This window comes from Agromyces sp. NPDC127015 (genome assembly GCF_042725165.1).
Lineage (GTDB): Bacteria > Actinomycetota > Actinomycetes > Actinomycetales > Microbacteriaceae > Agromyces > Agromyces chromiiresistens.
In genome coordinates this window covers 112,024-224,590 of sequence record NZ_JBHXDI010000002.1, presented here as the reverse complement: position 1 = coordinate 224,590, position 112,567 = coordinate 112,024, and the positions used below count along the sequence as shown (strand labels likewise).

The following is a 112,567-nucleotide window of genomic DNA, read 5'->3' as shown; positions in this document are numbered from 1 at the left end:
CGACGAAGGCGCCTACGACACGTCGATCAGCGAGCTGGAGTTCTGGCGGGCGGGGTGAGCGCGTCGCCGCTCACCCCGCCTCCCGAATTCGTTGCGGTGCGGTCGTCAGGCCGCGAGCGAGTGCACAGGCTCGGCGGCGCGCTGCACGATGCCACGGGTGATTCCGCGCACGACGAGCCACGCCATCGGTGCGGCCGCCACGAGGAGCACCTCGCCTGCGAGGCTCAGCCACATCGCGACACGCAACGTTTCGAGATCCTCGGCGGCCAGGTAGAGACGGGTCGAAGCCTGGATGACGTAGTTGCTGACGACCCAGAGCAACCACCAGGCGATCTGCCAAGAGGGTCGGGTTCGCCCGACGGCTCGCCAGAGGTCCGAGATGTTCTGGTACGGGAACCAGAGGCTGATGACGGGCACGAACCAGGCTCCGGCGTGCCAGCCCGGTGCGCGGCGCGTCTGGCCGATGACCTGTTTGGCGACGCGGTACTGCCAGATCACCCAGATCACGCCGGTGGTGATGAGGAAGACCGACGACAGAATGCTGACCACGAACGTGCCCTGGTCGTACAGGTCGAACCGGTCGAGGGTCGTGTCGTCGCCGCTGAGGAAGTCGGCGACCGCGAGGATGCCGAATGCCTCGACGCCGATGGTGGCGAGCGACAGGACGACGCAGACGATCAGGAGCACCTGGGTGACCAGCGCGAGCTTCGAGATGGTCTTCACCGCACCCGGTCGCTGGTCGGGCTGCAGGCGGGCCTGCTGCGGCTGCGGCTGTGTCCACCGTGCGCCGTCCCACCACCACGACTCCGACGATCCGTCGGGCGCCGGGTACCAGCCGGCCGGGGTGGAGGTAGTGGGGGCGTTGTTGGTCATCGTTGGCTTCCTCGCGGATCTTCGTCGACACGGCGTGCGATCCGGACGGTTCTCTCCGCCGGATCGCGTGCAACTCTAAGGGATCCTGCGAAGCTCCAAGATCACGATTTCGACACCGTGCGGTGGCACTAGTCCGCGAGGATCGCGGCGAGCCACTCGACCGCGATCGCGTCGTAGCGCTTCGCCGCCTCGGTGCGCTCGGCCGCGGCATCCTCGGGCCAGGCGGCGAGCGCGTGCGCGACGCCGTCGACGTAGCGCACCTCGCCGATGCCGAGGCGCTCGAACTCGCGCGTCGTATCGATGAACGGCGGCTCGTCGTCGGCGCCCTCGATGATGAGCAGCGACCCGCCGGCAGCCGCGAGCTCGCCGGCCCGCGCGACGAAGTCCATGCGAGCGGCGACGGCATCCGAGTCCGGCGTCCACGCGTAGGGCTCCGGCAGGAACTCGGCCATCGCGTCGATCATCGGGCGCAGCCGCAACAGCGGGTTCATGAGCACGCACGCCGCGATGCCGTGCGAAGCCGCATGCGTCGCGAACACCTCGGCGGTCACCGACGCGCCCGCTGACCCGCCGAGCACGGCCAGCGCCGAGGCATCCGACGCACCGAGCACCCCGCGAAGTTCGGCGAGCGCCGCCGGAAACTCCTCGAGCGCCTGCTCGTGCATCGGTCCGAAGTACTCGGTCACCATGTCGATGCCGCTCGTGAGGAACTCCTCGAAGTCGGCGTACGGCGCGCGCTCGCCGCTGAGCGGCAGGCCGAGATAGATCACGTGCGCGTCGAGGCCGTCGAGCGGCAGCGCGGCGGCCAGCGCGGCGGGCGTCGACGGCGGGTCGAGCAGGTGCCAGCCGACGACGATCGGCGCCTCGGGGTGCGTCGCTGAACGGGCGGTGTAGGGCACGCCGGCGGAGGTGGTGCCGTGCATCCAGGTCATGCGCGTGAGGCTAGCGCGTGCGGGGGAGCGCGGCCAGTGGTCGCTGCCGACGTGCGCTAGCGATGCACGTGCGACGGCTGCCCGGTGATGCTCGAGATGTCCTTCTCGGTCGTGTGCAGCAGCCGCTCGGCGAGGTCGCGCAGCGCGCGTGCGACCGCGAGCTCGTCGCCGATCGCGGGCACGTTCGGATCGAGCGGGTTGCGGTCCGCCTTGCCGACGCCGGTCACCTCCCGACCCGTGGGGGTGCGCACCGTGGCCTCAGCCATCGTGGTGTTCTCTTCTTCGTCGATGTCGACGGTGACGCTCCACTGCTTCGTCGCATCCATGGAACTCACCACCTTCCGGTCCGGTTCCACCTTTCAGGGTACCGACCTGCCACGCGTGCGGCGAGGGGATGTCGCGCCCGTTCTCGGCCCGATCTGAGGTACCTCAGCGAGGCCTGAGGTACCTCAGACGCAGACCTCGGGCGGCGCCTCGGTGAAGATGCGGCACACGCCCGATACGACCCCGGTACCTCAGCGACGAATCTGGTCTCAGGCGGCCGGAACGACGGCCGCGAAGCATCCGAAAGGGATCGGAACCATGGACCTCGCAGCCGGCTTCATCGCCACCACCATCAACCGCAACGACGCCGAGGTCGCGGCCGCCGCGAACGAGCGCCGCCGCACCGAGGGCGAGCGCCACGCCGTCGAGCGCGCCGAGCGCGGGTCGCGCGGCGGGCGCCTGCACAGCCTCGCCCACCGCCTGCACCTGCACGCGGCGCACTGACCGCGGCATCCGGTTCACGACCACGAACCGGATGCCGCGGCGCGGCGTTTCACGACGACGCGGATGCCTCGCCGCCACCAGTCCGCGAACCAGGCTCGGACCTCGACTCGCGCAGCAGCCGGAACTCGTGCCGCCGCAGCAGCTTCAGCAACCACGACCTCGCCGGGCCGAAGGCGCGCAGGCCCGCCGAGGTCTCGATCGGCTCGATGCCGACGACCTCGAATTCGCGCCCCTTCCACACGACCGTCGCCCGGTTCGCGGCGACGACGTTGCGGTACCAGTTCACCTCGGGCCCGTAGGTGAGCTCAGCGACGAACCCCTCGGGCACGCGGGCGAGCACGAGCGGCGTCTCGTAGGCACGGCCGCTCTTGCGCCCCGTGGTCCGGATGAGCGCGAACGGACCCGCGCCGCGCCGCGCCATCCACAGCGTGAGCCGGTTGAGCGTGTGCTGGATGAACGTCAGCCACCCCCGCTTGAACCAGCCCATCGCCATGGTCCGATTCTCGTGAGGTCGCGCGGCGCTGTGAACCCCCACCCCGCCCGCTGGTCGAGGAGCGCCGACGCGAAGCGGCGACGCGTACCGAACGCAAGCACCCGTTGCCAACCTCGACCCGAATGTCGGAGGCCCCGTCTAGCGTCGTGATCTTCGGCTGAGCCCGGAGTCACTTCAGGAGACGACCATGGGGTTCGACTCTTCCCGCACGGTGCCGACGTCGGCACCCGCCCGCCCGACCACCACCGCTGCGGAGCTCGCCGCAACCGAGGCCCGCCAGGCCGCGACCGTGCGTCGCCGCGCCGACCTGACCCGGTTCGCCGCCGACGTCAAGGGGCTCGAACTCCGCCTCGCCCTCATCGACGACCGCTTCGAGCGGCTCGCCTCCCGCCCCGACGAGCTGTACCAGGACTGGCGACGCGACCTCGTCGGCCGCATCCGCTCGCTCGCCCAGAAGGCCGCCGTCCTCGAGGCCGCCGATGACCTCGAGCCGCACCATCGCGACCGCGTCGCCGCACTGCTGCTCACCATCCGCCACCGCCTCGGCGCGCTGGACGCTCGTCACGCAGCCCGGCAGGGACGCCGTGGCCGGTGACAGCAGTGCGCGCAGATCGGCGCTGGACGAGCGCCTCCGTGCGGGCGGCCACATGACCACATCACCACACGTGGGCAAGCCACAATTCCACATTTCCACACCCTTGGCGGTCACAAGTCCACTTGTCCACAGGCCCCGCGACGGTGACTCCCCGCCGCCGGTCGTCGGGTCGAGCCGGCTGCGGCTCGGGCCTCGATACCCGTGCCCGTTCTTCGAGCGCTTCGAACCCGGCGGGACGGTTACGATCGATCCTCAGCGACCCACGCTCCGACCCGAATGAGAACCCCGTGACCGACGACCCGACTCCACCGCAGCAGTCGGCCTGGCAGCCGCCCGACCTGCCTCCGCGTCCGCCCGCGTCTCAAGCGCCGCTCATCCAGCCGTACCCCACGTACCCGCCGCCCGGAACCCCCACGTCGGCCCCGCAGCGGCCGGCCCGCCCGAAGGGGCTCGGCGGCGCGCTCGCCGCGGCGATCATCGTCTCCACGCTGCCCGTGCTCGGGTTCGTCGGAGTCATCAGCTGGGCGGCGGCCATCGTCGTCGCCGAATCGACCGCGTCCACCGGCGCGGCCGCCGGGCCCGTCATGCCCGTCGAGGCCGAGGGGCCGGCCAGCCCGCTCGCCGCCGTGATCCCCGACGACCTGCCCTGGGATGTGCGACTGGGGGGCGACGCCTACACCTGGATGGTCGACTCGTTTCCCACCGATCCTGCGTGGGAGCAGACGGGCGACGCGAACGAGCCGGACTACAACTTCACGAACATCGCGTACGAGAACCTCGAGACCGGATGCTTCGTCTGGTTCGCGAACGGACCTCTCGAAGCCATCGACGTGACCCACGGCGACCGGGTCGCGAGCGTCGGACTGCTCGGCTACGCGCTCGAACTCCAGCCCGCCGACGCCGACGTGGCCGACGGCTCCATCGCGACCATCAGGGCCGACGGCACACGACCGGGCCGGGCCGATGCGGTCGAAGTCGACCTGAGCGAGGGCGGCTGGTCGGGCGTTGCGGTGGCCCGGGCGTTCCCGAGCATCGGCGAGGGCGTCGTCTACACGGTCGAATGTCCCGACGAGGTGCAACTCGATGCGGCTCGCGGCGAGGTCGACGACCTCCTTCAGATCGCGCTCACCTCGGTGCTCCCGGGGGCATCTCCCGACGCGAAGCCCGCCGCTGAGGCGCCGCCGACGCCGGCGGAGCCGACGCCGATGGCGACCGAGCAGTCAACGCCGCCCCTGTCACCCGTGATCGTCCCCCGGGACCTTCCGTGGGACGTGCAGCTCGGCGGTGAGGCGTACACCTGGATCGAGAACTCGTTCCCCAGCTCGCCGGACTGGCGGGAGATCGGGAGCGCCGGAACATCGGGAGAGTACGAGCACCGTGAGAACGGATGCCGCGTCGCGTTCGGGAACCAGCCGTTGACCGGCATCGACGCCACGCATGGCGATCGAGTCGCCAGCGTCGACCTCCTCAGATCGTCCGTCTACTTCGACGTTCCCGCAGGCGACGTCCACGACACCCGGATGGTCGGCGTCGGCGACGGAGTGCAGTCCGGCATCGTGGACGCCGTCGCCGTCGACATGCCTGCGCCCTTCGGCCCAGGGGTCGTCGTCGCGCGGGCGTTTCCGAGCACCGGTGAAGGCGTGAGCTACTCGATCGAGTGCGACGACGAAGCACTGGTGCCCGCGATGCGCGCCGAGGTCGACGAGCTTCTCGCGGTGAAGCTCATTCCCGCGTCCTGAGTTTGTTCGGGGCGGTCTTCGATACGCGTCCGACTTCGTCGGGCGCTCGTCAACCGGCGGCGGGGCCGGCGAGCACCCCGTCGGGGTCGCGCACCTCGACGCGCGGGCGGCCGTCGTCGAGCCGGCCCATCGTCTCGGGCAGGGCGCTGAAGATCTTGCGCGAGCCCGCGGCCACCCTCGTCACCGCGGTGAAGTCGAGCACGAGGCATCCATGATCGCCCACCAGGGGAGCGAGGCGGCTCACGATCTCCTCGGCCTCCGAGAAGAGGATCTCGCCGCGCAGCATCGCGACCGTGTCGCCCGAGCCGTCCGATCCGTCGCGCGAGAGCGACGCGATCGGCGACAGCGGCGCCCCGTGGTGCTGCAGCATGTGCAGGCCGTGCCGCTGCGACAGCAGCTCGAGCGTCGCGACGCCGCGCACGCTGTTGCCGCGCGCGTCGAGGCGCGGGCTGAACGTGCCGATGCCGAACTGCCCGGGCTGCACGGCCGCGATGCCGCCGCCGACGCCGCTCTTCGCGGGCAGGCCGACCCGCACCATCCAGTCGCCCGACTCGTCGTACATGCCGCAGCTCGTCATGACCGCGGTGGTCCAGCGCGCGGCATCCTCGCTGATGACGCGCTCGCCCGTCACGGGGTTCACGCCGCCGGTCGCGAGCGTCGCCGCCATGATCGCGAGGTCGCGGGCGTTGACCGAGATCGAGCACTGGCGGAAGTACGCGAGCGTCGCCACGTCGACCGCCGACCCGAGGGTGCCTGCCGAGCGGGTCAGGTAGGCGAGCGCGCGATTGCGGTCGCCGGTCGTGGCCTCCGACGAGTACACGTCCTCATCGACCCGCAGGTCGCGGCCCGCGAACCGCTCGATGCCCGCGAGCACGGCGGCGAACTTCTCGTCGGCGGTGTCGCCCGCCATGAGCGAGGTCATGACGATGGCGCCCGCGTTGATCATCGGGTTGCGAGGGCGGCCGGATGCCTCGTCGAGGCTGATCGCGTTGAACGGTTCGCCGCTCGGTTCCAGGTCGACGTGCGTGCGCACCTCGTCGAGCCCCCGCGCGTCGACCGCGAGCGCGAACACGAACGGCTTCGACACCGACTGGATCGTGAACTCCGCCTCGACGTCGCCCGCCTCGTGCACCACCCCGTGCGTGCTCGCGAGCGCCGCACCGAGCTGGTCGGGCTCGACCTTCGCGAGCTCGGGAATGTACGACGCGACCGCCCCGTCGGCGCGATCTCGCACGGCGTCGAGCACCGACTCGAGTGCGTGACGAACCGGATCCCCCAGAGCGGCAGCCATGCGGTCAGCCTACGACCGCAGCCGTCGGTTGAGTAGGGGCGATACGGAGCGGCGGCCCGTATCGAAGCCACGGGAACAACCCGCGCGCGTGGGCGTTGCACTCACCATGACCACCCTCGGAATCATCGGTGCAGGACACATCGGCAGCCAGGTCGCCCGCGCGGCCGTCAAGAGCGGATACGAGGTGGTGATCGCGAACTCCCGCGGACCTGAGACGCTCGAGGGGCTCATCGCCGAGCTCGGCCCGCACGCCCGCGCCGCCACCGCAGCCGAAGCCGCGACCGCCGCCGACATCGCCGTCGTCACGGTGCCGTTCAAGGCATACGGGTCGATTCCGGTCGAGCCGCTCGCGGGCAAGATCGTCATCGACACCGACAACTACTACTGGGAGCGCGACGGCCACGTGCCCGCCCTCGACGAGGGCCGCGACACCGTCACCGGCATGCTGCAGAAGCACCTCGCGACGAGCCACGTCGCGAAGGGCTTCAACCACATCACGGCCGCCGATATCACGACCGACGGTCGCCCGGCCGGCGACCCGGCCCGCCGCGCGCTCGCGACGGCGAGCGACCACGAGGATGCCGCGGCCTTCGTCACCTCGCTCTACGACGAGTTCGGCTTCGACACCGTGAACGTCGGGCCGCTCGACGAGAGCTGGCGGGTCGAGCGCGACCAGCCCGCCTACGAGTCCGGCGCGCAGACCCGCGACGAGCTCGCCGCCAACCTCGCGAAGGCGAAGCGCATCACCTCCGCCGGTTGAGCAGCGCCGGCGCGGAGCGACGACGCGTATCGAAACCAAGCCCCCTATCGCACCGGGGGGCTCGATACGCGTCGCCTGCGGCGGCGCTACTCAACCGACGAGGTTGGAGAAGGGCAGGGGTCCCCATCGTGCAAGTGGGCGGTGGACAGTAGCATCTGATCCCAGTGCCCTGTCCGGCACGGAATCCGTTGGAGGACTCGTGACGTTCGACCCGTCCGCGCCGGTGCCCCCGGTACCCCAGCCGCCGGCGCAACCGCCCGCCGCGCAGCCGCCCGTGCCGGGCGAGCCCGGTCAGCCGGCTCCCGGTGCTGAGCGCCCGAAGGGATTCGCGGGGGCGCTCACCGCGGCGATCATCGTGTCGGCGCTGCCGATCGTGATGATCCCGCTGCTCGCGATCTGGATGATCGTCGCGCTCGCGCAGCTGCCCTCGACCGTCGACGACGTCTATGACGACGAGTGGTCGAGCAGCGACCCGCTCGCGGAGGACCCGCTCGCCGCGGGCTACGTGCCGATCGACCTGCCGTGGGACGTCGACCTCGACGGCGACGCCTACCTGGCGCTCGCCTCGAGCTTCCCCGGCGACGACGCGTGGACCGCGGGCGAGAGCGACGGCACGTCGATGACGTACGACAACGCCGCCACCGGCTGCTCGGTCTGGTACACGAACGGCAGCGACGGCTCCGACCTCACCGGCGAAGACGACCGGTCGGCGAGCCTCACGCTCATCGACTCCACCTTCGGCACGACGGTCGACCGGGCGAACGCGTACGACGTCGCGCTCGTCTCGGGCGACGGCGTCGAGACCGGCGTCGCCGATGCCGTCGCGATCGACCTCGAGGGCGACCGGTACTACACCGTGATCGCGCGCAGCATCACCGATGTCGGCGAGGCCGTGATCATCTCGGCCGAGTGCGACGCGGCCGAGCAGCTGCCCGAGACCGTCGCCGCCGCGACCGACCTCTTGACCGTCGGTGTCGTGCCGGCCGAATCCGTGGAGTGACCGAGATGTTCCTGACCGAGTCGCAGGCGAACCCCGGTGACGTGTTCGCCGTCTTCGTGCCGCTCATGCTCTTCTACGGCCTGCTCTTCGTCTTCGCGATCGCGACCTACGTGCTCATGGCGATCTTCCTCTCGAAGGTCTTCGTCAAGACCGGCAACGAGGGATGGCCGGCCTGGGTGCCGGTGTACAGCTCGTGGCGCGTGCTCGAGATCGCCGGATTCCAGGGCTGGATCGCGCTGCTCTCGTTCGTGCCGTTCGGCAACATCGTCGCGCTCGTGTTCCTGATCATGGCCGTCAACCGCATCAACAAGGGCTTCGGTCGATCGGCCGGCTGGACGGTGCTGTACGTCTTCCTGCCGCTCATCTGGGGTGCGCTCATGGGCTACGGACGCACCGAGCCCTGGCGCGGGCCGGCCGCGTGGCTGCCCGAGGCCGGGTACTACCCCTACCCGCCGCAGGCACAGCCGTATCCCGGCGCGGCGCAGGCGCAGCCCTACCCCGGTGCGCCCCCGGCGCAGGCGCAGCCGTATCCGCCGCAGCCGGCCGCGTACCCTCCGGCCGCGCCGCCCGCAGTGGCCGCACCGGAGCCGCCTGCCCCTCCGGTGCCGCCCGCTCCGCCCGCTCCGCCCGTCCCGCCGACCGACCCGAACCAGGGAGCCTGAACCATGACCCAGCTGATCCTCTCCGGCAACGACCAGCAGACCGTTCCCGTCGTCATCGAGATCTCGCGCGGCCTCGGCTACGAGGCGACGCAGCCGACCCCGGGCAGCATCAAGCTCGAGCGCGGCGACTTCTCGAAGACGATGCTGCTCGGCGCGATGGCGGGCAAGAACTTCCACATCTCGTTCACGTTCGACATCGGGGTGGACCAGTACGGCAACACCTGGCTGCGCTTCGACGAGGGGACCGGGCTCGGCGCGGTCAAGGGCGGCGCGATCGGCTACTCGAAGACGAAGAAGGCGTACGCCGAGTACCTCGACGCGCTGCGTCGGCAGACGACCGAACGCGGCATGCTGCTCGGCGAGCAATAGGCGGCGCTGCGCGCTCTGTCGGTCGAGGAGCGACGAAGGAGCGTATCGAGACCACGACCGGGTGGTCTCGATACGGCGCTGCGCGCCTGCTCGACCGACCGGGTGAGATAGTGAGAGCGCTCCCTCCCAATTTCTCCATCGATGTGACAAACTCGGAGGAGGCGGTTCGCGATGCAGCGAACCCGTGGGGAGGGGGCACGAGATGGCACAGGCTCCGACACCCACGCTATCCGACCCGGCTTCGCCGGCGCAGCCGCAGGCAACCGCCCCAGCCGCCCGCCGCGGTACCAACCTGCCGCGCATGGGCGACTTCAACCGCTCGGTCATCTTCGATGCGATCCGCCGCGCGCCCGAGGGTCGCAGCCGCGTCGAACTCGTCGAGATGACCGGCCTCTCGACGCAGACCGTCAGCAACATCGCCCGTCGCCTGCTCGACGACGCGCTCATCGTCGAGGCGGGCAAGACGAGCGCGGCGGGGCTCGGCAAGCCGCGCACGATCCTGCGGCTGAACCCCGATGGGCTCTACGCCGCCGGCGTGCACATCGACCCCGCAGTCATGACCTTCGTGCTGCTCGACCTCACCGGCCGGGTCGTCGCGCACAGCCGGCTGAAGACGCCGAAGGCCGCCGACCCCGATCACGTGATGGCCCGCATCGACGACCGGTTCGAGCAGCTCGTCGCCGACTCCGGAATCGCCCGCGAGAAGATCGTCGGCCTCGGGCTCGCCGCCCCCGGCCCCATCGACCAGGAGCGCGGCACGATCGTCGACCCGCCGAACCTGCACGGCTGGCACCGCGTGCCCCTGCGCGACGCGCTCGAGCGGTCGACCGGCCTGCCTGTACTCGTCGACAAGGACGTGACGGCGGCCGCCGTCGCCGAGACGTGGGTCGGTGGCGAGAGCGGCACCGGATCGTTCGTCTTCTTCTACATCGGCACCGGCATCGGAGCGGGCCTCGTGCTCGACGACGAGCTCATGCGCGGCGTCTCGGGCAACGCGGGCGAGATCGGCCACATCGTCGCCGATCCCGACGGGCCGCCGTGCTTCTGCGGCCAGCGCGGCTGCATCGCGGTCACCATCACGCCGCAGGCGATGGTCGACGAGGCCGAAGACGCGGGCGTGCTCGCGCCCGCCCCGCATGAGACGCCCCGCGAGATCGACGCCCAGTTCGACCTGCTCTGCGAAGCCGCGGCCGCTGGGGATGCCTCGGCGGCTGCCATCCTCGATCGCGCAGCCGACCGCACGGCCCGCACCGTCGCCGTGCTCACCAACCTGCTCGACGTCGACCGCGTCGTCTTCGGCGGGCCGTTCTGGGCGCGCCTCGAGGCGCGGTACCTCGAGCGCATTCCGCCGCGCCTCGACGAGTACAGCGCGACGGCGGCGCTGCGAAGGATCGAGGTCGCGGGCACCGGAGTGGGCGACGACGTCGCGGCGATCGGCGCGGCGAGCCTCGTGCTCGAGCGCAGCTTCACGCCCTCGGCGACCCGGCTGCTGCTCGGGTAGACGCGAGTGGGGTGAGGGGCGCCCCGACGGAGGGGCGGCATCCACCAGCTGGTTGAGGAGCGCCGCCGCGGCGCGGCGACGCGTCTCGGACCCAAACGTCACCGGACAAATTGCCCCTTGCCGACTAACTCCATTCGATTTACTATGTGCAGGTGGGGAACGCGAACGCCCCGCGGAGCGCGGTTCGGGGGAGCCGACGGTCTCCACGGGGCGTGTCGCTTCCGCACGCCCACATGAGTCCCGATGCCCCAGCGGGTCAGCACCATCACGCGCACCACCCGACAACGCCCGAACCGCCTGCAAGCACTCGAGCAAAGGAGCACGAGACCATGCACCGCACCCGCGCCACCCTCGCCTTCGCGGTCGTCACCGCCGCGACCGTCGCCCTCGTCGGCTGCAGTGCCGACTCGGGCGGCGGTGACGACGACACGATCCGCATCGTCTACCAGAAGACCGACGCGTTCGTCGCGCTCGACGACCTCTTCAAGAAGGTGAAGCCCGAGTTCGAGAAGGCGAACCCGGGCATCACGGTCTCGCTCGAGCCGATCGTCGCCGACGAGGCCGACTACGGCACGAAGCTCGCGCTCATGCAGCAGAGCCCCGACACGGCACCCGACGTCTTCTACGAGGACACGTTCAAGGTGCGCAGCGACGTCGACGCCGGCTACCTCCTGAACCTCGACGAGTACCTCGCCGACTGGAGCGACTGGTCGCAGTTCAACGAGGGCGCGAAAGAGGCGGGCCGCGCCGACGACGGCAGCGTCTACGCGGTGCCGCTCGGCACCGACACGCGCGGCATCTGGTACTCGAAGTCGGTGCTCGAAGAGGCCGGCGTCGCCCTGCCGTGGGAGCCGAAGTCGTGGGAGGAGATCCTCGACACCGCCCGCAAGGTGCACGCCGCCTCGCCCGACAAGGTCGCGTTCAACGTCTACTCGGGCAAGCCCGCCGGCGAGGGCTCGGTCATGCAGGGCTTCGGCATGCTGATGTACGGCACCGACGACGAGCTCTACGACGCCGACGAGAAGAAGTGGGTCACGGGCTCGCAGGGCTTCGTCGACTCGCTGGCCTTCATCGAGACGCTGTACTCCGAGGGCCTCGCGCCCGCTCCCGACGTCGCGCTCGACGGCTCGATGTGGCAGAAGCTGTTCGGCGAGTGGTTCCCGAACGGCCAGATCGGCGGCACGATCGAGGGCTCCTGGTCGCCGTCGTTCTGGATGGAGGGCGGCCAGTACGCCTGGCCCGAGTACGTCGACGACATCGGCGTCGCGGCCTTCCCGACGCAGAACGGCCAGGGCGACGGCGCGGTCAGCCTCTCCGGCGGCTGGACCCTCGCGGTCGGCGCGAACAGCGGCAACCCCGACGCGGCGTTCGACTTCCTCGCGATGGCGCTCGACAAGGAGAACGCGCTCGACTACAACATCGCGAACTCGCAGATCGCGGTGCGCACCGACGTCGCCGAAGACCCGGCGTACCTCGAGGCGAACCCCTTCATCGGGTTCTTCACCGACCTGGTGACCTCCACGCACTTCCGGCCGGCGACTGCCGACTATCCCCAGATCTCGGCTGAGATTCAGGCGGCCACCGAGGCCGTCATGACGGGGCAGATGACGCCGGAAGAGGCGGCCGCCGCCTATGACGAGGCGGTGGTCGGAATCGTCGGCGAAGACAACGTGACCGGCTAGGAGCATGGTCGCGGTCTCATCGCCGCCGATCGATGGCGGCCGGCCGACGCGGGATGACCCGAACTTCCGCGTCGGCCGGCAACCGCCTCGGCACGGCCGGCGGGCGCTCGTGCGCCTGCTGCCGGTCGCCCCGTCGATCGTGCTGCTCGCCCTCTTCATGGTGGGCCCGGTCGTCTGGGCATTCTACGTCTCGTTCACGAACACCGCGCTGACCGGTCGCGCGGCGCGCGACCCCCAGTGGGTCGGACTCGACAACTACGTCGACCTCTTCACCGACCGCGCGTTCCCGCTGTCGCTGCTGCTCACATTCGTCTTCGTGCTCGGCTCGGCCGTGATCGGCCAGAACCTCATCGGCCTCGGGCTCGCGATCCTCATGACGCGGGCGAACCGCGTCGTGCGCGCCGTCGTCGGCACGGCCGTGGTCGCGGCGTGGGTGCTGCCCGAGATCGTCGCGGCGTTCGCCGCGTACGCGTACTTCGCCGACGACGGCACCCTCAACCAGCTGCTCGCCGCGATCGGTATCGCCGGCCCCAACTGGCTGTTCGACTTCCCGATGCTCGCCGTGATCCTCGCGAACGTGTGGCGCGGCACCGCCTTCTCGATGCTCGTGTACGAGGCCGCCCTCAACGACGTGCCGCCCGAGATCACCGAAGCGGCGATCGTCGACGGCGCGGGCGGTGCGAAGCGGCTCTGGTGGGTGACGCTGCCGATGATCCGCTCGTCGATCGCGACGAACCTCATGCTCATCACGCTGCAGACGCTCGCCGTGTTCACGCTCATCTGGGTGATGACGAAGGGCGGCCCGGGCATGGCCAGCTCGACCCTGCCGGTCTTCGCCTATCAAGAGGCGTTCAAGTTCCAGCAGATCGGCTACGGCTCGGCCATCGCGGTCGTCATGATCGTCGTCGGCGCGATCTTCTCGGTGGGCTACATCAGGATGCTGCGTCCGGAGCGTGACACGTGAACCTCGCGTCGCCGCGCCGTGCCGCGGCATCCCTCGCCCGCAACCTTGCCCTCGTGCTCATCGGCCTCTGCTTCGTCGTGCCCCTCGCGTGGCTCGTGCTCGCCTCGATCGACACGTCGCCGAGCCAGCGCACCGAGGTGCCCGAGGGGTTCACCCTCGCGAACTACCAGGCCGTGCTGACGTTCGACGGCACCCTGCTGCCGCTCTGGAACTCCACCCTGCTCTCGACGGGCACCGCGATCGTGACGGTGCTCGTCGCGGTGCTCGCGGCGTACCCGCTCTCGCGGTACCAGTCGCGGTTCAACAAGCCGTACCTCTACGCGATCCTGTTCGGCACGTGCCTGCCGATCACGGCGATCATGGTGCCGGTGTACAGCCTCTTCGTGCGACTCGGCTACCTCGACAACCTCGCCGCGGTCACGTTCTTCATGGCGGCGACGAGCCTGCCGATGGCGATCTGGATGATGAAGAACTTCATGGACTCCGTGCCCGTCTCGCTCGAGGAGGCGGCGTGGGTCGACGGCGCCTCGGCGATGGGCACGCTGCGCCGCATCGTCGTGCCGCTCATGCGGCCGGGCATCGCGGTGGTGTTCATCTTCGTGTTCATCCAGGCGTGGGGAAACTTCTTCGTGCCGTTCATCCTGCTGCTGAGCCCGGCGAAGCAACCTGCCGCCGTGAGCATCTACAGCTTCTTCGGCCAGTACGGCACGGTCGCCTACGGCGAGCTCGCCGCCTTCTCGCTGCTGTACTCGTTGCCGGTCATCGCGCTGTACGTGCTCGTGTCGCGCGGCATCGGCGGTTCGTTCGCGCTGCAGGGCGCGGTCAAGGGATAGGGGAGAGCCCGCATGCACGACGATTCCGCCCTGGTCGAGACCCGCATCGCCCGCTTCGTGCGCGAGCGCCTCGAACCCGCGATCTACCGCGAGCGGGTGCCCGCGCGACTCGAGCGCTGGGAGGCGCCGGGCGAACCGGTGCCGTTCGCCGAGGCCGTCGCACAGCAGTTCGCTCCCGTCGCCCCCGGCGACGCGTGGGGGCGCGCGTGGGGCACGACGTGGTTCAGGGTCACGCTGCCGGAGGTACCCGGTGCTCGAGGAGCGGAGCGAATCGAGCCCCCCTCGCAGGGCATCGAAACGGTCGCTGCGTTCCCCGCTCGAACATCGGAGGCTCACTGGGAGCTCGTGGTCGACCTCGGGTTCATCGGGGTCGCGCCCGGGTTCCAGGCCGAGGCGCTCGTGTGGCGCACCGACGGCACGATCGTGAAGGCGGTCGAGCCGCGCAACCGGGCGGTGCCGCTCGAGCTGATCGCCGGTTCTGCCGGTCGAGTCGGCGCGCAGCGCCGCATCGAGACCACGGGGCCCGCGGGTCTCGATACGCGTACCGCTTCGCCGGGCGCTCCTCGACCGGCGACCACCGTGTACCTCGAGGCGGCGTCGAACCCCGACATCAGCCAGAACTGGTCGTTCGCCCCGACGCCCCGCGGCGAGTGGGAGACAGCGGGCGACGACCCGATCTACGTGCTCGGCGACGTCGACCTCGCGATCCGCGACGTCACCGTCTGGGAGCTCGTGCAGGACGTCTGGACCCTCCGCGGCCTCGAGGCGCAACTGCCCGAGGCGTCGCCGCGCCGCGCCCAGATCGTGCGCGCGCTCGAGCGCATGATCGACGAGATGGACCCCGACGACATCGCCGGCACCGCGGCGCTCGGGCGGAGCATCCTCGCGCCCGTGCTGGCGGCGCCCGCCTGGGCGAGCTCGCACCGCCTGCACGCCGTCGGGCACGCGCACATCGACAGCGCGTGGTTCTGGCCGACCCGTGAGACGGTGCGCAAGGTGGCGCGCACCTTCTCGAACGTCGACGCGCTCATCGAGGAGCACCCGGGCCTCGTGTTCGCGGCGTCGTCGGCGCAGCAGTACGCGTGGCTGAAGCAGCAGTACCCGCAGGTGTTCGAGCGGGTGCGGGCCCGCATCGCCGAGGGGTCGTTCGTGCCGGTCGGCGGCATGTGGGTCGAGTCAGACACGAACCTGCCGGGCGGCGAGGCGCTCGCGCGCCAGTTCGTCGCGGGCAAGCGCTTCTTCATCGAGGAGTTCGGCGTCGAGCCGCTCGAGGTGTGGCTGCCCGACTCGTTCGGCTATTCGGCGGCGCTGCCGCAGCTCGTGCGTGCGGCGGGGTCGCGGTGGTTCCTCACGCAGAAGATCTCGTGGAACGAGACGAACCGCTTCCCGCATCACACGTTCCGGTGGCAGGGCATCGACGGCACCGAGGTGTACACGCACTTCCCGCCGGTCGACACGTACAACTCAGAGCTGTCGGGCGAGGAGCTCGCCCGGGCCGAACGCCAGTACGCCGAGAAGGGCACGGCGAACACCTCGCTCGTGCCGTTCGGGTGGGGCGACGGCGGCGGCGGGCCGACCCGCGAGATGATCGCCGCGGCCTACCGCACAGCCGATCTCGAGGGCTCGCCCCGCGTGACGCTCTCGTCGCCGCGGCGGTTCTTCGAGACCGCCGAGTCGGAGTACCCGCACCCGCCGGTGTGGTCGGGCGAGCTGTACCTCGAGTTCCACCGGGGCACGTACACGTCGCAGGCGCGCACGAAGCGCGGCAACCGCCGCAGCGAGCACCTGCTGCGCGAGGCCGAGCTGTGGGCGGCGACGGCGGCCGTGTGCGGCGCTGCGCCCTATCCGGTCGACGAGCTCGACGACGCCTGGCACACGGTGCTGCTGCAGCAGTTCCACGACATCCTTCCCGGGTCGTCGATCGCGTGGGTGCACCGCGAGGCCGAGCGCCGCTACGCGGAGGTCGCCGAGGTGCTCGAGGCGATCATCGAGCGCTCGGTGCGCGCGCTCGCCGGGTCGGGCGACGGGACGCTTCGCCTGAACGCCGGACCCTACGACGTGTCGGGCGTGCCGGCGCTGGGTGGGACGCGTCGATCGAGCGACGAAGGAGCGCACCGAGACCACGCCGCCGGCGGAGCGGCTCTCGATCTGGCGCTGCGCGCCGACTCGACCGGCGACGGGCGCATCACCCTCGCGAACGCCCATCTCGAGGCGGTGCTCGACGCCGACGGACTGCTCGTCTCCCTCCGCCACCGCGAACCCGACGGCCGCCTCGGTCGCGAGGCGATCGCGCCCGGTCGTTCGGCGAAGCTGCTGCAGCTCTTCCGCGACACCCCCAACCAGTGGGACGCGTGGGACATCGACGCCCACTACGCCCGCAACGTCGTCGAGCTGCGCGAGGCGGAGTCGGTCGAGGTGTTCGGGTCTCGAGACGGCGGCGACGCGCCTCCTCGAGCACCCGGCGACGAGCGGGTCTCGGTGCGCATCGTGCGCCGGTTCGGGGCATCGAGCCTCGTCGAGACGGTGTCGCTCGGCGCCGACGACCGCGCGCTCGAGGTCGAGTTCGAGGTCGACTGGCACGAGCGGCAGAAGCTCCTGAAGCTCGCGTTCCCGCTCGACGTGCACGCCGATCGGGCGACGAGCGAGATCCAGTTCGGGCACATCCATCGGCCGACCCACGCGAACACCTCGTGGGACTCGGCCCGCTTCGAGACCGTCGCCCACCGCTGGGTGCACGTCGGCGAGCCGGGCTACGGCGTCGCGATCGCGAACGACGCGACGTACGGCCACGACACCCAGCGCGCCGCCGATGTCTCGCGCCCCGGTGCGACCGTCACGACCGTGCGGCTCTCACTGCTGCGCGCCCCGCAGTTCCCCGACCCCGAGGCCGACCAGGGCGCGCACCGCATGCGCGTCTCGATCGCGCCCGGTGCGGGCATTCCCCAGGCGATCGTCGAGGGCTACCGCCTCAACCTGCCGCTGCGCACCTTCACCGGTGTGGATGCCTCGGCGATCGACCCGCTCGTGCGCGTGACGGGCGCCGTGGTCGAGGCGGTGAAGCTCGCCGAAGACGGCTCGGGCGACGTCGTCGTGCGCGCCTACGAGGCGCACGGGGCCCGCGCTCGGGCGCGGCTCGAGGCATCCTTCGACGCTCGAGCCGAGTCGACCGACCTGCTCGAACGCCCGCTCGCGGGCACCGGGGGCACCGGGGGCACGGGAGCCGGGGTCGGCGTCGCGCTCGCCGAGGCCGGCCCGCGTGCGTGGGAGTTCGACCTGCGACCGTTCCAGATCGTGACCCTGCGCCTGCGGCGCACACCGGTGGCGGAGGGGTCGGTCGAGTAGGCACCCGGCGCCGCCCGGTCGGTCGAGTAGGCGCGCAGCGCCGTATCGAGACCACGCGGCGGCCGGCCCCGGTGCGGGGCCGACCGCCGAGGGGTCAGTCCCAGAACTCCGCGATGCGCGCGGCGACCGCGCCGCCCCGCTCGAATCCGGCCCGCGCGGCGGCCGGCCGCAGGGCGACGTTCATCGCGTTGTCGAACAGGTGCGCATCCTCGCTCGTCGGGAAGATCGTCTCGACGTGGCTGCCGCCGGCGCGGAGCGCATGGACCTGGTCGGCGAGCTGGAGCCGCCACTCGAGCGGCAGCCTGGTCCTGCCGCCGAACGGCGACAGCACGAGCACCCGCTCGTACCCGGTCGCGAGGTCGGCGTTCTCGGCGTTCGTGCGGTAGCCGCCGTCGATGTACGGGTGACCGTCGATCCGGTAGGCGAACCCGCCCGCGCAGCTCGCGGCGACGGCGTCGACCAGGTCGACCCCGCTGTCGCGATCGAAGACGACCGGTTCGCCGGTCTCGGCGTCGACCGCGGTGAGGAGCACCGTTCGCAGCGGCCAGTCCGAGCTCGGGAAGCGCGAGGCGACGGTGGCCCGCCAGCGCGCCTGCTGGGCGTCGTCCGACGAGGCGTCCAGTTCGAGGGCGGAGACGCCCATCTTCCGGCGCATGTCGTCGGCGTCGGTGGCGGCGGCGATGATCGCGCCGGTCCGTGCGAGGTGGTCGACCGGCCGGCCGGCCGGCCGGAGCCCGGGACCGGATCCGTGCGTCGTACCCGCCCAAGCCTGGCCTGCGGTCGGAGCGGGCTGCGGCGGTGCCGCCTCGACGATCGCGGCGTACAGGTCGGCCGGGCTCGCGCCGGCCAGCTGGGCCGCCGCGGTGGATCCGGCGGACGTGCCGATGGTCACGTCGGGTGCGGTCACGTCGACGCCGGCGTCGGCGAGGCCCGCGACGACGCCGATGAGCCAGGCGTTGCCGGTCGAACCGCCGCCGCCGAGGACGAGGGCTCGGGCGCCCGAGGCGGGCACGCGCGCGGTGGCGTCGACGAGCTGTCGGGAGAGAGAAGAAGGTGTGGTGTGCATGGGAGTCGCCTTTCGCGAATTGCCTGTTCGGCGCTCCCGGCGGCGACTACCTCAGTCGCGGATCGTGGACTGCAGGGGAGCGCCCACTGATACTGCGTTCATGGGTCTCACCTCCTGTCTCGATCACGATCACCGGGGACGGTATCACGATGGGGATGCCGCGGCAATCGTCGTAGGCTCGCGAGCATGACTGAAGCCGAAGCCGGCATCGCGCCGACGGGCACGCGCGACGTGCCCGTCGCGCTGCACGTGCCCCGCCCCGACCGCCCCGCCCGCATCGCCGTACAGGTGAAGCCGCAGCACGCGAGCTACGCCGAGCTCCGGGCCGCGGTCGTGGCTGCCGAGGAGGCCGGTGCCGACGTCGTGCTCGGGTGGGACCACTTCTTCCCGCTCAGCGGCGACCCCGACGGCGCGCACCTCGAGGCGTGGTCGCTGCTCGCGGCCTTCGCCGAGGTGACCGAGCGCGTCGAACTCGGCGTGCTCGTCTCGTCCACCGGCTACCGAAACCCGCAGCTGCTCGCCGACATGGCCCGTACGGTCGATCACATCAGCGCACGCGACGGCGGTCCGGGTCGGGTCGTTCTCGGCATCGGAGCGGGCTGGTTCGAGCGCGACTACGAGGAGTACGGGTACGAGTTCGGCACCGCGCCCGATCGGCTGCGCAGGCTGCGGGCCGACCTGCCGCTCATCCGCGATCGGTGGTCGAAGCTCAACCCGCCGCCCACTCGAGCGATCCCCGTGCTCATCGGCGGCGGCGGCGAGCAGGTCACGCTGCGCATCGTCGCGGAGCACGCCGACATCTGGCACGGCTTCGGCGACGCCGAGACGATCGCGCACAAGCACGCGGTGCTCGACGACTGGTGCCGCCGGATCGGCCGTGACCCGGCCGACATCGAGCGCAGCGCCGGCGTCTCGCCGAAGCCCGGTCGCTACGCCGAGGACCTCGACGACTACGCCGGCCATGCCGAGGCGCTCCACGTGGTCGGAACGCGACTCTTCACGGTCGGCCTCGAAGCCGAGACCGGTTGGGATCTCGGGCCCATCCGCGAGCTCGTCGCGTGGCGCGACGAGGTGAACGCGCGCACCGTCGGCGCAGCCGGTTGAAGGACGACCGCGGGCCTCAGCCGTCGTGCACGGTCAGGCGCACCTCGATCACATCGCCCTCGCCGATCTGCTCGGCCTCGAGCACCGCGCGCTTCAGCGGCAGGGCGTACGTGTCGCCCGAGGGGAAGATCGACGTGCTCCACGTCGTGCCGCCGACCGTCGCCGTCACGCGAGCGGAGTTGAACCCCCGAGGCATCCGCGGCCGGTCGGAGATGTCGGAGCTCGGCTCGGGCGGAACGTCGACGAAGAACCAGTTGCGACGCGACGCCCACTCGTAGATCTCGGCGGTGAAGGCGACGCGCATTCCGGTCGCGGGGCGAGGGTCGCGCATGCGGTCATCGTACGGCGACCGGCCGACACCGTGGGCTCGGCTCGTCGGCGCGAAGCCCTGCGCCGGCCGGGACGAAGTCCGATTCCCGCCGCCGGATCGAGCACCGCCGACCTCGAACGGGGTGAGGATGGAGACATGACCCGACGCCACGCCACGCTGACGACGGCGCTCGGCGAGCTGCTCGTCGTCGCCGACGGCGACGCGCTCGCGGGCATCTACTTCCCGGGGCACTGGCATCCGCCGGCCGCGGGCACGATCGGCGTCGAGGTGTCCGCGCGCGACGACGCCCTCATCGCACGGCTCGGCGTCGAGCTCGACGAGTACCTCACCGGCGCCCGCACCGAGTTCGACCTGCCGACGGCGCCCGACGGCGACGAGTTCCAGCACGCCGTCTGGGGCATGCTCCGCGGCATCCCGCTCGGCACGACGGTGACCTACGGCGAGCTCGCCGAGCGCCTCGGCGATCGCAACCTCGCCCGGCGGGTCGGGGGCGCCGTCGGGCGCAATCCGCTCAGCATCATCGTGCCGTGCCACCGGGTGGTCGGCGCCGACGGATCGCTCACGGGCTACGCCGGCGGCCTCGAGCGCAAGAGGTTCCTGCTCGAGCTCGAGGGCGCGCCCGTCGTCGCGCAGGCGCGCCTCTTCTGAGCTGAGCGCGGGAGCGGACGACCGCCGACGGGTGTCGGTGGATGCAGGCGACCCGGCGCCCCGGCGACCAGCTGACTCGGCACTCCGACATCCATCCGGCTTTTTCTGTTGCGGAATGCAACGCACGAGCGTAGCGTTGCATATGACAACAGAAGGAGCCGGGCATGGTGAAGCGCACACCCCGCGACGAGCACGCCGCAGCGATCCTGCGCGAGCTCATCGTCATCACCCGGCGCGGCGTCGCCGACGCCCGCACCGCGCAGTTCAGCCTGAGCATGACCGACCAGTCGATCCTCGGCTACATCGTCGACCACCCCCAGTGCCGCTCGACCGACATCGCCGAGGCGTTCCGCCTCAACCGCTCGACCGTGTCGCGCCAGCTCGCGGGCCTCACCCGCCTCGGCGTCGTGCGCGAGATCGCGGATGCCTCGGGCCGAGGCCGCCCGCTCGAACTCACCGACGCCGGCTGGTCCGCGTACCGCGAGGCGATCGCGCTCCTGCAGGGTGTCGTCGACCGTCACCTCGGTGACTGGAACGACGCCGAGGTCGCCCGCTTCGCGACCGACCTCACGCGGTTCAACGACGCCGCGACCGACGGCGACCGGCCGAGGCATCCCCGAGACGAACGCGCCGACTGAGGCGCGCGAGGCCCCACGAGGGCACGACAGGAAGAAGGAATCATCATGACCGCAGTGCAGCACGTGACCGTGCTCGGAACCGGAGTGCTCGGCTCGCAGATCGCGTACCAGACCGCGTACAGCGGCCTCGAGGTCGTCGCCTACGACCTCGACGACGCCGCGCTCGCCGCGGCGAAGCAGCGCTTCGAGAAGCTCGCCGCGACGTACGTCGAGGAGGGCGTCGACGGCGCCGCCGACGGGAGGGCGCAGGCCGCGCTCTCTCGCATCACCCTCTCGGCCGACCTCGGCGAGGCGGTCGCGAACGCCGACCTCGTCATCGAGGCCGTGCCCGAGAGCATCGACATCAAGCGCTCGACCTACGAGAAGCTCGCCGCCGTCGCCCCCGAGCGCACGATCTTCGCGACGAACTCGTCGACGCTGCTGCCGAGCGCCATCGCCGACGCGACCGGCCGCCCCGACCGGTTCCTCGCGCTGCACTTCGCGAACCGCATCTGGGCGCACAACACCGCCGAGATCATGGGAACCCCGGCGACCGACCCCGCCGTGTACCGCACGGTCGTCGAGTTCGCCGAGGCCATCGGCATGGTGCCGATCGAGATCAAGAAGGAGCAGCCGGGCTACGTGCTCAACTCGCTGCTCGTGCCGTTCCTCTCTGCGGCCGGCCAGCTGCTCGTCGACGGCGTCGCCGAGCCCGAGGCGATCGACGCGACCTGGCGCATCGGCACCGGCGCACCGATGGGTCCGTTCCAGATCTACGACATCGTCGGGCTCACGACGGCCTACAACATCTCGATGATGGGCGGGCCGAAGCAGCAGGAGTTCGCCGCGCTCATCAAGGAGCGCTACATCGACCAGGGCAAGCTCGGCGTCGCCACCGGCGAGGGCTTCTACCGCTACGGCGCCTGAGCCGGGTCACGGCGGGGTCGGGTCGGAGCGCAGCGACGTATCGAGGCCTCTCGCGAGGTCTCGGTACGCTCCGCTGTTCGGCCACCGGTGGTCGCGAGGTCTCGATACCGGTCGCCCATCGACCACCGGGCGGCGTCAGTCGAGCAGGTGCTCCAGCGCCCGGCCCATCCACTCGGCCCGGATGCCGGCATCGTCGATGCCCTCGAACCCGAACCCGGTCATGAGCGACCCCGGCGTCGCCACCACCGCGGCCTCGGGGAACCCGGCCGCCGTCGTGACGATGAAGTCGTTCGGATTCGGTGCGCTACCCTCGGGCGGCCCGGTGACCTCCCAGCCACCGGTGTCGCCGCCCTCGAACGACGTCGTGCCCTCACCGGTCGACACCTCGATGTCGTCGACGAAGACGCCCAGCCCCTGCGTCGACCAGTCGCTGATGTACGCGATCGACACCTCGACCTGACCGCCCGCGAAGGCATCCAGGTCGACCGACCACTGCTGCCAGCCGCCGGAGTTGCCGGAAGCGGCCTGCCAGACGCCCGACGTGCCGGTCGGTTCGCAGGTGCTCGCCGCCTCGTCGTACGTCTGGTAGTGGTCGAGGTGCGGGTGCAGCTCGCGCCATCCGGCCGGGCAGCTCTCACCGACGCTGTCCGACGTGCTTCCGCCCAGCTCGGGCAGCGTCGTCCAGTCGTCCTCGCCGGGAGTGTGCGCCTCGACGGCGACGTGGTCCCAGTCGGCCTCGGTGTCGTACGACGTCCAGAACGAGAGGTCGGCGCCGTCGGCGGGCACGTCGATCGTGCGCGTCAGCCGCTTGTACGACACGTCGGCGATCTGCGAGTACGCGTAGGCGTCACCGGTGTGCGGCTCGAACGGCCCGCCCGTGCGGTCCCAGCGGCCCGCGACCCAGCTCTCGAACTGCGGGTACTGCTGCGGGTCGAGGATGCCGCTCGTCGTGATGAACGAGTTGCTGTGATCCTGGTTCGGCGCGCTGTCGGTGCCGCTGAAGCCCCAGTCGAGGCCGGTGAACGGCGTGTCCACGCCGAGCACGTCGAGGAGTTCGCCCTCGTCCGTCGTGCCGGCGTCGTCGACCACGAGGTAGGCGCCGAGCCAGTACTGCAGCGTGTCGTTCGTGGCGTCGCCCGACCCGCCGAGCGGCCGGCACCGGGGAAGGATGCCGCCGGCGGTCCGGCACTGCGCGTTCGCCGCGGTCGGGTCGTACAGCTGATCGGTGCCCGCGTACTGCGTGCCGGCGTATTTGCCGGTGTAGAGCACCTGACCGCCCTCGTTGAGGAAGTCGCGCACTTCGAGCGTGTTGTCGAGCGCCAGCCGCGAGGCGGTGCCGCCGGGCCACCCCGGTTCTCGGGTGATGATGTCGTCGCCCGTGTACCAGATGACGGCGTCGTAGTGCGAGAGCACTCCGAGGGCATCGGGTGCCGTGCGGCCGCGCGCATCGACGTCGTAGACGTCGTACCCCGTGCCGTTGGCCTCGAGCGCCTCCTCGTAGAAGTCGAGGTAGTTCGGTCCGCCCGCCTGCACGGGCGAGGCGCCCGTGTAGTCCTCGGCCGCGAGGACCAGCACGTCGTCGGTCGATTCCTCGACCGCCCGGTAGGTGAACGAGTCGCTCGTCTCGCCGCCGCCCTCGAACCAGACGTCGACCTCGTCGCCCGGCTCGGTGCCGGTGACGAAGCCGCTCATGGTGCGGTAGTGCACGGCCGTCTTGCCGCCGTAGCGATCACCGCCGGTCCACTCCTCGGTCGTCGCGCTCACCGGATCGCCGCCGTTGATCGAGTACTTGAGCGTGATGTCGCCCAGGTCCCGCTTGGCGATGACGCGAACCTCCTGCGGGTCGCCGTACGAGTACTCGAAGGTGAAGTCCGCAAGCGGCAGGCCCGCCTTGTAGGTGTCGTCGCTCTCCAGGTAGAAGGGCTTCGTCTCGATGCCCAGGTGCGACACCGGGTCGTCGGGGTCGGCCGCGGACTTCGCGACATCGAGCGCGAACGGCAGCGCGCGCTCGAACTCGGCCTGGACCTGCGCCTCGTCGTCGGGGAACACGAACCCGCCACCGGTCGGGAGGCCCTCGCCGAGTTCGGGCGTCCACGCGAGGGTGCCCCGCTGGGCGTGCGCGAAGTCGGTCGTCTCGCCGTTGGTCACGTAGAGCACGTCCGACGACAGTCCCGGCTCGAAGTCGGGGATCGCCGGGGCGTCGAGGTTGCCCGAGAGCGCGTAGTAGATCGGGTCGTCGGCGGTCGGGGTGCCGGTCTGCCAGCCCTCCGCGTACAGCAGCCACTGCCCGTAGGAGTGGTAGTTGACCTGGAACGAGAAGTCGGCGCGATCGAGCAGGGCCATCATCGCCTGCGTCTCGGGCTCGGACCCCGCCGACGGGCCGCGGTACGTGTCGCTCGAGATCTGCGACGACGACCCCTCCTCGTCGTACCCGAAGTGCTCGGGGTAGTTGCGGTTGGGGTCGACGCCGTCGGCGCGCGTGATCTGGCCGTCGCCGTCGTTGTCGCGCAGGTTCTTGCGCCACAGTCGCTCGTGGTCGAACGTGTACTGGTAGCCGTCGGGGTTGGCCACGACGAGGAACCAGAACTCGTTCTGCCTGAGCAGGTTCTTGATCTCCTGGTCGCCGCTCCTCCACCCGTCGACGAAGTGGTGCAGCAGGCGGCGGTTGACCTCGGTCGAGATCCACTCGCGGGCGTGCTGGGTCGAGCTGTAGAGCACCGCCGGCCGCGCGCCGTCGGGCGTCGCCTTCGCCGCCTGGGTGACCTTCATGGCGATGAGCTCGCGACCCTCGTAGGTGTGCCCGAGCACCTCGAGCTTCACCACGTTCGGGTTCTTCTTCGCGAGTGAGTACAGCTCGTCGCGGATGCCTCCCGGTTCGTCCCACGACCGGAACACGTCGTAGCCCGCGGCGGCCTGCTCTTCGGCGAGCTGACGGGCCGACTTGCCGTCCTTGTTCTTCTTGACGGCGACGTCGAGGCCGCGGGCCTTGAGGGCCTTCGCCTCGCCGGGCGTGAGCACCAGGTCGATGCTGACCCCCGACTCGGTCACCGTGCTGTTGGCGACGTCGAAGCCGGCCGCGGCGATGTCGGCGGCTTGATCGCCGGTGACCTCCGCCGTGTACATGTCGAGGGCGCCGTCGTTCTCGGCGGCGCCCGCGCCGACGGGACTCAGCATCGTGAACGTCAGCGCGAGTGCGGCGGCGATGAAGACGGCGCGATTGCGTATGGAGCGATTTCCAGCCATGAGCGGACTCCTTCGGCCCGTCTCCGGCCCAGGGCGGATGGTGACGACATCGTCGTGCGACCCCATGTACGTCACGCCTCTGGCGCTCGCTGCGGACCCTACGGGATAGCCTCCCGTGACCACGGGCGCGTGTCAACCCGGTTCTGAGGATTGCTCGCGATGAGTCGAGCGGATGTCGCGAGCTCGGCCGCGAGCGCGAAGCTCAGCCGCGATCGCGAAGCTCAGCCGCGATCGCGATCGCGATCGCGCCGCCGTGGTCGCGGCTCGTCGAGTCCCATCCGCACGCGGGTGCGCCGGCGCTCGATGATGATGAACACCGAGCCGAGGATCCAGAGCGGCATCTGCGTGAGGAACGCGATGCGGAACGCCTCGAGCGTGTACGTCTCGGGCGTTCCGGCGCCCTGCAGGTCCATCGCGAGGCCGATCAGGAAGATCGCGATGAGGCCCGCGATGAACCCGCCGCCGTTGACGATGCCCGTCGCCGTGCTGAGCCGGTGGCTCGGATTGTGCGTGCGAGCGTGGTCGAACGCGATCATCGATGCCGGGCCGCCGGTCGCGAGCGCGAGCGCGAGCAGGAACAGCAGCCAGACCGGCGCCGGTCCGGGCCACACGATCACGATGAGCCACGCCACCGCCTGGATCGCGATCGTCGGCAGCACGAGCATGCGCGAGCGGCGCAGCGGGTGCCGGCTCGAGAGCGCCCCCATGACGGGCCCGACGAGCATGCCGAACACGACGAACGCGCTCACGACCAGCGAGGCCATCGCGGGCGTGAGCCCTTCGCCCGCCGTCAGGAACGGGAAGCCCCACAGCATCACGAACGCGGTGCCCGCGAACGGCGTCGTGAAGTGCGACCAGAATGCGAGCCTGGTGCCGGGGTGTCCCCACGACTCGCGGAAACCCTGCCGGAGGTCGGCCGACGAGCGCACCACGGCGATCGCCCCGGTCTCGGTGTTGACCGAGACATCCGCGTCGCTCGTCGGCGGGTGGTTGCGGATGATCGCGAACGTCAGCACCGCGAACAGGGCCCCGAGGCCGGCGAGGCTGCCGAATGCGACCGTCCAGCTCGTGGCGTGCAGCAGCGCCGCCATCGGCAGCAGGGCGAGCAGCTGGCCGGTCTGGCCGACGATGCCGGTCATCTGCACGACGAGCGGCGCGCGCTGCTGCGGGAACCAGGTCGCCACGACGCGCAGCACGCTCGGGAAGACGGCCGCATCGCCCGCGCCGAGCAGCACGCGGGCGAGGATCGCCGTGCCGACGTCGGTCGAGACCGCCATGACGAGCTGGCCGACCGCCATGAGCACCATGCCGGCGGTGACGATCGGACGGGCGCCGAACCGGTCGAGCAGCAGCCCGACGGGAATCTGCATGCCGCCGTAGACGAAGAGCTGGATGACCGCGAACATCGACAGCGTCGAGGCATCCGCGTCGAACCTCAGGGCCGCATCGGAGCCGACGGCGCCGAGCGAGGTGCGGTTCGTCACCGAGACGACGTAGGCGGCGACGCCGACCCCCCAGACCAGCCAGAGCCGCCACGGGCGCACGGGCTGGGGGAGGATCGTCACCGATCCATTCTCCCCCCGGCGGCTCCGGGGCCGAAAACGCGATGAGCGGGTGCCCCGCAGGGCACCCGCTCACGCGTCACGAACCGTGCGACTACTCGCTCGCCTCGACGATCTCCTCCTCCATGCCCTTCAGCAGGCGGGACTCGGGTTCGGCGTCGGCCGAGGTCACGACCGTGCCGTCACCGAGCGCCTCTTCGGCGTCGATGTCGGATGCGGCCTGCTCGAACTGCGAGTTGTAGAGGCGGTAGTACGCGCCCTTCGCGGCGATGAGCTGCTCGTGGTCGCCCTGCTCGACGATGTCGCCGTGCTCCATCACGAGGATGAGGTCGGCGTCGCGGATCGTCGAGAGACGGTGCGCGATCACGAACGAGGTGCGACCCTCGCGGAGCGCCGCCATCGCATGCTGCAGCAGCAGCTCGGTGCGGGTGTCGACCGAGCTCGTCGCCTCGTCGAGGATGAGCACGCTCGGCTGCGCCACGAACGCGCGCGCGATCGTGATGAGCTGCTTCTCACCCGCCGACACGTTCGAGGCGTCCTCGTCGAGCACGGTGTCGTACCCGTCGGGCAGCGAGTGCACGAACCGGTCGACGTACGTCGCCCGCGCGGCGGCGGTGATCTCGTCGTCGGTGGCGTCGGCGCGGCCGTAGCGGATGTTCTCGCGGATCGATCCGGCGAACAGCCACGGGTCCTGCAGCACCATGCCGGTCTTCGCCCGGACGTCGTGCCGGGTGAGTTCGGCGATGTCCTGCCCGTTGAGCAGGATGCGCCCAGAGTTCAGCTCGTAGAACCGCATGATGAGGTTCACGAGCGTCGTCTTGCCGGCGCCCGTCGGGCCGACGATCGCGACCGTCTGCCCGGGCTCGACCCGGAACGACAGGTCCTTGATGAGCGGGCGGTCGGGGTGGTACGAGAACGCGACGTGGTCGAACACGATCGTGCCGTCACCGTCGACCGGAGCCGGGGCGTTCGCCGCGTCGGCCTCCTGCTCGTCGGCGTCGAGCAGCTCGAAGACGCGCTCGGCCGAGGCCGTGCCCGACTGCACCACCGCGGCCATGCCGCCGAGCTGCGACAGGGGCTGCGAGAACTGCTGCGAGTACTGGATGAACGCCTGCACGTCGCCGAGTCGCAGCGAGCCGCTCGCGACCATGATGCCGCCGAGCACGGCGATGCCGACGTACTGCAGGTTTCCGATGAAGGTCATCGCGGGCATCATGATGTTCGACAGGAACTGCGCCTTGAACGAGGCCTCGTACAGCTCCTGGTTCTCGGCCTTGAACGCCTCGCGGCTCGCCGCCTCGCGACCGTAGACCTTGACGAGCGCGTGGCCGGAGAACGACTCCTCGACCCGGGCGTTGAGCCGGCCGACCTTGCGCCACTGGGTGCCGAAGGCCTTCTGCGACTTCGGGCCGATGACGCCGAAGATCACGCCCATGAGCGGCAGCGAGACGAGCGCCACGAGCGAGAGCTGCCACGAGATCGAGAACATCATGACGAGCACGCCGATGACGGTGAGCACGTTGGTGAGCGCGCTCGACAGCGACTGCTGCATCGTCTGCGTGATGTTGTCGATGTCGTTCGTTACTCGCGAGATCAGCTCGCCGCGCTGCACCTTGTCGAAGTAGCTGAGCGGCAGTCGGTTGACCTTCGCCTCGACGTCTTCGCGCAGCTTCCACATCGCGCGCACCATGATCACGTTCACGACGTAGCCCTGGATCCACATGAGGATCGACGACGCGATGTAGAGGAACAGCACGAGGATGACGACCTGGCTGAGCGCGACGAAGTCGATGCCCTCGCCGGGCACGAGGTTCATCGCCTGCACCATGTTCGCCTGGTCGGTCTGGCCGGCGGCCTCGAGCTGGTCGACGACCTGCTCCTTCGTGACGCCGGGCGGCATCTGCGCCGAGATGAAGCCCTCGAAGATGAGGTTCGTCGCCTCGGCGAGCACCTTCGGCGCCCAGACCGTCATCACGACGCCGATGGCGCCGAGCACCGAGGCGACCGTGAACCCGAAGGCGTGCGGCTTCAGCAGGCCGAGCAGTCGGCCGAACGACTGGCGGAAGTTCGCGGCCTTGCCGGGCGCGACACCGCCGCTCCAGTCGTCGGCGCTGATGCGGGCCTGTTCGGCCATCTCGAGTTCGAGCTGGTCTTCTTCTGACAGCGGGGTCGGGCTGGTCATCGTGCGGCCTCCACTCCGAGCTGGGATTCGACGATCTCGCGGTACGTCTGGCACGTCTCGAGCAGCTGCTCGTGGGTGCCGACGCCCACGGCGACGCCGTCGTCGAGCACGACGATGCGGTCGGCGTCGGTGATCGTCGAGACGCGCTGCGCCACGACGACCTTGGTCACGCCGGGCAGTTCGCGCCAGAGCGCCTGCCTGAGTCTCGCGTCGGTCGTCAGGTCGAGCGCCGAGAACGAGTCGTCGAAGACGAGGATGTCGGGCTGGTGCACGATCGCCCGCGCGATCGCGAGCCGCTGGCGCTGGCCGCCCGAGACGTTGGTGCCGCCCTGCGCGATCTTCGCGTCGAGCTGGCCCTCCATCTCCTCGACGAAGTCGCGGCCCTGCGCGATCTCGAGCGCGTGCCACAGTTCTTCGTCGGTGGCGTCTTCGCGGCCGAACCGCAGGTTCGATGCGACCGTGCCGGTGAAGAGGAACGGCCGCTGCGGCACGAGGCCGATGCTCTTCCACACGAGGTCGAGGTCGGCGTCGCGCACGTCGACGCCGTTCACGAGCACGCTGCCCTCGGTCGTGTCGAACAGGCGCGGCAGCAACGACACGAGCGTCGTCTTGCCCGCACCCGTCGAGCCGACGATCGCGAGCGTCTCGCCGGGCTCGGCCTTCACGGTGATGCCGCTGAGCACGGGGTGCTCGGCGCCCGGGTACGTGAAGCCCGTGCCGCGGAACTCGACGGTGCCAGGCGTCGGGAACACGGTCACCGGGTTCGCGGGCCGTGCGAGCGTCGACTTGACGTCGAGCACGGCGCCGATCCGCTCGGCCGACACCGCGGCGCGCGGGATCATGATCGTGATGAAGCTCGCCATCATGACGCCCATCAGGATGAGCATGACGTACTGCATGAAGGCGAACAGGACGCCGATCTCGGTGTTGCCCTCGTCGACCTCGATCGCGCCGAACCAGATCACGCCGACGAGCGTGACGTTGAGCACGAGCATGACGAGCGGGAACATCAGCACGAAGAGCGAGCCGACCTTGCGGCCGACGACCATGATGTCGGTGTTCGCCTCGCGGAAGCGCGCCTCCTCGATGTCTTCGCGCACGAAGGCGCGCACGACGCGGATGCCCGTGAGCTGCTCGCGCATGATGCGGTTCACGCCGTCGAGCTTCACCTGGTACGAACGGAACAGCGGCACCATGCGCCAGATGATGAGGCCCGCGACGATGAGGAGCGTGGGCACCGCGACCGCGATGATCCAGCTCAGCCCGACGTCGACCGACAGCGCCTTGTAGATGCCGTAGAACGCCATGATCGGGGCGGCGACGAGGAACGTCGCGCCCATCATGGCGAGCATCTGCACCTGCTGCACGTCGTTCGTGTTGCGGGTGATGAGCGAGCCGGGGCCGAAGGTCGACACCTCGCGCTCGGAGAAGCCCGACACGCGCTCGAAGACGTCGTCGCGGATGTCGCGGCCGAGCTTCATCGCGGCCATCGCGGCGAACCACGTCGCGACGAGCTGGGTGACGATCTGCAGGAGCGACATGCCGAGCATGACGGCGCCCGACTGCCAGATCACGTCGGTGTCGCCCTTGGCGACGCCGTCGTCGATGATCTGCGCGTTGAGCGTCGGAAGTTGGAAGTTGGCGTAGGCGGCGACGATCTGGAAGGCCAGCACGCCGAGTAGGAGAGGCCAGTACGGCCTCAGGTATCTGAACAGGAGTCTTCCGAGCATGTGATCTCCAGGAATCGCGAACGGCGTTGGCCTCGGTCACGGCGGGTTCGTGCGCGCACGACCGCGGGCAGGGCTGATGACCCGTGTGCCCGGCTGCATCGTCGCACCCCCGTCCGACATTGCAGCGTTACAGCAAAACACGCGCTCACCCGGGACGCAAGCGGACCGGGGCATCCGACCCACTCCGTTCACCGAGGGCGAAATCCGACGCGACCAGCGGGTTGAGCAGGAGCGAAGCGACGTCTCGAAACCGCGCCCGAGCGACCAGAATGACGGTGGAGGTCGACGATGACACGGACGCACGAGGTGCAGAACCAGGTTCCGCCGCGCGAGGCGGTCGACGAGTACGCGGCGAACATCGCGCTCGTCGAGGCGGTCGCGAGATGGGGGCGGGATGCCTCCGCGGGAGCCGCGGGCGGGTCGATGCGCGAGCGTGGTGGCGGCACCGACCTCTCCGAGATCGGCCGGCACGTCGGCTCCGCCGCCCTCCAGCGCGACGCCGAGCGCGCGAACACGCACCCGCCCGTGCTGCACACCCACGACCGGTGGGGCCGCCGCATCGACGAGGTCGAGTACGACGACGCGTACCACCGGGTGATCGCGGCGGCCGTCGGCGCGGGCGCGCACACCGGGGCGGTCGCCGAGCCCGGCCCCGGCGCGAACGTCGATCGGGCCGCGGCCTTCCTCCTCTTCGCGCAGGTCGAGCCCGGCCATGCCTGCCCCGTGTCGATGACGCATGCCGCGGTGCCGACGCTCCGGCTCGCGGCATCCGGTCTCTCAGGTCACTGGATGCCTCGCCTGCTGAGCCGCGCGTACGACCCGGCCCTCGGCGGCACGTCGAAGGCGTCGGCGCTCATGGGCATGGCGATGACCGAGAAGCAGGGCGGCTCGGACGTGCGCGCCAACACGACCCGGGCCGAGCGGCGCACGGGCGCGGGGCTCGCACCCGAGTGGGGCGCCGAGTACTCGCTGACCGGCCACAAGTGGTTCTGCAGCGCACCGATGAGCGACGCGTTCTTCGTGCTCGCGCAGGCGCCGCACGGACTGAGCTGCTTCTTCGTGCCGCGCGTGCTGCCCGACGGATCGCGCAACGTGTTCCGCATCCAGCGGCTGAAGGACAAGCTCGGCAACCGGTCGAACGCGTCGAGCGAGATCGAGCTCGACGGCACGACCGCGTGGCTCGTCGGCGACGAGGGTCGCGGCGTCGCGACGATCGTGCAGATGGTGACGCGCACGCGGCTCGACTGCGTCATCGGCACAGCGGCGGGCATGCGGCAGGCGGTCGCCGAGGCGGCGTGGCACGTGAGGCACCGCGCGGCGTTCGGGGCGCGGCTCGTCGACCAGCCGGCGATGACCGCGGTGATCGCCGACCTCGCCCTCGAGTCGGAGGCGGCGACGTGGACGGCGATGCGGTTGGCACGTGCCTACGACGACAGCGAGCCGACGGCGCCCACCGGGGCGAGCGGCTCGGAGCCGGCCTTCCGGCGCCTGGCGACGGCTGTGGCGAAGTACTGGGTGTGCAAGCGCGGGGCCGGCCACGCGGCAGAGGCCCTCGAGTGCCTCGGCGGCAACGGGTACACCGAGGCGTTCCCCCTCGCGCGTCGCTATCGCGAGCAGCCGCTGCTCGCGATCTGGGAGGGGTCGGGCAACGTCATCGCGCTCGACGTGCTGCGCGTGCTCGCCCGCGAGCCCGAGGCGTTCGAGGCGTTCTTCGCCGAGGTCGGGCTGGCGGCCGGCTCGTCGGGGACGTTCGACGTCGCGCTCGCCGAGGCGCAGGCGCTCGTGCACTCGCTCGGCGCGACGCTCGCGAGCGATGCCGCCGGTGCGGGCTCGGCGGCGCTGCGCGCCCGGGAGCTGACCGAGCGGCTCGCGCTCGTGCTGCAGGCCTCGCTGCTCGTGCACTTCGCGCCCGAGCCAGTCGCCGACGCGTTCGTGCGCACGCGGCTCGGCGGCGAGGGCGGGTGGCAGTACGGCGTGCTGCCCGCCGGTGTCGACCTCGCGGCGCTCGTCGCCCGCGCGTGATCCCGTCGGTCGAGTGGCGCCGACGCGGAGCGACGACGCGCGCCGAAACCTTGCCGCGACCGCCTCGAAACCCGAGGCATCCCCCTCACACCGGGCGGTAGTACGCGACGATGACCCCCTTCGGCGTGGTGACGCTCCGGGTGAGCTCGAGTCGTTGGTGCGTGTCGCCGAACATGCGCTCGCCGGTGCCGAGCACGAGCGGATGGATGATCAGCACGTACTCGTCGATGAGCCCCGCCGCTGCGAGCGAGCGCACCAGTTCACCGCTGCCGAGGATGCCGAGGTCGTCGCCGTCGGTCTGCTTGAGTTCGGCGACGGTGTCGGCGGCGTTGCCGACGAGCAGCCGGGAGTTCTGCCACGAGAGCCGCGTGTGCGGGTCGCGCGAGACGACGTACTTGTCGGCAGCGTTGAGGAACGTCGTGAACGGGTTGCCGTCGGTCTGGTACGGCCAGAACGCGGCCATGTTGTCGTACGTGCGGTGGCCGAAGAGCATCGCGCCGCCTTCGCCCATCCCGGCCGACATCTCGGAGGCGAGCGTGTCGTCGCTGTCGGGCACGGCCCATCCGCCGTAGGGGAAGTGACCGCGCCGGTCTTCGTCGGGGCTCGCCGGTGCCTGCATCACGCCGTCGAGTGAGACGTGGTTCGTGACGGTGATCCTGCGCATGCGCTCATCTTGCGCCCGCCGGAGGGCGGCCGCCACCGGTTGATTCGCGCTCATCGGTCGAGTAGCGGCGGAAGCCGGTGGGTCGAGGAGCGCCGAAAGTCGGTCGGTCGAGCACCGTGCCGCCTGTGGATAACCGGCTCACCTCCGAAAGCTCCTCGCCTATGGTGGTCGCCATGTCGATCTCACGCCCGATTGCCACCGCGCTCGCCGCGGCCGGGCTTGCGGGCGTGCTGGTCTTCGGGCTGAGCGCGTGCTCGCCCGAACCCGCACCGAAGCCGTCGCCTACGCCGAGCGCGAGCGCCGAGCCGATCTTCGCGTCGGACGAGGAGGCGCTCGCCGCCGCGGTGAAGGCGTATGAGGCTTTTGAAGAACTCTCCTACACGATCGCCGCGGATGGCGGCAAAGACCCGGGACGCATTGAGCAGGTCGCAACTCCGCGCTACTCCGAACAGCTCGAAGCAGAGTTCGCTCAGTACTTGGAGGCCGGAATTCACGCCGATGGCGAGACGCACCTCGGCTCATATGAGCTAGTCGAGTACGACGAGAGAGGTGATCGTGTCGAAGTATCGCTCTATCTGTGCAGCGATGTTACTGACGTCCGCGTACTCGACGAAGCTGGAGCGGATGTAACCCCAGAAGATCGGCGTGACGTTACCCCCTTGCAAGCTTTCCTTGTTGGCGACGACGAGCACCTTCTTGTTGACAAGGTCGACCTATGGTCCGGTACAGACTTCTGCTGACGATCGGCGCCGTCGGCGGAATGCTGCTAGCTGCGTGTGTGGTGGCAGGACCCGCGAACGCCTGCAGTCCCGCGGAGAGATTCCTCGGATGCCATCCAGAAGTCAGCGGTGGTGTCGACGACGGCGAGGTGATTCTCGATGCGCTCGTCAGCGAGCGAGATTCTCAGGACAACAAAGGCGACGGAGGCGGTGAAGACGAAGGTGGCGGCTCAGGTGAGCCCATCGTCGACCTCGGCCCTCCGGGGCAAGGCGACGTGTGGTCGGGCGACAATTGGCAGCAGCTGTGCGGAGCGAACTTCGAAGGCGACTGCTCGCGCCTGAACGAGCCCGCACCGCCGCCGACTCCGCCAAGGCCGGGCGGCCCGGTGGTGGTGACGCTGCGAGACATCGCGTCGTTCCGTCCGACTCCGCCGGTGAGCGTGATGGAGCCGAACGGCTGGGCGGTCGTCGGCGTCCCGGCGAACTTCGTCGCTGAGGCCTCGTCCGAGGTCGTCTCGGGCATCCTGCTCGGGCGCACGGCCGAGGTGCGTTTCACGCCGGTCGGATACCGCTGGTCGCACAGCGACGGTGCCGTGGTCGAGAGCGCCTCTCCCGGAGCGAGCTGGACCGACCTCGGCGTCGCCGAGTTCACCCCGACCGGCACGAGCCACGTCTACGCCGGGCGCGGCGAGTACACCGTGACGCTCGAAGTGGTGCTGTCGGCCGAGTACCGGTTCGGCGGGTCGGGCTGGCAGCCGATCGCGGGAGTGCTCGCGGTCGCCGGAGATCCCGTACCGGTGCTCGTCGGCGAGGTCGACACGGTGCTCACCAACGGGGACTGCCGGGCCAACCCGTCGGGCCCAGGCTGCTGACCCCATAACCGCGCGTCGCGGTCACCGCGGTCACCGCGGGCCGCCGCCCGGCGGGAGAGGCACCGCTCGGGCAGGAACCTTCGACAGCGAAGGCCGTATCCGCGGGAGAACGTCCGATTCTCCTGTGCTCCGGGCGCATTCCGTGGTTCGTATGGTCGGCTGGGCCCCACGAACTGGCCGGGAGAGACCGACGTACAGGATGAGCCGGCCGGCAGGGTCGCATGCGCGACTGCTCGCCGAATAGTCCTGCAACATGCAGGGAACTCGGTATCACCAAGCCCCACCGGCGCCTCGGGGCCACCCCTGCCGGGCGCCGTCACCGCCAGAGGAACGGCGGATGCCCCTCGCGCACTCCGCCGATCGCCACGAGCCGCGCGAGCCGCACGGATCCGTCGAGCGGCGCCCCAGCCGGGGTGACGAGCGACGCGTCGGGCGCGAGCCGCGCGAACGCCGCGCGGAACGCCTCGGTGAACGCCTTGCCCGACGCGAAGACCCCGCCGACCCCGGCGGCTCGGCGCGGCAGCGCCGGGTCGAGCGCCGCGACGAGGGTTTCGGCCACGAGGGTTCCGGCCGTCGACATGATGCGAACGGATACCGCGTCGCCGAGTTCGGCGAGCCCTGAGACGTCCGCCGCGAAGCCCGCGAGCACCGCACCGCGATCGTCGCGCGTGTAGAGCTGACCCGGCCAGGTCGGGGCGGGGCCGAAGCGGGACTCCGCGGCCGACAGCAGCGCGGAGGCACCCCGGTCGAGACCGTCGTGCGCCATGATCGCCGCCTTGAGGCCCTCGATGCCGATCCAGGCGGCCGAGCCGCGGTCGTCGTAGAGGTGCCCCCATCCGCCGACGCGTCGCCAGATCTCGCGCAGGTCGGTGCCGAGCGCGATCGCGCCCGTGCCGACGGCGACGACCGCGCCCGGGGCGCCGCCGAGGGCGCCGAGGTGGGCGGTGAGCGCGTCGATCGCGAGCGCGACCGGCGCGCCGCCGGCGGCGTCCGACAGCGCCGCGATCGAGGTCACCGGGTTCGCGACGAGCGAGGCGAGCCCGGTCGCGCCGATCGCGACGGCTGCGATCCGTGGTGCGGTTGCGCCCGGCGCGCCACCCGCACCCGCAGCATGACCCGCCGCCGCCCCCCGCGCCCGCTCGATGAGTTCACGCGCGACCGAGAGCGCCGAACTCCCGTCGCCCGACACCGAGACGGGCGGCCCGTCGATCAGCACGCGGCCCTCGCCGAAGGCGCCGTCGAGCGGCTCGACCGCGGCCCGACTGCCCGTGCCGCCGATGTCGATACCCAGCACGACTTCCAAGCGTTCGGAAGTTTCTTGCAAAACTGGCGCCATTCCCGAATACTACTTCCAGAGTCATCGACTGTTGCGGATGCCGGATCACCCTACGTCCACAGCATCACATCCGGGCCCTCGGGCCCACCACCAGCAGGGCATCACGCGTGCCCACGACCAGTTTCAACGAGGAGACCAACCGATGAACAAGCGCTTCCTCCCGATCGCCGCGCTCGGCCTCGCCGCCGCGCTCGGCCTGACCGCGTGTTCCAGCGGCTCGGGCGACGGCTCCGGCGACGGTGCCACGAATGCCGAGGGCCAGACCCTCACCGTCTGGATCATGGAGGGCACCAACCCCGACTCGGAGGCCTACTTCGACGAGGTCGGCGACGCCTTCACCGAGAAGACCGGGGCGAAGCTCGACGTCGAGTTCGTGCAGTGGGCCGACGCCCACGACCGCTTCGTCACGTCGATCGCCGGTGGCACGACGCCCGACGTCGCCGAGACCGGCACGACCTGGACGGCCGAGTTCGCCGACGCCGGCGCCCTCGCCCCGATCGGCGACTACGTCGACGAGGCGGGCCTCGGCGACGACCTCGTCGAGGGTCTCGTCACGGCGGGCACCTACGACGACGAGCTCTACGGCATGCCCTGGTACGCGGGCGTCCGCTCGCTCGTCTACCGTGCCGACATCTTCGAGGAGCTCGGCATCGAGGCGCCGACCACGTGGGACGAGATCGTCGCCGCCGGTGACAAGATCAAGGCCGCGCACCCCGACATGATGCCCTTCGCCGTTCCCGGCGACGCCGAGTTCGGCGTCTACCCCTGGGTCTGGGGCGCGGGCGGCGAGGTCTCGACGCTCGAGGGCGACGAGTGGGTCTCCGGCATGGCCAGCCCCGAGTCGCAGGAGGGCATCGGCTTCTACACGGGCCTCGCGACCGAGCACGGCTTCTCGTCGGCCGGTGCGACCACGTGGAAGGAGACCGACGTGCTCGACAACTTCGCGCAGGGCAACATCGCCATGGCCCTCATGGGCTCGTGGACGCCCGCCGCGATCGTCGAGAAGAACGCCGAGATGGAGGGCAAGTTCGCCGCCACCCCGATCCCCGGCAAGGACGGCGGCATCGCCCCGTCGGTGCTCGGCGGCTCGCACCTCTCGATGTTCGAGACGGCCGAGAACAAGGACCTCGCGTGGGCCTTCATCGAGCTCATGACCACGGGTGAGTTCGCCGAGAAGTGGGGCGAGCAGTCGGGCTACTTCCCCGGCCAGACCTCGCTCCTCGACGACGCGATCGCCTCCGACGACCCGCTCGTGCAGCCGTTCGCGCAGCAGATGGTCGAGGGCGGCGGCACGGTTCCCGTGACCCCGACCTTCGGCGCCGTCCAGGCGAAGAAGACCACCAACACCGCCATGCAGGCGATCCTCTCCGGGCAGAAGACGGTCGAGCAGGCGCTCACCGACGCCGCCGCGGAGATGGACGAGATCATGAACGGCAACTGACGCACGTGTCGAACACCCTCCAGGTCCCGTCGGCCGTGCAGGGAGCCCCGGCTCCCCGCGCGGCCGGCGGGCCCGCCCGCAAGAGCCTCCTGACCCGGAGCCGCCCCTGGCTGCTGCTCGCGCCCGCCCTCGCGGTGCTCGCCGTGCTCATGCTGTGGCCGCTCGTGCGGGTGTTCCTCTTCTCGCTGCAGGACTACGGCCTGCGCGAGATCGTCTCCGGCGAGCCGAACTGGATCGGCATCGCCAACTACGGCGAGATCTTCACGAGCCCCGAGCTCTACACCGTCGTGCTGCCGAACACGGTCGGCTTCGCGGTGCTCGCCGTCGCCGGCACGGTCGCCCTCGGCACCGCGGTCGCCGTGCTCATGGCGAGCCTCGGCCTCTTCTGGCGCACCGTCGTCGGCAGCGCCATCATGATCGCCTGGGCGATGCCCGCGGTCACCGGCACCTACGTCTGGATCTGGATCTTCGACGCCGACCGGGGCATCTTCAACGAGACGCTCGAGGCGCTCGGCCTGATCGACGAGCCGGTCAACTGGTTCACGAACCGCTACACGTTCTACGCCATCGTGCTGCTGAACGTCATCCACCACGGCTTCCCGTTCGTGGCGATCACGATCCTCGCGGGCCTTCTCGGCGTGCCGAAGGAGATGCTCGAGGCCGCCGAGATGGACGGCGCGGGCGCCTGGCGCCGCTTCTGGCGCATCATCGTGCCGAACCTCAAGCAGGTGTTCGCGGTCGTCATCATCCTGTCGACGATCTGGGACTTCAAGGTCTTCGCGCAGGTCTACCTCATGCCAGGCGGTTCGGGCTCGAACCGCGAGGCGCTCAACCTCGGCGTCTGGTCGTACGTCGAGTCGTTCGGCCAGAACCGCTACGGCTTCGGCTCGGCGATCGCCGTGCTGCTCACCCTCGTACTGCTCGCGATCACGGTCGTGTACGTGCGCACCATGCTCAAGGAGGAGGAGCTGTGAGCACCGACACCACGAACCGGGTGGATGCCTCGAGCCGGCGCAGCACCGAGGCATCCGGGCCGACCGTGGCGGGTCTGCGGCGCAGCCGCCGCACCGCCCGCAAGACGCGCGCCGCCGCCGGCAAGGCCGTGCTCGTCGTCGTGCTGCTCGCCTTCACCCTCTTCCCCGCGTTCTGGATGCTCTCGAGCGCCTTCGACGCGAAGGCCGGCGCCGGCGGGCAGCAGCTGCTGCCGCGCGAGTGGTCGCTGTCGAACTTCGAATACGTGCTCACCGAGGGCGGGTTCGACGTGTTCCTGCGCAACTCGGCGATCGTCGCGCTCGTCACCGTGCTCGCGAGCGCGCTGCTGGCGTTGCTCGCCTCGGTCGCGGTGGCCCGGTTCCGGTTCACGTTCCGCACGACGATGCTGCTCATGATCCTCGTCGTGCAGATGGTGCCGCTCGAGGCGCTCGTGATCCCGCTGTTCGTGCAGGTGCGCGACCTGCAGCTGCTCAACACGCTGCTCGGCCTCATGGTCGTGTATGTCGCGCTCTCGCTGCCGTTCGGCATCTGGATGCTCCGCGGCTTCGTCGCGGCCGTGCCCGTCGAGCTCGAGGAGGCCGCGTACATCGACGGCGCGAGCTGGGGCCGCATGTTCCGCTCGGTGCTGCTGCCGCTCGTCATGCCCGGCCTCGTCGCGACGAGCGTGTTCTCGTTCATCACGGCGTGGAACGAGTTCATCTTCGCCATGACCCTGCTCGGCGGGGCGACCGAGAATTACACGGTCGCGATCGGGCTCAAGCAGTTCTTCGGAGAGCACTCGAACGAGTGGGGCTACATCATGGCCGCCTCCACGATCATCACGATCCCGGTGATGGTCTTCTTCGTCATCGTCCAGCGTCGCTTGTCGAGCGGCCTCGTGGCCGGCGCGGTGAAGGGGTGACCGCCGCGGACGATCCCACCATCAGGGCTACGGTGGGCGGAGTGCTCTGGCCCGGCTTCCTCGGCCGGAGCACTCCGGATTGGCTTCGCCGCGAACTCGACGCGGGCCTCGCCGGCGTCGTGCTGTTCGCGCAGAACCTCGCTCCCGCGGGTGGGCGAGCAGCGAGTGCCGGCGAGCGCATCGACACCTCCGCCGACGGTCTCGACGCGCTGCGCCGCTCGACCACCGATGCGGGGGCCCGCCCCCTCCTCATCGGCATCGACGAGGAGGGCGGCAACGTCACGCGGGCGGAGGCGCACACCGGGTCGAACCTGCCGGGCGCCGCGCAGCTCGGCTTCGTCGACGACCTCGACGCGACCGAGGCGGTCGGCCGCGAGCTCGCCCGTCGGGCGCTCGCGGTCGGTGCGAACGTCGTGCTCGGCCCCGTCGCCGACGTCAACACCGACCCGCGCAACCCGGTGATCGGGGTGCGCTCCTTCGGCGCCGACCCCGAGCGCGTCTCGCGTCACGTGGTGGCGTCGCTCCGGGGCATCCGCTCGGCCGGAGCCGCCGCTTGCGTGAAGCACTTCCCCGGGCACGGCGACACCCGCCTCGACTCGCACCACGCGATGCCCGAGCTCACGATCGGACTCGACGAGCTCGAGCGCAGGCACCTGCCGCCGTTCCGTGCGGCGATCGGCGCGGGCGTCGAGGCCGTCATGACGGCGCACATCGTCGTGCCCGAGTGGGGCGACCGGCCGTCGACGCTCAACCCCGTCGCGCTCGGCCGCCTGCGCGAGCTCGGCTTCGACGGCGTCATCGTCACCGACGCGCTCGACATGGCCGCGGTGCGCGAGTCGGTCGGTGCCGGCCCTGGCGCCGTGCACGCACTGCTCGCGGGGGCCGACCTGCTGTGCATCTCGAACCCCGCGAACCTCGGCGCGGCCGCCGCGCCCGACCAGGACGAACGCGACTTCCGCGAGGTGCAGCACGCGATCTTCGCCGCGATCGACGACGGCACCCTGCCGTTCGCGACGGTCGAGCGTGCGGCCCGGCGGGTGGGCCGGCTCGCCGATGCGGTCGCCGAGCGCGCGGCGGTCGCCGCCGCCTCGGTCGCCGCCGACGACGGGTGGATGCCTCGGGGCGCGCGCCGCGTCGCGCGGGAGGCGATCACGATCGACGGTGCCGTGCCGGCGCTGCCCGGTGCCCGCACCGTGCTCGACCTGCGCGGGCGATCGACCCTCGCCGTCGCGAGCGACCGCGACTACGTCGAGCGCACGCTCGCCGCGGGCGGCGAGGTGCTTCGCGCCGACGCGCCGGTGCCCGAGCGGGGGGCGCTCGTGGTGCTCGTCGACCGGATCGGCGCCGACGGGGCGCAGCGCGACCGGGTGTCGGCCGTCGCCGCCGTGCGTCCCGACGCGGTCGTGGTCGACGTCGGCCTGCCCGGCGAGCCGTTGCCGCTGCCGACCCTGCACACGCGGGCCGCCAGCCTGCTCGCGGCGGAGGTCGCGAGCGAGCTGCTCGAGTCGGGGGTCCGCGCGTGATCGTGCTCTCGCTGCAGTCGGGCACCTCGGCCGACGGCATCGACGTGGCCGTCGTCGACATCGCGGTTGCCGGTGGGTCGAGCGACGAAGGAGCTTCTCGAGACCACGGTTCCGACGTGCTCGGGCCCGAACGGGCCGCTGCGTTCCCTCCTCGACCGCCCGGCCTCGCGATGACCCCGCTCCACGCCGAGACCGTCGCGTGGGAGCCGGCGCTCCGCACCGAGATCCTCGCCGTCACCGCCGGCGCAGCGCGGGATGCGGGCGCCTGGACCCGGCTCACGAACGAACTCGGCCGGGCCTTCGCGGCGGCGGCGGCCCGAGGCATCCGCGAGTCGGGCGCGACGCCCGACCTCATCGTCTCGCACGGCCAGACCGTGCATCACCAGGTCGAGCACGGGCACGCCCGTGGCACCCTGCAGCTCGGCGAACCCTCGTGGATCGCCGAGCTCACGGGCGTGCCCGTGCTCTCCGACGTGCGCATGGCCGACATCGCGGCGGGCGGCGAGGGGGCGCCGCTCATGGCGTTCTTCGACCGGCTGTGGCTCGGCGCCGAGGCGCGCACCACAGGCCGGACGATCGCGACGGTCAACCTGGGCGGCATCGCGAATGTGCAGCTCGTCGGCGCCGACGGCCGCGTGATCGCGTTCGACAGCGGACCGGGCAACGGCCTCATCGACGCCGTCGTCGACCGCGAGACCGGCGGTGCCGAGGGTTACGACGTCGACGGAGTTCGCGCGGCCGCGGGTCGCGTGCACGAGCCGCTGCTCGCCGAACTGCTGCGGCACCCGTACTTCGCGGCGCCCGCGCCCAAGTCCACCGGGCGCGAGACCTTCGACCTCGCCGTGGTCGACGCTGCGGTCGAGGCCGTCGGCGGCGCCGGCGACCCCGCCGTCGACGACCTCGTCGCCACGCTCACCGAGCTCACCGCTCGCACCGTCGTCGACGCGATCGCGCCCGCCGGTGCGCCGGACCCGCCGGCGACGCTCATCTGCTCGGGCGGCGGCGCACTCAACCCCGTGCTGCTCGCGCGCATCGCCGCGCTCGCGAACGAACGCGGCATCGCCGTCGAGTCGAGCGCTGCGCGCGGCGTCGATCCCGCGTTCAAGGAGTCGCTCATGTTCGCGCTCCTCGGCTTCTGCAGCCTGCACGGGGTGCCGATCGAGCTGTCGACCGGCCCCGAGCGAGCCCGCGTGCTCGGCCGCCTCTCGCCCGGCCGCGCGGCATTCGCCCTGCCCGAGCGGCTCGCCGCCGCGGCATCCGTGACCGTCGAAGCGCCGGCCGTCGGAACCCGGGCGACCGAGACCCGTATCACCGAACACCGCACCACCGAACACCGAACCACCGAACACCGCATCACCGGGGGAGTCACGCAATGAGCGGTCAGGCACCGCAGTCGGCCGAGCATCGCGCGTTGCGCGAGCTGCTCGGCGAACTCTCGACCGAGCAGGTGAACGAGGCCCACGCCGGGTTCGACCTGCTCTCGACCGAGTCGCAGCTCGCGGCCATGCACGACGAGAGCGCCCAGGCCGTCGCCGCCGTGGCCGAGGCGACCCCGCAGATCGCGGCGGCGATCGACGCGATCGTGGCGCGCCTCCGCGGCGGCGGCCGGCTCGTCTACGCGGGCGCCGGCACGGCCGGGCGCATGGGCGTGCTCGACGCGAGCGAGATCCCGCCGACGTTCGGCACCGATCCGGCTCTCGTCGTCGGCCTCATCGCGGGCGGCGACGTGGCGCTGCGGTCGGCGGTCGAGGACGCGGAGGACGAGGCCGCCCGCGGCGCCGCCGACCTCGAGGCGATCGGCCTCGGGCCCGACGACGCGCTCGTCGGCATCTCGGCCTCGGGCCGCACGCCGTACGTGGTCGGCGGCATCGAGTACGCGAAGCGCGTCGGCGCCCTCACGGTCGGCTTCGCGTGCAACCGCGGGTCGGTGATCGGTGCGGCCGCCGACCTCGCGATCGAGACGGTCGTCGGGCCCGAGATCGTCGCCGGATCGACCCGGCTCAAGGGCGGCACCGCTCAGAAGCTCGTGCTCAACGCGATCTCGACGATCGCGATGGTGCGGCTCGGCAAGGTGCACGGCAACCTCATGGTCGACGTGCAGGCGACGAACGCGAAGCTCCGCGCCCGCGCGGAGCGCATCGTGATGCAGGCGACGGGCGTCGACGCCGCCCGCGCGGCCGCGGCGCTCGCCTCCGTCGACGGCCACGTCAAGGCGGCGATCCTCGTCACCATGACTGGGGCCGCCCCGGAGGTCGCGCTCGCGCGGCTCGCCGCCGAAGATGGAGTGCTGCGCGATGCGCTGTCGAGCGTGCGCGCGTCGCCGGAGTGAAGCGCGCGGCAGCAGGGCAGAGTGGTCACGACGGTGCGCAGCGGTGCACCGCAGAACGTAAGGAACCGGAACGGCGATGTCGGCGAACGTGCTCTCCTCCGTACGCGAGGCGCTGCCGCGCCTGAGCTCCTCCGAGGCGCGCGTCGCCGAGGCGATCATCGCCGACCCGACCCTCGTCGTCGACCTCACGATCACCGAGCTCGCGGGCGTGTGCGGCACGTCGCTGTCGACCGTCGCGAGGTTCTGCCAGACGCTCGGATACTCGGGGTACCGCGAGTTCCGCATGGAGGTCGCCAGCGCGGTCAGCCGCGAGGCGGCCGAGCGCGACCGCTTCGGCCTCGCGAACGTCGACATCGACCCCGATGACTCGGCCGCCGACGTCGTCGCGAAGATCGCGTTCCACGAGGTGCTCGCGATCGAGCAGACCGTCGAGGGGCTCGACACGACCGTGCTCGACGCGGTCGTCGACGCGATCGTCGCAGGCGCGCACGTCGACCTCTACGGCTTCGGCTCGAGCGGCCTCACCGCGCAGGACCTGCAGCAGAAGCTCGCCCGCATCGGCATGTCGGCGTTCTGCTCGGTCGACGTGCACCTCGCACTCGTCTCGGCGGCGCTGCGCCGCCCCGGTGACGTCGCGATCGGCATCTCGCACTCGGGCCTCACGGCCGAGACGAACCACGCGCTCGAGGTCGCCCGCGAGGCCGGCGCCACGACGGTCGCCATCACGAACTCGCCCGAGTCGCCCGTCGCCGAGGCGGCCGACTTCGTGCTCACGACGCACGCGCGGGAGTCGAGCTACCGCATGGGCGCGATGTCGAGCCGCATCGCGCAGCTCGCGGTCGTCGACTTCCTGTTCGTGCGGGTCGCCCAGCGTCGGGGCGACGCGGTCGCCGAGCCCCTCCAGCGCACCTTCGAGGTCACCGCCCGGCACCGGGTGCCGCCGCGGCGTCGGCCGGCCTGACCGGCGGCTGCGGCCGGTTCGCGATCGCCGGCCCTTGCGCACCCTCCGACAGGACGAGCGGGCAGACAGGCCCGCACGCCACCGTCGGTCGGCCGGCCCTGTCGAACCCGCGGATGCCTCGTGCCGGAGCGCGGCCCGTCAGCCCTCAGCGGTGAACGTCGCCTGGTAGAGCTCGCGCAGTCCGGCCATCCCCGACGCGGCGAACGCCGCCCGCTGCCGGGCGGCCCCCGTCCCGTGGTCGAGCAGCCGACCGAGCCCGAGTCGAACGAACTCCGCGTCGCCGCTCCGCTCGAGCGCGGGCGCCAGCAGTTCGAGCGCGTGCTCGACGACCTCGGCGGCCGGCCGCAGCTCGGCGAGCACGGGGTCGAACACGGTGCTCGACAGGCCGCGGTGCGCCGCGTGCAGGAGCGCCGCGCTCAGGAGCTCGGGCCCGGCCGCTGCGGACTCATCGGGCAGCACGGCGCTCGCCGCGCCGGGCCCGCCGACCGGGTCGGTGATGCTCTCGACGAGGGCGCGGCAGAGCGCGGCGACGAGCACCGACTCGCCGACCTCGAGCTGGGCGTCGGCGACCCGCACCTCGACGGTCGGCACGTGCGACGACAGCCGGGCGGTCCACATGACGACCGCGCGGTCCTCGGTGCCGCCGACGCCGATCAGCCGCTCGAGCCGGCGGTCGTAGTCGACCGCGTCGATGAACTCGGGCGGGGTGCCCGTCGTCGTCCAACGCCGGATCCCGACGTTGCGCCAGCTCTCGTACCCGGTGTCGTGGCCGCGCCAGATCGGCGAGTTCCCGGTGAGCGAAGCGAGGAGCGGCAGCCAGTGACGCGTCGCGTTGAGCGCGCGCACCGCGAGGTCGCGGTCGGTGACGCCGACGTGCACGTGCAGGCCCTGGATCTGGTGGTCGGCGATGACGCCCTGCATGTCGTCGACGATCCGCCGGTACCGCGGGGTGTCGGTGATCGTCGGGAACGGCAGCGCGTCGGGCGGGGTGCCGACGCTCGCGACGACGACCCCGAACCGCCGGGCCTCCGCCTCGAGCTCGCGCCGGAACCCCATGAGTGCGGCGGTCGCCTGCCCGGTCGTGTCGAACACCGCCGAGGCGTGCTCCACCTGCGCGGCGAGGAACTCGCGCTTCGCGACGGCGCGCCATGCCGGCTCGGCGGCGAGGTGCGCGAAGGCCTCGTCGGCAACGTCGACCGGACGGAGCGTGCGCGGGTCGAGGAAGACGAACTCCTCCTCGATGCCGAAGGTGGCCATCGACCCTCCTCTTCGATGCTCGAACTCTCGCGAGCGCGTGCCCCGTTGTCAAGGGGTCGACGCGCGCCGCGGCGGTCAGCCGAGCAGCGTCATCGCGATCGCCGAGGCGATCGCGATGGTGAGGGTTCCCGCGGCGAGGGAGGCGAGCACGAGCAGGGCCACCTGGCCGACCGAGAGATCGTCGCGCGGGTGCGCCGGCGCGAGCCCGTAGACCGACACGGATGCCGCGGGCCGATCGGTCGGCGTCGGCACGGTCGTGTGCTCGGGGACGAACCGGATCGTGCGCGTGACGTGGGCGTCGTCGTCCTCCGAGGCGGCGACGAGCGCGGCGAGCACGGGGTCTGCGCCTCCGGCGCCGTGCTCGTGCTCCGGGGCGATGGCCGCGCCCGGTGCGCCGGCCGTATCCGGTGCGATGGCCGCGGGCGGCGCGGGCGGCGCGGGCGGCGCGGGCGGCGCGGCGGGCTCCTCGACGGGCGTCGACTCGGCGGGCGCCGACTCGACTGGCGTCGACTCGACTGGCGTCGACTCGACTGGCGTCGACTCGATCGGCTTCGGCACGGTGTGCGGAGTCCAGCCCCGCCCGTCCCAGTAGCGCAGCGCCGAGGCATCCGCCTCGTCGTCGTACCAGCCCGGCGCGCGCCGCTCAGCCATGCGCGACCGCCCGCACGCGAGGCGCCCGCACGGTGCGCAGCGAGCGCCGGATCGCGACGATCGCGGGTACGGCGGAGGAAGTCACCAGCCGAGTGTACGTGGGCGCGCTAGGCCGCGCGATCGGCAGAACTCCCCATGGCGGCGAGTGCCGGTTCGTGGTTCGCCCGGGCCGGATCGGGGGCGGTCGCCGACGGGTACGCGAACGCCGGCAGGTCGGCGGTCGCGGCGTCGATCGCCTCGACGGGGGAGCGCACCTCGGTCGCCGCGACGGCACCCGCGCGACGCACCATGCGGGCCGTCTGCACGAGCACGACGCCCACGACGGTGCCGGCGGTGTTCATCACGAGGTCGCGCGGATCGGAGATGCGGTCGGGCTCGGGCAGCTGGATGAGCTCGATGACCGTGGCGAAGCCGAGCCCCGCGAGCATCGCGAGCGGCCAGAGCCGTCGCGCGATGAGCAGCGCGGCGAGGGCGCCGACGGGGATGAACAGGGCGACGTTGAAGGCGATCTCGGCGAGATAGCCGGTCGTCCACGTGACGGAGGCCGTCCACGCGTCGGGGTTCAGGATGCCGCCGTCGACCTGGTGGCTCGCGGTGCGCCACGGCGCCGGACCGATCGTCACCCACAGCACCACGGCCGCGTACGCGGCGGCGACGAGACCGAGGGGGCGGCGATCCATTCCTCGATTCTGCCCCGGATCGCCTGCGAGCGGGCTGGAATCCGCACAGAGTGTCCTGAGAACGCGAATCGGCCGGCGATGCGCGACATCACGCCGAATGTCACGATCCGGTCGCGACCGGGTGTGCGGGCGCGCGCGAGCATATAGGGTGGCGATCACTGATTCCTCCATCATGCGGGCACACGCCCGCGCCTCCATCTGATTGCCCGGAGGCGGATCGATCCGCGTGGCATGACCCGATACGAGCCGGCGGATGCCCGAGTGCAACCCCGCCACTCGCCCCTCGCCCGGGCGGCACCCGTCGCCCGAGCAGCGATCGAGAGTCGATCGCATCGGGTCGCAGGTGCGGCCCGCACGACAGAAGGACAGCAGTATGGCAACCGGAACCGTCAAGTGGTTCAACGCCGAAAAGGGCTTCGGCTTCATCGCCCCCGACGACGGCTCGGCCGACGTCTTCGCGCACTTCAGCGCGATCACGGGCTCGGGCTACCGCTCGCTCGAAGACGGCCAGCGGGTCGAGTTCGAGGTCGCACAGGGCCCCAAGGGCCTGCAGGCGGAGAACATCCGCGCCGTCTAGGCGCCGGCTCCAGAACGCCGTCGCAGCCTCGGGCTGCGGCGGCGTTCGCTGTCTCCGCCGCCGGACCCGACTCACCGGACGGGTGCAGTCCCGGCCCGCACCGCGGAAATCTCCCAGCACGTTCCCATGCGTTTCCCGTAGAGTCGAAGCATCTGCAGCGAGTAGTCACTCGCGAACCCCGGCTGGGAAGTCGACGAAAAGCTGGGAACACCATCTCTCACACCGAATCCCTCGGTGCGATCCGGGCGACGAAGCCCCGCACCGGTACTGCCGACATCACACGCAGTTACACCGCCCTCTCCCGGGTCGTTCGCGAGTCCGGCCTCCTGAACCGCACGCGGTGGTTCTACCTCGCTCTCGTCATCACCCTGACCCTCGCCCTCGGCGGGGCGATCACCGGTTTCATCCTGCTCGGCGACTCCTGGTTCCAGCTGCTCATGGCCGGCGCGCTCGGCCTGATCTTCACGCAGTTCGCCTTCCTCGCGCACGAGGCGTCGCACCGGCAGGTGCTCGAGTCCGGCCCGGCCAACGACCGCGTCGGCCGCATCCTCGCGGCCGGGGTCGTCGGCATCAGCTACACGTGGTGGATGACGAAGCACACCCGTCACCACGCGAACCCGAACAAGCTCGGCAAGGACCCCGACATCGACTTCGACACGATCTCGTTCGTCGAAGCCGATGCCGAGAAGCAGCGCGGGCTCATGGCGCTCATCACGCGCAAGCAGGGCTACCTGTTCTTCCCGCTGCTCACCCTCGAGGGGCTCAACCTCCACTTCCGCTCGATCCGCACGCTCTTCGACCGCGGCCCCGTCAAGGGCCGCTGGATCGAGCTCAGCCTCATCGCGGCGCGCTTCGCCGTGTACCTCGGTGCGATCTTCTGGGTGCTGCCGCTCGGCATGGCGTTCGCCTTCATCGGCGTGCAGCTCGCCGTGTTCGGCGTCTACATGGGCGCCTCGTTCGCGCCGAACCACAAGGGCATGCCGATCATCCCCGCCGACGCGAAGCTCGACTTCCTCTCGAAGCAGGTGCTCACCTCGCGCAACGTGTCGGGCGGCCTGTGGGCCAGCGCCCTGCTCGGCGGACTCAACTACCAGGTGGAGCACCACCTGTTCCCGAACATGCCCCGACCGCATCTCGCCAAGGCGCGCGAGATCGTCCGCGAGCACTGCCGCACGCTCGGCGTGCCCTACACGGAGACGACGCTGCTGCGTTCGTACGGCATCGTCATCCGCTACCTCAATCGCGTCGGACTCTCCGCACGCGACCCGTTCGACTGCCCGATGGTGAACCAGTTCCGTCGGGTCTGAACTCCACACGCTTCCGGCGGCGGACGTCGCCGTCGGAACCCCGCACGACCTCGCGTCGTGCACGTCGCAGCCGCCCCGGCGGCTCGGCTTTACAGAAGGAAAAGAATATGGCTACCGGAACCGTCAAGTGGTTCAACGCCGACAAGGGCTTCGGCTTCATCGCTCCCGACGACGGCAGCGCCGACGTCTTCGCGCACTTCAGCGCGATCGCGTCGGGCGGCTACCGCTCGCTCGAGGAGAACCAGAAGGTCGAGTTCGAGACCGCCCGCGGCCCCAAGGGTCTGCAGGCTGAGAACATCACCGTCATCGGCTGATTCTCGCCTCCTAGCGGGCCCGGCCGGTCGCATCGACAACCGGGCCCGCGACACCGAGCGGATGACTCGGCAGCCGCCTCCTCGCGAGGCTGGCGCCGGGCATCCGCTCGCGTGCGTTCCGGGTGCCCCACGGTCCGCCGACGGCCCGGTGAGCGGATGCCCAGCTTCGATCCCTACGCTCGGGAGCACGACCCCGAGGAGGAGCCCCGATGCAGTGCCCCAGTGACGGAACCGTGCTCGTGATGAGCGAGCGCAGCGGCATCGAGATCGACTACTGCCCGACGTGTCGAGGCGTCTGGCTCGACCGTGGCGAGCTCGACAAGATCGTCGAGCGCGCCAGCCGCGAGTTCGGCGGCGGCCAGGCCGCTCCGCAGGCGCCTGCCGCTCCGCGGCCGCCCCAGCAGCCGGCCTACGGCCAGCAGCCCTACGACAACCGCGGCTACGACAACCGCGGCTACGACGACCGCGGGTACGGCGACCAGGGCTACTACCGCAAGAAGAAGAAGGAGAGCTGGCTCTCCGAGCTCTTCGACTGAGTCTTCCGCGCTCGGATGCCGCGGCGTCGACCCTCTCGCGGGGCGGCGCCGCGGCATCCGTCGTTCTGGAGGCGGTCAGGCCGCGTGGAACTCCGCCGGGTGAGGGCCGGTGCGACCGTCGCGCTCGAGCGCGTCGATCGCGTCGAGCTCGGCGGCGGTGAGGTCGAACCCGAACACGTCGAGGTTCGCCGCGATGCGCGACGGCGTGACCGACTTCGGGATCACGATGCGCCCCTGCTGCAGGTGCCAGCGCAACACGACCTGCGCCGGGGTGACGTCGTGGCGGGCGGCGATGCCGGTGACCGCGTCCTCACCGAGCACGGCGCCCTGCGCGAGCGGGCTCCACGCCTCGGTGAGGACGCCGTGGCGCGTGTTCGCCGCGACGGTGGCGCGGTTCTGCATGGCGGGGTGCAGCTCGACCTGGTTGACGGCGGGCACGACGTCGGTCTCGGCGATCAGCCGCTCGAGATGCGCGGGCTCGAAGTTCGAGACGCCGATCGCACGCACGCGACCCTCGGCGTAGAGCCGCTCGAGCGCCCGCCAGGTGTCGACGTAGCGGTCGCGTTCGGGCGTCGGCCAGTGCACGAGGTAGAGGTCGAGTCGGTCGAGCCCGAGCTTGCGGAGGCTCTCGTCGAAGGCGCGCAGGGTCTGGTCGAAGCCCTGGTCGGAGTTCCAGACCTTGGTCGTCACGAACAGCTCGTCGCGGGCGAGGCCCGACTCGGCGAGGGCTCGGCCGACGCCGGTCTCGTTGCCGTAGATCGCCGCGGTGTCGATGCTGCGGTAGCCCGCCTCGAGTGCGGCGGCGACCGCGGCGGTCGTGTCGGCGTCGGGCACCTGGTAGACGCCGAATCCGAGCTGCGGCATCTGCACGCCGTTGTTGAGGGTGGCCGTGGGCACGGTGGGGTTCATGGTTTCGCTTTCCGTGGTGGGTGGTCGGGCGGGGCTCAGTGAGCCGCAGCGGGGGTCGGAGAGGTCGCGGGGCCGGCCTGCGCCGAGGCATCCCGCCTCGAGGCCGACGCGGCGCCGGCGCGTCGCGCGGTCACCGCCGCGACGGTCATCACGGCGAGCGCCGCGAGGGTGATCACGGCGCCCGTCGCGATCGGCGACGTGTAGCCGAGGCCGGCCGCGATCGTGGCGCCGCCCGCCCATGCGCCGAGCGCGTTGCCGAGGTTGAAGGCCGCGATGTTCGCGCCCGAGGCCAGCGTCGGCGCCCCGGCGGCGTATCGCATGATGCGGCTCTGCAGCCCGGGCACGGTGCCGAAGCCGAACGCGCCCATGAGCACCAGCAGCACGATCGTCGCGGCAGGGCTGAACGCGAGCCAGGCGAACAGGGCGAGCACGACGACGAGGGCGGCGATGAAGGCGAGCAGGGTGCCGTCGATCGAGCGATCGGCGAGCCGGCCGCCGGCCCAGTTGCCGACGACGAGGCCGGCGCCGAAGAGCACGAGCAGCCAGGGCACGGTGCCCGCGGCGAAGCCGCTGACCTCGGTGAGCGTGTAGGCGATGTAGGTGAAGGCGCCGAACATGCCGCCGAAGCCGAGCACGGTGACGGTGAGCGAGAGCCAGACCTGGCTGGATCGGAAGGCGCCGAGTTCGCGACGCAGGCTCGGGGCCGAGGTCGTCGTGCCGGTGGCCCGGGCGACGGGTACGAGGGCCGCGACGCCGACGAGGGCGATGACCCCGATGGCCGAGATGGCCCAGAAGGTCGCGCGCCAGCCGAACTGCTGGCCGATGAAGGTGCCGAACGGCACGCCGAGCACGTTGGCGGCGGTGAGGCCGGTGAACATGACGGCGATCGCGCCGGCCGCCCTCTCTGGGGCGACGAGGCTCGCGGCGACGACCGAGCCGATGCCGAAGAACGCGCCGTGGCAGAGGGCGGCGACGATGCGGCCGGTCATCATGAGCTCGTAGCTCGGGGCCATCGCCGAGATCGCGTTGCCTGCGATGAAGAGCACGAGCAGGCCCATGAGCACGGGTTTCCTCGGGAGGCGGACGGTGGCCGCGGTGAGGCCGAGCGCGCCGACGACGACCGCGAGCGCGTACCCGGAGATGAGCCAGCCGGCCGCGGCCTCGCTCACGCCGAAGTCGGCGGCCACCTCCGGCAGCAGGCCCATGATGACGAACTCGGTGAGCCCGATGCCGAAACCGCCGATGGCGAGTGCGATGAGTCCGAGTGGCATGCGCCGCCTCCTGATACAGTGGAAGACAATTAGTTGCAGACGCGTTCTATTGCGTGAGCGACCTAAATACTTGCACACGCAAATAGAAAGCGCAAGCAACTATTTTTCGAAGGAGGCACCATGGGCATCGCCGACGACGCCGTCGAGGTGCGTGCGCAGGGATGGCGCACGCTCGCGGCCCTGCACGGGCTCATCGAATCAGAGCTCGAGCGGGCGCTCGGCTCGGCCGTCGACCTGTCGGTCGTCGAGTACACGGTGCTCGACGCGCTGAACCGGCAGGACGGCTGGCACATGCGCATGCAGCAGCTCGCCCGTGCCACGGCGCTGAGCCCGAGCGCGACCACCCGCCTCGTCAACCGGCTCGAGGACCGCGCCCTGCTCACCCGCATCCTCTGCGCCGACGATCGGCGCGGCATCTACACCGAGCTGACCCCGGCCGGGCGCGCGCTCTACGAGCGCGCGCGCCCGATCCACGACGAGACGCTCGAGCGAGTGCTCGCCGAGGCGTCCGCGCAGCCCGAACTCGCGCCCGTCGTCGACGCCCTGCACACGGCCGCGCCCGTCGCGGGCTGACCGCGGGCGGCGTCGCCCGCCGAGGCCGCCCGAACACCAGGGCGCCCGGGCGGAGCGCCCGGACGCCTCGTCATCGTGGGTCGGCGTCTCAGCCCTGGGCTTCGCCCCCGATGTTCACGAGCCAGGTGACGCCGTAGCCGTCGACGCACATGCCGAAGGCGTCGCCCCACGGGGCGACCTCGAGCGGCACGATCTCGGACCCCGACGCCAAGAGCTTCTCCCAGTAGCCGCGCAGTGTCGCGTCGTCCTCGGGCCCGCCGGAGAGCGAGACCGAGATGTTGCTCGTGGTCGCGGCCGGCGGCATGTGACTCGGCGTGTCGGCGGCCATGAGCACGAGACCCCCGTCGCCCTCGAGCTGGCCGTGCATGATCTTGTCGGCGTCGCCCGGATCGTCGGCCTGCCCGAACTCGGCGAACGTGCTCATCGTGAGCTCGCCGCCGAACACCGAGTGGTAGAACTCGAGCGCTGCGCGGGCGTCGTCCTGGAAGTTGAGGTACGGGTTGAGCCGAGCCATGGTGCGTCCCTTCGTCGAGGTGTGCGGTCAGGGCCGATGATTCTCGCTCGTCGCGCACGCCGCAAGCCCCGGTTCGCACCGCGCCGCCGGGGCGTCGCAGGCCGGGATGCCTCGTGACCGGACGAATCTCGAACGAGGTCTTGACGCCGACGTGCGACCGTCGTACTCTTAATCAACCAAACGGTTGATCAAAGAACAGGTTGAGGAGGAGTGATGATCGTGGACCCGAGCGCGGACGACCGGCTCGATCGCGCGTTCATGGCTCTCGCCGACCCGGTGCGCCGGCGCATCATCGCCCGGCTGAGCCGCGGGCCGGCGACCGTCAACGAGCTCGCCGACCCGTTCGAGATCACCAAGCAGGCCGTCTCGAAGCACATCCAGGTGCTCGAGCACGCGGGTCTCGTCACACGCACTCGCGACGCGCAGCGTCGCCCCGTGCACCTCGACCCGGCGGCCCTCGAAGCCCTCACCGCGTGGATCGACCGCTACCGGCTGATCCACGAGCAGCAGTTCCGTTCACTGGATGCGCTGCTCGCCGAAGACCGCGGCACCGACGTCGCGGCATCCGAAGCCGACCAGGTCGGCGACATCTCCGAGCGCGGCCGACCGGCCGCGCCGCACACGAAAGAGACAGGACAATGACGAACCCCGTCACCATCACCGCCCCCGAGGGGCTGCCCTTCATCGAGATCGAGCGCGAGTTCGACGCCCCCGTCGAGGCGGTGTTCGAAGCGCACCGCGACCCGGCGCTCGTGAAGCAGTGGCTCGGGCCGAACGGCTACGAGATGAGCATCGAGCGCTGGGACTTCGTCTCCCAGGGCGGGTACCGCTACGTGCACACCGACACCGACGGCGCCGACTGGGCGTTCAACGGCACGTTCCACTCGGTGCGCGACAACGAGCTCGCGATCCAGACCTTCGAGTTCGAGGGGTACCCCGACGTCGTCGCGATCGAGTCGCTCACGTTCGAGGACCTCGGCGGCGGGCGCTCGAAGCTCCGCATCCACTCGGTCTACCCGACCGTCGAGAGCCGCGACGGCATGGTCGCGAGCGGCATGGAGCGCGGCGTCACCGAGGGATACGCCCGCCTCGAGTCGCTCGTCGCCTGACCTGCTCGGCGAACCGGCGACACACGACGAAACGGAGCACATCATGGACTGGACCCTCGAGGTGGTCATCGTTCCGGTGGCCGACATCGATCGCGCGATCGAGTTCTACCGCGACCGCGTCGGCTTCGAGCTCGATCACCACACCGTCAACGAGCACATGGATGTCGCGCAGCTGACTCCGCGCGGATCCGGATGCTCGATCGTCGTCGGCGACCTGCCGACCCAGCGCGAGATGGCCCCCGGTTCGCTCAAGGGCCTGCAGCTCGTCGTCGCCGACGCCGAGGCGGCCCGGGCCGAGCTCGTCGGGCGCGGCGTCGAGTGCAGCGAGATCGTGGTGTTCGACGAGCGCGACGGCGGCACCTTCTTCGGCTTCGCCGACCCCGACGGCAACTCGTGGGCGGTGCAGCAGATCAAGGCCCGTGCCGAGCGCCCGCTCATCCCCGTCGAGGCGCGGCAGCGCTTCGGTGCCGAGCAGGAGGGCTGAGCGGGCCGCCATGCGGCGCCACGATCTCGGAGATCGTCACGGCCTCGGACGCATCCGTCGGATGGATCCGAAGGGCTGCGGATCTCCGAGATCGTGGCGCGCGCTGCGACCCGGGCGGGTGGTCAGGTCGCGCGGGCTACGGGCTGCCGCAGGATCGTGCGCAGCTTCTCGGGGGCCGTGCGGCGCGGGTCTCCGAGGTAGACCTCGTGGTGCAGCCCGTTGAAGCGCAGGCCGTGCCCCGGCATGAACTCGTCGTGCAGTCGCGCGAGCGTCGGCCCCTCGTCGTCGTAGGAGCCGATGTGCAGGGTCTGCACGCTGAGGCCCTCGTCGAGGGTCTCGAGCCGCACCCGCGAGGCGGCGGGCGCCTTCGCGGCGGCCTCGGCGACCGCGGCCTCGAACCGCTCGAGCTCGAGCCAGTCGGGCTGCCAGATCATCATCGTCCACGACCAGGCGGACTTCTCGCGGCTGACGAACGTCGCCGGGTCGTCGGCGCCCCACAGGCCCTCGAGCGGACCCACGACGTGGTCTCGATCGAGTTCGCGCTTCAGGGCGAACTTCGCCGCGTACGAGACGGCGTAGAGCGCCTCGACCGCCGCGGCGTACTCGGGTGCGGTATTCGGGTCGCCGCGGCCGTCGACCATCGCGTACCGGAGCGGCGGCACCTCGACGAGGTCGAATCGGCCGCGCCGCGCGGTGTAGCTCGCGATCTCGCGCTTGGGGTCGAACTTCGTCGTCGCCATGCCGCCCATCATGCCGCGGCCGGCCGACACCGCCCTGATCGAGCGGGCACCGAGTGCGCCCGGTGCGGGCGCGACGGGCCGGTGCGCGAGCCGCGGCTCAGGCGTCGACCGCGGCGGTCGAGCCGGTGCTCGTGGTCGCGGCAGTCGTGACCTCGGCCGGCCGGCGCCGCACCTGCCCCGCGACCGAGAGGCTCAGGATCATCACCGCACCGACGGCGAGCAGCGCGTAGCGGGCGCCGACCTCGTCGGCGAGGAGCCCGAGCAGCGGCGGCGCGGCGAGCGACGAGATCGTCGAGAACGACGTCACGACCGAGACCCGTTGCCCCGCCCTCGACGGGTCGTCGGACGCCGCCGAGATCGCGATCGGGTTGCCGAGCGCGGTGCCGCAGCCCCACAGCACGATGCCGACCCATGCGATCGCGAGGTTCGGCCCGAAGACGAAGAGGGCGAGACCGACGAGCGACGAGACGCCCGACGCGCGCAGCACGGCGACCCGGCCGAACCGGTCGATGAGCCCGGTACCGACGAAGCGGAACACCGTCATCGCCCCGACGAACGTGCCGTACGCGACGGCGCCGATCGCCTCGGTCGACGCGAACCCGTCGACGACCGCGAGCGTGAGCCACGTCGTCGCGGCGCCCTCCGCGAGCGACGCGGCGAGCAGCACGACGCCGAGCAGCAGCGTGCGCGGCTCGAGCCAGGCGCCGAGCGCCGAGCGCACCGCCTGCCGGTTGCGCGCGCCCGTGGCCGTGGCGTCGACCGAACCGGTCGCGGTCGAGACGGGCTGGCGAGCGGTGTACGCCGTCGACGGCGTGATGAGCAGCGCCCGAAGCACGGTCACCGCCGCCGTCACGACGACGACCTGCGTCGCGACGTGCACCTCGGCGAACGCGAAGGCCCCGGCGATGAGCGCCCCGCCGGCCGCCCCGATCGAGAAGGCGGCGTGGAACTGGGGCAGTACCGCCCGGCCGAGCCGCTGCTCGACCGCGGCCGCGTTGATGTTGATCGGCACGTTGACGAAGGCGCCGCAGAGCCCGTTCACGAACATGCCGGCGACGAAGAATCCGAGCCCCCAGCCGGTCAGGCCCGCGGCATCCAGCCCGAACCCGACCACGTTGCCGACGGTGCCCGCGACGAGCACGTTGCGGCTGCCGAAGCGGGCGACGATCGCCCCGATCGTGAGCGCGCCGATGAGCGAGCCGATGCCGCCGATGATGAGCAGCGAGCCGAGCTGCAGTGCGCTGATGTCGAGCGCCGTGCGGATCGACGGCATGCGGCTCATCCACGAGACCTGGATGAAGCCGAACAGGGCGAACTGGGCCATGAGCGACCAGCGGGCGCGGGAGACGGTGGGCACGCGCCGAGGCTATCAGTCAGGATCCCTTACTCGACCGCGGGTTCCAGACATCGAGCCGTGCATTCCGGTCAGTCGGGCCGTGCTTCGAAGCGCCACTCCGTGATCCAGCCCGGGTCTTCGCCGTGCTCGTACGCGTACTCGCGCGCGGCGACGCGGGCGGCATGCCACTCCTCGGCGACCTCGGCGACGCCGGGCCGGGACGCGAGCCCGGGCACTCGGCGCACGACGTCGAGGGCGAGCCGGTAGCGGTCGAGGTCGTTGAGGTGCAGCATGTCGAACGGCGTCGTCGTGGTGCCGCGCTCGGCGAAGCCGCGCACGTGCAGGTTCGCGTGGTTCGTGCGGCGATACGCGAGCTGGTGGATGAGCGACGGGTACCCGTGGAACGCGAAGACCACCGGCGCCGACCGCGTGAAGATCGCGTCGAACTCGTCGTCGGTCAGGCCGTGCGGATGCCGCGACAGGTCCTGCAGCCGCATCAGGTCGACCACGTTGACGAGCCGCACCCGCAGCTCGGGCAGGCGCTCGCGCAGCAGCTGTGCCGCGGCGATCGCCTCCACGGTCGGCACGTCGCCCGCGCACGCGAGCACCACGTCGGGTTCGGACGCCTCGGGGTCGGCCGGATCGAACCCGGGCTCGTTGCCCGCCCACGACCACACCCCGAGCCCGGCGGCCACGTGCGCGTCGGCCTCGTCGGGCGAGAGCCACTGCTGCTGCGGCTGCTTGCCGGCGACCACGACGTTCACCCGGTTGCGGGTGCCGAACGCATGGCGCATGGTCGCGAGCAGCGTGTTCGCGTCGGGCGGCAGCGAGACCCGCACGATCTCGGCCTGCTTGTTGACGACGACGTTCAGGAACCCGGGGTCCTGGTGCGAGAAGCCGTTGTGGTCCTGGCGCCAGACGTGCGACGAGAGCAGGTAGGTGAGGCTTGCGACGTCGGCCCGCCACGGCACCTCGCGTGCCGACTCGAGCCACTTCGCGTGCTGGTTGAACATCGAGTCGACGATGTGGATGAACGCCTCGTAGCTCGTGATGAGCCCGTGCCGGCCGGTGAGCAGGTAGCCCTCGAGCATGCCCTGCATGAGGTGCTCGCTGAGCGCCTCGATGACCCGGCCGCGCCGGGCGAGGTGCTCGTCGAGCGGGAGCATCGCCTCGGCCCACACGCGGTCGGTGACCTCGAAGACGGCACCGAGCCGATTCGACAGCACCTCGTCGGGGCCGAACAGCCGGAACGTGCCGGGGTTCTCGCGCAGCACATCGGCGAGCCAGGTGCCGAAGACCCGGGTCGCCTCGCCCGTGACGCCGCGCTCGCCCGGCGCCACGTCGACGGCCCGCGGCCGGGTCGGCGGCAGGTCGATCGGGCGCACGATGCCGCCGTTCGCGTGCGGGCTCGCGCTCATGCGAAGCTCGCCGCGCGGCCGCATCGCGTCGAGCTCGGCGACGGGCCGGCCCGCCTCGTCGAACAGCTCCTCGGGGCGGTACGAACGCAGCCAGCCCTCGAGCATCGCGAGGTGCTCGGCGTTCTCGCGCACCTCCGCGAGCGGCACCTGGTGCGCGTGGAACGTGCCCTCGACCTGCACGCCGTCGACCACGCCGGGACCGGTCCAGCCCTTCGGCGTGCGCAGCACGATCGCCGGCCACCGCGCCGCCGCCGACGCGAAGGCCCCGGCCGAGGCATCCGCCCGGATCGAGGCGATGCGGTCGTACGCGACGTCGATCGCGTCGGCCAGGCGCGCGTGCACCGACATCGGGTCCTCGCTGTCGAAGCCGCCCGTGACGAGCAGCGGCTCGTAGCCGTTGCCGCGGAAGAAGTCGACGAGCTCGGCCTCGGGGATGCGTGCGAGCAGCGTCGGGTTCGCGATCTTGTAGCCGTTGAGGTGCAGGATCGGCAGCACCGCGCCGTCGGTCGTCGGGTCGAGGAAGGCGTGGCCGCGCCAGCTCGCGGCGAGCGGCCCGGTCTCGGCCTCGCCGTCGCCGATCACGCACGCGACGACGAGCCCGGGGTTGTCGAGCGCCGCCCCGTAGGCGTGCATGAGGGCGTAGCCGAGCTCGCCCCCCTCGTTGATCGAGCCGGGCGTCTCGGGCGCCGCATGCGAGGGGATGCCGCCGGGGAACGAGAACTGCCGGAACAGCCTCGCCATGCCCGCCCGGTCGCCCGTCACGTCCGGGAACAGCTCGGAGTAGGTGCCGTCGAGCCACGCGTTCGCGACCATCGCCGGGCCGCCGTGACCCGGCCCGCAGACGTAGAGGGTCGGGGTGCCCCGCTCGACGACGGCGCGATTGAGGTGGGCGTAGACGAGGTTGAGCCCGGGGGAGGTGCCCCAGTGGCCGAGCAGGCGCGGCTTGATGTCAGCCGGCACGAGCGGCTCGTCGAGCAGGGGGTTCCGCATCAGGTAGATCTGCCCGACGCTCAGGTAGTTGGCGGCGCGCCACCACCGGTCGACGAGTTCGAGGGGAACCGCCCCGTGAGCTCCGGCCATCGTCTCCACCCCGTTCGACTCCGCCTGCCGCTACCGAGCCTAGGTCGCACCGTGGGCCCGGGGCCAGTGCCCCGGCGGGTCGAGGCGGGCGCGGCGACCGTCCCGACGCGCGCCGGAGGCCTCCCGGATAGGCTCGAACCGATGGGATCGGTGTTCACGGGCTTCGCGGTGATCGCGCTCGCCGTGTTCGTCGGCTGGCTCGCGGCCCGCACGGGCGTCGTCGGCCCCGAGGCCCGGCCGATCCTCGCCCGGTTGAACTTCAGCGTGCTCGCGCCGTTCCTCTTGTTCTCGGTGCTCGCGACGGCCGACGTCGGGGCCCTGTTCTCGGCCCTGCTGCCGGTCTCCGCGCTCGCCGCGGTGACGATGATGGTCGTCTTCGGCGTCGTGTCGATGCTCGCCTGGCGACGCAGCCTCGAGCGCACGGTGATCGGCTCGCTCGCCTCCGGTTACGTCAACGGCAACAACTTCGGCATCCCGATCGCGGTGTACATGCTCGGCGACGCCGCGTACTCGGCGCCCATCGTGCTGCTGCAGCTGCTGCTCTTCGCTCCGGTCGCGCTCGCCATCCTCGGCGCCCGCGTGCAGGGCAGGACCTCGGCGTGGCAGATCGTGCGGTCGACGTTCACCAACCCGATCATCGTCGGCTCGCTGCTCGGCGTCGCGGTCGCCGTGGCCGGCATCGAACTGCCGCCGATCGTGCTCGAGCCGGTCGAGCTCATCGGGCACGCGGCCGTGCCGCTCATGCTCATCTCGTTCGGCATGTCGCTCAACGGCCAGCGCCTGCTCGCGGCCGGCACCGGCCGGCGCGACGTGCTGCTCGCGACGACGCTGAAGCTCGTGGCGATGCCGGTCGTCGCGTCGCTGCTCGGCCGATTCGTCTTCGGCCTGGATGCCACCGCCCTGTACGCGGTCACCGTGCTCGCGGCGCTGCCGACGGCGCAGAACGTGTTCAACTACGCGCAGCGCTACGACACCGCCGAGATCGTCGCGCGCGACACGGTCTTCATCACGACGCTCGGCTGCCTGCCCGTGCTGCTCGGGCTCGCGCTCGTGCACTCCCTGGGATGACGGCGCCGGGCGCGATGATGGGGGAGAGCCAAGGAGGTCGCCCATGCCGTTCCTCGCCGACGACGGTGCACCGCTCGCCGAGCTGGGGCTCGCGCAACGACCGGCGGATGCCTCGCGGTTCGAGCTGACCGAGGCGTTCGCCTACCTCGACCCCGAGACGGGTCGCCGGTATCGGGTGCCCGCCCGCGGCGAGGCATCCCCGCCGCTCGCCGGCTTCTCGACCGACCTCGCCTCGGTGCCGACGCCGCTCTGGGGCATGATCGCGAGCTACGGGCGCCAGTCGGCGCCGGCCGTGCTGCACGACGCGCGCTCGCGCGAGGCCGACGCGCTCGGCGACCGACGGGCGGCGCTCGAGCAGCGGCGGGAGGACGACCGGGTGTTCCGCACGGCGCTGCGCGAGCAGGGCGTGCCGCGCCTGCGGGCCCGGCTCATGTGGGCGTGGGTCTCGGCCGATCGCGAGCGCTGGTTCGGCGGAGCCCGGGGGTGGGCCCTCGTGGTGCAGGCCGTCGTCGGTGCGCTCGTGCTCGTCGCGGCCTCGGTCGCCGCGTTCTGGTACCCGGCCTGGCTGCTCGCCTGGCCGGTGGTCGCGCTCGCCGTGCTCGTGCACGGCCGGCTGGCGGGACTCGTCGCGACGCTGACCTTCTCGATCGCCCTGCTGGGGCCGCTCGTGCTCGTGCAGCTCGCGGCGCTGCTGCCCTTCCGGCTGCTCGAGGCGCTCGTCGAGCTGGTGACGGGCGGCGACCCGCGCGGGGTCTGGCGGCCGACGCTCCGGCCCTGAGTCAGCGGCGGGCGGCGCGGCGTCGGGCGGCGCGGCGGCGGAGCGAGCCGTAGCCGCGCATGAGCTGCGGGACGACGACGTAGACCGCCGTCGGCACCACGACGAGCGTGAGCACGAGCGCGCGCAGCACGGGGTGCCACGACTCGGCGACCGGTGCGAGCGCGAGCATGCCGACGGCGACGAGGGGGAAGATCGCCAGCCACGTGATGATCGCCCGGACGTGGACGGAGGGCGGCGCGGCGGGTGCGGGTGCGACTGTGGGTGCGCCTGTGGGTGCGGGGGCCTGGGCGGCGACGGGATGCGTCGGGACGGTGGTGTCCATGGGTGCTGCTCCTCAATTTCCAACTGAATGGTTGTAATTGAAGCACGACGAGGGTTGAATCGCAACTGTTCAGTTGGAAATTGCTAGGATGGCCGCATGGCCTGGGACACCGAGCGCACGAAACGCCTCCTGCTCGACGCGGCGACCGAGGAGTTCAGCGCGCACGGCCTCGCTGGGGCGCGCATCGATCGCATCGCGGCTTCGGCCGGGGTCAACAAGGAGCGCATCTACCAGTACTTCGGCAAGAAGGACGAACTGTTCGAGACGGTCCTCGCGACGAGGCTCCGGGCCACGATGGACGACGTGCCGATGACGGGCGAGGGCCCCGAGGCCGTCGGCGACTACGCCGGCAGGCTCTTCGACCACCACATCGCCGACGGAGTCATCCCGAGGCTCGTCGCCTGGGAGGGGCTCGAACTCGGCACCGCGCCCGCAGCGGGTGCGGAGCGCCGCCGCTACCACGAGGAGAAGGCCGAGCGCTTCGCCGGCATGCTGCCCGGGGTCGACCGCGACACCGCCGGCGAGCTGCTGCTCACGATCGTCACGCTCGTCAACGGGTGGCCGGTGCTCGCGCAGCTCGACGAGCTGCTCGTGCCGGGTGCCGGCGGACGCGCCGCCGGTCGCGCCGCGCGGGTCGGGCGGCGGCGCGCCGCGATCGTCGGCATGGCGACGGCGGCAGCCAGGTCGGCGCTCGCGGGAGCGTGACCCGGCCGCACGCGAGCCGCCCGCCGAGGTTCAGGGACAACCCTGATCCTCGACGGGCGGCCGCTGCGTAGCGTTGACCTCAGATCGTCGCCGCGGCATTGCAGGGGGAACTGTCACCGCGGACGACGGCGATCGCGGCCGGCCGGCACCTCGGACCCGAAACGAGGTGCGGGCCGGCTTCCCCGTTCTCCCGCGATCAGCCCTTCGGCCCCGCCTTGCGCTCGAGTTCGAGCGTGCGCGACGTCTCGGCATTGCCCGCCGCGTCGACCGCGCGGTACTCGATCGTCGTCACCGACTTGCCGACCTGGATCGGGCCCGAGTACGGCTGGAACCCGCCGTCGCCGGTGCGGTACTCGATGCGGTCGACGCCCGACGTCGCGTCCGTGGCGGCCAACGTCACGATGCGCTTCTTCGTGTCGACCTTCGCCGTCGTGACGGGGTCGACCGTGTCGCGCCGGACGGTGAGCGTGGCTTCGTCGGAGACGTTGCCCGATGCATCGGTCGCGCGGGCCGTGACGGTGGTCGCACCCTCGGCGGTGATCGCGATCGCCCCCGTGTAGGGCTGCCAGCCGGACCCGGTCGAGATCTCGATCGAGGGCGCCGCGTCGACCTCGTCGGTCGCGGTCGCGGTGACGGTGACCCCGCCCGTGAACCAGCCGCTCTCGGGCACGTCGGGCGAGGTGGCGAGCGCGACCGTCGGCGCAGTTCCGTCGGGCACGACGGGGTGCGTGCGGAAGGCGTCGACGATCATGTAGCTGCCCGACTTCATCGTGCCGCTGATCGTGTGCACGCCCGGCTCGAGGTCGTCGATCGAGAGCACCGTCTGCTGGTGCAGTCGGGTCGGGTTCGCGAACGACTGCGTCTTCAGGAACTCGCCGTCGATGCTGATGTCGACGTTGCCGAGGTCGCTGTTGATCTGCGACACCACGTCGATGCCGGTGCCGTGGAACGTCAACTCCCACGAGTCGCCGAGGTTCTGCGTCGCGTCGATGTCGTCGAGCCAGGCCCCGCCGCCGCCGCGCGCGGCGTCGCGCCAGAGCCAGGTCTCGCGTGTCGGCGATGCGGCCGTGCGGTAGACGACGCCCGAGGTGTTGTTGAGCAGCTCGGGCTCGGTCGGCTTGGTGAGCGTGATCGTGACGTCGGTCGAGGCGCGTCGCACGCCGAGCGTGATCGGCTCGCCGGCGGGCAGCGCGTTGTACGCCTGCCAGAAGGAGTTCCGCTGCTCGGTGACGGCGGTGCCGTTGATCGTGCGCACGAGGTCGTCGGCCTTGAGGCCCGCGGCCTCCGCGACGCTGCCGCCGGGAACGGCGACGAACTTCACGCCCTTGAAGTCGCTGATCGCGTACGACGACTGCTCGGCGGTCGTGGTGATGTTCGCGATGCTGCCGCCCCAGAGCCGCTCGACGTACTTGCGCCTCGCGAGCTCGATCGGGTCGGGCGCCGTGGTGCCGGTCGGGAGCACCGCCTCGGGCGGCAGCGCGCCTCCCGGTGCGCCGAAGCCCGTCATCGGGATGTTCTCGTAGCCGAGGGCGACCGCGGGCGAGGCATCCCCGACGGTGAAGTCGTAGTCGCCCGTGGGGTCGGTGCTCGTGAATGCGGGGTCGCCGACCTTGGAATCGCGGTCGAGGCCCGCCGCGTACCAGCTCGTCGCAGTGTTGAGCGAGCTGCCATCGACCGAGAGCTTCTCGGTGACGCCGCCGCGCGGCCGGATGTCGATCGCCGCCCCCGCGTTCCAGAACAGGTTCTTGCCGATCGCGTACTGGGCGCGGGCCGGGTCGTTGAGCACGTTGTCGTAGGGGATGCGTCCGAGCGTGATGTTGTGGTCGATCTCGTCGCCGCCGGGCATGTAGCTCACCTGCTCGTAGGTCGACCCGTCGAGGATGAGGTTGTTGCGGAGCGTGCGGTCGAAGCCGTCGCGCAGCTTCACGCCGCCCTTCAGCAGCACGTTGTTCGTCATGACGAAGTTCGAGGAGCCGTCGTCGAGGTCGATCGCCCAGTCGCCGTCGTGCCAGAAGCGGTTGTGGTCGATCGTGATCGGCTCGATCGTGTCGAGCTTCATCATCTCCCGCGCCTGCTCGGCGGTGAGGGCGCCGCCCGTGTTGCCCATGAACTCGACGCCGTCGGCGAGGCTCGCGAACGCGTTGTTCGCGGCGCCCGTCTTCCAGAACCGGGTGCGGCCCCACGCGTTGATCGAGCCGTTGTCGCCCGTCTCGCGCACGCAGTCGAAGATGTCGTTGTCCTGCACGAGGTGCCCGCCCCACGTGGTGTCGGAGAAGTTCAGGCAGGCGCGCGGGCTGTCGGACAGCGAGTTGCCGCGCACCGTGACGCCGAGGGCCATCGAGATGTTGACGGAGGACGTCTGCTTCTCGTACCGCCCGTTGTTGCGCATGATGTTGCCCTCGATGAGCACGTCGCGCGGGTAGTCCTCGGTCTTCGGTCCGGCTTCGAGATCGGTGATGCGCGGGGTCGTGAAGTAGTTGCCCGCGTAGTCGCGCACGGCGGCGGGGGATCCGACGACGTGCACGTCGGTGGCGCCGTTGTCCTCGAACCGGCTCGCGGTGATCTTCGTACCGCTGTTGTACCCGTCGAGGAAGACGCCGTTGCCGCCGAGGTCGGTGAAGGACGAGCCGGCGAACGTGACGTCCCGGCTGTTCTTCACGGTGGCCGCGCCCTTGCGGACGACCGACCAGTCGCCGCGCGCGAGGCTCTCGAAGGTGCTGTCGAAGAGCGTGCGGTGGGTTCGCTCGAAGGCCAGGTTCTCGAAGGCGATGTCGTGGATCGGGGCGGCGGGCGAGTCGCCCGTGAGCGTCACGAGCTCGTGGAGCTCGCCGACCTCGACGGTCGCGGCGCCGAGGTCGACGCCCGCGGCGGGCTTCAGGTAGAGCTTGTTCGCCTCGCGGTCGAGATACCACTCGTTCGCGGCGTCGAGCTCCTCGCGGATGTTCTCGACCATCACGGCGCCGCTGTTCATCGGCAGGCCCGAGCCGCAGTCCTGCGGGCGGTTGTTGTCGCCGACGAAGTCGAGCTGCAGGGCATCGGCGCTGCGTCCCTCGATCGTGAACGACACGCTGCCCCAGTCGTGGCAGTGCATCGCCCTGACGTAGCCGGTGGTCGGCTCCGCCCAGCCGGCCGAGCGGGTGTTGAGCGTCGCCATCGTGGTCGTGCCCTCGAGGCGCTTGGCCGTTGCGTCCCAGTTGGGGTAGCGCGCCATGACCTGGCGGGCGTCGTCGACGAAGAGCTCGTCGAAGTCGATGCCGGCCGGCACGTCGGTGACCATGACGCCCGGGTCGGATGCGGTCGGCGTCCACGCGCCGGTGAGCTTGCGCCCGCCGTTCAGCGTCGCGCCGTCGCCTGCGCCGACCCAGCGGACGGGGGCCGCCTCGCTGCCCGAGTCGGCGTTCGTGAGCGCGAGCGTGTCGTCGAGGTAGTACTCGCCCTCGGCGAGCTGCACCGTGACCGGCGCACCGCCGGGGAGAGCGTCGCGCACGAGCTCCTGCGCCCGCGCGAGCGACTTCACGGATGCCTCGGCCGAGTCGCCGGTCGCGGCGTCGTCGCCGTCCGGGGCGACGTAGACCGTGACGGCCTCGGCGGCGTGCGCCGGCACGGCGGTGAGGGTCGACAGGGCGAGCGCGGCGAGTCCTGCGCCGGCGATCGTCTGCAGGAGGCGGCGCGCCCGTCGGGGCGGGCGCGATGGTGCGGCGATCTGTTCTGACACTGGGGAACTCCCTTGTCCGTCGTGCGTGGCGAGCCGAGAACCGGCATAAACATCGGATCTATCGCGGCTTACGCTAGGGGCATTCTTCGCAGGCGTCAATGAATCCGGCGAATGCCAGTGGCGATACCTCCGATGTCAGGACCGGTCGGGAGTCCAGCGAGCGGGCGAGGCGGCGTGCCGTGACAGACTCGACGGATGACCCAGCCCCTGCTCGACCGCGCGCCGCGCCCGTACGATGCCGACGCGATGTACGACGCCTTCGTCGAGTGGGCCGACGACCGCGGCTTCGCCCTGTACCCGGCGCAGGACGAGGCGGCCATCGAGATCGTGTCGGGCGCGAACGTCATCCTCTCGACGCCCACCGGCACCGGCAAGTCGCTCGTCGCCGTCGCCGCCCACGCGACGTGCGTCGCCCGCGGTGGCCGCTCGTACTACACGGCGCCGATCAAGGCGCTCGTGAGCGAGAAGTTCTTCCAGCTCGTCGAGGTCTTCGGGGCGGCGAACGTCGGCATGGTCACGGGCGACAGCTCGGTGAACGCCGACGCCCCGATCATCTGCTGCACCGCCGAGATCCTCGCGAACCTCGCGCTGCGTCACGGCGCCGACGCCGACGTCGACCAGGTGGTCATGGACGAGTTCCACTTCTACGGCGACCCCGACCGCGGCTGGGCATGGCAGGTGCCGCTGATCACGCTGCCGCGGGCGCAGTTCGTGCTCATGTCGGCGACCCTCGGCGACGTCGAGGCGATCGCCGACGACCTCTCGCGGCGCACCGGCCGGCCCACCGCGCAGGTCACTGGTGTCGAACGCCCCGTCCCGCTCCACTTCTCGTACGCGAAGACGCCGGTGCAGGAGACCGTCGAAGACCTGCTCGCGACCCGACAGGCTCCCGTCTACATCGTGCACTTCTCGCAGGCGGCGGCGATGGAGCGGGCGCAGGCACTGTCGTCGATCCGCGTCGTCACGCGTGAGCAGCGCGACGAGATCGCCGAGGCGATCGGCGGGTTCCGCTTCACGACGGCCTTCGGCAAGACGCTCTCGAGGCTCGTCCGGGCGGGAATCGGCGTGCACCACGCGGGGATGCTCCCTCGCTACCGCCGGCTCGTCGAGACCCTCGCCCAGCGCGGCCTGCTGCGGGTCATCTGCGGCACCGACACGCTCGGCGTCGGCATCAACGTGCCCATCCGCTCGGTGCTCATCACCGCGCTCTCGAAGTTCGACGGCCAGCGGATGCGCCAGCTCAGCGCGCGCGAGTTCCACCAGATCGCGGGGCGGGCCGGCCGCGCCGGGTACGACACCGCGGGCACCGTCGTCGTGCTCGCGCCCGACCACGAGATCGAGAACGAGGTCGCACTGCGCAAGGCCGGCGACGACCCGAAGAAGCTCAAGAAGGTCGTGCGCAAGAAGGCCCCGGCGGGCTTCGTGACCTGGAGCGAGGTCTCGTTCGACCGGCTCATCACCGCCGTGCCCGAGGCGCTCACGCCGCACCTGCAGCTCACGGCGGCCATGCTCATCAACGTGATCGCGCGCGGCGGCGACGTCGTCGGCGACATCCGCGCCCTCGTGTTCGACAACCACGAGACGCGCGCCCGCCGCTTCGAGCTCGCGCGCCGTGCGCTCGAGATCCTGCGCACGCTGCGCGACGCGGGCGTCGTGGTGATCGCGCCGGTCGCTTCGTCGAGCGTGTCCGTTTCCGCCGACGGTGCCCGTGCCGACGGCCACACCCGGTCGGAACGGAATCACTCGGCGGGCGGCGGGCTCGGCGTCGAGCTGCACCTCACCGTCGAGCTGCAGCCGAACTTCGCACTCAACCAGCCGCTGTCGCCGTTCGCGCTCGCGGCGATCGAGCTGCTCGACCCCGCGTCGACCGGCACGGCGAACGACGGCGTCGGAACCGGGCACTACGCCCTCGACGTCGTCTCGATCATCGAGTCGACGCTCGACGACCCGCGGCCGATCCTCTCGCAGCAGCAGTTCAAGGCGCGTGGCGAGGCGGTCGCCGCCATGAAGCAGGACGGCATCGAGTACGAGCAGCGCATGGAGGCGCTCGAGGAGGTGACCTGGCCGAAGCCGCTCGACGAACTGCTGCACCAGGCGTTCGAGACCTTCGCGTCGAGCCAGCCGTGGGTGCGCGACTTCGAGCTCTCGCCGAAGTCGGTCGTGCGCGACATGTTCGAGCGCAGCATGTCGTTCGGAGAATACGTCTCGTACTACCAGCTCGCCCGCAGCGAGGGCCTGGTGCTGCGCTACCTCTCCGACGCGTTCCGCGCCGTGCGCCAGACGGTGCCCGACGACGCGAAGGACGAGGAGCTCTACGACCTCATCGAATGGCTCGGCGAACTCGTGCGCCAGGTCGACTCGAGCCTCGTCGACGAGTGGGCCGAGCTCATCGATCCGGCCGCCCACCTGCCCGAGGACGAGCGGGCCGTCGTCCCGCCGGCGCCCCCGTCGGTCGTCACGAACCGGCGCGCGTTCACGGTCCTCGTGCGCAACGAGCTGTTCCGCCGGGTGCAGCTCGCGGCCCTCGAGCGCGACGACGAGCTCGCCGAGCTCGACCCAGAGGCGGACTGGCCCGGCGCGCTCGACCGGTACTACGCCGAGCACGACGAGATCGGCACGGGGCCGGCGGCCAGGTCGCCGCGCATGGTCGCCATCGACGAGTCGGATGCCTCGAGCGGCATGTGGCGGGTCGAGCAGACCATCGACGACCCGGCCGGCGACCACGACTGGCGCATCCGAGCCGACGTCGACCTCGACGCGTCGGCCGAGGAGGGCGTCGCCGTCGTGCGGGTCACCGAGGTCGTCAGGCTCTGACGTTCGGCGGCTGGTTGAGGAGCTCCTGCGCGGAGCCGCGACGCGCCTCGACCCGGTGAGCCCTCGCCGAGACCGGGTCAGTGGTTTCGATACGCGTCCGATGTCGTCGGGCGCTGCCCGACCGGTGGAGATGGTCGGGTCGCGCCCTCACGCGACCGCGAGCATGCCCGCCGCCACGAGCGCGAGCACGAGGCCGGCCCATTGCACGGGCGCGATGCGCTCCTTCAGCACGAGCGCTGCGAGCAGGATGGTGCCGGCCGGGTACATGGCGCCGAGCACTGCCGCGATCGCCAGCTCACCGGCGCGGATGCCGAGCAGCAGGAGCGTGTTGGCGGCAGCGTTGACGAGCCCGCAGGCGATCGCGATGCGCAGGCCGGTCCGGCGGTCCGCGGCGACGGCGTCGAGCTGGGCGTCGTCGCGCCGAGGCATCCTCGCCGCCCGCGACCGCGCCAGCAGTGCGAGCGCCCCGGCGACCGCGAACATGATCGCCGCGGTCACCGCGCTGTTGACGAGCAGCGGCCACAGCCCGCTCTCGTCGGCGGTCTGGTCGATGATGATGAAGAACGCCCCGATCGCGGCGCCCGACCCGATGCCCATCACGATGCCGGTGATGCTCGGCCTGACCGCGCCGCGCTCGGGCACGAAGCCCACGAGCACGACTGCGACGAGCGCGATGCCGAGCGCCCAGTACGCGAGGGGGCCGAGCGAGCCGCCCGTCGCGAGCCCCCAGGCCATGGGCACGACGGCCGAGACGAGCGCGGTGAGCGGCGAGAGGATCGACATCGGCCCGATCGCGAGGCACGCGTAGAGCAGGCCGATCGCGACCGCGCCGGCGACGCCGGCCGCCGCGCCCCACCAGAGGTCGGCCGGGGCGCGCACGCCCCCGATCAGCGGCGCCGCGATGGCGAGGGCGACGAGGCCCGCGAGCCCGGAGACCGCCGTCGCGAGCACCGCGCCGAGGCGTTTCGCCGCGAGTCCGCCGAGGAAGTCGGCCGAGCCGAAGACGAAGGCTCCGGTGAGCGACAGGACGGCGGTCAGCATGGTCGATCCAGCGTATCGGGCGCCGTCGTTGCTCATTCGCGCGGGGTTGATCGGGGGCTCTGCTCATCTGAGCAGCAGTCACGGATTCCGTTATGAAATCGCGGCGAACGGGGCCTGAATCCCCTTGGCAGGGCCTGAGGCCGGTCATAGGCTACGGGACATCGCCCCGCCGCCGGCGCGCTCGACTCGGTGCCGTATCCGAGGTGGAGGTGTGATCGTCCTATGAGGAGAGTCATGCAACGTCGCACAATCAACTGCTTGTCCGCGGTGGCCCTGGCCGCTGCGGGCTCGCTCGTCGCCGGGGTGCTCGGCGCCGCGCCCGCGTTCGCCGCGGTCGACGGCTCGGGTGTCGTGATCAACGAGGTCTACGCGCGCGGCGGCAGCGCGAACCAGCCGTTTCAGAACAAGTTCGTCGAGCTCTACAACCCGACGAATGCCGACGTCTCGCTCTCGGGGTGGTCGATCCAGTACCGCTCGGCGACGAGCACCGGCGCCTCGAGCGGGGTCGGCGCACTGACCGGCACCATCGAGTCGGGCGGGTACTACCTCATCGGCCTGAACAGCAACGGCGGCACCGGTGCGGCGCTGCCCACCCCCGACGCCTCGTTCTCGGTGGCGCCGAGCGGCACGACGGGTTCGCTCTTCCTCGCGAAGACCGCTTCGGCGATCAACCCGGGCAACGGCTCGGTCGTGAACAACCCGCAGGTCGCCGACTACGTCGGCTACGGCGGCTCGCTGAACTTCGAGACGGCCGCCGCGGCCTACCCGGGCTCCAACTCCGACCCCGGCAGCATCGTCCGCACGAACTTCAAGGACACCGACGACAACTCGAAGGACTTCTCCTTCACGGCGACCCCGACGCCGCAGAACTCGGGCAGCCCGGGCGGCCCGGTGCTGCCGGTCGCCAAGACGATCGCCCAGATCCAGGGCACCGACGTCGCCGCGAGCCCGCTCGTCGGCCAGGCCGTCGTGACCGAGGGCGTCGTCACGGCCGACCACCGCGTCGGCGGCTACGACGGCATCTTCATCCAGACTCCCGGCCCCGACACCACGCCCAAGGCCTCCGACGGCGTCTTCGTCTATCTCCACGGCGAGAACCCCGGCGTCGAGATCGGCGACAAGGTGCGCGTCACGGGCACCGTCGAGGAGTTCAACGGCCAGACCCAGCTCCGGCCCGCCACGGCGGCCGACGTCGAGCTCGTGCAGGCGGATGCAGGGCTTCCCGCGCCCACCAAGCTCCCCGCGACGGCCGTCGGCAACGCGGCGCGCGAGGTCTTCGAGGGAATGCTCGTCGTGCCCGACGGCACCTACAAGGTCATCTCGAGCCACAACCTCAATCGGTTCGGCGAGCTCTGGCTGAACGCGGGCACCGCCATGCCGGTCAAGTCGACCGAGACGCAGCGCCCGGGCACCAAGGCGGCGAGCGACATCGCCGCGGCGAACAAGGCGAGCCGCATCCTGCTCGACGACGGCTACAGCATCGCCGTGCGCAACTCGAACGGCACCGACAACCCGGCTCACCCGGGCGACCAGCCCTACTTCACGAAGGGCACCGTCGTGCGCAACGGCGACGTCGCGAGCTTCCCTGCGTCGGGCTACGTGCTCGGCTGGGGCTTCAACGAGTGGCGCCTGCAGCCGCGGACCCCGATCAACGACGCGAGCCCGGCTTCGGTGAAGCCGACGTTCGCGAGCGTCGACGCCGCGGGCAAGGTCATCGGCAACCCGCGTCCCACCACCGCTCCCGCGGTCGGCGGCGACATCACGGTCGCGTCGTTCAACGTGCTCAACTACTTCACGACGCTCACGTCCGAGAACTCGGAGGCGCGCGGCGCGGACACCGCAGAGGAGTTCGCGGTGCAGAAGGCCAAGATCGTCCAGGCGATCAACGGCCTCGACGCCGACGTCGTGGCGCTCCAGGAGATCGAGAACTCGGCGGCGCTCGGCGAGACGCCCGACGAGGCGCTCGCGAACCTCGTCGCGGGGCTCAACAGCGCGGCGGGTGCCGGCACGTGGAAGTACGTGACGACGCCTGAGGCGCTGCACGACGCCGCGATCACCGACGTCATCACGAACGCCATCATCTACAAGCCCGCCACGGTGAAGCCGAGCGGCGAGGCGCAGACGATCATCGACGAGACCGTGTGGGACATCGCGCGCGAGCCGATCGCCCAGACGTTCAAGTACGGCAAGCAGTTCGTGACCGTCATCGCGAACCACTTCAAGTCGAAGAGCGGCACCGACCCGTCGCCCGAGCCCGGGCAGGACGCCTTCAACGACGAGCGCGTGAAGCAGGCCGAGTCGCTGCTCGCGTTCGCGAACTCGCTCTCCGAGGACCGCAAGAACGCGATCTACCTCGTGGGCGACTTCAACTCGTACGCCAAGGAGGACCCGATCAAGGTCTTCACCGACGCGGGCTGGACCGACCTCGTGTTCAGCAGGGCGCGCGGTCAGTACACCTACTCGTTCGACGGCGAGCTCGGCTCGCTCGACCACGTGATCGCCTCGCCCGCCGCGGCGAGCCGGGTGCAGAAGGCCGCGGTCTGGTCGATCAACTCGCCCGAGTGGGCCGGTCGCGAGTACTGGGGCCCCGCCGCAGAGACGGTGGCCGAGGCGACGCCGTTCCGCTCGAGCGACCACGACCCGATCCTCGTCGGCGTCGGCTCGGAGGCCGTGCCCGGCAAGGTCGACATCGACCTCGTCACGGTCAACGACTTCCACGGTCGCATCGAGCAGTCGGCCCCGTCGGGCGGCATCGCGGCGCTCTCGAGCGCGGTGAAGCAGATCCGCGCCGGCAACCCGAACACCGTGTTCGCGGCCGCCGGCGACATGATCGGCGCCTCCACCTTCACGTCGTTCATCCAGAAGGACGAGCCGACCATCAAGGCGCTCAACGCCGCCGGTCTCGACGTCAGCTCGGTCGGCAACCACGAGTTCGACCAGGGCTTCGCAGACCTGACCGAGCGCGTGATGCCGATGGCCGACTGGGAGTACCTCGGTGCCAACATCCGTGACAAGGCGACGGGCGACGCCGCCCTGCCCGAGTACTTCACGCAGACGTTCGACGGTGTGACCATCGGCTTCGTCGGTGCGGTCACCGACGAGCTCGAGTCGCTCGTGAGCCCGGCCGGCATCGCCGACATCACGGTCGAGGACCCGACCGAGGCGATCAACCGGGTGGCCGACCAGCTGAGCGACGGCAACGACGAGAACGGCGAGGCCGACATCGTGGTGGCCCTCGTGCACGAGGGTGCTGCGACGGTCGAGAAGTCGTCGGCGGTCGACGGCGCTTCGCGCTTCGGCAAGATCGTGCTCGGTGTCGATGCGAACGTCGACGCGGTCGTCTCGGGCCACACGCACCTCGCCTACAACCACGTCATCACGACCGCGGACTCGCCGGCGTTCAAGCACGCGCCCATGCCGGTGATCTCGAGCGGACAGTACGGCGAGCGGTTCAGCAAGATGGACATCCAGTGGGACCGCAAGACCAAGACGTTCACGATGAAGAACGAGATCTTCAGCCTCATGGACGGCACCACGCCGCTCTTCGCCGACGACCCGGCCGTGAAGCCCATCGTCGACGACGCGGTGAAGGTCGCCGACGAGCTCGGCAGCGTGCCGCTCGGCACGGCCGACGGGGCGTTCGGTCGAGCCGTCGCCTCCGACCCGGCCGGTGCCTCGTCGTTCCCCGAGAACCGCGGCGGTGAGTCCACGCTCGGCAACCTGGTCGCCGATGCGCAGCTCTGGTCGCTGAACGAGGATCGCCAGGACAAGGTCGACGTCGCCTTCATGAACCCGGGCGGCCTCCGCGCCGACCTGGCTTCGGGCACGGTCACGTACCGGCAGGCGGCCAACGTGCAGCCGTTCGCGAACACCCTCGTGACGCTGAACCTCACCGGAGCGCAGATCAAGCAGGTCCTCGAGGAGCAGTGGCAGCCCACCGGATCGTCGCGTCCGTTCCTGAAGCTCGGTGTCAACAAGGAGTTCACGTACACCTACGACCCCACCGTCCCGCCCGGATCGCCGCACATCACGGAGATGCGCCTGAACGGTGAGCTGATCGACCTGTCCGCGACGTACCTCGTGGGGGCGAACTCGTTCCTCGCTGCCGGTGGTGACAACTTCTTCACCCTCGGCAAGGGCACGAACAAGGCCGACTCCGGCAAGATCGACCTCGAGTCGATGGTCGACTATCTCGCGGCCGCGCCGAACCAGACGGTCAAGCCCGACACCGCCCAGCGCGCGGTCGGCGTCGACGTCCAGGGCGACGGCACCTACGCGCCGGGCGAGACCGTCACGGTGCTGCTGTCGTCGCTCGACTTCAGCCGCAGCGAGACGGCGGCCGGCACCGTCGTGATCTCGCAGGGTGGAGCGCAGCTCGCCACGGCTCCGGTCGTGCGGGCCTACACCCCGACGGTCGACGAGATCGGCAAGGCCACCGTCACGTTCGCGGTCCCCGCGGGCGCGAGCGGCCAGACGCGGTTCGACATCACGGTGCCCACGACCGGCACGGTGAGCTCGTTCACGCTGAACGTCGGCTGACCCGAATCCGACGTGGAGGGGGCCGGGTGCATGCGCACCCGGCCCCCTTCGCATGGCCGTGGCCGCCGGGTGCCTCCCGTCCTCCACAGCCGCCCGGATGCTCCGGGCCGAGGCAGGCCCGCCCGAGGCCAGCCGGTACGTCGGGGGCGCTCAGTAGACTCGTCGGGTGAGCAGCAGCGCCGAACCCGACTGGGCCGACGAGGTCCCGTTCGACCTCGACGAGCTCGCTCCACCGCCCGACGACGAGTGGGCTCCGCCCCCGCCTCCCGACGAGTACCGCGGCGGTGCCGTCGAGTGGGCGACGGCGCAGGCGGGCCCGGCGACGCCCCCGGCGGCCCGCGGCCGGCCCGCGGTGGGCCGTCCGGCCGGGCACGAGGCATCCGGTCTGCAGCGGCCCGCCGTCGCCTCACCCGCCAGGTTCGAGAGCGCGCTCGAAGCGCTGCACACCGTCTTCGGCTACGACGCGTTCCGCGGCGAGCAGGCGGCGATCATCGAGCAGGTCGCCTCGGGCGGCGACGCCGTCGTGCTCATGCCGACCGGCGGCGGCAAGAGCCTCTGCTACCAGATCCCGGCGCTCCTGCGCGAGGGCACGGGCGTCGTCGTGTCGCCGCTCATCGCCCTCATGCACGACCAGGTCGACGCGCTCGTGCGCAACGGCGTGCGCGCGGCCTACCTCAACTCGAGCCAGCAGCCGGCCGAGCGCGCCGCCGTCGAGCGGGCCTACCTCGCCGGCGAGCTCGACCTGCTCTACATCGCGCCCGAGCGGCTGGGCACCGAGTCGGCCAAGCAGCTGCTCGCCCGCGGCACGGTCGCGCTCTTCGCGATCGACGAGGCGCACTGCGTCGCGCAGTGGGGCCACGACTTCCGGCCCGACTACCTCGCGCTCTCCGAGCTCGCCGACCGCTGGCCCGAGGTGCCCCGCATCGCGCTCACCGCGACGGCCACCGAGGCGACGCACCGCGAGATCACCGAGCGACTCTCGCTCGGCGGGGCGAAGCACTTCGTGTCGAGCTTCGACCGCCCGAACATCCAGTACCGCATCGCGCCGAAGCTCGAGGTGCGCCGTCAGCTGCTCGACTTCGTGCGCAGCGAGGGGGTCGACGCCTCGGGCAACCCGGTGCCGGGCATCGTCTACGCGCTGAGCCGCGCGAGCACCGAGAAGATCGCGGCGTTCCTCGCGGCGAACGGCGTGAACGCGCTGCCGTACCACGCGGGCCTCGACGCCGAGCTGCGGCGCACGACGCAAGACCGCTTCCTCCGCGAAGACGGCATCGTCGTCGTCGCGACGATCGCGTTCGGCATGGGCATCGACAAGCCCGACGTGCGCTTCGTCGCCCACGTCGACCTGCCCAAGTCGGTCGAGGGCTACTACCAAGAGACCGGGCGAGCCGGCCGAGACGGGGCGCCGGCGACGGCGTGGCTGGCGTACGGGCTGCAAGACGTCGTGCAGCAGCGGCGCATGATCGACGAGAGCCCGGGCGACCTCGCGCACCGGCGTCGCATGTCGGCCCACCTCGACGCGATGCTCGCGCTCTGCGAGACCGTGCAGTGCCGCCGTCAGAACCTGCTCGCCTACTTCGGCGAGCCGTCCGAGCCGTGCGGCAACTGCGACACGTGCCTCGAGCCGCCCGCCTCGTGGGACGGCACGGTGCCCGCCCAGAAGCTCATGTCGACGATCGTGCGGCTCAAGCGCGAGCGGCGCCAGCAGTTCGGTGCTGGGCACCTCATCGACATCCTCCGCGCGAAAGAGACGCCCCGTGTGCGCCAGTACGGCCACGACGACCTCTCGACGTGGGGGCTCGGGCAAGACCTCAGCGACCAGCAGTGGCGCGGGGTCGTGCGCCAGCTGCTCGCGCAGGGGCTGCTCGCCACCCAGGGCGAGTACGGCACCCTCACCATCACCGACGCGGCGGCCGAGGTGCTGTCGGGGCGGCGCAGCGTCATGCTTCGCACCGAGGTCGAGCGTGCGCCCCGCTCGCGTGCGAAGGCGGCCCCCGCGGCCGCCGACCTCGAGCCCGCCCAGGCCGAGCTGTTCGAACGGCTCCGCGTCTGGCGCGCCGGAGAGGCTCGCGAGCAGGGGGTTCCCGCGTACATCGTCTTCGGCGACGCGACGCTGCGTGCGGTCGCGGTCGCGAAGCCGGCGAGCCTGGCCGAGCTCGACGGCATCACGGGCATCGGCGCCAAGAAGCGCGAGGCCTACGGCGAGGCGCTCATCTCCGTGGTCGGCGAGAGCGCCGCCTGAGGCCGTCGGCGCCGGTCGCGTCGCTTCGGTCGTGGGGCGTCGGTCGTGCGGCCTCAGACCGCCGACGGGATGTCTCGGGGCGCGCGCCCCTCGGCCGGCCCGAGCACGTCGTCGAGGTGCCGTCGAAGCAGTCGGGCGACCTCGACGGCCGGGTCGTAGAGCGACTGGATCTGCAGGCCGTCCCACACGGCGAGGAGCCAAGCGGCCTCGCTGCCGGGGTCACGATCCGGCGCGAGCGAGCCCTCGTCGCGCGCGCCCTGCAGCAGGCTCGCGAAGTAGCGGCGCGTCTCGCGGAAGCGGTGCGCGAAGTACTCGTGGGCCGGATGTCCCGGCGTCGCGCCTTCGCACGACAGCACGGCGTAGAGCTCGACGAGTCCCGGGTGCGCTGCGGCCGTGCGCTCGGCCGTCGCCGGGAGCGATCGCAGGCGATCGGTGGCTCCGCCGCGCGCTGGGGCGCCGCCGGTGATCGTGAGCCGGTCGCGGTGCCGGAGCACCTCGGTGAGGAGTTCGGCCTTCGAGCCGACGTGATGCAGCAGGGTGGCTTTGGAGATGCCGGTGCGGCCGGCGATCGCGGCGAGGCTCGTGCCCGTGAACCCGTCGCGCGCGAACAGCTCGGTCGCCGCCTCGACGATCGCCTCGTGACGCCTGGCGCCACGCGCGCTGGCTGCAGGGCGCTGCGGCGCGCCGGCACCGGTCGCGGTGCCGCCGCCTGCCCCGGGCGGTTCCGGCTGCTCGAGCAGCACCGTCGGCGCGAGCATGCCGCCCGCGCCCTCCGGTGCGGTGCGGGCGCCCGGCCCGGTCGGCCCGCCCGGCCCGCCCGGCCGGGCCGTGTCCGACGAGGGCGTTCGGGCCGGCGCTCCCATGAGCCGCCGTTCGCGCGCCTCGAGTTCGCCGACGAGGTCGATCGAATCGGGGGCGTAGCGCTGCTGCACCTGCAGCCCGTCCCACCCGGCGATGAGCAGGGTCGCCGACCAGGAGGCATCCGATGCCGCGACGGCCGCCCTCGCCACGAGCTCATCCGCGATCGATGCGCGAACCCGGGCGTAGCGTGCCCGCATCATGTCGTGGGCGGGGTGCGACCTGCTCGTCGCCTCCCCCGAGAGCGCGGTGAACAGTTCGAGATAGCCCGGTGCGGCCGCGTTGCGGCGGGCGAGCGCGGCGGCACCGAGCGTGCCGACCGGCACGGACTCGTGTTCGATCCAGTCGGCGTTCGCGTCGTCGAGTCGCTCGACGACGGCGCCGAGCAGTGCGTCGAGCGACGCGTAGTGGCGCAGGACGCCGGGATGGGAGAGGCCGGCCCGCTCGGCGACGTCGCGCAGCGACACCGCGGCGATGCCCTGTTCGACGAAGGCCGCCTGCGCCGCGTCGAGGATGCGCGCACGAGTGAGCGCCGACCTCGCCTGCCGGGTCGGTGCGATGGCGCCGTCGAGCGAACGCGCACCGCCGCCGGTCGCTTCGTCGTGCTTGCCCACGACACGACGCTATCGGTCCGTGGCGTTCCATCCGTCTTTTTGTTACCAATCGGTCGAAAACGGGCTAGGCTCGGTGGCCGACGCCCGATCAGGGCGCCCCGAACCCGAAAGGACCACGACAATGCCGTCTCGTCGCATCGCCCGTATCGCCCTCGCCGGCATCGCCGTCGCCGCCGCGGTGACCTCGCTCGCCGGCTTCGCCGCGCCGCAGATGGTGCTCGACGCTCCCGCCACGCAGCCCGTCGACAAGAAGACCGCCGTCGACCAGAAGCCCAAGGGCAAGACCGTCACGATCTACCTCACCCGCCACGGCGAGACGATGCTCAACGCGCTCGGCCGCGTGCAGGGCTGGTCGGACTCGCCGCTGACCGAAGACGGGCGCGCCGTCGCCGAGCACCTCGGCGCGGGGCTCGCCGAGGCCGGGGTCGATTTCGAGGCGGCGTACTCGGCGGACATGGTCCGCCACTACGAGACGGCCTCGCTCGCGCTCGGCGAGCTCGGCTTCCGGGGTGACATCGTGCGCGACGCGCGGTTGCGCGAGATCGCCTTCGGCAAGTACGAGGGCGGCGACGGCATGGAGATGTGGAACGACGTCGCCGTCGAACTCGGCTACGCCGATGCCGGCGAGCTGTTCTCGGACCCCGAGTTCGACATGGGCGCGGCACTCGAGGCGATGGCGCGTCTCAACGAGGGCAGCGGGTTCACGGCCGAGACGCCGGCCGAGGTCGCAGAGCGGGCGCTCGCCGCGCTCGACGAGATCGCGGCGAAGCAGTCGAAGCGGGGTGGCGACGTGCTCGTGGTCTCGAGCGGCATCACGATCATCGCGACGCTCGACGCGCTCGGCGCCGACCTGAGCGAGGTCGTCGAGGGCATCGAGAACGGCGCCGTCTCCGAGCTGCAGTACCGAGGCGGTGAGTGGACCGTGCGTACGGTCAACGACCTGAGCTACGTCGAGGCCGGCTCCGACTGACCCCGGCCCACCGTCGAATCCAGGTCATCGACCGAGCGGCGTTCAATCCCGAACGGCGCTCGGTTTATAATCGAAGGGCGGCCGCGGCACCGCCACGGCGCCGCACCAGAGCCCGAAGCATGAAGGAGTGCAGGCATGACCGATCTGCAGAACGTCGACACCGAGGCATCCGCCCCCTCGACCGCCGAGCCGGCGGGCGCCGAACCCGGCCTCGACACGCGGTACCGCGATGCGAGCCTGCCGGTCGCCGAGCGCGTCGAGATCCTGCTCGCGCAGATGACGCTCGAGGAGAAGGCGGGCCTCTTCTTCCAGACGGTCATCGGCATCGGCCCCGACGGCGTGCTCGCCGAGGAGGCCGACGAGACCGGCGGCGGCTCCACCGACGAGTTCGTCAACGACCTCAAGATGAACCACTTCAACATCCACCAGGCGCCCGACGACCCCGGTGCGTTCGCCGAGTGGCACAACCGCCTGCAGGAGCTCGCCGCCTCGACGCGCCTCGGCATCCCGGTGACGATCTCGAGCGACCCCCGCAACTCGTACAGCGACAATCCGCTCGCCGCCCTGTTCGCCGGCGCGTTCTCGGTGTGGCCCGAGCCGATGGGCCTCGCCGCGATCGGCGACGAGGCGACGGTCGAGCGTTTCGCCGACATCGCCCGCCAGGAGTACACGGCCGTCGGCATCCGCGTCGCGCTCCACCCGCAGATCGACCTCGCGACCGAGCCGCGCTGGTCGCGTGCCCTCCAGACGTTCGGCGAGGACGTCGAGCTCGCGAGCCGGCTCGGCGCCGCGTACATCCGCGGATTCCAGGGCGCCGAGCTCGGCCCCGACTCGGTCGCGACGATGACGAAGCACTTCCCGGGCGGCGGCCCCCAGCAGGACGGCGAGGACCCCCACTTCGCGCACGGCCGCGAGCAGGTCTACCCGGGCGGCGAGTTCGAGCTGCACCTGAAGCCGTTCGAGGCCGCGTTCGAGGCGGGCACCAGCCAGATCATGCCGTACTACGGCATGCCCGTCGGCACCGGGCTCGAAGAGGTCGGGTTCGGCTTCAACAAGTCGGTCATCACGGGCCTCCTGCGCGAGCGCTACGGCTTCGACGGCATCGTGTGCACCGACTGGGGACTCATCAACGACGACGAGATCATGGGCGAGCCGTTCCCGGCACGCGCGTGGGGCGTCGAGCACCTGAGCCCGCGCGAGCGCGTCAAGAAGGTCATCGACGCCGGCTGCGACCAGTTCGGCGGCGAGGCGTGCCCCGAGCTGCTCGTCGAGCTCGTGCGCGACGGCGAGATCACCGAAGAGCGGCTGGATGCCTCGGCGCGGCGCCTGCTCCGCGAGAAGTTCGTGCTCGGCCTCTTCGACCACCGCTTCGTCGACGTCGAGCGCGCCAGGCGCGTGGTCGGCTCCGCCGAGTTCGTCGCGGCGGGCGAGGCGGCGCAGCGGGCGGCGATCACGCTGCTGGTGAACACCGGGCGAGCGGATGCCTCGGCCGAGGCATCCTCGCCCACCCTGCCCATCGCGCGCGGGCTGAAGCTGTACGTCGAGGGCGTCGAGCCCGAGATCGCCGCCGAGTACGGCGAGGTCGTCGCGACGCCCGCGGAGGCCGACGTCGCGATCCTGCGCCTCGTGGCGCCGTTCGAGCAGCGCCCCACGTTCTTCGAGAACTTCTTCCACTCGGGCTCGCTCGACTTCCCCGACGAGGTGGTCGCGCACGTGCGTGCGGTCGCGGCCGCCGTGCCGACCGTCGTCGACGTGTTCCTCGACCGGCCGGCGATCCTCACGCCGATCGTCGACGACGTCGCGGCGATCACCGCGAACTGGGGCGCGAGCGCGCGGGCGCTGCTCGACGTCGTGACCGGCGCGGCCGAGCCGCAGGGCCGCCTGCCCTTCGACCTGCCGCGCAGCATGGCCGCCGTCGAGGCGAGCCGGCCCGACGTGCCCTTCGACACGGCCGACCCGCTGTTCCGTCACGGCCACGGCCTGCGCTACTCCGACTCGTCGGTCGAGCAGGTCGAGCAGGTCGAGTAGGTCGAGCAGGTCGAGCAGGTCGAGCAGGTCGAGTAGGCGCGCAGCGCCGTATCGAGACCACCTCGGTCCCGTCGGTCGAGTGGGCGCGCAGCGCCGTATCGAGACCACTGCGGCCGGTGGTCTCGATACGCTTCGCTCCTCGCCGCCCGACCGGCGCTGCGCGCGTCGCTCCTCACCCGCTCGGCCTTCGTCGCTAGCATCGAGCCATGGGAGCCGTGAAACGACCCGGAGGCGTGACGTTCGTGGCCGTGCTGACCTGGATCTCGGGTCTGCTCGACATCATCGGCGGCACGCTCCTGCTCTTCCAGACGAGCGTCGCCGCGACGGTCGAGGCCTTCGGCGGTGCGAGCCAGCTCATCGCATCGGCGATCGTGTCGATCCTCATCGGCATCATCGTCATCATCGTGGCCGCGGGCCTGCTGCGCGGCAGCGCGGGGGCACGCCTCGTGGTGACGATCGTCGAGGCGCTCTCGATCGTCGCGTCGATCTTCCTCGCGATCGCGTACCCCGCGGGCGCCATCGGCGAGTACTTCAGCGCGGCGATCGCCGTCGTCGTGATCGCGATCCTCTGGACGCGTCGGGCCGACGCCTTCTTCCGCGGCTGATCGCTCTGCCACGGGCCGTGCGACGAGGCCCGGTGCCACCTGTCGAGCGCCCTGCGTTGTGGATGCCACTACGCCGAGGGCCGGCTCGTTTGTAGGGCGAGCACAGGCCCTGACGAAGCTGCTCGACCCTCGTTTGTAGGGCGCGGACGCACCGTTTCGGGCTCGCCGGGCGCCGTCCTACCGTGGAGAGAGGTTCAGCGACGCCGCCAGCCGCGCGCCGCCATGTGACGCACACGACTCCACACGAAGGACGAGACCGACGATGGTTGACACCGCACCACGCACCTCGCACGACACGTCCGCGCCCGCCCGCGTCGGCGGAGCGCGGCCGAACGACGCCCGCCCCGGGGCATCCGCGCAGCCCCGCATCGACGTGGCGGCCCTCGGCCGTCAGCTCCTCGGCACCTGGGCCGACATCCGCATCGCCGCGCGCGAGCGCGCCGCGATGCCCGAGCTGCAGCGCATCGAGGGGCTGCCGATGTCCGAGCACCGCGAGCGCGTGCTCGGGCAGCTGAAGCTCCTCGTCGACCAGGGCGCCGTGCACCGGGCGTTCCCGAAGTCGCTCGGCGGCCAGGAGGACCACGGCGGCAACATCGCCGCGTTCGAGGAGCTCGTCACGGCCGACCCGAGCCTGCAGATCAAGTCGGGCGTGCAGTGGGGCCTCTTCGGCGCCGCGGTGCTGCACCTCGGCACGAAGCCGCACCACGAGAAGTGGCTGCCCGCGATCATGTCGCTCGAGGTGCCCGGCGCCTTCGCGATGACCGAGATCGGGCACGGCTCCGACGTCGCCTCGATCGCGACGACGGCGACCTACGACGAGGCGACCGAGGAGTTCGTGATCCACACGCCGTTCCGCGCGGCGTGGAAGGAGTTCCTCGGCAACGCCGGGCTCCACGGCAAGCACGCGACGGTCTTCGCGCAGCTCATCACCAAGGGCGTGAACCACGGGGTGCACTGCTTCTACGTGCCGATCCGCGACGACGAGGGCGAGTTCCTGCCCGGCGTCGGCGGCGAGGACGACGGCCTGAAGGGCGGCCTCAACGGCATCGACAACGGCCGCCTGCACTTCACGAACGTTCGCATCCCGCGTGAGAACCTGCTGAACCGCTACGGCGACGTCGCCCCCGACGGCACCTACTCGTCGCCGATCGAGAGCCCCGGCCGCCGGTTCTTCACGATGCTCGGCACCCTCGTGCAGGGCCGCGTCTCGCTTGACGGCGCCTCGACCGTCGCGAGCGCGATGGGGCTCGCGATCGCGATCACCTACGGCAACCAGCGCCGGCAGTTCACCGCGTCGAGCGACACCGACGAAGAGGTGCTGCTCGACTACCAGCGCCACCAGCGCCGGCTGCTGCCCCGCCTCGCGACGACGTACGCGCAGTACTTCGCGCACGACGAGTTCCTCGTGAAGTTCGACGCGGTGTTCAGCGGCAAGGCCGACACCGACGACGACCGCCAGGACCTCGAGACGATCGCCGCCGCGCTCAAGCCGCTCTCGACGTGGCACGCGCTCGACACGCTGCAGGAGGCGCGCGAGGCCTGCGGCGGCGCCGGCTTCATCGCCGAGAACCGCATCGTCGGCCTCCGCCAGGACCTCGACATCTACGTGACCTTCGAGGGCGACAACAACGTGCTGCTGCAGCTCGTCGCGAAGCGCCTGCTGACCGACTTCTCGAAGCAGTTCAAGAACGCCGACGCCGGCGCGATGGCCCGCTACGTCGTCGCGCAGACCGCGGAGCGCGCGTACCACGGCACGGGCCTCCGTCGCCTCGGCCAGACGATCGCCGACTTCGGCTCGACCGCCCGCTCGGTGAGCGAGCTGCGCGACGAGGAGACTCAGCGCGAGCTGCTGACCGATCGCGTCGAGGCGATGATCGCCGAGATCGCCGGCCGCCTGCGCGACGCGCGCAAGCTGCCGAAGGCCGACGCCGCGGCCGCGTTCAACCGCAACCAGAACGAGCTGATCGAGGCCGCGCGCGCCCACGGCGAGCTCCTCCAGTGGGAGGCGTTCACCCGCGGCCTCGCCCGCGTCGAGGACGAGGGCACGAAGCAGGTGCTGACCTGGGTGCGCGACCTGTTCGGCCTCGGCCTCCTCGAGAAGCACCTCGCCTGGTACCTCGTGAACGGCCGCCTCTCGCCGCAGCGCGCGCAGGCCGTGACGGCGTACATCGACCGGCTCCTCGAGCGCCTGCGCCCGCACGCGCAGGACCTCGTCGACGCGTTCGGCTTCAAGCCCGAGCACCTGCGAGCGACGATCGCGACCGGCATCGAGCAGGAGCGCCAGGACGAGGCGCGCGCGTACTTCGACGCCGAGCGCCGCGCGGGCACCCTGCCGGTGCCCGAGAAGGCGAAGGCCAAGAAGAAGCGGTAGTCGCCGCGTGCGGCTCGAGGGCCGAGGCATCCCCATCGTGGATGCCTCGGCTCTCGCCCGTTCGCGACCCGCGGTGCGGGCGCGGCAGACTGTGGGCATGGCCCGACTCGTCCGCATCCTCGCCGCCGTGGTGGCGGTGCTCGCGCTGCTCGTCGTCGTCTTCCTCGTGTACGCGCACACGGTGATGCAGGGCGAGCGTCCTGCGGCGCTCGCCGCCTGGCGGGACGAGTCCGTCGAGATCACGAGCCACGACGCCGGCATCGTGATCGAGCCCGTCGAGGGGGCGACCGGTGCGGGACTCGTCTTCATCCCGGGGGCGAAGGTCGACCCGTACGCGTACCTCTACAAGCTGTCGGGCGTCGCCGAGGCGTCCGGGCTCACCGTCGTCATCACGAAGCCGACGCTCAACCTCGCGTTCTTCGACCAGCGGCCGCTGTCGACCTTCACGTCGCTCGCGCCGGAGGTCGACGACTGGTACGTCGGCGGGCACTCGCTCGGCGGGGTGCGGGCCTGCCAGCTCGCCGATGGGGCGGCGGAAGCCTCCGAACCCATCGGAGGGCCGAGCGGTCCCGAGCCCGGCGAGGGGGTCCGGGGCGAACCCCGACCGGTCGGCCTCATGCTGTTCGGCTCGTACTGCGCGAACGACCTCAGCGAGTCGGGCCTCGAGGTCCTGAGCATCTCGGGTGCGAACGACGGCCTGTCGACGCCCTCGAAGATCGCCGCCGCGGCCCCGCTGCTGCCCGCCGGCGCTCGGTTCGACGAGCTCGAGGGCGTGAACCACGCCGACTTCGGCGACTACGGTGCGCAGCCGGGCGACGGGGAGTCGACGCGCGACGACGCCGACGTTCGCGACGGGATCGGTGCGATCGTGGCCGGATTCGTCGGGTGAGCAGGCGCGCGGCGCGCCGTCCCGACGCGCATCGCACGCGAACACCGTGAGGTGTACGCAGAATGTAGGCTAACCGGCATGGCCGCTGATTCCACGGGGCTCGGCGAGCCCGACCTCACGCTGAGACTGCTGTGGCGCGAGCGGCTCGGCCGCCCGGTCGGCACCCGCGGCCCGAAGCAGCGGTCGAGCGTCGACGAGGTCGTCGGGGCGGCCGTGCAGCTCGCCGACGACGAGGGGCTCGAGGCGCTGTCGATGCGCCGCATCGCCGACCGGCTCGGCATGAAGCCGATGTCGGTCTACACCTACGTGCCCGGTCGTGCCGAGCTCATCGACCTCATGGTCGACCACGTCGCCGGCGAGGTGCCGCTGCCCGCGGCATCCGGTTCGCTGCGCGACCGGCTCGCGCTCATCGCGCGCCTGCAGTGGAACGAGTACCTGTGCCACCCGTGGCTGCTCTCGGTCGACACCAGCCGGCCGCCGCTCGGCCCGCACATCTCGGACCACTGGGAGTGGTGCCTGCGCGCGATCGACGGGTTCGGCTTCGACGACGTCGACCTCGACCGGGTGCTCACGATGCTGCTCGGCTTCGTGGCCGGGCCGGCGCGGGCACACCTCGACGCCGAGCGGTTGCGCCAGTCGTCGGCCGAGTCCGACGACGCCTGGTGGGCGCGCAACGCGCCCCTGCTCGACCGCATCATGGAGCCCGAGCGCTACCCGGTCTCGGGTCGGGTGGGCCAGGCGGCCGGCGCCGTCGACGTCGGCCCGACCGACGCCTTCGACTTCGCACTCGCCCGTCTCATCGACGGCATCGAGGCCTACCTCGCGTCCACCACCGCGGGTTGACGAGCGGCGACGCGGATCGGAACCCGGCTGAGCTCAGCTGTCGGCCGGCGGCTTCATGATGAGTCCGGCCACGGCGCCGACGACGAGGCCGGCGGGCAGCCACAGCCAGAACGTCGTCCACAGGCTCACGACGACGCCGATGATGAGCCCCACGACGAGCCCCACGATGAGCTGTTTGCGACGGGCGGCGGGCGACGGGCTGGGGGATTCGGCCATGGTCCAAGCCTAGGCGGCGGAGGGTCGGCGGCCGGAACAGGGCACCCGCCGCTCGGCCGCGATCGCGGCGCCGCCGCGCGCAGGCGCTCAGCGACCCGCGAGGATGTCGGCTCGCGCCGCCGCGCGCTCGGCGTCGGAGATCAGGCCGCGCGCGGCGAGGCCGTCGAGCTCGGCGAGGCGCTGCTCGATCGACTGCTTCGGCGCGAGCAACTCGCTATCGAGCGTGCGCGTCGCGAGCTCGGCCTGGATGGTGAGCGGATCGTGCCCGGCCTCGCGGACCTTCATGTAGCTGCGCACGACCGTGATGATCGTGATGAGGAACACGGCGGCGCCGACGAGGGCGACGAGCACGAACATCACCTGGAAGCCGGCGGGCGCCCCGGCGAACGGGTCGATTTCGACCGGGGGATTGAACGGGTCGTCCACGGGTGCTCCAGACGTCGGTGTGTCGAGTCGGCCCAGCATAGAGCCGACGGCGACGTCACTGGAAGGGGTCCGATCAGATGAGTCCGAGCGCGCGTACGGCCTCGCGCTCGTCCACGAGCTCGGCGACGGATGCCTCGACGCGATGCCGCGCGAACGCGTCGAGCCCGAGCCCCGGCACGATGCGCCAGGCACCGTCGACCGACTCGACCGGGAACGACGAGATGAGCCCCTCGGGCACGCCGTACGAGCCGTCGGAGACGACGGCCGCACTGGTCCAGCCGTTCGGGGTGCCGTGCACCCAGTCGCGCACGTGGTCGATCGTCGCGGCGGCGGCCGAGGCCACCGAAGACGAGCCGCGCACCTCGATGATCTCGGCGCCGCGCTTGGCGACCCGGGGGATGAACTCGTCGACGAGCCACTCGCGGTAGCCGTCGGTGCCGAACCGCGCCGTGAGCAGCGCGGGCACCGAGTCGCCCGCCGCGGTCGCGTGCGCGAGGTCGGGGAACTGCGTCGCCGAGTGGTTGCCCCAGATGGTCACGCCGCGCAGGTCGGCGACCGGGGTGTCGACGGTCACCGCGAGCTGGCCCAGGGCCCGGTTGTGGTCGAGTCTCGTGAGCGCGGTGAAGCGCTCGGCCGGGACATCCGGGGCGTTCGACGCGGCGATGAGCGCGTTCGTGTTGGCCGGGTTGCCGACCACGACGACCCGGATGTCGTCGGCGGCGCCCGCGTTGATCGCGGCGCCCTGCGGGCCGAAGATGCCGCCGTTCGCGGCGAGCAGGTCGCCGCGCTCCATGCCGGCCGTGCGCGGACGCGCGCCGACGAGCAGTGCGACGTTCGCCCCCGAGAACGCCGCCTTCGGGTCGTCGTAGACCTCGACGTGCGAGAGCAGCGGGAACGCCGAGTCCTGCAGCTCGAGCGCTGCGCCCTCGGCGGCGCGAACCCCCTGGGGGATCTCGAGCAGGTTGAGCCGCACCGGGGTGTCGGGGCCGAGCATCGCCCCGGACGCGATGCGGAACAGGAGTGCGTACCCGATCTGGCCGCCCGCGCCCGTGAGCGTGACGGTGATCGGCTTCGTCGAAGCCATACCGAGAGCCTAACCACGCGCCGGGTCGTCTGCTGCGCCGGCGGGCGGTTGTCAACCCCGACCCCGCTGCGGCGCGGCACCGGGGCGCGGCATCCTGCGCTCGCTACCGTTGCCGCATGCGAGAGATGTATCCGGAGATCGAGCCGCTGGAGACCGGCATGCTCGACGTGGGGGACGGGCAGCACATCTACTGGGAGGTGTCGGGCAACCGCAACGGCAAGCCCGTGGTGTTCCTGCACGGCGGCCCCGGCGGCGGCACCTCGCCCTCGCACCGCCGACTGTTCGATCCCGAGCGCTACCGCATCGTGTTGTTCGACCAGCGCGGCTGCGGGCTGTCGATTCCGCACGCCTCCGAGCCCGACGCCGACCTCTCGGCGAACACGACCTGGCATCTCGTCGCGGACATGGAGCGGCTGCGCGCCCACCTCGGCATCGACCGGTGGCAGGTCTTCGGCGGCTCGTGGGGGAGCGCGCTCGCACTCGCCTACGCGCAGACCCACCCCGAGCGGGTCACCGAACTCGTGCTGCGCGGCATCTTCACGCTGCGCCGTTCGGAGCTCGACTGGTTCTACGAGGGCGGCGCCTCCGCGCTGTTCCCCGACCTGTGGGAGGAGTTCCTCGCGCCGGTGCCCGTCGACGAGCGAGCCCACATGATCGAGGCCTACGGCCGGCTGCTCGCCGACTCGCGGCCCGAGGTCTACGAGCCCGCCGCGATCGCATGGTCGCGCTGGGAGTCGTCGACGATCACCCTCCTGCCGCAGGCCGAGACGATCGCCCGCTTCACCGCACCCGAGTACGCCGCCGCGTTCGCCCGCATCGAGAACCACTACTTCCGACACGGCGGCTGGTGGGAGGAGGGGCAGCTCATCCGCGACGCGGAGCGGCTCCGAGACATCCCCGCCGTCATCGTGCAGGGGCGCTACGACGTGTGCACCCCCGTGATGACCGCCTGGGACCTGCACCGGGCCTGGCCCGAAGCCGAGTTCACAATCGTGGATGACGCGGGGCACGCGTTCGACGAGCCGGGGATCCTCGACGCGCTCATCACGGCGACCGACCGCTTCGCGGAGCAGCCGTTCGGCGACGCGCCGGCCGACGAAGGCGACGCGGATGCCTCGGCCGAGCCCGACTCGGAGTAGCGTCGGGTCATGACGTTCGATCCGAACGCGGACATCTCGCGGGGGCGGGCCTCGAAGCGAGGGCGCAACACCGGCATCGCGGTCGGTGGCGGGCTCGGCGTGCTCGCGCTCGTCGTGATCTCCCAGTTGCTCGGCGTCAACGTGACCGGGCTGCTCGGCGGCGGCCTCGACACCGGCGGCGGGGCGTCGTCGGAGGACACCTCGCTCGAGCAGTGCCTCACCGGGGAGGACGCGAACGAGAACGTCGAGTGCCGCATGAAGGGCGCCGCGGCCTCGCTCGAGGAGTACTGGGAGCGCGAGGCGCAGGAACTGCGGTTCGACTACGTCGCGCCGCAGGACCTCGTCATGTTCGACACCGCCACGTCGACGGGATGCGGCAGCGCATCGGCGGCGACCGGTCCCTTCTACTGCCCGCCCGACCAGACGATCTACCTCGACGTGACCTTCTACGACGAGCTGCGCCAGCGGTTCGGCTCGAGCGGTGGACCCCTCGCCGAGATGTACGTCGTCGCGCACGAGTGGGGGCACCACGTGCAGAACGTGCTCGGCATCCTCGAGCAGGCGCAGGACGGCCAGACCGGCCCCGCCTCGAACGCGGTGCGCGTCGAGCTGCAGGCCGACTGCTTCGCCGGGGCGTGGGCGGCGAGCGCCGCGACGGTGCCCGACGTGAACGGCGTGCCGTTCCTCCGGCCGATCTCGGAAGCGCAGTACCGCGATGCGCTGAGCGCGGCGGCGGCGGTCGGCGACGACCGGATCCAGCAGGCGGCGCAGGGCCAGGTGAACCCGCACACGTTCACGCACGGCACGAGCGAGCAGCGGGTCGACTGGTTCCGCACCGGGTTCGAGCAGGGCGCCGGCGCGTGCGACACGTTCTCGGTCTCGGCCGGGCAACTCTGAGTCGTCTCCGCGTGCGTCATGATCCGGGGCCGGCCGCGTCTCTTCCATGACGGGTGCCGACGGAGCACTCCGACGGCGAGGGGGCGGAGCACATGCGACGACGCAGGGTTCAGGTGCCGCACCGCGAGTTCTTCCGCGCGGTGACGATCGACGAGACGGTGGCACTCGCGTGCACCTGTCCGCGCGGAGTCGACCACTGGTACGCGGAGCCGCAGACGATCACCGGCTCGACCGATGCGGCCGACACCGCCGAGGCGCCGGCGGTCGGCGAAGGCGCGGCGGAGACGGTCGACGAGGCGCCGGCCGAACGGCGGTGAGTCGCGGACGGGTGACCGCTCGCGTTCGATGTTGGAGCGGGTGATCCACCGCGGTCGGCTCGCCAGAGCCGCCACGATCGCCTGACCCAGCCGAACGGGCTTCGTGAACTGCGGCCAATGCCCCGTCGGCAGGTCGATGTCGTCGACCCGTTCGATCTTCGCGAGGAGGATGACGTCGATCTCGCGACGCTATCCGGCGCCGCCGGCACCGGCCGGTGATGCGGCGCGCGAGCGGCTGCCCGGGCGACCCGCGCCGCCCGCGGCGAGCACGACGATGCCCGCGGCGAGCACGACGAGGCCGACCGCCGCCCCGGGCGTCAGCTGCTCGCCCAGCAGCACGACGCCGAGCACGCCCGCCGTGAGCGGCTCGGCGAGCGTGAGCGTCGACACCGTCGCGGGGGCGAGGCCGGTGAGCCCGTAGCCGAAGAGCACGTAGGCGAGCGTCGTCGTGACGAGCCCCAGCCACGCCGCCGTGGCGAGCCCGGCGGGAGTCGCGAGCCACGAGGCATCCGAGGCGATGAGCAGCGGCACCGCGACGACCGCAGCCGTGCCGAACAGGGCGCCCATGCTGCCGGTCGCGGTCCACCCGCGGTCGAGCAGGGCCTTCGCCGCGAGCGTGTAGACGGCGTACGAGGCCCCGGCCCCGACCGACGCCAGGAGGCCGAGCGGCCCCGCCGAGCCGCCGGCCCCGCCGCCGGCGCCCGCCCCGCCGGCCGTGCTCGCGGCGAGGATGGCGACGCCCGTGGTCGCGATCACCGTCGCGACGGCCCAGCGATGGCCGGGGTAGCGACGGCGCAGCAGCCAGTCGAGCGCGCCGGTCAGCACCGGTGCCGAGCCGAGCGCGACGACCGTGCCGACGGCGACGCCGTTCGCGGCGGTGCCGGCGAAGAACGCGGGCTGGTAGGCGAGCACGCCGACCGCGCCGACCAGCACGAGCAGCCACGTCGGCAGCGGAGGCCTCGTGCCCGACGCCCCGGCCGAGCCGGTCGGCGGCGCGGCGGGAGTCCCGTCCGCCCCGCGCCGCCGCCGGGTCCAGAGGGCGAGCAGCCCGAGCACGCCACCGCCGATGACGAGCCGGGCCGCGCCGAGCGAACCCGCGCTCGCGTCGGGCCCGAGCGCCTGCGCCGTGCCCGTCGTGCCGAAGCAGACGGCCGCGAGGAGGACGGCGAACACGAAGCGCATCGAGAAATTGTTACACAATTCTTCGGTAGCGGCATCCGTGATGGCCGGCGACCCCGTCGCGGGCCGGTAGGCTCACGGATGTCGCGAGAGCGGCGCGGGAGGGGGGCCGCCGGTCGTGCGGCATCCCCGCGACCCGACCCGACGGGCCAGCAGAACCGAGAGGACCCCCCGTGCGCGCCGTGCTCTTCGACGAATTCGGAGCCCCGCCCCGCCTCACCGAGGTGCCCGAACCCGTCTGCCCGCCCCGCGGCGCCGTCGTCCGCGTGCGCGCGACCGGGGTCTGCCGCAGCGACTGGCACGCCTGGATGGGCCATGACGACACCGTGACCCTGCCGCACGTGCCGGGGCACGAGTTCGCCGGCGAGATCGCGGCACTCGGCTCCGAGGTCCCCGACGACAGCGGCTGGCGGGTCGGCGATCGCGTCACCGCGCCGTTCATCTGCGCGTGCGGGCGCTGCGACGAGTGCCGCTCGGGCAACGAGCAGGTGTGCGACCACCAGTCGCAGCCGGGCTTCACGCACTGGGGGTCGTTCGCCGAGCTGGTCGCCATCGACGAGGCCGAGCTCAACCTCATCCGGCTGCCCGAGTCGCTCGGCTTCGTCGAGGCCGCGTCACTCGGCTGCCGCTTCGCGACGGCCTACCGCGCGATCGTCTCGCGCAGCCGCCTCGCGCCCGGCGAGCAGATCGCGGTGCACGGTTGCGGCGGGGTCGGCCTCTCGGCGATCATGATCGCCGTCGCGGCCGGGGTCAAGGTCTACGGCGTGGATGTCTCGGACGCGGCCCTCTCGGCGGCGGAGTCGCTCGGTGCCGTGCCGATCCAGGGCGGTGAGGGCGCCGCCGCGCGCATCGTCGAGGCCTCCGGCGGCGGCGTTGACGTCTCGGTCGACGCGTTCGGTTCGAGCGAGACCTCGTTCGCCTCCGTGCAGAGCCTCAAGAAGCGCGGACGTCACGTGCAGATCGGCCTCATGGTCGGCGACTCCGCACTCGCGGCGATGCCGATGGACGCGGTCATCGCGGGCGAGCTCGAGCTGCTCGGCAGCCACGGCATGGCGGCTCACGAGTATCCGTCGATGCTCGGTGCGGTCGCCTCGGGCGACTTCAGGCCGATCGAGCTCGTCGGGCGGCGCATCTCGCTCGACGAGGTGCCGGCGGCGCTCGCTGCGATGGGCACCGCGGGCGCGTCGGGCTCCGGCATGACCGTCGTCGAGTTGTAGCGGCACCGGCGGCGGTGCACGTCCTACGATGGGCCTCGACCCGATGGAGGAACGATGAGCGATCCGCGACTGCCACCGCCCGGCTGGTACCCCGAACCGAGCGGCGCCGAGGGGCAACGCTGGTGGGACGGGACGCGCTGGACGGAGTACGCGACCCCGCTCGCGGCGCCGCCCGCCCCGCAGGTCGTGGCGCCGGTCCAGCAACCGCAGTACGGCGCCTACGCGGCGCCCTACGGCACCGGGCCTGCGCCCTACGGCACCGCACCCTCGACCGTCTCGAGTGACACGCCGACCGACACGGTCTGGGTGTGGGTCATCGTCGTCCTGCCCGTGCTGGGCGTGCTGCCGCTCTTCTTCTGGGACTGGCGGACGTACATCGAGCAGTCGATGTCGATCACCTCGCCGTTGTCGCCGATGGAGCAGGCGCTCGGCCCGTACACCGACCCCTGGTACGTCGTGCTGAGCGTCGCCGGGTACGTCCTCTACGGACTCTCCGTGTGGTTCGCCTACCTCGACCGCGCAGCACTCAAGCGGCGGGGCTTCGCGAGGCAGTTCCACTGGGCGTGGGCGTTCCTGATGTCGATCGTCTACGTGATCGGTCGCTCGGTCGTCGTCAAGCGCCAGGCCGGCCGGGGCAGCGGCCCGATGTGGGTCGGCATCGCGGTGTACGCCGTCAGCATCGTGGCCGTGTTCGTCTGGATTGGCGTCATGATGGCGGAAGCCTTCAGGATCGCATTCGAATCGGTGCCGGTGTACTGAATCACGTTTCGCGCCGGGGCTGTTCTGCGCCGCCCGGTACGGCTAGCCTGACGTTCAACGGACGAAGGGGTCGGTTCATGGATCTCGGCATCATCGCGATCATCGGCGTCGTGGTCGTCATCGTCGCCGCGGCGATCTGGCTCGCGGTCCGCGAGCGGCGCACCCGCTCCCTGCCGGGCGACCCGCACTTGGCGCACCATGGTGACCGATCGCGGGCCGACGCGATGGCCGGTGCGTACGTCGCCGATGCGGTGCGCGACGGCGGCGGTGCGATCTGACCGACTGACGCGACCTCGCGGCGCTCGCACCGACTCGTCGGGGCGAGCGCCGCGCGGCGTCTCAGGCGTCGACGGCGACCGACTCGGGCTCGGTGGGCGCATCCGACCCTGCGGCGGCCGAACGGGTGCCGCGCAGCAGCACGGCGGTCGCCACGAGTCCGACGACGGCCACGATGCCCGCCCCGAGGAACGCCGCCGAGAAGCCGCTCGTCAGCGCCGAGACATCCGTGCCGCCGGCCGTGACCGCCGCGCCGACCGCGGTGAGCACCGCGAGCCCGACGGCCGAGCCGATCTGGTAGCTCGTGTTCACGAGACCCGAGGCGACGCCGGTCTCCTCGGGAGCGGCCGCCCCGATCGCGGTGCCGAGCGACGGCACGAACGCGAGGGCCATGCCGAGCGCAGCCACGAGCGACGCGGGCAGCACGTCGGTGACGTAGTCGCCGTCGGGCCGGGCGAACGCGAGCCAGCCGAGGCCGACCGCGAGCAGCGCGAATCCGGCGACGATGAGCGGCTTCGCGCCGAACCTCGCCTGCAGTCGCGGCGCCAGCCCGACCATGCCGATCACGATGAGCGCGGTCATCGGCAGCAGGGCGGCGCCCGAGGCGAACGCGCCGGCGCCGAGCACCTGCTGGAGGTAGAGGTTCAGGAAGAACCACATCGGCACCCACGCGCCGCCGAGCAGCAGCTGGGCGAGGTTCGCGGCGCCGAGGCGCGGTGCGCGGAAGATGCCGAGTCGCAGCAGCGGCTCACGGCGGCGCGCCTGGATCACGAAGAAGGCGACGAGCAGTGCCGCACCCGCGACGAGGGCGACGATCGTCTCGACCGACGTCCAGCCGACCTCGGGGGCGCGCACGACGCCGTAGACGACGGCGGCGAGACCGGCGGTCGCGGTGACGGCGCCCGCGATGTCGACCGACCCGCGTCCGCGCGGCACGGCCGGCAGGGCGAGCGGTGTCAGCACGATGACGAGCACGGCGATCGGCACGGTCACGTAGAACACCCACGGCCAACTCGCGTACTCGGTGAGCACGCCGCCGAGGAAGACGCCCGCGGTGCCGCCGATGGGTGCGGCGGCGCCGTAGACGGCGAACGCGCGGGGGAGCTCGGGCGTACCGCCGAAGAGCACCATGAGGAGGGTGAGCGCGGCGGGCGCGATGAGCGCGGCGCCGGCGCCCTGCACGGCGCGCCCGGCGATCTCGAGGCCGACGTTCGAGGCGGCTCCCGCGAGCACCGAGCCGACGGCGAGCGTGATCCATCCGGCGATGAACACCCGGCGGGCGCCGAGCAGGTCGGAGAGCCGGCCGCCGAGCAGCAGCAGGCCGCCGAACGCGATGACGTAGGCGTTGAAGACCCACGACAGCGACTCGGGCGTGAAGCCGAGCTCGGCCTGGATGTCGGGCAGGGCGACGCCGATGATCGACGTGTCCATGATGACGACGAACTGGGCCGCGGCGATGAGCGCGAGGCCGAGCCACCTGCGTGGTGCGGCAGCGGTGGAGGTGGACATGAGGTGCTGCTCCTTGTCTGGGTGTGATCTGAATACCCGTAGGGGGTATAGATATACCGAGGAATCCGGACCGAGTCAAGCGCGATCGGGCCGACTCGCGACACAATCGATGTATGGACCCCGTCGCGGCGCTCGAGGAGATCGCGTTCCTGCTCGAGCGCGACCGCGCCTCGGCGTACAAATCGAAGGCGTTCCGCAAGGCCGCCGACGCGATCCGCGACCTCGAGCCCGGGGAGCTCGCCGACCGCGCGGCCGACGGACGGCTGCGGCGGACGGCGGGGGTCGGCGACTCGACCTTCGCGGTCATCGCGCAGGCGCTCGCCGGCGAGGTGCCGGAGCGACTCGCCGACCTGCGCGCGAAAGCCGGCCTGTCACCCGCCGGCGCCGCCGCCACGGGCCTTCGAGCCGAGCTGCGCGGCGACCTGCACGCGCACACCGAATGGTCCGACGGCACCACGAGCCTCGCCGTGATGGCGAAGGCCGCCGAGGCGCAGGGCCTCGAGTACCTCGCGATCACCGATCACTCGCCGAGCCTCCGGGTCGCGAACGGCCTGAGCGCCGAGCGGCTCTCCGAACAGCAGGAGCTCATCGAGGTGGTGCAGGCCGGCATTCCGAACCTGCGCCTGCTCGCGGGCATCGAGGTCGACATCCTGCTCGACGGCGCGCTCGACCAGACCCCCGAGATGCTCGACCGACTCGACGTCGTGGTCGGCAGCGTGCACTCGAAGCTGCGCATGGAACGTGCCGAGATGACGGCGCGGATGCTTCGCGCCATCGCCGACCCGCACCTGAACGTGCTCGGCCACTGCACCGGACGCCTCGTCGAGGGCTCGCGAGGCACCCGGCCGCAGTCGGAGTTCGACGCCGAGGCCGTGTTCGCGGCGTGCGCCGAGCACGACGTGGCCGTCGAGATTAACTCCGGCCCCGAACGGCAGGATCCCCCCGACGACTTGATCGCGATCGCCCTCGACGCGGGCTGCCTGTTCTCGATCGACAGCGACGCGCACGCGCCCGGCCACCTGTCGTTCCTCGAGCTCGGCGCCGCGCGCGCCGAGTCGAACGGCGTCCCGGCCGAGCGCATCATCACGACGTGGCCCGCCGAACGGCTGCTCGAGTGGGCGGGCCGCTGATGGCGCGGATCCGGCCCGAACACGCTGCCGCGGCGGCCGCGCTCGTGCTCGTCCTGCTGTCCGGCTGCGCGAGCGGCGCCGTCGCGCCGTCTTCCTCGCCGTCTTCCTCGCCGTCGCCGAGCGGTGAGGGCGGGCGCGATCCCGAGACGATCCTGACGTGCCAGGGCGTCGAGGTGACGGCCGGCGCCCTCGACGAACGGACGCCCGCCTCGTCACTGCCGTCCGAGCTCGCGGCGCTCCTCGAGGACTCGCCCGTCGTTCCGATCGACGACCTCGACGACTGGTTCGTCGCGGTGTCGAGCGACGACCACGTCGTGCTCATGCGCGAACTCGAACCGCCCGTCGACCTCGGCGGGGGAGATGTGCGCGACTTCGACCTGTTCTCGGCATCGGCGTCGCCCGGCGCGATGCCGATCGACGACGTCTGGGGTGTGGACGTGTCGACGAGCTGCACGCCGCGCATCGACCTCGGCGGACGCGGCGAGGCGATGCTCGCGCTCGACCCCGATGCCCTGCCCGACCCGGGCGATCGTGAGATCGCCCTGCTCGCGACCGAGCGGTCGTGCAACTCGGGCCGACCGGCGACGGGGCGCATCGAGGTGATCGACGTCGTCGAGACCGACACCGCCGTCGAACTCGTGGTCGGCGTCGTGCCGAACGGCGATGGCGCGTACACCTGCCAGAGCAACCCCCCGACACCGTTCACAGTCGCCCTCGAGCGCGAGCTCGGCGATCGAGTGCTCCTCGACGCGTCGGTGGTGCCTGCGCACGAGATCGTCGCGCCGGCGGCAGGGGCGGACGGCTGATGCGCTTCGAGCGGGCGGCGTCGCCGAGCGAGACGCGCGGCGAACTGCTGCGTCTCCTGCGCGGGCAGGCGGCCCGCCGACGGCCGGGCGACCTCCTGCGGCAGTACCGCGACGACGGGTTCGTGGCGCCGGGCCCGATCGACCAGCGCCTCGTCACCGCCCTCGACCGGCTGGCCCTCGACTCGGCTCCGTTCGCCGAGGCGCTGCTGCTCTCGCCCGTTGCGCCGCTCGGCACCAACTCGGTCGTCGCGCCGTCCTCGCAGGACCGCACGGTCTCGACGATCCGCACCACCGAGGTCGTCTCCGATCCGACGAACGTGCTCGCGCTCGAGTGCGCGACGCGCCTCGGGGGTTCCCACGCGCCCGTCCACCTCGCGACCGTGCACCAGACGATGCGGGCGCAGTCGCTCACCGGTGGCACGCCGTCGCATTCGCGGCACTTCCGCCTGTTCGCGCTCGCCGCCGCCGGACGGGCGCTGCCCGACGACGGCTTCGAGGTCGACGCGGTCGGCCGGCAGCTCGGGGTGTTCGACCGCTTCTTCGACGCCTGCGCCGCCGAGCTCGGACTCGCCTTTCCAGGCCGGCGTGCCGTCATCAGGACGGCACCCGATGCGTCGGCGCTCGGTGAGCGGATACGCGACCACCTCGCGGCGCGGATGCCGCACGTCGAGACGACCGGCGAGTCGCTCGAGTCGAACTACTACGACGGGCTCAGGGTCGGCTTCGGCGCGCACGATCCGGCCGGCGACTTCGTCGAGATCGCGGACCTCGGACGGTTCGACTGGGTGGCGCGGTTACGCGACGACCGCCGACTGCGCTTCGTCGCGAGCGGCCTCGGCATCCAGCTCGTCCCGCTGCTGTTCGCCCCCGCCCGCTGAACGGCTGGCATCATTGGCGGGTGGATGACGAGCAGGGTGCGGCGGAGATCCCGCTGACCGGCGGCAACATGGACCCCGTCGTGCGCGTCGGCGACACGGTGCGACGAGTCGCGGGCGACTGGACTCCCGCCGTGCACGCCCTGCTCGCCGCCGCGCGCGCCGCCGGCATCGAGGAGGTGCCCGTGCCCCTCGGCATCGACGAGGCCGGCCGCGAGATGCTGAGCTACCTCGAGGGCGTCATGCTCGTCGACACTCCCGCCGAGGTGCAGTGGTCGACGGCCGTGCTCGAGCAGGCCGGCCGGTTGCTGCGGCGCGTGCACGAGGCATCCCTGCCGCTCGCGAACGACCGCGGGCGCACCTGGCGGATGCCGGCGCACGAGCCGGTCGAGGTCGTCTGCCACAACGACGTTGCCCCGTACAACCTCGTGGTCACGGGCGGCCGCGTCGTGGGGCTCATCGACTTCGACCTCGCCTCGCCCGGACCGCGGCTGCGCGACCTCGCCTACCTCGCGTACCGCATCGCCCCGTTCGCCGAGGACGCCGAGGGCTACGCACCCGCGGTCACCTCCGACGGCGAGGAGCCCGTCGACCGGGTGCGGCGGCTCGTGCGCGCCTACGGCGGCGAGTACACCGTCGACGAGGTGCTGCGGGCCGCGGCCGATCGCCTCGACGAGCTCGCGCGGTTCACCGACGATCGAGCCGAGGCGACGGGACGCGACGACTTCGTCGCGCACGCCGGCATGTACCGGCGGGATGCCGCGCGCCTGCGCGCGATGAGCTGACCCCCGACCGCTATCGTTGACTCACCCGCGGCGACGAGGCACGCCGCCGGGCCCGAGGAGGAGCCGATGAACCGCTGCAGCCGCGACCACGACGGACAGCTCTCGTGAACATCGATCCGGCCGTCCTGACGACGGTACTGCTCGTCATCGCCGACTGGACCATCCGCATCGTCGCGCTGTTCATCGTGCCGAAGGACCGCAAGCCCACGGCCGCGATGGCGTGGCTGCTCGCCATCTTCCTGATCCCGTTCATCGGCGTGCTGATGTACCTGCTCATCGGCAACGCGAGGCTGCCGAAGAAGCGGCGCGAGCGCCAGAAGGAGATCGACGGGCTGATCGCGGCGAACGTGCACGCGCACGACTACACCGTCGACCGGTCGGCCTGGCCCGCGTGGTTCACCTCGATCGTGCGCCAGAACCGAATCCTCGGCGCCCTGCCCGCCTCCGGCGGCAACCGGGCCGAGCTCATCGGCGACTACCAGCAGTCGATCGACCGCATGGCCGCCGAGATCGACACCGCCGAACGGTTCGTGAACGTCGAGTTCTTCATCGTCGCGTGGGACGACACGACGCGCGGGTTCTTCGCCGCGATGGAGCGCGCAGTGCAGCGCGGCGTGAAGGTGCGCCTGCTGATGGACTACATCGCGTCGGCCAAGGTGCCGATCCACAAGGAGTCGATCGCCGAGCTCGACCGCATCGGCGTCGAGTGGCACTACCTGCTGCCCGTGAAGCCGTTCAAGGGCCAGTTCCAGCGTCCTGACCTGCGCAACCACCGCAAGCTCGTCGTCGTCGACGGGCAGGTCGCGTACACCGGTTCGCAGAACCTCATCTCGCGCGACTACGACTCGCCGAAGAACCAGAAGCGCGGACTCAAGTGGCAGGAGCTCGTGACCCGGGTCACCGGTCCGACCGTCGCGGCGATCAACACCGTCTTCCTCTCCGACTGGTACGCCGAGACCGGCGAGAACCTGCACGAGACCGCCCACGTGCCGGTCGCCGAGGTCGACGTCGACCCGTCGCCCGACGCGCTCGTCTGCCAGATCGTGCCGAGCGGCCCCTCGTTCGACGAGGAGAACAACCTGCGCATGTTCCTCGGCCTCGTGAACGCCGCGCAGGAGAAGGTCATCATCACAAGCCCGTACTTCGTGCCCGACGAGGCGATGATGTACGCGATCACGTCGGCGAAGTTCCGCGGCCTCGACGTGCAGCTGTTCGTCTCCGAGATCGGCGACCAGGGCATGGTGTGGCACGCGCAGCGCTCGTACTACGAGCCGCTGCTGCGGGCCGGAGTGCGCATCTTCCTGTACCCGGGGCCGTTCATCCTGCACTCGAAGCACATGTCGATCGACGACGACATCGCCTTCATCGGGTCGAGCAACATGGACATCCGCTCGTTCCTGCTCAACTTCGAGATCTCGATGCTCGTGCGGGGCGAGTCGTTCGTGCGCGACATGCGCGAGGTCGAGGAGGGCTACCGCGCCATCAGCCGCGAGCTCACGCTCGACGACTGGCTGCGCGAGCCCGCGAAGGCGAAGTTCCTCGACGGGGTGGCGCGGCTCACGTCGGCGCTCGAGTAGGCGCCGAGGCATCCGCATCGCCGAAGGCGGCGTGCCCAGGCCTCAGGCCGGCGCGCCGCCCTCGACGGCGCTCAGCACAGCGTCGACGTCGCTCTCGGAGGCGCCGAGCCCTGCGTCCGCGAGGCGGTCGCGGACCATTCCGCGCGCGTCGTCGACGTGACCGAGCAGCAGGTCGCCGCGCACCTGCTCGATCACGCCCTCGAGCTGCTCCGCACGCGTCGCATCGTCGTGGCCCGCCTCGACGGGCTCGGTCTGCAGGTCGTCGTTTCGCTCGTCATACGTATCCATCGGGCGATGGTCGCAGTTCGACGACGGGGCGCCAACCCCCTTCACAACGCGCCATGAATGTGCTCGGATCGCCCGCATGACCGATCTCACCCTCGACGAACTGCTCGCCCTCGAACACGAGGGATGGACGTCGCTGTGCTCGGGCACCGGCGGTGGCTTCTACGGCGACCTGATGACGGATGACGCGGTGATGGTGCTCGTGAACGGCATGGTGCTCGACCGCGAGGCCATCGCGAGCTCGCTCGACGACGCACCGCCCTGGTCGCGGTACGAACTGAGCGATGCACGCGTGATCGACGTCGGCGACGACGCGAGGGCGCTCGTCTACCGCGCCGTCTCGTCGCGCGATGACGGCGGCGAGCCGTTCGAGGCGCTCATGTCGAGCGTCTACCGTCGCATCGACGGCCGACCGCGGCTCGCGCTGTATCAGCAGACGACGATCACGCACTGAAGCCGTCCGTTCGACGGTTGGACTCGGCGGCCGGTCGGGCGCGACCCGAGTTCGCCGTGTCGGTCGCGGCCGTGGACGTCGAGCTCAGTGCATGTTGTCATCGCCCGTGACGTGGATGGCGTAGCCCGACCAGTCCGCCTCCTCCCACCGGTAGGAGGCCCGCTGCCCGTCGTCGTCGAGGCCGAAGCCCCGTTCGGCCATGCGGGCGGACGTCAGGTCACTGCCATCCGCCGATGTCGGCGCCTGGGGGTGGTTTCAGTTGCTGTGGACTGGAGCGCTGCAAGTATCACCGACTTTCAGACACAGTGTGTGTATGACCCGAGATGCCCCGGCCGCGGCAGAGTCTGGATACAGGCGCGTGTGGCGGGCCGGGCTGGTTGTGGCTGTCACCCTCGTCCTCGTCGGCTGTGGCCGAGTCGGTGGCCAGCCGGGCGGCGGCGCGGGAGACACCGTGGACGCCGATCTCGCGGGCAGCTTGTCGGCCGAGCGTGCTGCCGCGGCGGCCGACGGCGTGAACGCGTTCGGCTTCGATCTGCACGCCGCAATCGCAGAGGACGGTGACAACATTGTCACCTCGCCAGTGTCATCTTCAGTGATGCTGGCGATGGTGGCCGCCGGTGCCGGCGGGGACAACGCCGAGGAGATGGTCGAAGTGCTGGGCCTGGACGGCCCGCGGGACACGCGGTATGCGGCTCTGCTCGCCGGTCTGGTCGGTACCGATGACGTTACGTTGGCGGTTGCGAGCTCGCTGTGGTCGGCCGAAGGCTATCCGTTCGAGGACGACTATGTCTCATTCGTGCAGGAAACGTACGGGGCGACGCTCGATGAGGTTGACCTCGGCTCGCAGGGTGCCGCCGATGCCATTGACGACTGGGTCGACGAACGCACCGAGGGGCTGATCGATGAGGTCGCCGCGGATCTCGGCCTGCCCGACCCGCAGGCGGTGCTGGTGTTGCTCAACACGGTGTACTTCCGCGGCACCTGGACCACCGCATTCGACGAGGCGGATACCAGGGAGGCGCCATTCGCCCTGGCGGGCGGCGACGAGGTGGTCGTGCGCACCATGCATCGCAGCGCCGCCGAGGTAGAGGCCTCATTTGGTGATGGCTTCCAGATGCTCCGGCTTCCCTACGGTGACGACGAGCGCTTCGGCATGGAGGTGCTGCTGCCCGACGAGGACGTTGCCCTCGACGAGTTGCTCGACGATCTCGACGCCGAGGTCTGGGCGGATGCAGTCGACGGCCTTCAAACGGTCACCTTCTCCGAGATCGCGCTACCGTGCTTTGAGCTCGAGTGGGACGCGAATCTCAACGAGGTTCTGCGATCGCTCGGGATGGTGTCTGCGTTCGAGGGCGGGGACTTCTCCCCGATGTCGCCGGCCGACCCGTTCCTCGACACCGTCGTGCAGAAGACCTACATCCGGGTCGACGAGGCGGGCACCGAGGCCGCGGCGGTCACGGGCGGGGTCATGGCGGAGTCCGCAGGACCGCCGCCATTCCGGGTCGATCGGCCCTTTGCGTTCACCATCAGCGACCGCGAGACCGGCGCCGTGCTCTTCCTCGGAAGCGTTCATGATCCCCGCGGCTGAAACGCCGACGCCGCCGCTTTCGGAGGGGAAGCGCGAGAGTGTCTCCCGCCCGCAAAGCGATCCACCTACGGACACCGACAACTTTCGAAACGATCGACTCAGGAGGATCCCATCGTCCCAAGCGTCGTCGGGTCGCCGCGACCCATTCGCACGTTCCGAAATCGTTTGTCCGGATCACGACCCATAGGAGCAGCTCATGAAGACCGGCCTCGCAGCGCTCATCATCGGGGCAGCGGTCCTCGCCGTTCTTGGGCTCGTCCTCGTGCTGCTTCCGGGCCCGACTGCTTCGTTCGGATGGTACGCCTATCAACCCATGGGTGACTTCGGTTTCATCGGCGGGGTACCGTTCGTACCCGCCTCCTGGCTCTGGGGCCTGGGAATCCTCGCCATCGCAGCGGTCATCGGCGCTTTCGTGACTGGATGGGTTCTTGGGAACGGAAGAGGTCGCCGGGAGTCCGAACCGCGTTCGAATGTGCGAGCCCGCACGACGACCTGGTCGCCGCAGCGGACGCGCTGAACGTGCGGGTTGCGTCCGATATGTGACCAAATTGATCCGTCGAGGAATTCGATCTAGTCTCTAGACGTGCAAAAACCCCCGGTAAACCGGGGGTTTTGGTTGTGGCTCCGACTGGCATCGATCCGGTGACCTTTCGATTTTCAGTGAGCCTGGGCGGTTTTCGCTCAATTCTTGTGGTTGCGATATCGCGCTGATCAGGGATTCTTCAAAACGGTCACAGTTGGTTTCAGTTGCTTTTCGCGCATTTAATGGCACATTAATGGCACAGATTCGGCTGGTGGCGGGCCGTGGAGGCCGAGGGCAGGGAGTCGGATCAGGGAACTGACGCGTCTGGGTGAGCGTCCTCATGGTCGTCGAGATAGACCGTGCCGTACACATCGACACCGAACTCGCCGATCGCCGCCGCAAGATCGGCGGGCATCACGAATCCGCCCTGAACCGAGTCCGAATACGCTGACCATTGGACGTGGGCCGTGCAGTCCGGCGGAAGGTTCGATACCTTCCCGAGCGCTGGCTGGATCAGCCTGAGGAGCGTTCGAATGGCATGAGTGCCGGTCTGATCGTTGCTCGTGTTGTGAACCTCGCCAGTGTCGACGCTCCACGTGTGGTGACCGGCGACGCGGCCAGACCTGCGAGGTGCGCCCGCATTCGTGACAGCGGTCGGATCGAGCTCGAGGAGCTCCGATATGACGGCGGGATCCGTCTCCGACGACGAGACGATGAATGACGCTCGCCCGGACTGAATCATGAACCGAGTGTAGAGCCAGCGGACGTGGCCGACCGGGGCCTCGCCCCCTACCAAGTCACCGCGCTCATCCGCGAACCAGTTCATAGAAGGCGTTGCGTCCTCGATCAGCTAACGGTGACGCCGAGCGCGGCGCGGAGCTGATCTTTCGCGCGCGCGTACCGCGTGCGAGCCGTGGAGTCGGGGATGCCGAGGAGTTCCGCCGCCTGCACGAGCGTCATTCGCTCCCAGTGGACGAGACGTACGAGTTCGCCGAGATCCGCATCGAGTCGTGCGATCGCGTCTCGGACATCTGCCCCATTGTCGGCCGCTGGGCTCGCCGCGTCATGAACCATGTACTGCCGGATACGGTCGGCGAGTGCCCATCTTCGTCGTTCGCCGCGCTGATAGTTGAGGAGCGTATTGCGAGCGATGACGAACAGCCACATCCGTGCCCGGTCGCCGTCGTCCGGCAACTTGTCGACTCGCCGCCAAGCGACCACCATGGTCTCGCCGAGGAGGTCGGGGGCGTCGTCAGGGCCGACACGACGCCGGAAGTACGCGAGGAGGTCGGGCGAAGCCGCTGCGAGCGCACGAGTCAGCCGGGCGTCGGCTCGGTTCACGAGCCTGCTCCGGGCAGATACGGCTGTCCGTCGGAGTCGAGGCACTGGATTTGCCCACTGCGCTCACTGCCCTCGAACCGGGGGTCACCCGGCTGAATTCCATTGCGTCCGAGCTGGTCCCACTCGGCTGCACCGATTGCGAGGTCCCACGCCTGCCACTCGCGTGCCCAGGCTCGATGCTCGACCTCCTCCGGCGGGAGGGTGTCGCGCGTCTCGCCGGGATACAATTCCGGGAACGCCTGCTCGACCTGCTCGCGGTGCGACGGGACGGAGGGGCTGACTTCAGCGATGACGTCTGTCGATCGGTACCAGTCCTTCAAGACCTGGTTGACCTGGCTGACGAAGCCCGGGTCTGCGCCACCGGTGTAGTCGGAGAAGCGGAGTTCGCACTCGAACCCGTTCGCCATCGTGAACGGCACCGCGCCCAGAGGGTCCTGCGCCCACGGTGCCCACGAGTACAGATCGGTGGCCGCGGCAACTCCAGCCCCGCCGGCGATGAGGGCAACGATCGCTCCGCCGGTCAGCACCATCGGCATGCGGCGCGACCGTGGTTGTGCTCGTCGCGCGTCATTGATCATCGCGGAGAACTCGCTACTGGGTACGACTCGCGTCTCCGGTGCTGCGCGGTCCAGCAGGTCGTCCAGGATGTCGGGGGTCATCTCGCCTCCATCGTCGGGGTGGTCTCACCTCATACGTGTCCGGCAGCCTGCGTTTCGTCCTGCGACTACGGCGCGTGTTGCGAAGGCCCTTTCCTCAGCGGGCTGAGACGTTCTTGATCGCGGCGCTCAAGTCGGGGTACTCGAAGGTGTAGCCGGCCTCGACGAGCGCGGCGGGAAGCACCCACCGGCTCTTGAGAACGAGTTCCGGTTCGGTCCGGAGTGCCCACATCGCGGGCTCGAGCATCCATCTCCACGCGGGGAGGCCGATGGGCGCGCCGACGCTCTCGCGCAGGGTTCGCATAAGCGTTCGGTTGTCGCTCGGGTTGGGGCTCGCGAGGTTCACGGGTCCCGAGAGATCATCGTGATCGCGGATAAAACGGATGGCGCCGATGACATCGTCGAGGTGAATCCAGCTGAACTTCTGCCGGCCCCGGGTGCGATGCCATTCCGCCCGACCAGCACCGGTCGGCGATGGCCCGATGCCACGGTAGCGCCGGTGCGGGAACCACGGGCTGTCGATCTGCGGACCGCCGAGACCGAGGCGCGTGAGCGTCACCAGCGTTTTCGTCGCCGGCCCGTCACCCAACACGATGGCCATGCGAAGCGCGACACGGCGAGTGTGGGGCAGGTCACCGGCGAAGAGTTCCCGCTCCCAGTTGCGCGCGACGTCGACGGAGAATCCCTCCCCAAGCTCGCCGTCCGCTTCGGTGTTCGGGCGATCCGTGCTGTGCCGATAGATCGTCGCGGTGGAGGCATTCAGCCACAGCGCGGGTGGCGCCGCAGCACTCCGAACCGCAGCCCGGAGTGCGCTCGTGGTGTCCACCCTCGACCGGAGAATTTCGTCTCGGTTCACGTCGGTGTAGCGGCAGTTCACTGACTTGCCAGCCATGTTCACCAGCACCGACGACCCGTCGACAGCGTGCGCGATCGCAGCGGGATCGTTCCAAGTGACTTCGCCGCTTCGTCCGATCCGCCGCACGACGTGTCCGTCGTCGGCAAGAGCTCGCACGATCGCTGCACCGACGAACCCGCTTGCGCCCGCGACCACGGCAACCGGCGTTTGCGACATACGACTCCCATTCGTTCCGGCGCTCTCGCCAGCGTACTGAAGCGACTGGGCAAGACGGGGGCCAAGTCATCGCAACGGGCTTCTCATCGGCACGGACATGCTTCGCGTCTCCGCGACGCAGAGCTTCGTCCGGTGTGGAAGTTGACGGCTGCAGAGTTGATGGGAGCGGGCATGCTGCCTCCCTACCTTGGTGCGGCAGGCCGGCGGTTCCGATCCTGACGGGTGCTCGTCAGTCGATGGGCAGGAGCGTCTGGACCGTCACACCATACTCGTCGGCGACCTGGGCCCGGCACGCGTCGACGTCGTTGGTGAAGCGGAAATTCTCGTAGTCGGGAACGGTGAACCGGGCCCAGTCGGCGCCCTCGGGCGAAGGACCGGAGTCGGCCCACCCGCGCTCTGTCAGACAGTCGACGAACGCCGGCTGGTACTGAGCGACCAGGCCGATCTCGTAGTCGACCGGTGTGAAAGCGCTAACGATGGCGGCAGCGCCGGTCGTGGCGCCGGCGACGACGACGAACCCTCCGAGCGCCACCGCGGTCCGTGCGATCGTGCGTCGACGCAGAGATGACGGATGCCGGTTCCCTGCGATCCGGTCATCGAGCGCCTGACGCGAACGCGTCAGGGTGGCGAGCGTCGGCTCGGGTGCGTCAGTACTCAGTGACCGGAGCGTGCTGAACTCGTCCATTCGTCTGTTCCTCCTTCTCGCCGGTGGTCCGGCCCGTCGCTTCCCGGAGCTGTGCGCGTGCCCGGTTGATTCGTGAGCGGACAGTTCCGATCGGAATGCCCAGTGCGCGGCCGACGTCGGCATACCCGAGCCCCGCAGATACGTGGAGCAACAGCGCATCACGGTCTCGTGGCGCCAGATGCCTGACGGCCTCGGCCACTAACGCCAGTTCGGCGGCGAACACGGCGGCGTCGTCCCGGACCACCGCCAGAGATTCAGCTGCCACGGGATAGAGGTAGCCGGCCCAGTGGCGGGCCTCGTCTCGACGGTGTTGACGGATCGCCATGCTGGCGAACCCGAGCAGCCAGGGCAACGCCGATTCGTAGGCTTGATCGAAGCGTCTGCGGCGCTCGAACGCTGCGAGGAACGTGTTGGAAAGTACGTCCTCCGCCTTCTCTGGCCCGACCCGGCTTGCGGCGTATCGGAAGATCGCCCTGGAGTGCCGGGTGAACAACTCCCCGAACACTGCAGGTTGATCTCGCGACCGCTGGATCAATTCGCTGTCTGTGCTCACACCATGTATCCGTCGCTGGAGCCCGAAAAGTTCGCGACCATGTTCACGAATTCTCGATGGCGCGCACCGCTAAGGAATGCCCGCACGACTGAGCTCTTCATCGACGAAATCACCGCGTCGATTCAAGCCCAGCGGGCCGCTCAAATCAGCTGCTGTTCAATATCCCCTAGGGCGTTCGCGAGTTCGCTATCGACATTCTCGAGGCTTATCCGAGCTGCCAACTTGCGGGCCGTCACTGTGGGCTTCTGCAGGGCCTGCAGGTGAGTGTTCAACAAAGCGAGTGCGCGCTTCCCAGGTATGCAGGCTAGGCGAGAGTCCTCAGTTGCCCATCTGGCCTCAAACGTCTTCATCGCTGCGGCGATCGAGGTGGCATGATCGATGCCCTTACGTGCACCAGCGACTTCAGCGGCGATGAGCTGGCCGGATACTTCATTTCTGAAGCTTTCTGCGATCGACAACAGTAAGTCGTTGCACTCCGATCCGGGCAGTTGCGTGAGGCCCGCGATAAGTTCCGGAACCAAGAAGTAGTTCTCGATCTCCTTCCTTCGCCAGATGTGAGCGTGAACGTCTGAGCCAAGAAGTTGAGCTTCGATTGCCCTGACGTCTTCGTCCGTCCGGTAGTCGCGGTCGAGCAGCAGCGAAACCGAGACTCGACTTCCAAGGAACGACTTCTTTAGCCACGCGAACGCCTCCACCCCAGGCCATCGGGAGAAGCCTCCGATGGGGATGACGGTGAGGTTCTTTTCTGTTGCAAGGTTCATCAGCTTAAGCCGCCGGGCTACTGTCCGAATGAGTTGCATGTCATCCCCCTCCACGAAGAGGGCGACCTTGGAACGAAGGGCGCGTGCAACGGCCAAGTTGAAGCCGCTACCAAGTACATCGGTAAGGTCACCGAAGTCCTTGTCGCCACCGACGCGCCGCGCCGTCTTCCGGGCGCGTTCGACCCAGACAACGCTGCCTTGTTCGGCCTCGCTTGCCATTTCGGGTGCGTGGCTCGCCAAGATGGCCTGCTGCGGATTCTCCTCGAGGACACGGATGAGACGGCGCTGCAGGTCAGGGTGGAGAAACACGTCTGGCTCATCCAAGACGAGCACCTCCGCGGTTCGGTTCCTCCAAATGTGGAAAAGCAACTGCAACCAGATTTGAAGGCCATCGCCCGCCCAATAGATTTCCTTGTCGACCGCGCTCCCCACATCTTTGTAGTAGACGTCGATCCAGACATTTCCATCCCGGTAGTCATCGTCGACCCGTAAGGCGCTTAGCTCCGGAGAATTGTCCAGAAGGAATTTGAGCAGGTCGGCGAACTCGTCCCCGCTGGTGGACTTCACATTGCGCAAGTGATTTCGAAAGTGTCGGCTCGCGAGCTTGGTCTCGACCTTCTCTCTGATGTAGGCCGTCCCCAGCTTGCTTTCGTCGTATTCGAGTGGAGTGAGAGTGGGCACCGCCCCGATGGGAGTCAGAACTTCCCTTGCTCTTGCTGCCATGATGAAGTTTGGGCCATCCGGGTGCGTGACCCAGAAGAACGGTGGCTGATCATCCGTGGGCCACACAAGATGGAGAGTCGCGCCACTCGTGAAGGTCAGCTCGACCCGCGCCTCCTTATTGCGGAACTCGTGACGCACATTTTCTGCAACAAAACCACTTCCAGTGAGCGCGCTAATTGGAAAACCTCGGACTGTGCGTCCGCCGTCGTCAAAGGTGTCAGTGGGGTTACGACGTGAGGCTAGCTTTCCCGCAGCGGCGGCAAGCCTGATCGCCGCCACAATCGTGGACTTGCCGGCATTGTTGGGGCCAACGAGGAGCGAGTTTCGGCCGAATCGGACTGTGAACTGTTCGAACCCTTTGAAGTTCCTCAAAACCAACGACCTGAGCATGTTCGCACTGTATTGCCTCGCCGCCCGAGATCGGTTCTCCCGCGCGTGCCTGCATTTAGGTGCCGGACGCGCCGGGGACCAATCTGAATAGCAGCGCAGAATGACAAGCCAAATAGAACGCAGATGATTTAGACAATGCTGTTGACGAGCGGTCAAAAGCGGAGCGCAAATGACAATCGCTCTGTCAGCACAAACGCAATTGACAATGTTGTCCACAGATGGTCAAAAGCGGAGCGCAAATGACAATCGCATGTCAACGCAATTGCAAACGGTAATGGCATTGGCATTCGTTCGTCGCCGCGCAAACTCCAATCGCGCCCACTCCGATCAGATTGGAAATCACGAAACAAATGTCAATTGAGCCCCTAAGCTGACAATGTGGACCTAGACGCATTTGGTGCTTCCCCAGTTGGGACCCTGACTCCGATCAGCGGATACGATGCCCGATTCGATCGCTCCTACAATTACTTCGCCTTCGTTCCGGCCCCCCTGCCTGACGAGGTCACGCTAACCACCGAGACTGTATTCGTCATGTCGGAGGCCGATCGAGCGCTTGGGCAGCTGAACGCCCGAATTCACTTTCTCCCGAATCCAGATCTCCTTGTTCGTCCTGTGCTTGCAACGGAAGCGAAAGCGACCTCAGCCATCGAAGGAACCTTCGCAACCCTCGACGAAATCCTCACCGCTGAGTATGCGGACGGCACCCCCACCTACGAACTCCGTGAGATTCGTAACTACATTGCGGCCGCAACCGAGGGTCTCTCCCTGATTCAAAGCCTTCCTGTGAGCCGTCGAGTAGTCGAGGCTCTCCACCAAATCCTGATTCGTGGCACGCGTGGCGATGGGCACGATGCCGGCATGTTGCGCCAGAAGCAGGTGTTCGTGGGCGAGGAAGGCGCTCCAGTTGAGGACGCCAGGTTCGTTCCGGTCCCCAATGGACGAGCCCTTGAAGAGGGGTTCTCAGACTGGGAAAAGTGGGTGAACAATGACACGCATAGGATCCCCCTTCTCGCCAAGGTTGCGATGGCCCACTACCAGTTCGAGACTCTTCATCCTTTTTCTGACGGAAACGGCAGGCTTGGCCGACTGATCATTACGCTTCAGCTGATCGCAGCTGGCGAGCTCGAGCACCCCGTTCTGAATTTGTCTGCTTGGTTCGAGCCTCGAAAGGCCGAGTACATCGACGCACTTCGCGATGTGAGCGTCACGGGAGACTTCGACGCGTGGATTCGCGTGTTCTGCGAAGCGGTAGCGAGTAGGGCGAGGGCTGCCCTACGAGTGATCGATGCGCTCTTTGAGTACCGAGACACGATTGTTCGCGAGGCAGCACGAGCGGGTCATCGCCGTATCGGCATGGAAGTTGCTGACTTCGTCATCGCTAATCCTGTGTTTGTGATTGAAGACCTGCGCCGTGCACTGGGCGTTGCCACCAACACCGCTGCCCGGCGGGTATCTGAACTTGTGGAGTTGGGTGCGGTACGTGAGATCACTGGTGAAACGTACGGCCGGATCTACTTCGCGCGGGCAGTGGCACGAATCTTGGAGGAGACTACCTAACTCAAGCTGAGGCCTGCGTCCGGCGTCCTTCTGGGCGCCGTGTTGGGCGCGAGCCCAAGCACTGACGAGCGCGCAGCCGCCCTAGCTCTCGTGAGCCCGCGGTCGGCGCGATCCCGAACCATCGCAACGACGAACTGCTCCCGCGCGTCATCGACATCCGCTGCCACGAGGTGCACACGGTTCATGTACCGCCCCCGCGTCGTCCCCACGTAGACACTTGCAGCACCGATCGCATCGCCGACCACTGTGTGCGACTCGTCCGAGGTCATGCCCTGCACACCGTGAGCTGTCGCGGCGTACGCGAGATGCGTGTGCTCGGACACGTACTCGGCTGGCAGTCGCACTGACCGCGGGCGATAGCCAGCGGCGTGCTCGGTGGCCCACACGGCGCCATCCTCGCCCACGCTCCGAACGATCCACACTTGGCGATTCGTCACCCGCACGCCAGAGTGGTTCCGCCGCGTCTGAATCACGTCGCCGCGCCCAATGCTCAGCCCGTCGCGCCCGATCACAATGCGCCCGTCATCGACATCGCCGGCCCGCACGCGCGCCTCGCGAATCCGCGCATTCAACTCGCGCGCCTCGTCATTCGTCGCAACGGTCATCGCGCAACCCTCGTGCCACTCGCGCGCAAGCGCCTCGAGCTGCGCATCCGGGCTCTCATGAATGGCAACGAGACCGAGCGCGCACAGCCGATCGAACACCGACTCCGGATGATCCCCTCGCCGCATCTGCACGGTGAGCGCGGCGTACTTCGGGTCGACGAATCGGTGCACGGCCGTCATACGGTGCACGCGGGGGAGGAGTTGCGCGGCCATCTCGAGTACGCCACCGCGGCCGACTGCCGAGAGCTGCGCATGGTCGCCGACCAGCGCGACCGCGGCGCCGGCCGCATCGGCGATGATCAGCAGCGCGAGCGCGGAGTCCTGGTCGAGCATGCCCGCCTCGTCGACGACGATTCGCTCGCCGCGGCGCAGTCGAGCAGGTGCCGCAGGGCCGGCGTACGCGGCATCCGTGTCAGGGTCGCGGTCGCCGATGGCGAGCCGCGTCCACACGCCGTCGCGATTCCACCGCCACCCGTGCTCGTGCACGAGTTTGGCGACGCTGTCGGCCGCAACCCCGAGCTCCTGATGCGCTACGTCGGCCGCCTTCTTCGTCGGCGTGACCACGCGGGTCCTGCGACCCTGCATCGCCGCCGCCTTGATCGCGGCGGCGAGCATCGTCGTCTTGCCCGCGCCGGCCGCACCCTCCACTACGGCGAGCGATTGGGTGGATGCCACGGCCGCGGCTGCGCGCGCCTGTGCCGGGTCGAGTCGGAGTCGCTGTGCAATGCGCGGCAGGTCCGGCGTGCGCACCTGCGGCCGCTCGGCGCGGGCGGTCAGCAGATCGCGCAGTCGCGTCTCGACGGCGATGACGTGCGCGCTCGTCAGGTGCGCGACGTGCTCAGGACGTGGCCCATCGGGCGGCAGCACCGACAGGCAGTTCTCCTCGGCGAGCTCGGTGGCGAGTATGACGAACTCGCGCAGCGGCGTCGGGTCGGCACGCACGCCGGCCTCGGTCACGAGGTGCGACACGTGCTCCTGGATGTCGTGCACCGTCCATGTCGACGCGGCGGCGGCGCATCGATCGAGCGCGCGGGACGCGACATCCTGCA

102 protein-coding genes (2 of these 102 running past the window's edge) are annotated in these 112,567 nt (G+C 70.6%); 62 read left to right on the top strand and 40 right to left on the bottom strand.

All coding sequences use genetic code 11. The annotated features are described in order from the left end of the window. Positions 1-58, top strand: the 3' end of a protein-coding gene (locus tag ACFWGP_RS07395) for an NADase-type glycan-binding domain-containing protein (RefSeq protein WP_376930534.1). The gene continues 647 nt to the left of window position 1, outside the view; the window shows 58 of its 705 coding nt (coding positions 648-705); its start codon lies off the left edge, out of view; the stop codon is at positions 56-58. A 47-nt stretch (positions 59-105) separates the two neighbouring features. Here the strand turns inward: ACFWGP_RS07395 and ACFWGP_RS07390 are convergent, their stop codons facing one another. The 3 genes from ACFWGP_RS07390 to ACFWGP_RS07380 form a co-directional block, all read right to left on the bottom strand. Then, positions 106-873 carry a DUF4328 domain-containing protein gene (locus ACFWGP_RS07390; RefSeq protein WP_376930533.1) on the bottom strand — a complete coding sequence of 256 codons (768 nt, stop codon included), beginning with the start codon at positions 871-873 and terminating at the stop codon, positions 106-108. A 128-nt stretch (positions 874-1,001) separates the two neighbouring features. Then, positions 1,002-1,805, bottom strand: a complete 804-nt coding sequence (locus ACFWGP_RS07385) for a hypothetical protein (RefSeq protein WP_376930532.1) — start codon at positions 1,803-1,805, stop codon at positions 1,002-1,004. 56 nt (positions 1,806-1,861) lie between these two features. Then, positions 1,862-2,131: a DUF1876 domain-containing protein gene (locus tag ACFWGP_RS07380; RefSeq protein ID WP_275505342.1), complete on the bottom strand. Its 270-nt coding sequence runs from the start codon at positions 2,129-2,131 to the stop codon at positions 1,862-1,864. A 256-nt stretch (positions 2,132-2,387) separates the two neighbouring features. On the opposite strand from ACFWGP_RS07380, the gene ACFWGP_RS07375 reads away from it, so the two are divergent. Continuing rightward, a complete protein-coding gene (locus ACFWGP_RS07375; protein ID WP_231429909.1) occupies positions 2,388-2,573 on the top strand; it encodes a hypothetical protein in 186 nt (61 codons plus the stop codon). A 49-nt stretch (positions 2,574-2,622) separates the two neighbouring features. On the opposite strand, the gene ACFWGP_RS07370 is transcribed toward ACFWGP_RS07375, so the two are convergent. Continuing rightward, entirely contained in the window at positions 2,623-3,066 is a 444-nt protein-coding gene (locus ACFWGP_RS07370) for a nitroreductase family deazaflavin-dependent oxidoreductase (RefSeq protein WP_231429910.1), read from the bottom strand. Positions 3,067-3,253: 187 nt separating this feature from the next. Between ACFWGP_RS07370 and ACFWGP_RS07365 the strand changes: the two genes are divergently transcribed. Together ACFWGP_RS07365 and ACFWGP_RS07360 are read left to right on the top strand one after the other, a co-directional pair. After that, positions 3,254-3,661, top strand: a complete 408-nt coding sequence (locus ACFWGP_RS07365; protein ID WP_376930531.1) for a hypothetical protein — start codon at positions 3,254-3,256, stop codon at positions 3,659-3,661. A 287-nt stretch (positions 3,662-3,948) separates the two neighbouring features. Then, the gene (locus tag ACFWGP_RS07360; RefSeq protein ID WP_376930530.1) at positions 3,949-5,400 is read left to right on the top strand and encodes a hypothetical protein; all 1,452 of its coding nucleotides are present in this window, start codon (positions 3,949-3,951) and stop codon (positions 5,398-5,400) included. Between the two features lie 49 nt (positions 5,401-5,449). Here the strand turns inward: ACFWGP_RS07360 and glsA are convergent, their stop codons facing one another. Beyond that, on the bottom strand, positions 5,450-6,691 hold the full coding sequence (glsA, locus tag ACFWGP_RS07355) for a glutaminase A (RefSeq protein WP_231429912.1): 1,242 nt from the start codon (positions 6,689-6,691) through the stop codon (positions 5,450-5,452). Between glsA and ACFWGP_RS07350 the strand changes: the two genes are divergently transcribed. From ACFWGP_RS07350 to ACFWGP_RS07310, 9 genes are all read left to right on the top strand, one after another. Beyond that, entirely contained in the window at positions 6,690-7,451 is a 762-nt protein-coding gene (locus tag ACFWGP_RS07350) for an NADPH-dependent F420 reductase (protein ID WP_231429913.1), read from the top strand. The two genes, glsA and ACFWGP_RS07350, sit on opposite strands and share 2 nt — an antisense overlap. Before the next feature lie 199 nt (positions 7,452-7,650). Next, a complete protein-coding gene (locus tag ACFWGP_RS07345) occupies positions 7,651-8,451 on the top strand; it encodes a hypothetical protein (protein ID WP_376930529.1) in 801 nt (266 codons plus the stop codon). A gap of 5 nt (positions 8,452-8,456) precedes the next feature. After that, complete coding sequence (locus ACFWGP_RS07340) at positions 8,457-9,113, top strand: DUF5684 domain-containing protein (protein WP_376930751.1); 657 nt, start codon at positions 8,457-8,459, stop codon at positions 9,111-9,113. A gap of 3 nt (positions 9,114-9,116) precedes the next feature. Further along, positions 9,117-9,482, top strand: a complete 366-nt coding sequence (locus ACFWGP_RS07335; protein WP_231429915.1) for a hypothetical protein — start codon at positions 9,117-9,119, stop codon at positions 9,480-9,482. A gap of 301 nt (positions 9,483-9,783) precedes the next feature. Then, the gene (locus ACFWGP_RS07330) at positions 9,784-10,983 is read left to right on the top strand and encodes an ROK family protein (protein ID WP_231429916.1); all 1,200 of its coding nucleotides are present in this window, start codon (positions 9,784-9,786) and stop codon (positions 10,981-10,983) included. Between the two features lie 329 nt (positions 10,984-11,312). Further along, positions 11,313-12,665 carry an extracellular solute-binding protein gene (locus ACFWGP_RS07325; protein WP_275505349.1) on the top strand — a complete coding sequence of 451 codons (1,353 nt, stop codon included), beginning with the start codon at positions 11,313-11,315 and terminating at the stop codon, positions 12,663-12,665. Positions 12,666-12,669: 4 nt separating this feature from the next. Continuing rightward, complete coding sequence (locus ACFWGP_RS07320) at positions 12,670-13,629, top strand: carbohydrate ABC transporter permease (protein ID WP_376930528.1); 960 nt, start codon at positions 12,670-12,672, stop codon at positions 13,627-13,629. After that, positions 13,626-14,462: a carbohydrate ABC transporter permease gene (locus ACFWGP_RS07315; RefSeq protein WP_231429918.1), complete on the top strand. Its 837-nt coding sequence runs from the start codon at positions 13,626-13,628 to the stop codon at positions 14,460-14,462. Before ACFWGP_RS07320 ends, ACFWGP_RS07315 begins: the two co-directional genes overlap by 4 nt. A gap of 12 nt (positions 14,463-14,474) precedes the next feature. Further along, on the top strand, positions 14,475-17,804 hold the full coding sequence (locus ACFWGP_RS07310) for a glycoside hydrolase family 38 C-terminal domain-containing protein (protein WP_376930527.1): 3,330 nt from the start codon (positions 14,475-14,477) through the stop codon (positions 17,802-17,804). A gap of 94 nt (positions 17,805-17,898) precedes the next feature. Here the strand turns inward: ACFWGP_RS07310 and ACFWGP_RS07305 are convergent, their stop codons facing one another. Continuing rightward, positions 17,899-18,870, bottom strand: coding sequence for a patatin-like phospholipase family protein (locus ACFWGP_RS07305; RefSeq protein ID WP_376930526.1), 972 nt, complete (start codon positions 18,868-18,870; stop codon positions 17,899-17,901). 186 nt (positions 18,871-19,056) lie between these two features. Between ACFWGP_RS07305 and ACFWGP_RS07300 the strand changes: the two genes are divergently transcribed. Beyond that, positions 19,057-19,974: an LLM class F420-dependent oxidoreductase gene (locus tag ACFWGP_RS07300; protein ID WP_376930525.1), complete on the top strand. Its 918-nt coding sequence runs from the start codon at positions 19,057-19,059 to the stop codon at positions 19,972-19,974. Positions 19,975-19,990: 16 nt separating this feature from the next. On the opposite strand, the gene ACFWGP_RS07295 is transcribed toward ACFWGP_RS07300, so the two are convergent. Further along, positions 19,991-20,305 (bottom strand): DUF1905 domain-containing protein, encoded by a 315-nt coding sequence (locus tag ACFWGP_RS07295; RefSeq protein WP_231429922.1) that lies wholly within the window; start codon positions 20,303-20,305, stop codon positions 19,991-19,993. Positions 20,306-20,440: 135 nt separating this feature from the next. Here ACFWGP_RS07295 and ACFWGP_RS07290 point away from each other — a divergent pair, with 135 nt between their 5' ends. The 3 genes from ACFWGP_RS07290 to ACFWGP_RS07280 all read left to right on the top strand — a co-directional run bounded on the left by ACFWGP_RS07290 (position 20,441) and on the right by ACFWGP_RS07280 (position 22,497). Continuing rightward, entirely contained in the window at positions 20,441-20,953 is a 513-nt protein-coding gene (locus tag ACFWGP_RS07290) for a methylated-DNA--[protein]-cysteine S-methyltransferase (protein WP_376930524.1), read from the top strand. Between the two features lie 164 nt (positions 20,954-21,117). After that, a complete protein-coding gene (locus ACFWGP_RS07285) occupies positions 21,118-21,591 on the top strand; it encodes a MarR family winged helix-turn-helix transcriptional regulator (RefSeq protein WP_376930523.1) in 474 nt (157 codons plus the stop codon). Between the two features lie 45 nt (positions 21,592-21,636). Beyond that, positions 21,637-22,497 carry a 3-hydroxyacyl-CoA dehydrogenase gene (locus ACFWGP_RS07280; protein ID WP_231429925.1) on the top strand — a complete coding sequence of 287 codons (861 nt, stop codon included), beginning with the start codon at positions 21,637-21,639 and terminating at the stop codon, positions 22,495-22,497. 135 nt (positions 22,498-22,632) lie between these two features. Here the strand turns inward: ACFWGP_RS07280 and ACFWGP_RS07275 are convergent, their stop codons facing one another. The 4 genes from ACFWGP_RS07275 to ACFWGP_RS07260 all read right to left on the bottom strand — a co-directional run bounded on the left by ACFWGP_RS07275 (position 22,633) and on the right by ACFWGP_RS07260 (position 31,214). Next, the gene (locus ACFWGP_RS07275; RefSeq protein ID WP_376930522.1) at positions 22,633-25,740 is read right to left on the bottom strand and encodes a M14 family zinc carboxypeptidase; all 3,108 of its coding nucleotides are present in this window, start codon (positions 25,738-25,740) and stop codon (positions 22,633-22,635) included. Positions 25,741-25,961: 221 nt separating this feature from the next. Further along, the gene (locus ACFWGP_RS07270; RefSeq protein ID WP_376930521.1) at positions 25,962-27,305 is read right to left on the bottom strand and encodes a nitrate/nitrite transporter; all 1,344 of its coding nucleotides are present in this window, start codon (positions 27,303-27,305) and stop codon (positions 25,962-25,964) included. 91 nt (positions 27,306-27,396) lie between these two features. Beyond that, the gene (locus tag ACFWGP_RS07265) at positions 27,397-29,484 is read right to left on the bottom strand and encodes an ABC transporter ATP-binding protein (protein WP_275505356.1); all 2,088 of its coding nucleotides are present in this window, start codon (positions 29,482-29,484) and stop codon (positions 27,397-27,399) included. Then, positions 29,481-31,214 (bottom strand): ABC transporter ATP-binding protein, encoded by a 1,734-nt coding sequence (locus tag ACFWGP_RS07260; RefSeq protein ID WP_231429929.1) that lies wholly within the window; start codon positions 31,212-31,214, stop codon positions 29,481-29,483. The genes ACFWGP_RS07265 and ACFWGP_RS07260 overlap by 4 nt, the downstream gene beginning before the upstream one ends. Before the next feature lie 288 nt (positions 31,215-31,502). Here ACFWGP_RS07260 and ACFWGP_RS07255 point away from each other — a divergent pair, with 288 nt between their 5' ends. Next, positions 31,503-33,236, top strand: coding sequence for an acyl-CoA dehydrogenase family protein (locus ACFWGP_RS07255; protein WP_376930520.1), 1,734 nt, complete (start codon positions 31,503-31,505; stop codon positions 33,234-33,236). 85 nt (positions 33,237-33,321) lie between these two features. On the opposite strand, the gene ACFWGP_RS07250 is transcribed toward ACFWGP_RS07255, so the two are convergent. Continuing rightward, a complete protein-coding gene (locus ACFWGP_RS07250; RefSeq protein WP_231429931.1) occupies positions 33,322-33,900 on the bottom strand; it encodes a dihydrofolate reductase family protein in 579 nt (192 codons plus the stop codon). A 173-nt stretch (positions 33,901-34,073) separates the two neighbouring features. On the opposite strand from ACFWGP_RS07250, the gene ACFWGP_RS07245 reads away from it, so the two are divergent. Together ACFWGP_RS07245 and ACFWGP_RS07240 are read left to right on the top strand one after the other, a co-directional pair. Next, positions 34,074-34,640, top strand: a complete 567-nt coding sequence (locus tag ACFWGP_RS07245; protein ID WP_376930519.1) for a hypothetical protein — start codon at positions 34,074-34,076, stop codon at positions 34,638-34,640. Positions 34,641-35,053: 413 nt separating this feature from the next. Further along, positions 35,054-35,491 (top strand): hypothetical protein, encoded by a 438-nt coding sequence (locus ACFWGP_RS07240; protein WP_376930518.1) that lies wholly within the window; start codon positions 35,054-35,056, stop codon positions 35,489-35,491. A 316-nt stretch (positions 35,492-35,807) separates the two neighbouring features. Here ACFWGP_RS07240 and ACFWGP_RS07235 read toward each other — a convergent pair whose 3' ends face one another. Next, positions 35,808-36,785, bottom strand: coding sequence for an N-acetylglucosamine kinase (locus ACFWGP_RS07235; RefSeq protein WP_376930750.1), 978 nt, complete (start codon positions 36,783-36,785; stop codon positions 35,808-35,810). A gap of 184 nt (positions 36,786-36,969) precedes the next feature. On the opposite strand from ACFWGP_RS07235, the gene ACFWGP_RS07230 reads away from it, so the two are divergent. The 7 genes from ACFWGP_RS07230 to ACFWGP_RS07200 all read left to right on the top strand — a co-directional run bounded on the left by ACFWGP_RS07230 (position 36,970) and on the right by ACFWGP_RS07200 (position 44,975). After that, entirely contained in the window at positions 36,970-38,268 is a 1,299-nt protein-coding gene (locus ACFWGP_RS07230; protein WP_231429934.1) for a sugar ABC transporter substrate-binding protein, read from the top strand. 5 nt (positions 38,269-38,273) lie between these two features. Next, complete coding sequence (locus ACFWGP_RS07225; RefSeq protein WP_231429935.1) at positions 38,274-39,242, top strand: carbohydrate ABC transporter permease; 969 nt, start codon at positions 38,274-38,276, stop codon at positions 39,240-39,242. Positions 39,243-39,370: 128 nt separating this feature from the next. After that, positions 39,371-40,162 (top strand): carbohydrate ABC transporter permease, encoded by a 792-nt coding sequence (locus tag ACFWGP_RS07220; protein ID WP_275505580.1) that lies wholly within the window; start codon positions 39,371-39,373, stop codon positions 40,160-40,162. A gap of 41 nt (positions 40,163-40,203) precedes the next feature. Next, on the top strand, positions 40,204-41,685 hold the full coding sequence (locus ACFWGP_RS07215; RefSeq protein ID WP_376930517.1) for a glycoside hydrolase family 3 protein: 1,482 nt from the start codon (positions 40,204-40,206) through the stop codon (positions 41,683-41,685). Continuing rightward, positions 41,682-43,061, top strand: coding sequence for an anhydro-N-acetylmuramic acid kinase (locus ACFWGP_RS07210; RefSeq protein WP_376930516.1), 1,380 nt, complete (start codon positions 41,682-41,684; stop codon positions 43,059-43,061). The genes ACFWGP_RS07215 and ACFWGP_RS07210 overlap by 4 nt, the downstream gene beginning before the upstream one ends. Further along, entirely contained in the window at positions 43,058-44,014 is a 957-nt protein-coding gene (gene murQ / locus ACFWGP_RS07205) for an N-acetylmuramic acid 6-phosphate etherase (protein WP_231429938.1), read from the top strand. The genes ACFWGP_RS07210 and murQ overlap by 4 nt, the downstream gene beginning before the upstream one ends. Positions 44,015-44,090: 76 nt before the next feature. Continuing rightward, entirely contained in the window at positions 44,091-44,975 is an 885-nt protein-coding gene (locus ACFWGP_RS07200) for a MurR/RpiR family transcriptional regulator (protein WP_231429939.1), read from the top strand. Positions 44,976-45,113: 138 nt separating this feature from the next. Here ACFWGP_RS07200 and ACFWGP_RS07195 read toward each other — a convergent pair whose 3' ends face one another. The 3 genes from ACFWGP_RS07195 to ACFWGP_RS07185 form a co-directional block, all read right to left on the bottom strand. Beyond that, positions 45,114-46,232, bottom strand: coding sequence for a YbdK family carboxylate-amine ligase (locus tag ACFWGP_RS07195; protein WP_376930515.1), 1,119 nt, complete (start codon positions 46,230-46,232; stop codon positions 45,114-45,116). A 75-nt stretch (positions 46,233-46,307) separates the two neighbouring features. Then, positions 46,308-46,883: a DUF2510 domain-containing protein gene (locus ACFWGP_RS07190; RefSeq protein WP_376930514.1), complete on the bottom strand. Its 576-nt coding sequence runs from the start codon at positions 46,881-46,883 to the stop codon at positions 46,308-46,310. A 107-nt stretch (positions 46,884-46,990) separates the two neighbouring features. Next, positions 46,991-47,563, bottom strand: a complete 573-nt coding sequence (locus ACFWGP_RS07185) for a VanZ family protein (RefSeq protein ID WP_231429942.1) — start codon at positions 47,561-47,563, stop codon at positions 46,991-46,993. Positions 47,564-47,936: 373 nt separating this feature from the next. Here ACFWGP_RS07185 and ACFWGP_RS07180 point away from each other — a divergent pair, with 373 nt between their 5' ends. The 4 genes from ACFWGP_RS07180 (at position 47,937) to ACFWGP_RS07165 (ending at position 50,297) form a co-directional block, all read left to right on the top strand. Beyond that, positions 47,937-48,140, top strand: coding sequence for a cold-shock protein (locus ACFWGP_RS07180; protein WP_231429943.1), 204 nt, complete (start codon positions 47,937-47,939; stop codon positions 48,138-48,140). Positions 48,141-48,352: 212 nt separating this feature from the next. Further along, positions 48,353-49,447: a fatty acid desaturase gene (locus ACFWGP_RS07175; protein ID WP_374201160.1), complete on the top strand. Its 1,095-nt coding sequence runs from the start codon at positions 48,353-48,355 to the stop codon at positions 49,445-49,447. Between the two features lie 107 nt (positions 49,448-49,554). Beyond that, positions 49,555-49,761, top strand: a complete 207-nt coding sequence (locus tag ACFWGP_RS07170) for a cold-shock protein (RefSeq protein ID WP_159602901.1) — start codon at positions 49,555-49,557, stop codon at positions 49,759-49,761. A gap of 209 nt (positions 49,762-49,970) precedes the next feature. Then, entirely contained in the window at positions 49,971-50,297 is a 327-nt protein-coding gene (locus tag ACFWGP_RS07165) for a zf-TFIIB domain-containing protein (RefSeq protein ID WP_231429944.1), read from the top strand. Positions 50,298-50,372: 75 nt separating this feature from the next. On the opposite strand, the gene ACFWGP_RS07160 is transcribed toward ACFWGP_RS07165, so the two are convergent. Both ACFWGP_RS07160 and ACFWGP_RS07155 read right to left on the bottom strand, forming a co-directional pair. Continuing rightward, positions 50,373-51,206 (bottom strand): aldo/keto reductase, encoded by an 834-nt coding sequence (locus ACFWGP_RS07160; protein ID WP_275505364.1) that lies wholly within the window; start codon positions 51,204-51,206, stop codon positions 50,373-50,375. Positions 51,207-51,241: 35 nt separating this feature from the next. Continuing rightward, on the bottom strand, positions 51,242-52,477 hold the full coding sequence (locus tag ACFWGP_RS07155; protein ID WP_376930513.1) for an MFS transporter: 1,236 nt from the start codon (positions 52,475-52,477) through the stop codon (positions 51,242-51,244). 120 nt (positions 52,478-52,597) lie between these two features. Here ACFWGP_RS07155 and ACFWGP_RS07150 point away from each other — a divergent pair, with 120 nt between their 5' ends. Then, positions 52,598-53,050: a MarR family winged helix-turn-helix transcriptional regulator gene (locus ACFWGP_RS07150; protein ID WP_231429947.1), complete on the top strand. Its 453-nt coding sequence runs from the start codon at positions 52,598-52,600 to the stop codon at positions 53,048-53,050. A gap of 88 nt (positions 53,051-53,138) precedes the next feature. Here ACFWGP_RS07150 and ACFWGP_RS07145 read toward each other — a convergent pair whose 3' ends face one another. Beyond that, positions 53,139-53,564 (bottom strand): VOC family protein, encoded by a 426-nt coding sequence (locus ACFWGP_RS07145; protein ID WP_275505366.1) that lies wholly within the window; start codon positions 53,562-53,564, stop codon positions 53,139-53,141. 213 nt (positions 53,565-53,777) lie between these two features. Between ACFWGP_RS07145 and ACFWGP_RS07140 the strand changes: the two genes are divergently transcribed. Genes ACFWGP_RS07140 through ACFWGP_RS07130 form a run of 3 tightly spaced genes read left to right on the top strand, consistent with a single transcriptional unit; the run spans position 53,778 to position 55,157 of the window. Continuing rightward, positions 53,778-54,206: a helix-turn-helix transcriptional regulator gene (locus ACFWGP_RS07140; protein ID WP_231429949.1), complete on the top strand. Its 429-nt coding sequence runs from the start codon at positions 53,778-53,780 to the stop codon at positions 54,204-54,206. After that, positions 54,203-54,673 (top strand): SRPBCC family protein, encoded by a 471-nt coding sequence (locus tag ACFWGP_RS07135; protein ID WP_231429950.1) that lies wholly within the window; start codon positions 54,203-54,205, stop codon positions 54,671-54,673. Before ACFWGP_RS07140 ends, ACFWGP_RS07135 begins: the two co-directional genes overlap by 4 nt. A 43-nt stretch (positions 54,674-54,716) precedes the next feature. After that, a complete protein-coding gene (locus ACFWGP_RS07130) occupies positions 54,717-55,157 on the top strand; it encodes a VOC family protein (protein WP_275505367.1) in 441 nt (146 codons plus the stop codon). A gap of 122 nt (positions 55,158-55,279) precedes the next feature. Here ACFWGP_RS07130 and ACFWGP_RS07125 read toward each other — a convergent pair whose 3' ends face one another. The 3 genes from ACFWGP_RS07125 to ACFWGP_RS07115 form a co-directional block, all read right to left on the bottom strand. After that, the gene (locus ACFWGP_RS07125; RefSeq protein WP_231429952.1) at positions 55,280-55,897 is read right to left on the bottom strand and encodes a GyrI-like domain-containing protein; all 618 of its coding nucleotides are present in this window, start codon (positions 55,895-55,897) and stop codon (positions 55,280-55,282) included. 97 nt (positions 55,898-55,994) lie between these two features. After that, entirely contained in the window at positions 55,995-57,254 is a 1,260-nt protein-coding gene (locus tag ACFWGP_RS07120; protein WP_275505368.1) for a sugar MFS transporter, read from the bottom strand. A gap of 68 nt (positions 57,255-57,322) precedes the next feature. Further along, positions 57,323-59,731 carry a phosphoketolase gene (locus ACFWGP_RS07115; RefSeq protein ID WP_376930512.1) on the bottom strand — a complete coding sequence of 803 codons (2,409 nt, stop codon included), beginning with the start codon at positions 59,729-59,731 and terminating at the stop codon, positions 57,323-57,325. A gap of 141 nt (positions 59,732-59,872) precedes the next feature. Here ACFWGP_RS07115 and ACFWGP_RS07110 point away from each other — a divergent pair, with 141 nt between their 5' ends. Then, the gene (locus ACFWGP_RS07110) at positions 59,873-60,799 is read left to right on the top strand and encodes an AEC family transporter (protein ID WP_376930511.1); all 927 of its coding nucleotides are present in this window, start codon (positions 59,873-59,875) and stop codon (positions 60,797-60,799) included. Positions 60,800-60,842: 43 nt separating this feature from the next. Next, on the top strand, positions 60,843-61,577 hold the full coding sequence (locus tag ACFWGP_RS07105) for a DUF1353 domain-containing protein (RefSeq protein ID WP_231429956.1): 735 nt from the start codon (positions 60,843-60,845) through the stop codon (positions 61,575-61,577). 1 nt (position 61,578) lies between these two features. Here the strand turns inward: ACFWGP_RS07105 and ACFWGP_RS07100 are convergent, their stop codons facing one another. Further along, on the bottom strand, positions 61,579-61,899 hold the full coding sequence (locus ACFWGP_RS07100; RefSeq protein WP_275505372.1) for a hypothetical protein: 321 nt from the start codon (positions 61,897-61,899) through the stop codon (positions 61,579-61,581). A gap of 96 nt (positions 61,900-61,995) precedes the next feature. On the opposite strand from ACFWGP_RS07100, the gene ACFWGP_RS07095 reads away from it, so the two are divergent. Next, the gene (locus tag ACFWGP_RS07095) at positions 61,996-62,604 is read left to right on the top strand and encodes a TetR/AcrR family transcriptional regulator (RefSeq protein ID WP_275505373.1); all 609 of its coding nucleotides are present in this window, start codon (positions 61,996-61,998) and stop codon (positions 62,602-62,604) included. A gap of 196 nt (positions 62,605-62,800) precedes the next feature. Here the strand turns inward: ACFWGP_RS07095 and ACFWGP_RS07090 are convergent, their stop codons facing one another. After that, positions 62,801-66,319: an OmpL47-type beta-barrel domain-containing protein gene (locus ACFWGP_RS07090; RefSeq protein ID WP_376930510.1), complete on the bottom strand. Its 3,519-nt coding sequence runs from the start codon at positions 66,317-66,319 to the stop codon at positions 62,801-62,803. Between the two features lie 195 nt (positions 66,320-66,514). Here ACFWGP_RS07090 and ACFWGP_RS07085 point away from each other — a divergent pair, with 195 nt between their 5' ends. After that, positions 66,515-69,133 (top strand): DEAD/DEAH box helicase, encoded by a 2,619-nt coding sequence (locus tag ACFWGP_RS07085; RefSeq protein ID WP_376930509.1) that lies wholly within the window; start codon positions 66,515-66,517, stop codon positions 69,131-69,133. A gap of 147 nt (positions 69,134-69,280) precedes the next feature. Here ACFWGP_RS07085 and ACFWGP_RS07080 read toward each other — a convergent pair whose 3' ends face one another. Then, on the bottom strand, positions 69,281-70,174 hold the full coding sequence (locus tag ACFWGP_RS07080; RefSeq protein ID WP_376930508.1) for an EamA family transporter: 894 nt from the start codon (positions 70,172-70,174) through the stop codon (positions 69,281-69,283). 234 nt (positions 70,175-70,408) lie between these two features. Here ACFWGP_RS07080 and ACFWGP_RS07075 point away from each other — a divergent pair, with 234 nt between their 5' ends. Together ACFWGP_RS07075 and recQ are read left to right on the top strand one after the other, a co-directional pair. Next, positions 70,409-74,713: an ExeM/NucH family extracellular endonuclease gene (locus ACFWGP_RS07075; RefSeq protein ID WP_376930507.1), complete on the top strand. Its 4,305-nt coding sequence runs from the start codon at positions 70,409-70,411 to the stop codon at positions 74,711-74,713. 166 nt (positions 74,714-74,879) lie between these two features. Then, positions 74,880-76,955 (top strand): DNA helicase RecQ, encoded by a 2,076-nt coding sequence (gene recQ, locus ACFWGP_RS07070; RefSeq protein ID WP_376930506.1) that lies wholly within the window; start codon positions 74,880-74,882, stop codon positions 76,953-76,955. A gap of 53 nt (positions 76,956-77,008) precedes the next feature. Here the strand turns inward: recQ and ACFWGP_RS07065 are convergent, their stop codons facing one another. Beyond that, positions 77,009-78,427: a TetR/AcrR family transcriptional regulator gene (locus ACFWGP_RS07065; RefSeq protein WP_376930505.1), complete on the bottom strand. Its 1,419-nt coding sequence runs from the start codon at positions 78,425-78,427 to the stop codon at positions 77,009-77,011. Positions 78,428-78,548: 121 nt separating this feature from the next. Here ACFWGP_RS07065 and ACFWGP_RS07060 point away from each other — a divergent pair, with 121 nt between their 5' ends. From ACFWGP_RS07060 to ACFWGP_RS07035, 6 genes are all read left to right on the top strand, one after another. Next, positions 78,549-79,397 carry a histidine phosphatase family protein gene (locus ACFWGP_RS07060; protein WP_376930504.1) on the top strand — a complete coding sequence of 283 codons (849 nt, stop codon included), beginning with the start codon at positions 78,549-78,551 and terminating at the stop codon, positions 79,395-79,397. A gap of 135 nt (positions 79,398-79,532) precedes the next feature. Beyond that, a complete protein-coding gene (locus ACFWGP_RS07055) occupies positions 79,533-81,425 on the top strand; it encodes a glycoside hydrolase family 3 N-terminal domain-containing protein (RefSeq protein WP_376930503.1) in 1,893 nt (630 codons plus the stop codon). A 206-nt stretch (positions 81,426-81,631) separates the two neighbouring features. Beyond that, positions 81,632-82,030: a hypothetical protein gene (locus ACFWGP_RS07050; protein WP_231429966.1), complete on the top strand. Its 399-nt coding sequence runs from the start codon at positions 81,632-81,634 to the stop codon at positions 82,028-82,030. Between the two features lie 262 nt (positions 82,031-82,292). Beyond that, on the top strand, positions 82,293-84,401 hold the full coding sequence (locus ACFWGP_RS07045) for an acyl-CoA dehydrogenase (protein WP_376930502.1): 2,109 nt from the start codon (positions 82,293-82,295) through the stop codon (positions 84,399-84,401). Positions 84,402-84,498: 97 nt separating this feature from the next. After that, positions 84,499-85,290, top strand: a complete 792-nt coding sequence (locus ACFWGP_RS07040; RefSeq protein WP_376930501.1) for an alpha/beta hydrolase — start codon at positions 84,499-84,501, stop codon at positions 85,288-85,290. Between the two features lie 78 nt (positions 85,291-85,368). Further along, positions 85,369-86,133 carry a TetR/AcrR family transcriptional regulator gene (locus ACFWGP_RS07035; RefSeq protein WP_376930500.1) on the top strand — a complete coding sequence of 255 codons (765 nt, stop codon included), beginning with the start codon at positions 85,369-85,371 and terminating at the stop codon, positions 86,131-86,133. A 33-nt stretch (positions 86,134-86,166) separates the two neighbouring features. Here the strand turns inward: ACFWGP_RS07035 and ACFWGP_RS07030 are convergent, their stop codons facing one another. The 3 genes from ACFWGP_RS07030 to ACFWGP_RS07020 form a co-directional block, all read right to left on the bottom strand. After that, the gene (locus tag ACFWGP_RS07030) at positions 86,167-86,349 is read right to left on the bottom strand and encodes an HPP family protein (RefSeq protein ID WP_231429970.1); all 183 of its coding nucleotides are present in this window, start codon (positions 86,347-86,349) and stop codon (positions 86,167-86,169) included. An 87-nt stretch (positions 86,350-86,436) separates the two neighbouring features. After that, on the bottom strand, positions 86,437-86,775 hold the full coding sequence (locus ACFWGP_RS07025; RefSeq protein ID WP_376930499.1) for an SHOCT domain-containing protein: 339 nt from the start codon (positions 86,773-86,775) through the stop codon (positions 86,437-86,439). Positions 86,776-86,848: 73 nt separating this feature from the next. Further along, on the bottom strand, positions 86,849-87,859 hold the full coding sequence (locus ACFWGP_RS07020) for a malate dehydrogenase (RefSeq protein ID WP_376930498.1): 1,011 nt from the start codon (positions 87,857-87,859) through the stop codon (positions 86,849-86,851). Positions 87,860-87,975: 116 nt separating this feature from the next. Between ACFWGP_RS07020 and pip the strand changes: the two genes are divergently transcribed. From pip to ACFWGP_RS07005, 3 genes are all read left to right on the top strand, one after another. Then, positions 87,976-88,998: a prolyl aminopeptidase gene (gene pip, locus ACFWGP_RS07015; protein WP_376930497.1), complete on the top strand. Its 1,023-nt coding sequence runs from the start codon at positions 87,976-87,978 to the stop codon at positions 88,996-88,998. A gap of 9 nt (positions 88,999-89,007) precedes the next feature. Beyond that, on the top strand, positions 89,008-89,895 hold the full coding sequence (locus ACFWGP_RS07010) for a neutral zinc metallopeptidase (RefSeq protein ID WP_376930496.1): 888 nt from the start codon (positions 89,008-89,010) through the stop codon (positions 89,893-89,895). 92 nt (positions 89,896-89,987) lie between these two features. Next, a complete protein-coding gene (locus ACFWGP_RS07005; protein ID WP_275505388.1) occupies positions 89,988-90,212 on the top strand; it encodes a hypothetical protein in 225 nt (74 codons plus the stop codon). Between the two features lie 189 nt (positions 90,213-90,401). Here the strand turns inward: ACFWGP_RS07005 and ACFWGP_RS07000 are convergent, their stop codons facing one another. Beyond that, complete coding sequence (locus tag ACFWGP_RS07000) at positions 90,402-91,394, bottom strand: EamA family transporter (RefSeq protein WP_376930495.1); 993 nt, start codon at positions 91,392-91,394, stop codon at positions 90,402-90,404. A gap of 170 nt (positions 91,395-91,564) precedes the next feature. On the opposite strand from ACFWGP_RS07000, the gene ACFWGP_RS06995 reads away from it, so the two are divergent. The 3 genes from ACFWGP_RS06995 to ACFWGP_RS06985 all read left to right on the top strand — a co-directional run bounded on the left by ACFWGP_RS06995 (position 91,565) and on the right by ACFWGP_RS06985 (position 93,645). After that, on the top strand, positions 91,565-92,608 hold the full coding sequence (locus tag ACFWGP_RS06995; protein ID WP_231429977.1) for a zinc-dependent alcohol dehydrogenase family protein: 1,044 nt from the start codon (positions 91,565-91,567) through the stop codon (positions 92,606-92,608). Between the two features lie 54 nt (positions 92,609-92,662). Further along, positions 92,663-93,367: a DUF2510 domain-containing protein gene (locus ACFWGP_RS06990; protein WP_376930494.1), complete on the top strand. Its 705-nt coding sequence runs from the start codon at positions 92,663-92,665 to the stop codon at positions 93,365-93,367. A gap of 77 nt (positions 93,368-93,444) precedes the next feature. Then, a complete protein-coding gene (locus tag ACFWGP_RS06985) occupies positions 93,445-93,645 on the top strand; it encodes a hypothetical protein (protein ID WP_231429979.1) in 201 nt (66 codons plus the stop codon). 61 nt (positions 93,646-93,706) lie between these two features. On the opposite strand, the gene ACFWGP_RS06980 is transcribed toward ACFWGP_RS06985, so the two are convergent. After that, the gene (locus ACFWGP_RS06980; RefSeq protein ID WP_376930493.1) at positions 93,707-95,152 is read right to left on the bottom strand and encodes an MFS transporter; all 1,446 of its coding nucleotides are present in this window, start codon (positions 95,150-95,152) and stop codon (positions 93,707-93,709) included. A gap of 113 nt (positions 95,153-95,265) precedes the next feature. Between ACFWGP_RS06980 and ACFWGP_RS06975 the strand changes: the two genes are divergently transcribed. The 5 genes from ACFWGP_RS06975 (at position 95,266) to cls (ending at position 100,325) form a co-directional block, all read left to right on the top strand. Beyond that, the gene (locus ACFWGP_RS06975; RefSeq protein WP_376930492.1) at positions 95,266-96,282 is read left to right on the top strand and encodes a PHP domain-containing protein; all 1,017 of its coding nucleotides are present in this window, start codon (positions 95,266-95,268) and stop codon (positions 96,280-96,282) included. Then, positions 96,282-97,088, top strand: coding sequence for a hypothetical protein (locus tag ACFWGP_RS06970; protein ID WP_376930491.1), 807 nt, complete (start codon positions 96,282-96,284; stop codon positions 97,086-97,088). The genes ACFWGP_RS06975 and ACFWGP_RS06970 overlap by 1 nt, the downstream gene beginning before the upstream one ends. Further along, entirely contained in the window at positions 97,088-97,966 is an 879-nt protein-coding gene (locus ACFWGP_RS06965) for a hypothetical protein (RefSeq protein WP_231429983.1), read from the top strand. The genes ACFWGP_RS06970 and ACFWGP_RS06965 overlap by 1 nt, the downstream gene beginning before the upstream one ends. Positions 97,967-97,986: 20 nt before the next feature. Continuing rightward, positions 97,987-98,748, top strand: coding sequence for a phosphotransferase (locus ACFWGP_RS06960; protein ID WP_376930490.1), 762 nt, complete (start codon positions 97,987-97,989; stop codon positions 98,746-98,748). 104 nt (positions 98,749-98,852) lie between these two features. Beyond that, positions 98,853-100,325 carry a cardiolipin synthase gene (gene cls, locus ACFWGP_RS06955; protein ID WP_376930489.1) on the top strand — a complete coding sequence of 491 codons (1,473 nt, stop codon included), beginning with the start codon at positions 98,853-98,855 and terminating at the stop codon, positions 100,323-100,325. 42 nt (positions 100,326-100,367) lie between these two features. Here cls and ACFWGP_RS06950 read toward each other — a convergent pair whose 3' ends face one another. Further along, entirely contained in the window at positions 100,368-100,613 is a 246-nt protein-coding gene (locus tag ACFWGP_RS06950) for a hypothetical protein (protein WP_231429985.1), read from the bottom strand. Between the two features lie 76 nt (positions 100,614-100,689). On the opposite strand from ACFWGP_RS06950, the gene ACFWGP_RS06945 reads away from it, so the two are divergent. The 3 genes from ACFWGP_RS06945 to ACFWGP_RS06935 all read left to right on the top strand — a co-directional run bounded on the left by ACFWGP_RS06945 (position 100,690) and on the right by ACFWGP_RS06935 (position 103,169). Continuing rightward, the gene (locus tag ACFWGP_RS06945; protein WP_231429986.1) at positions 100,690-101,064 is read left to right on the top strand and encodes a nuclear transport factor 2 family protein; all 375 of its coding nucleotides are present in this window, start codon (positions 100,690-100,692) and stop codon (positions 101,062-101,064) included. 313 nt (positions 101,065-101,377) lie between these two features. Further along, positions 101,378-102,652: a serpin family protein gene (locus ACFWGP_RS06940; protein WP_376930488.1), complete on the top strand. Its 1,275-nt coding sequence runs from the start codon at positions 101,378-101,380 to the stop codon at positions 102,650-102,652. Between the two features lie 196 nt (positions 102,653-102,848). Further along, complete coding sequence (locus tag ACFWGP_RS06935) at positions 102,849-103,169, top strand: hypothetical protein (RefSeq protein WP_275505398.1); 321 nt, start codon at positions 102,849-102,851, stop codon at positions 103,167-103,169. Between the two features lie 313 nt (positions 103,170-103,482). On the opposite strand, the gene ACFWGP_RS06930 is transcribed toward ACFWGP_RS06935, so the two are convergent. The 7 genes from ACFWGP_RS06930 to ACFWGP_RS06900 form a co-directional block, all read right to left on the bottom strand. After that, the gene (locus tag ACFWGP_RS06930; RefSeq protein WP_376930487.1) at positions 103,483-103,917 is read right to left on the bottom strand and encodes a DUF4279 domain-containing protein; all 435 of its coding nucleotides are present in this window, start codon (positions 103,915-103,917) and stop codon (positions 103,483-103,485) included. Between the two features lie 104 nt (positions 103,918-104,021). Then, positions 104,022-104,516 carry an RNA polymerase sigma factor gene (locus ACFWGP_RS06925; RefSeq protein ID WP_376930486.1) on the bottom strand — a complete coding sequence of 165 codons (495 nt, stop codon included), beginning with the start codon at positions 104,514-104,516 and terminating at the stop codon, positions 104,022-104,024. Continuing rightward, positions 104,513-105,175, bottom strand: coding sequence for a hypothetical protein (locus tag ACFWGP_RS06920; protein WP_376930485.1), 663 nt, complete (start codon positions 105,173-105,175; stop codon positions 104,513-104,515). Before ACFWGP_RS06920 ends, ACFWGP_RS06925 begins: the two co-directional genes overlap by 4 nt. Positions 105,176-105,269: 94 nt before the next feature. Further along, positions 105,270-106,244 (bottom strand): epimerase, encoded by a 975-nt coding sequence (locus ACFWGP_RS06915; RefSeq protein WP_376930484.1) that lies wholly within the window; start codon positions 106,242-106,244, stop codon positions 105,270-105,272. A 229-nt stretch (positions 106,245-106,473) separates the two neighbouring features. After that, on the bottom strand, positions 106,474-106,929 hold the full coding sequence (locus ACFWGP_RS06910) for a hypothetical protein (protein WP_376930483.1): 456 nt from the start codon (positions 106,927-106,929) through the stop codon (positions 106,474-106,476). Further along, positions 106,892-107,482, bottom strand: coding sequence for an RNA polymerase sigma factor (locus ACFWGP_RS06905; protein WP_376930482.1), 591 nt, complete (start codon positions 107,480-107,482; stop codon positions 106,892-106,894). The genes ACFWGP_RS06910 and ACFWGP_RS06905 overlap by 38 nt, the downstream gene beginning before the upstream one ends. Positions 107,483-107,622: 140 nt before the next feature. Further along, positions 107,623-109,356: an ATP-dependent endonuclease gene (locus ACFWGP_RS06900; protein ID WP_376930481.1), complete on the bottom strand. Its 1,734-nt coding sequence runs from the start codon at positions 109,354-109,356 to the stop codon at positions 107,623-107,625. Between the two features lie 378 nt (positions 109,357-109,734). Here ACFWGP_RS06900 and ACFWGP_RS06895 point away from each other — a divergent pair, with 378 nt between their 5' ends. Beyond that, complete coding sequence (locus ACFWGP_RS06895) at positions 109,735-110,913, top strand: Fic family protein (RefSeq protein WP_376930480.1); 1,179 nt, start codon at positions 109,735-109,737, stop codon at positions 110,911-110,913. Here ACFWGP_RS06895 and mobF read toward each other — a convergent pair. Then, a protein-coding gene (gene mobF, locus ACFWGP_RS06890) for a MobF family relaxase (RefSeq protein ID WP_376930479.1) crosses the window boundary here: on the bottom strand, positions 110,910-112,567 show its 3' portion. 988 nt of this gene lie beyond the right edge of the window; 1,658 of the gene's 2,646 nt are visible here — the last part of the coding sequence; its start codon lies beyond the right edge, outside the window — the gene reads right to left on this strand; its stop codon occupies positions 110,910-110,912. The two genes, ACFWGP_RS06895 and mobF, sit on opposite strands and share 4 nt — an antisense overlap.

What these genes read in the sequence shown, in the direction of transcription:
- ACFWGP_RS07390 (WP_376930533.1), bottom strand. Translation starts at nt 873, where the DNA reads ATGACCAACAACGCCCCCACTACCTCCACCCCGGCCGGCTGGTACCCG.
- ACFWGP_RS07385 (WP_376930532.1), bottom strand. Translation starts at nt 1,805, where the DNA reads ATGACCTGGATGCACGGCACCACCTCCGCCGGCGTGCCCTACACCGCC.
- ACFWGP_RS07380 (WP_275505342.1), bottom strand. Translation starts at nt 2,131, where the DNA reads ATGGATGCGACGAAGCAGTGGAGCGTCACCGTCGACATCGACGAAGAA.
- ACFWGP_RS07375 (WP_231429909.1), top strand. Translation starts at nt 2,388, where the DNA reads ATGGACCTCGCAGCCGGCTTCATCGCCACCACCATCAACCGCAACGAC.
- ACFWGP_RS07370 (WP_231429910.1), bottom strand. Translation starts at nt 3,066, where the DNA reads ATGGCGATGGGCTGGTTCAAGCGGGGGTGGCTGACGTTCATCCAGCAC.
- ACFWGP_RS07365 (WP_376930531.1), top strand. Translation starts at nt 3,254, where the DNA reads ATGGGGTTCGACTCTTCCCGCACGGTGCCGACGTCGGCACCCGCCCGC.
- ACFWGP_RS07350 (WP_231429913.1), top strand. Translation starts at nt 6,690, where the DNA reads ATGCGGTCAGCCTACGACCGCAGCCGTCGGTTGAGTAGGGGCGATACG.
- glsA (WP_231429912.1), bottom strand. Translation starts at nt 6,691, where the DNA reads ATGGCTGCCGCTCTGGGGGATCCGGTTCGTCACGCACTCGAGTCGGTG.
- ACFWGP_RS07340 (WP_376930751.1), top strand. Translation starts at nt 8,457, where the DNA reads ATGTTCCTGACCGAGTCGCAGGCGAACCCCGGTGACGTGTTCGCCGTC.
- ACFWGP_RS07335 (WP_231429915.1), top strand. Translation starts at nt 9,117, where the DNA reads ATGACCCAGCTGATCCTCTCCGGCAACGACCAGCAGACCGTTCCCGTC.
- ACFWGP_RS07330 (WP_231429916.1), top strand. Translation starts at nt 9,784, where the DNA reads ATGGGCGACTTCAACCGCTCGGTCATCTTCGATGCGATCCGCCGCGCG.
- ACFWGP_RS07325 (WP_275505349.1), top strand. Translation starts at nt 11,313, where the DNA reads ATGCACCGCACCCGCGCCACCCTCGCCTTCGCGGTCGTCACCGCCGCG.
- ACFWGP_RS07320 (WP_376930528.1), top strand. Translation starts at nt 12,670, where the DNA reads ATGGTCGCGGTCTCATCGCCGCCGATCGATGGCGGCCGGCCGACGCGG.
- ACFWGP_RS07310 (WP_376930527.1), top strand. Translation starts at nt 14,475, where the DNA reads ATGCACGACGATTCCGCCCTGGTCGAGACCCGCATCGCCCGCTTCGTG.
- ACFWGP_RS07305 (WP_376930526.1), bottom strand. Translation starts at nt 18,870, where the DNA reads ATGCACACCACACCTTCTTCTCTCTCCCGACAGCTCGTCGACGCCACC.
- ACFWGP_RS07300 (WP_376930525.1), top strand. Translation starts at nt 19,057, where the DNA reads ATGACTGAAGCCGAAGCCGGCATCGCGCCGACGGGCACGCGCGACGTG.
- ACFWGP_RS07295 (WP_231429922.1), bottom strand. Translation starts at nt 20,305, where the DNA reads ATGCGCGACCCTCGCCCCGCGACCGGAATGCGCGTCGCCTTCACCGCC.
- ACFWGP_RS07290 (WP_376930524.1), top strand. Translation starts at nt 20,441, where the DNA reads ATGACCCGACGCCACGCCACGCTGACGACGGCGCTCGGCGAGCTGCTC.
- ACFWGP_RS07285 (WP_376930523.1), top strand. Translation starts at nt 21,118, where the DNA reads ATGGTGAAGCGCACACCCCGCGACGAGCACGCCGCAGCGATCCTGCGC.
- ACFWGP_RS07280 (WP_231429925.1), top strand. Translation starts at nt 21,637, where the DNA reads ATGACCGCAGTGCAGCACGTGACCGTGCTCGGAACCGGAGTGCTCGGC.
- ACFWGP_RS07275 (WP_376930522.1), bottom strand. Translation starts at nt 25,740, where the DNA reads ATGGCTGGAAATCGCTCCATACGCAATCGCGCCGTCTTCATCGCCGCC.
- ACFWGP_RS07265 (WP_275505356.1), bottom strand. Translation starts at nt 29,484, where the DNA reads ATGACCAGCCCGACCCCGCTGTCAGAAGAAGACCAGCTCGAACTCGAG.
- ACFWGP_RS07260 (WP_231429929.1), bottom strand. Translation starts at nt 31,214, where the DNA reads ATGCTCGGAAGACTCCTGTTCAGATACCTGAGGCCGTACTGGCCTCTC.
- ACFWGP_RS07255 (WP_376930520.1), top strand. Translation starts at nt 31,503, where the DNA reads ATGACACGGACGCACGAGGTGCAGAACCAGGTTCCGCCGCGCGAGGCG.
- ACFWGP_RS07250 (WP_231429931.1), bottom strand. Translation starts at nt 33,900, where the DNA reads ATGCGCAGGATCACCGTCACGAACCACGTCTCACTCGACGGCGTGATG.
- ACFWGP_RS07245 (WP_376930519.1), top strand. Translation starts at nt 34,074, where the DNA reads ATGTCGATCTCACGCCCGATTGCCACCGCGCTCGCCGCGGCCGGGCTT.
- ACFWGP_RS07230 (WP_231429934.1), top strand. Translation starts at nt 36,970, where the DNA reads ATGAACAAGCGCTTCCTCCCGATCGCCGCGCTCGGCCTCGCCGCCGCG.
- murQ (WP_231429938.1), top strand. Translation starts at nt 43,058, where the DNA reads ATGAGCGGTCAGGCACCGCAGTCGGCCGAGCATCGCGCGTTGCGCGAG.
- ACFWGP_RS07200 (WP_231429939.1), top strand. Translation starts at nt 44,091, where the DNA reads ATGTCGGCGAACGTGCTCTCCTCCGTACGCGAGGCGCTGCCGCGCCTG.
- ACFWGP_RS07195 (WP_376930515.1), bottom strand. Translation starts at nt 46,232, where the DNA reads ATGGCCACCTTCGGCATCGAGGAGGAGTTCGTCTTCCTCGACCCGCGC.
- ACFWGP_RS07190 (WP_376930514.1), bottom strand. Translation starts at nt 46,883, where the DNA reads ATGGCTGAGCGGCGCGCGCCGGGCTGGTACGACGACGAGGCGGATGCC.
- ACFWGP_RS07185 (WP_231429942.1), bottom strand. Translation starts at nt 47,563, where the DNA reads ATGGATCGCCGCCCCCTCGGTCTCGTCGCCGCCGCGTACGCGGCCGTG.
- ACFWGP_RS07180 (WP_231429943.1), top strand. Translation starts at nt 47,937, where the DNA reads ATGGCAACCGGAACCGTCAAGTGGTTCAACGCCGAAAAGGGCTTCGGC.
- ACFWGP_RS07170 (WP_159602901.1), top strand. Translation starts at nt 49,555, where the DNA reads ATGGCTACCGGAACCGTCAAGTGGTTCAACGCCGACAAGGGCTTCGGC.
- ACFWGP_RS07165 (WP_231429944.1), top strand. Translation starts at nt 49,971, where the DNA reads ATGCAGTGCCCCAGTGACGGAACCGTGCTCGTGATGAGCGAGCGCAGC.
- ACFWGP_RS07160 (WP_275505364.1), bottom strand. Translation starts at nt 51,206, where the DNA reads ATGAACCCCACCGTGCCCACGGCCACCCTCAACAACGGCGTGCAGATG.
- ACFWGP_RS07155 (WP_376930513.1), bottom strand. Translation starts at nt 52,477, where the DNA reads ATGCCACTCGGACTCATCGCACTCGCCATCGGCGGTTTCGGCATCGGG.
- ACFWGP_RS07150 (WP_231429947.1), top strand. Translation starts at nt 52,598, where the DNA reads ATGGGCATCGCCGACGACGCCGTCGAGGTGCGTGCGCAGGGATGGCGC.
- ACFWGP_RS07145 (WP_275505366.1), bottom strand. Translation starts at nt 53,564, where the DNA reads ATGGCTCGGCTCAACCCGTACCTCAACTTCCAGGACGACGCCCGCGCA.
- ACFWGP_RS07140 (WP_231429949.1), top strand. Translation starts at nt 53,778, where the DNA reads ATGATCGTGGACCCGAGCGCGGACGACCGGCTCGATCGCGCGTTCATG.
- ACFWGP_RS07135 (WP_231429950.1), top strand. Translation starts at nt 54,203, where the DNA reads ATGACGAACCCCGTCACCATCACCGCCCCCGAGGGGCTGCCCTTCATC.
- ACFWGP_RS07130 (WP_275505367.1), top strand. Translation starts at nt 54,717, where the DNA reads ATGGACTGGACCCTCGAGGTGGTCATCGTTCCGGTGGCCGACATCGAT.
- ACFWGP_RS07125 (WP_231429952.1), bottom strand. Translation starts at nt 55,897, where the DNA reads ATGGCGACGACGAAGTTCGACCCCAAGCGCGAGATCGCGAGCTACACC.
- ACFWGP_RS07115 (WP_376930512.1), bottom strand. Translation starts at nt 59,731, where the DNA reads ATGGCCGGAGCTCACGGGGCGGTTCCCCTCGAACTCGTCGACCGGTGG.
- ACFWGP_RS07110 (WP_376930511.1), top strand. Translation starts at nt 59,873, where the DNA reads ATGGGATCGGTGTTCACGGGCTTCGCGGTGATCGCGCTCGCCGTGTTC.
- ACFWGP_RS07105 (WP_231429956.1), top strand. Translation starts at nt 60,843, where the DNA reads ATGCCGTTCCTCGCCGACGACGGTGCACCGCTCGCCGAGCTGGGGCTC.
- ACFWGP_RS07100 (WP_275505372.1), bottom strand. Translation starts at nt 61,899, where the DNA reads ATGGACACCACCGTCCCGACGCATCCCGTCGCCGCCCAGGCCCCCGCA.
- ACFWGP_RS07095 (WP_275505373.1), top strand. Translation starts at nt 61,996, where the DNA reads ATGGCCTGGGACACCGAGCGCACGAAACGCCTCCTGCTCGACGCGGCG.
- ACFWGP_RS07085 (WP_376930509.1), top strand. Translation starts at nt 66,515, where the DNA reads ATGACCCAGCCCCTGCTCGACCGCGCGCCGCGCCCGTACGATGCCGAC.
- ACFWGP_RS07080 (WP_376930508.1), bottom strand. Translation starts at nt 70,174, where the DNA reads ATGCTGACCGCCGTCCTGTCGCTCACCGGAGCCTTCGTCTTCGGCTCG.
- ACFWGP_RS07075 (WP_376930507.1), top strand. Translation starts at nt 70,409, where the DNA reads ATGCAACGTCGCACAATCAACTGCTTGTCCGCGGTGGCCCTGGCCGCT.
- ACFWGP_RS07060 (WP_376930504.1), top strand. Translation starts at nt 78,549, where the DNA reads ATGCCGTCTCGTCGCATCGCCCGTATCGCCCTCGCCGGCATCGCCGTC.
- ACFWGP_RS07055 (WP_376930503.1), top strand. Translation starts at nt 79,533, where the DNA reads ATGACCGATCTGCAGAACGTCGACACCGAGGCATCCGCCCCCTCGACC.
- ACFWGP_RS07050 (WP_231429966.1), top strand. Translation starts at nt 81,632, where the DNA reads ATGGGAGCCGTGAAACGACCCGGAGGCGTGACGTTCGTGGCCGTGCTG.
- ACFWGP_RS07045 (WP_376930502.1), top strand. Translation starts at nt 82,293, where the DNA reads ATGGTTGACACCGCACCACGCACCTCGCACGACACGTCCGCGCCCGCC.
- ACFWGP_RS07040 (WP_376930501.1), top strand. Translation starts at nt 84,499, where the DNA reads ATGGCCCGACTCGTCCGCATCCTCGCCGCCGTGGTGGCGGTGCTCGCG.
- ACFWGP_RS07035 (WP_376930500.1), top strand. Translation starts at nt 85,369, where the DNA reads ATGGCCGCTGATTCCACGGGGCTCGGCGAGCCCGACCTCACGCTGAGA.
- ACFWGP_RS07030 (WP_231429970.1), bottom strand. Translation starts at nt 86,349, where the DNA reads ATGGCCGAATCCCCCAGCCCGTCGCCCGCCGCCCGTCGCAAACAGCTC.
- ACFWGP_RS07020 (WP_376930498.1), bottom strand. Translation starts at nt 87,859, where the DNA reads ATGGCTTCGACGAAGCCGATCACCGTCACGCTCACGGGCGCGGGCGGC.
- pip (WP_376930497.1), top strand. Translation starts at nt 87,976, where the DNA reads ATGCGAGAGATGTATCCGGAGATCGAGCCGCTGGAGACCGGCATGCTC.
- ACFWGP_RS07010 (WP_376930496.1), top strand. Translation starts at nt 89,008, where the DNA reads ATGACGTTCGATCCGAACGCGGACATCTCGCGGGGGCGGGCCTCGAAG.
- ACFWGP_RS07005 (WP_275505388.1), top strand. Translation starts at nt 89,988, where the DNA reads ATGCGACGACGCAGGGTTCAGGTGCCGCACCGCGAGTTCTTCCGCGCG.
- ACFWGP_RS07000 (WP_376930495.1), bottom strand. Translation starts at nt 91,394, where the DNA reads ATGCGCTTCGTGTTCGCCGTCCTCCTCGCGGCCGTCTGCTTCGGCACG.
- ACFWGP_RS06990 (WP_376930494.1), top strand. Translation starts at nt 92,663, where the DNA reads ATGAGCGATCCGCGACTGCCACCGCCCGGCTGGTACCCCGAACCGAGC.
- ACFWGP_RS06985 (WP_231429979.1), top strand. Translation starts at nt 93,445, where the DNA reads ATGGATCTCGGCATCATCGCGATCATCGGCGTCGTGGTCGTCATCGTC.
- ACFWGP_RS06980 (WP_376930493.1), bottom strand. Translation starts at nt 95,152, where the DNA reads ATGTCCACCTCCACCGCTGCCGCACCACGCAGGTGGCTCGGCCTCGCG.
- ACFWGP_RS06975 (WP_376930492.1), top strand. Translation starts at nt 95,266, where the DNA reads ATGGACCCCGTCGCGGCGCTCGAGGAGATCGCGTTCCTGCTCGAGCGC.
- ACFWGP_RS06970 (WP_376930491.1), top strand. Translation starts at nt 96,282, where the DNA reads ATGGCGCGGATCCGGCCCGAACACGCTGCCGCGGCGGCCGCGCTCGTG.
- ACFWGP_RS06965 (WP_231429983.1), top strand. Translation starts at nt 97,088, where the DNA reads ATGCGCTTCGAGCGGGCGGCGTCGCCGAGCGAGACGCGCGGCGAACTG.
- ACFWGP_RS06950 (WP_231429985.1), bottom strand. Translation starts at nt 100,613, where the DNA reads ATGGATACGTATGACGAGCGAAACGACGACCTGCAGACCGAGCCCGTC.
- ACFWGP_RS06945 (WP_231429986.1), top strand. Translation starts at nt 100,690, where the DNA reads ATGACCGATCTCACCCTCGACGAACTGCTCGCCCTCGAACACGAGGGA.
- ACFWGP_RS06940 (WP_376930488.1), top strand. Translation starts at nt 101,378, where the DNA reads ATGACCCGAGATGCCCCGGCCGCGGCAGAGTCTGGATACAGGCGCGTG.
- ACFWGP_RS06935 (WP_275505398.1), top strand. Translation starts at nt 102,849, where the DNA reads ATGAAGACCGGCCTCGCAGCGCTCATCATCGGGGCAGCGGTCCTCGCC.
- ACFWGP_RS06930 (WP_376930487.1), bottom strand. Translation starts at nt 103,917, where the DNA reads ATGATTCAGTCCGGGCGAGCGTCATTCATCGTCTCGTCGTCGGAGACG.
- ACFWGP_RS06920 (WP_376930485.1), bottom strand. Translation starts at nt 105,175, where the DNA reads ATGACCCCCGACATCCTGGACGACCTGCTGGACCGCGCAGCACCGGAG.
- ACFWGP_RS06915 (WP_376930484.1), bottom strand. Translation starts at nt 106,244, where the DNA reads ATGTCGCAAACGCCGGTTGCCGTGGTCGCGGGCGCAAGCGGGTTCGTC.
- ACFWGP_RS06910 (WP_376930483.1), bottom strand. Translation starts at nt 106,929, where the DNA reads ATGGACGAGTTCAGCACGCTCCGGTCACTGAGTACTGACGCACCCGAG.
- ACFWGP_RS06900 (WP_376930481.1), bottom strand. Translation starts at nt 109,356, where the DNA reads ATGCTCAGGTCGTTGGTTTTGAGGAACTTCAAAGGGTTCGAACAGTTC.